The 115,343-nt window shown below is 59.3% G+C and carries 86 protein-coding genes, 2 tRNA genes, 3 rRNA genes, 1 other RNA gene and 5 pseudogenes (2 of these 97 cut by a window edge); 37 read left to right on the top strand and 60 right to left on the bottom strand.

The genetic code is table 11. The features are described 5' to 3' along the window. On the bottom strand, positions 1-401 hold the start of the coding sequence (gene ftsH / locus ACZZZ4_RS12730; RefSeq protein WP_016771759.1) for an ATP-dependent zinc metalloprotease FtsH. The gene continues 1,507 nt to the left of window position 1, outside the view; only the first 401 of its 1,908 coding nucleotides appear in the window; the start codon lies at positions 399-401; the stop codon falls past the left edge of the window. 202 nt (positions 402-603) lie between these two features. Further along, positions 604-1,233 (bottom strand): 23S rRNA (uridine(2552)-2'-O)-methyltransferase RlmE, encoded by a 630-nt coding sequence (gene rlmE / locus ACZZZ4_RS12725; RefSeq protein WP_016771760.1) that lies wholly within the window; start codon positions 1,231-1,233, stop codon positions 604-606. A 101-nt stretch (positions 1,234-1,334) separates the two neighbouring features. Here rlmE and ACZZZ4_RS12720 point away from each other — a divergent pair, with 101 nt between their 5' ends. Continuing rightward, entirely contained in the window at positions 1,335-1,643 is a 309-nt protein-coding gene (locus ACZZZ4_RS12720) for a YhbY family RNA-binding protein (protein WP_463547965.1), read from the top strand. Positions 1,644-1,652: 9 nt separating this feature from the next. On the opposite strand, the gene ACZZZ4_RS12715 is transcribed toward ACZZZ4_RS12720, so the two are convergent. The 8 genes from ACZZZ4_RS12715 to grpE form a co-directional block, all read right to left on the bottom strand. Beyond that, on the bottom strand, positions 1,653-2,057 hold the full coding sequence (locus tag ACZZZ4_RS12715; RefSeq protein ID WP_016771762.1) for a hypothetical protein: 405 nt from the start codon (positions 2,055-2,057) through the stop codon (positions 1,653-1,655). 28 nt (positions 2,058-2,085) lie between these two features. Next, positions 2,086-2,562, bottom strand: coding sequence for a transcription elongation factor GreA (gene greA / locus ACZZZ4_RS12710; protein ID WP_038861135.1), 477 nt, complete (start codon positions 2,560-2,562; stop codon positions 2,086-2,088). Between the two features lie 2 nt (positions 2,563-2,564). Then, the gene (carB, locus tag ACZZZ4_RS12705; protein WP_016771764.1) at positions 2,565-5,786 is read right to left on the bottom strand and encodes a carbamoyl-phosphate synthase large subunit; all 3,222 of its coding nucleotides are present in this window, start codon (positions 5,784-5,786) and stop codon (positions 2,565-2,567) included. Positions 5,787-5,910: 124 nt separating this feature from the next. Beyond that, positions 5,911-7,047, bottom strand: a complete 1,137-nt coding sequence (gene carA, locus ACZZZ4_RS12700) for a glutamine-hydrolyzing carbamoyl-phosphate synthase small subunit (RefSeq protein WP_463547964.1) — start codon at positions 7,045-7,047, stop codon at positions 5,911-5,913. Between the two features lie 258 nt (positions 7,048-7,305). Continuing rightward, entirely contained in the window at positions 7,306-8,109 is an 804-nt protein-coding gene (gene dapB, locus ACZZZ4_RS12695) for a 4-hydroxy-tetrahydrodipicolinate reductase (RefSeq protein WP_463537503.1), read from the bottom strand. 9 nt (positions 8,110-8,118) lie between these two features. After that, positions 8,119-9,243, bottom strand: coding sequence for a molecular chaperone DnaJ (gene dnaJ, locus ACZZZ4_RS12690; RefSeq protein WP_415763664.1), 1,125 nt, complete (start codon positions 9,241-9,243; stop codon positions 8,119-8,121). 297 nt (positions 9,244-9,540) lie between these two features. Beyond that, complete coding sequence (dnaK, locus tag ACZZZ4_RS12685) at positions 9,541-11,457, bottom strand: molecular chaperone DnaK (protein ID WP_310408124.1); 1,917 nt, start codon at positions 11,455-11,457, stop codon at positions 9,541-9,543. 102 nt (positions 11,458-11,559) lie between these two features. Next, the gene (gene grpE / locus ACZZZ4_RS12680; RefSeq protein WP_039759570.1) at positions 11,560-12,126 is read right to left on the bottom strand and encodes a nucleotide exchange factor GrpE; all 567 of its coding nucleotides are present in this window, start codon (positions 12,124-12,126) and stop codon (positions 11,560-11,562) included. A 240-nt stretch (positions 12,127-12,366) separates the two neighbouring features. Between grpE and recN the strand changes: the two genes are divergently transcribed. Continuing rightward, positions 12,367-14,040 carry a DNA repair protein RecN gene (recN, locus tag ACZZZ4_RS12675; protein ID WP_463547963.1) on the top strand — a complete coding sequence of 558 codons (1,674 nt, stop codon included), beginning with the start codon at positions 12,367-12,369 and terminating at the stop codon, positions 14,038-14,040. A 76-nt stretch (positions 14,041-14,116) separates the two neighbouring features. Here the strand turns inward: recN and fur are convergent, their stop codons facing one another. Beyond that, positions 14,117-14,521 (bottom strand): ferric iron uptake transcriptional regulator, encoded by a 405-nt coding sequence (fur, locus tag ACZZZ4_RS12670; protein ID WP_016771770.1) that lies wholly within the window; start codon positions 14,519-14,521, stop codon positions 14,117-14,119. Between the two features lie 97 nt (positions 14,522-14,618). Between fur and ACZZZ4_RS12665 the strand changes: the two genes are divergently transcribed. Beyond that, positions 14,619-15,146 carry an outer membrane protein assembly factor BamE gene (locus ACZZZ4_RS12665; protein ID WP_039759575.1) on the top strand — a complete coding sequence of 176 codons (528 nt, stop codon included), beginning with the start codon at positions 14,619-14,621 and terminating at the stop codon, positions 15,144-15,146. Positions 15,147-15,207: 61 nt separating this feature from the next. On the opposite strand, the gene ACZZZ4_RS12660 is transcribed toward ACZZZ4_RS12665, so the two are convergent. From ACZZZ4_RS12660 to ACZZZ4_RS12650, 3 genes are read right to left on the bottom strand one after another with little or no spacing between them, the layout of a single operon-like run. Next, the gene (locus tag ACZZZ4_RS12660) at positions 15,208-15,522 is read right to left on the bottom strand and encodes an RnfH family protein (protein ID WP_463547962.1); all 315 of its coding nucleotides are present in this window, start codon (positions 15,520-15,522) and stop codon (positions 15,208-15,210) included. Beyond that, positions 15,515-15,949 (bottom strand): type II toxin-antitoxin system RatA family toxin, encoded by a 435-nt coding sequence (locus ACZZZ4_RS12655; protein WP_463547961.1) that lies wholly within the window; start codon positions 15,947-15,949, stop codon positions 15,515-15,517. The genes ACZZZ4_RS12660 and ACZZZ4_RS12655 overlap by 8 nt, the downstream gene beginning before the upstream one ends. 7 nt (positions 15,950-15,956) lie before the next feature. Next, positions 15,957-17,360, bottom strand: a complete 1,404-nt coding sequence (locus ACZZZ4_RS12650; protein ID WP_463547960.1) for a sodium-dependent transporter — start codon at positions 17,358-17,360, stop codon at positions 15,957-15,959. Between the two features lie 119 nt (positions 17,361-17,479). On the opposite strand from ACZZZ4_RS12650, the gene smpB reads away from it, so the two are divergent. Further along, positions 17,480-17,962: an SsrA-binding protein SmpB gene (gene smpB, locus ACZZZ4_RS12645; protein ID WP_007953781.1), complete on the top strand. Its 483-nt coding sequence runs from the start codon at positions 17,480-17,482 to the stop codon at positions 17,960-17,962. A gap of 135 nt (positions 17,963-18,097) precedes the next feature. Here the strand turns inward: smpB and ACZZZ4_RS12640 are convergent, their stop codons facing one another. Beyond that, entirely contained in the window at positions 18,098-18,865 is a 768-nt protein-coding gene (locus ACZZZ4_RS12640; protein WP_016771775.1) for an FCD domain-containing protein, read from the bottom strand. 263 nt (positions 18,866-19,128) lie between these two features. Here ACZZZ4_RS12640 and ACZZZ4_RS12635 point away from each other — a divergent pair, with 263 nt between their 5' ends. From ACZZZ4_RS12635 to ACZZZ4_RS12590, 10 genes and pseudogenes are all read left to right on the top strand, one after another. Beyond that, positions 19,129-20,823 (top strand): lactate permease LctP family transporter, encoded by a 1,695-nt coding sequence (locus ACZZZ4_RS12635; protein WP_463547959.1) that lies wholly within the window; start codon positions 19,129-19,131, stop codon positions 20,821-20,823. Between the two features lie 149 nt (positions 20,824-20,972). After that, complete coding sequence (locus tag ACZZZ4_RS12630) at positions 20,973-21,797, top strand: (Fe-S)-binding protein (RefSeq protein ID WP_463547958.1); 825 nt, start codon at positions 20,973-20,975, stop codon at positions 21,795-21,797. Continuing rightward, positions 21,794-23,251, top strand: a complete 1,458-nt coding sequence (locus ACZZZ4_RS12625; RefSeq protein WP_463547957.1) for a LutB/LldF family L-lactate oxidation iron-sulfur protein — start codon at positions 21,794-21,796, stop codon at positions 23,249-23,251. The genes ACZZZ4_RS12630 and ACZZZ4_RS12625 overlap by 4 nt, the downstream gene beginning before the upstream one ends. After that, on the top strand, positions 23,248-23,919 hold the full coding sequence (locus ACZZZ4_RS12620; protein WP_463547956.1) for a LutC/YkgG family protein: 672 nt from the start codon (positions 23,248-23,250) through the stop codon (positions 23,917-23,919). Before ACZZZ4_RS12625 ends, ACZZZ4_RS12620 begins: the two co-directional genes overlap by 4 nt. Then, positions 23,916-26,735, top strand: a complete 2,820-nt coding sequence (locus tag ACZZZ4_RS12615; RefSeq protein WP_463547955.1) for an FAD-binding and (Fe-S)-binding domain-containing protein — start codon at positions 23,916-23,918, stop codon at positions 26,733-26,735. The genes ACZZZ4_RS12620 and ACZZZ4_RS12615 overlap by 4 nt, the downstream gene beginning before the upstream one ends. 119 nt (positions 26,736-26,854) lie before the next feature. Beyond that, entirely contained in the window at positions 26,855-27,133 is a 279-nt protein-coding gene (locus tag ACZZZ4_RS12610; RefSeq protein WP_463549273.1) for a hypothetical protein, read from the top strand. A gap of 98 nt (positions 27,134-27,231) precedes the next feature. After that, positions 27,232-27,619, top strand: a transfer-messenger RNA (tmRNA) gene (gene ssrA / locus ACZZZ4_RS12605). Between the two features lie 187 nt (positions 27,620-27,806). After that, positions 27,807-29,062 (top strand): annotated as a pseudogene (locus ACZZZ4_RS12600) (integrase domain-containing protein). A gap of 942 nt (positions 29,063-30,004) precedes the next feature. After that, positions 30,005-30,985 (top strand): integrase domain-containing protein, encoded by a 981-nt coding sequence (locus tag ACZZZ4_RS12595; RefSeq protein WP_463547954.1) that lies wholly within the window; start codon positions 30,005-30,007, stop codon positions 30,983-30,985. Next, positions 30,982-31,257: a hypothetical protein gene (locus ACZZZ4_RS12590; protein WP_463547953.1), complete on the top strand. Its 276-nt coding sequence runs from the start codon at positions 30,982-30,984 to the stop codon at positions 31,255-31,257. The genes ACZZZ4_RS12595 and ACZZZ4_RS12590 overlap by 4 nt, the downstream gene beginning before the upstream one ends. Before the next feature lie 124 nt (positions 31,258-31,381). On the opposite strand, the gene ACZZZ4_RS12585 is transcribed toward ACZZZ4_RS12590, so the two are convergent. From ACZZZ4_RS12585 to ACZZZ4_RS12535, 11 genes are all read right to left on the bottom strand, one after another. Further along, complete coding sequence (locus ACZZZ4_RS12585; RefSeq protein ID WP_463547952.1) at positions 31,382-34,564, bottom strand: type I restriction endonuclease subunit R; 3,183 nt, start codon at positions 34,562-34,564, stop codon at positions 31,382-31,384. Between the two features lie 15 nt (positions 34,565-34,579). After that, complete coding sequence (locus tag ACZZZ4_RS12580) at positions 34,580-35,857, bottom strand: restriction endonuclease subunit S (protein ID WP_463547951.1); 1,278 nt, start codon at positions 35,855-35,857, stop codon at positions 34,580-34,582. Beyond that, positions 35,854-37,401, bottom strand: coding sequence for a type I restriction-modification system subunit M (locus ACZZZ4_RS12575; protein ID WP_463547950.1), 1,548 nt, complete (start codon positions 37,399-37,401; stop codon positions 35,854-35,856). Before ACZZZ4_RS12575 ends, ACZZZ4_RS12580 begins: the two co-directional genes overlap by 4 nt. 772 nt (positions 37,402-38,173) lie before the next feature. Further along, complete coding sequence (locus tag ACZZZ4_RS12570) at positions 38,174-39,280, bottom strand: endonuclease NucS domain-containing protein (RefSeq protein ID WP_463547949.1); 1,107 nt, start codon at positions 39,278-39,280, stop codon at positions 38,174-38,176. A gap of 538 nt (positions 39,281-39,818) precedes the next feature. Then, positions 39,819-40,712, bottom strand: coding sequence for a glycine betaine ABC transporter substrate-binding protein (locus tag ACZZZ4_RS12565; protein ID WP_463547948.1), 894 nt, complete (start codon positions 40,710-40,712; stop codon positions 39,819-39,821). 42 nt (positions 40,713-40,754) lie between these two features. Then, the gene (locus ACZZZ4_RS12560) at positions 40,755-41,423 is read right to left on the bottom strand and encodes an ABC transporter permease (protein WP_463547947.1); all 669 of its coding nucleotides are present in this window, start codon (positions 41,421-41,423) and stop codon (positions 40,755-40,757) included. Positions 41,424-41,425: 2 nt separating this feature from the next. After that, complete coding sequence (locus ACZZZ4_RS12555; RefSeq protein WP_463547946.1) at positions 41,426-42,424, bottom strand: ABC transporter ATP-binding protein; 999 nt, start codon at positions 42,422-42,424, stop codon at positions 41,426-41,428. Continuing rightward, positions 42,421-43,110 carry an ABC transporter permease gene (locus ACZZZ4_RS12550; protein WP_463547945.1) on the bottom strand — a complete coding sequence of 230 codons (690 nt, stop codon included), beginning with the start codon at positions 43,108-43,110 and terminating at the stop codon, positions 42,421-42,423. The genes ACZZZ4_RS12555 and ACZZZ4_RS12550 overlap by 4 nt, the downstream gene beginning before the upstream one ends. Before the next feature lie 323 nt (positions 43,111-43,433). Beyond that, entirely contained in the window at positions 43,434-44,429 is a 996-nt protein-coding gene (locus ACZZZ4_RS12545) for a GlxA family transcriptional regulator (RefSeq protein ID WP_463547944.1), read from the bottom strand. 162 nt (positions 44,430-44,591) lie between these two features. Beyond that, positions 44,592-45,566: a dienelactone hydrolase family protein gene (locus ACZZZ4_RS12540; protein ID WP_463547943.1), complete on the bottom strand. Its 975-nt coding sequence runs from the start codon at positions 45,564-45,566 to the stop codon at positions 44,592-44,594. A gap of 37 nt (positions 45,567-45,603) precedes the next feature. Then, positions 45,604-46,497, bottom strand: coding sequence for an amidohydrolase family protein (locus ACZZZ4_RS12535; RefSeq protein ID WP_463547942.1), 894 nt, complete (start codon positions 46,495-46,497; stop codon positions 45,604-45,606). Between the two features lie 397 nt (positions 46,498-46,894). Between ACZZZ4_RS12535 and ACZZZ4_RS12530 the strand changes: the two are divergent. Then, positions 46,895-47,481: pseudogene (locus ACZZZ4_RS12530) on the top strand (GNAT family N-acetyltransferase). Positions 47,482-47,509: 28 nt separating this feature from the next. Here the strand turns inward: ACZZZ4_RS12530 and ACZZZ4_RS12525 are convergent. Together ACZZZ4_RS12525 and pmrG are read right to left on the bottom strand one after the other, a co-directional pair. Beyond that, a pseudogene (locus tag ACZZZ4_RS12525) lies at positions 47,510-48,330 on the bottom strand (phosphatase PAP2 family protein). Further along, entirely contained in the window at positions 48,327-48,998 is a 672-nt protein-coding gene (gene pmrG / locus ACZZZ4_RS12520; RefSeq protein WP_463547941.1) for a lipopolysaccharide core heptose(II)-phosphate phosphatase PmrG, read from the bottom strand. Before pmrG ends, ACZZZ4_RS12525 begins: the two are co-directional and overlap by 4 nt. 252 nt (positions 48,999-49,250) lie before the next feature. On the opposite strand from pmrG, the pseudogene ACZZZ4_RS12515 reads away from it, so the two are divergent. Together ACZZZ4_RS12515 and ACZZZ4_RS12510 are read left to right on the top strand one after the other, a co-directional pair. Then, positions 49,251-50,264: pseudogene (locus ACZZZ4_RS12515) on the top strand (methyl-accepting chemotaxis protein); the annotation flags it as partial. A 42-nt stretch (positions 50,265-50,306) separates the two neighbouring features. Then, entirely contained in the window at positions 50,307-51,170 is an 864-nt protein-coding gene (locus ACZZZ4_RS12510; protein ID WP_370593494.1) for a methyl-accepting chemotaxis protein, read from the top strand. A gap of 195 nt (positions 51,171-51,365) precedes the next feature. Here the strand turns inward: ACZZZ4_RS12510 and ACZZZ4_RS12505 are convergent, their stop codons facing one another. From ACZZZ4_RS12505 to ACZZZ4_RS12485, 5 genes are all read right to left on the bottom strand, one after another. Beyond that, positions 51,366-51,785 (bottom strand): PIN domain-containing protein, encoded by a 420-nt coding sequence (locus ACZZZ4_RS12505; RefSeq protein WP_463547940.1) that lies wholly within the window; start codon positions 51,783-51,785, stop codon positions 51,366-51,368. Further along, entirely contained in the window at positions 51,782-52,027 is a 246-nt protein-coding gene (locus ACZZZ4_RS12500) for a FitA-like ribbon-helix-helix domain-containing protein (RefSeq protein ID WP_415763689.1), read from the bottom strand. The genes ACZZZ4_RS12505 and ACZZZ4_RS12500 overlap by 4 nt, the downstream gene beginning before the upstream one ends. 219 nt (positions 52,028-52,246) lie before the next feature. Further along, a complete protein-coding gene (locus tag ACZZZ4_RS12495; RefSeq protein WP_463547939.1) occupies positions 52,247-53,797 on the bottom strand; it encodes an FGGY-family carbohydrate kinase in 1,551 nt (516 codons plus the stop codon). Next, positions 53,794-55,389, bottom strand: coding sequence for a glycerol-3-phosphate dehydrogenase/oxidase (locus tag ACZZZ4_RS12490; RefSeq protein ID WP_463547938.1), 1,596 nt, complete (start codon positions 55,387-55,389; stop codon positions 53,794-53,796). The genes ACZZZ4_RS12495 and ACZZZ4_RS12490 overlap by 4 nt, the downstream gene beginning before the upstream one ends. Continuing rightward, positions 55,386-56,990, bottom strand: a complete 1,605-nt coding sequence (locus ACZZZ4_RS12485; RefSeq protein WP_463547937.1) for an FAD-binding oxidoreductase — start codon at positions 56,988-56,990, stop codon at positions 55,386-55,388. Before ACZZZ4_RS12485 ends, ACZZZ4_RS12490 begins: the two co-directional genes overlap by 4 nt. A 188-nt stretch (positions 56,991-57,178) precedes the next feature. Between ACZZZ4_RS12485 and gliR the strand changes: the two genes are divergently transcribed. Further along, positions 57,179-58,195, top strand: coding sequence for an AraC family transcriptional regulator GliR (gene gliR, locus ACZZZ4_RS12480; protein ID WP_463547936.1), 1,017 nt, complete (start codon positions 57,179-57,181; stop codon positions 58,193-58,195). A gap of 497 nt (positions 58,196-58,692) precedes the next feature. After that, positions 58,693-59,058 (top strand): DUF6124 family protein, encoded by a 366-nt coding sequence (locus ACZZZ4_RS12475; protein ID WP_463547935.1) that lies wholly within the window; start codon positions 58,693-58,695, stop codon positions 59,056-59,058. Between the two features lie 71 nt (positions 59,059-59,129). Here ACZZZ4_RS12475 and ACZZZ4_RS12470 read toward each other — a convergent pair whose 3' ends face one another. The 7 genes from ACZZZ4_RS12470 to mdaB form a co-directional block, all read right to left on the bottom strand. Continuing rightward, on the bottom strand, positions 59,130-59,498 hold the full coding sequence (locus tag ACZZZ4_RS12470) for a glyoxalase superfamily protein (protein WP_039759638.1): 369 nt from the start codon (positions 59,496-59,498) through the stop codon (positions 59,130-59,132). A gap of 118 nt (positions 59,499-59,616) precedes the next feature. Next, complete coding sequence (locus ACZZZ4_RS12465; RefSeq protein ID WP_463547934.1) at positions 59,617-61,074, bottom strand: N-acyl-D-amino-acid deacylase family protein; 1,458 nt, start codon at positions 61,072-61,074, stop codon at positions 59,617-59,619. A 1-nt stretch (position 61,075) separates the two neighbouring features. Continuing rightward, positions 61,076-61,936: a MurR/RpiR family transcriptional regulator gene (locus ACZZZ4_RS12460; RefSeq protein ID WP_042608818.1), complete on the bottom strand. Its 861-nt coding sequence runs from the start codon at positions 61,934-61,936 to the stop codon at positions 61,076-61,078. Between the two features lie 16 nt (positions 61,937-61,952). Further along, positions 61,953-63,302 carry a GntP family permease gene (locus ACZZZ4_RS12455; RefSeq protein ID WP_463547933.1) on the bottom strand — a complete coding sequence of 450 codons (1,350 nt, stop codon included), beginning with the start codon at positions 63,300-63,302 and terminating at the stop codon, positions 61,953-61,955. Positions 63,303-64,368: 1,066 nt separating this feature from the next. Further along, on the bottom strand, positions 64,369-65,262 hold the full coding sequence (locus tag ACZZZ4_RS12450; RefSeq protein ID WP_463547932.1) for an NAD-dependent epimerase/dehydratase family protein: 894 nt from the start codon (positions 65,260-65,262) through the stop codon (positions 64,369-64,371). A 103-nt stretch (positions 65,263-65,365) separates the two neighbouring features. Further along, the gene (locus tag ACZZZ4_RS12445) at positions 65,366-66,277 is read right to left on the bottom strand and encodes a LysR substrate-binding domain-containing protein (protein WP_463547931.1); all 912 of its coding nucleotides are present in this window, start codon (positions 66,275-66,277) and stop codon (positions 65,366-65,368) included. Between the two features lie 107 nt (positions 66,278-66,384). Beyond that, a complete protein-coding gene (mdaB, locus tag ACZZZ4_RS12440; protein ID WP_136491898.1) occupies positions 66,385-66,975 on the bottom strand; it encodes an NADPH:quinone oxidoreductase MdaB in 591 nt (196 codons plus the stop codon). A 182-nt stretch (positions 66,976-67,157) separates the two neighbouring features. On the opposite strand from mdaB, the gene ACZZZ4_RS12435 reads away from it, so the two are divergent. Further along, positions 67,158-67,472, top strand: coding sequence for a putative quinol monooxygenase (locus tag ACZZZ4_RS12435; protein ID WP_463547930.1), 315 nt, complete (start codon positions 67,158-67,160; stop codon positions 67,470-67,472). Here ACZZZ4_RS12435 and ACZZZ4_RS12430 read toward each other — a convergent pair. Further along, complete coding sequence (locus ACZZZ4_RS12430) at positions 67,462-68,226, bottom strand: sulfite exporter TauE/SafE family protein (RefSeq protein WP_463547929.1); 765 nt, start codon at positions 68,224-68,226, stop codon at positions 67,462-67,464. The genes ACZZZ4_RS12435 and ACZZZ4_RS12430 overlap by 11 nt on opposite strands. 232 nt (positions 68,227-68,458) lie before the next feature. Between ACZZZ4_RS12430 and ACZZZ4_RS12425 the strand changes: the two genes are divergently transcribed. Beyond that, positions 68,459-69,346, top strand: a complete 888-nt coding sequence (locus ACZZZ4_RS12425; RefSeq protein ID WP_463547928.1) for a LysR family transcriptional regulator — start codon at positions 68,459-68,461, stop codon at positions 69,344-69,346. 90 nt (positions 69,347-69,436) lie between these two features. Then, the gene (locus ACZZZ4_RS12420) at positions 69,437-69,787 is read left to right on the top strand and encodes a cupin domain-containing protein (protein ID WP_016770579.1); all 351 of its coding nucleotides are present in this window, start codon (positions 69,437-69,439) and stop codon (positions 69,785-69,787) included. Positions 69,788-69,986: 199 nt separating this feature from the next. Here ACZZZ4_RS12420 and mmsB read toward each other — a convergent pair whose 3' ends face one another. Further along, positions 69,987-70,874 (bottom strand): 3-hydroxyisobutyrate dehydrogenase, encoded by an 888-nt coding sequence (gene mmsB / locus ACZZZ4_RS12415; RefSeq protein ID WP_463547927.1) that lies wholly within the window; start codon positions 70,872-70,874, stop codon positions 69,987-69,989. Positions 70,875-70,884: 10 nt separating this feature from the next. Then, on the bottom strand, positions 70,885-72,411 hold the full coding sequence (locus ACZZZ4_RS12410) for a CoA-acylating methylmalonate-semialdehyde dehydrogenase (RefSeq protein ID WP_024011486.1): 1,527 nt from the start codon (positions 72,409-72,411) through the stop codon (positions 70,885-70,887). Positions 72,412-72,559: 148 nt separating this feature from the next. On the opposite strand from ACZZZ4_RS12410, the gene ACZZZ4_RS12405 reads away from it, so the two are divergent. Beyond that, positions 72,560-73,507 carry a LysR family transcriptional regulator gene (locus tag ACZZZ4_RS12405; RefSeq protein ID WP_016771799.1) on the top strand — a complete coding sequence of 316 codons (948 nt, stop codon included), beginning with the start codon at positions 72,560-72,562 and terminating at the stop codon, positions 73,505-73,507. Here the strand turns inward: ACZZZ4_RS12405 and ACZZZ4_RS12400 are convergent. The 13 genes from ACZZZ4_RS12400 to aptA all read right to left on the bottom strand — a co-directional run bounded on the left by ACZZZ4_RS12400 (position 73,504) and on the right by aptA (position 94,111). Continuing rightward, the gene (locus ACZZZ4_RS12400) at positions 73,504-74,004 is read right to left on the bottom strand and encodes an OmpA family protein (RefSeq protein ID WP_463547926.1); all 501 of its coding nucleotides are present in this window, start codon (positions 74,002-74,004) and stop codon (positions 73,504-73,506) included. The genes ACZZZ4_RS12405 and ACZZZ4_RS12400 overlap by 4 nt on opposite strands. Then, positions 74,004-75,272 (bottom strand): diguanylate cyclase DgcN/YfiN, encoded by a 1,269-nt coding sequence (locus ACZZZ4_RS12395; protein ID WP_400556565.1) that lies wholly within the window; start codon positions 75,270-75,272, stop codon positions 74,004-74,006. Before ACZZZ4_RS12395 ends, ACZZZ4_RS12400 begins: the two co-directional genes overlap by 1 nt. After that, positions 75,269-75,838: a regulatory sequestration protein YfiR gene (locus ACZZZ4_RS12390; RefSeq protein WP_039759679.1), complete on the bottom strand. Its 570-nt coding sequence runs from the start codon at positions 75,836-75,838 to the stop codon at positions 75,269-75,271. Before ACZZZ4_RS12390 ends, ACZZZ4_RS12395 begins: the two co-directional genes overlap by 4 nt. Before the next feature lie 119 nt (positions 75,839-75,957). Then, positions 75,958-78,066, bottom strand: a complete 2,109-nt coding sequence (recD, locus tag ACZZZ4_RS12385) for an exodeoxyribonuclease V subunit alpha (RefSeq protein WP_463547925.1) — start codon at positions 78,064-78,066, stop codon at positions 75,958-75,960. Continuing rightward, entirely contained in the window at positions 78,063-81,749 is a 3,687-nt protein-coding gene (gene recB / locus ACZZZ4_RS12380; protein WP_463547924.1) for an exodeoxyribonuclease V subunit beta, read from the bottom strand. Before recB ends, recD begins: the two co-directional genes overlap by 4 nt. After that, entirely contained in the window at positions 81,746-85,198 is a 3,453-nt protein-coding gene (gene recC / locus ACZZZ4_RS12375; protein ID WP_463547923.1) for an exodeoxyribonuclease V subunit gamma, read from the bottom strand. Before recC ends, recB begins: the two co-directional genes overlap by 4 nt. Positions 85,199-85,351: 153 nt before the next feature. After that, a 5S ribosomal RNA gene (gene rrf, locus ACZZZ4_RS12370) occupies positions 85,352-85,467 on the bottom strand. Between the two features lie 154 nt (positions 85,468-85,621). After that, a 23S ribosomal RNA gene (locus tag ACZZZ4_RS12365) occupies positions 85,622-88,515 on the bottom strand. A gap of 247 nt (positions 88,516-88,762) precedes the next feature. After that, positions 88,763-88,838: transfer RNA gene (locus ACZZZ4_RS12360), tRNA-Ala, on the bottom strand. Between the two features lie 30 nt (positions 88,839-88,868). Continuing rightward, positions 88,869-88,945: transfer RNA gene (locus tag ACZZZ4_RS12355), tRNA-Ile, on the bottom strand. A gap of 81 nt (positions 88,946-89,026) precedes the next feature. After that, positions 89,027-90,563 (bottom strand): 16S ribosomal RNA (locus ACZZZ4_RS12350). The 16S, 23S and 5S rRNA genes sit together here with 2 tRNA genes alongside, the layout of an rRNA operon. A gap of 629 nt (positions 90,564-91,192) precedes the next feature. Next, positions 91,193-92,686, bottom strand: coding sequence for a CoA-acylating methylmalonate-semialdehyde dehydrogenase (locus ACZZZ4_RS12345; RefSeq protein WP_039764099.1), 1,494 nt, complete (start codon positions 92,684-92,686; stop codon positions 91,193-91,195). A gap of 75 nt (positions 92,687-92,761) precedes the next feature. After that, entirely contained in the window at positions 92,762-94,111 is a 1,350-nt protein-coding gene (aptA, locus tag ACZZZ4_RS12340; RefSeq protein WP_042609779.1) for an omega-aminotransferase AptA, read from the bottom strand. Positions 94,112-94,248: 137 nt separating this feature from the next. On the opposite strand from aptA, the gene ACZZZ4_RS12335 reads away from it, so the two are divergent. From ACZZZ4_RS12335 to ACZZZ4_RS12290, 10 genes and pseudogenes are all read left to right on the top strand, one after another. Continuing rightward, positions 94,249-95,169 carry a LysR family transcriptional regulator gene (locus ACZZZ4_RS12335; RefSeq protein ID WP_463547922.1) on the top strand — a complete coding sequence of 307 codons (921 nt, stop codon included), beginning with the start codon at positions 94,249-94,251 and terminating at the stop codon, positions 95,167-95,169. 115 nt (positions 95,170-95,284) lie between these two features. Further along, the gene (locus ACZZZ4_RS12330) at positions 95,285-96,673 is read left to right on the top strand and encodes a uracil-xanthine permease family protein (protein WP_463547921.1); all 1,389 of its coding nucleotides are present in this window, start codon (positions 95,285-95,287) and stop codon (positions 96,671-96,673) included. An 88-nt stretch (positions 96,674-96,761) separates the two neighbouring features. Then, complete coding sequence (locus ACZZZ4_RS12325) at positions 96,762-97,412, top strand: TetR/AcrR family transcriptional regulator (RefSeq protein ID WP_024011475.1); 651 nt, start codon at positions 96,762-96,764, stop codon at positions 97,410-97,412. Positions 97,413-97,419: 7 nt separating this feature from the next. After that, the gene (locus ACZZZ4_RS12320; RefSeq protein ID WP_463547920.1) at positions 97,420-98,001 is read left to right on the top strand and encodes an IMPACT family protein; all 582 of its coding nucleotides are present in this window, start codon (positions 97,420-97,422) and stop codon (positions 97,999-98,001) included. Positions 98,002-98,277: 276 nt separating this feature from the next. Next, positions 98,278-99,249 (top strand): IS110 family RNA-guided transposase, encoded by a 972-nt coding sequence (locus ACZZZ4_RS12315; RefSeq protein WP_056786210.1) that lies wholly within the window; start codon positions 98,278-98,280, stop codon positions 99,247-99,249. A 578-nt stretch (positions 99,250-99,827) separates the two neighbouring features. Further along, positions 99,828-101,375 (top strand): ABC transporter ATP-binding protein, encoded by a 1,548-nt coding sequence (locus ACZZZ4_RS12310; RefSeq protein WP_463547919.1) that lies wholly within the window; start codon positions 99,828-99,830, stop codon positions 101,373-101,375. A gap of 13 nt (positions 101,376-101,388) precedes the next feature. After that, on the top strand, positions 101,389-102,495 hold the full coding sequence (locus ACZZZ4_RS12305; protein WP_122699960.1) for an ABC transporter permease subunit: 1,107 nt from the start codon (positions 101,389-101,391) through the stop codon (positions 102,493-102,495). Further along, positions 102,495-103,421: an ABC transporter permease gene (locus tag ACZZZ4_RS12300; RefSeq protein ID WP_463547918.1), complete on the top strand. Its 927-nt coding sequence runs from the start codon at positions 102,495-102,497 to the stop codon at positions 103,419-103,421. Before ACZZZ4_RS12305 ends, ACZZZ4_RS12300 begins: the two co-directional genes overlap by 1 nt. A 276-nt stretch (positions 103,422-103,697) precedes the next feature. Beyond that, entirely contained in the window at positions 103,698-104,384 is a 687-nt protein-coding gene (locus ACZZZ4_RS12295) for an SDR family oxidoreductase (RefSeq protein WP_039764086.1), read from the top strand. Between the two features lie 256 nt (positions 104,385-104,640). Continuing rightward, positions 104,641-105,998, top strand: a pseudogene (locus ACZZZ4_RS12290) (8-oxoguanine deaminase). Between the two features lie 116 nt (positions 105,999-106,114). Here ACZZZ4_RS12290 and ACZZZ4_RS12285 read toward each other — a convergent pair. Beyond that, the gene (locus ACZZZ4_RS12285; protein ID WP_041479650.1) at positions 106,115-107,206 is read right to left on the bottom strand and encodes a calcium:cation antiporter; all 1,092 of its coding nucleotides are present in this window, start codon (positions 107,204-107,206) and stop codon (positions 106,115-106,117) included. 288 nt (positions 107,207-107,494) lie between these two features. Between ACZZZ4_RS12285 and ACZZZ4_RS12280 the strand changes: the two genes are divergently transcribed. The 3 genes from ACZZZ4_RS12280 (at position 107,495) to ACZZZ4_RS12270 (ending at position 110,724) form a co-directional block, all read left to right on the top strand. Continuing rightward, complete coding sequence (locus tag ACZZZ4_RS12280; protein ID WP_463547917.1) at positions 107,495-108,568, top strand: BMP family ABC transporter substrate-binding protein; 1,074 nt, start codon at positions 107,495-107,497, stop codon at positions 108,566-108,568. 156 nt (positions 108,569-108,724) lie between these two features. Next, positions 108,725-109,690, top strand: coding sequence for a 2-oxoglutarate and iron-dependent oxygenase domain-containing protein (locus ACZZZ4_RS12275; RefSeq protein ID WP_463547916.1), 966 nt, complete (start codon positions 108,725-108,727; stop codon positions 109,688-109,690). Between the two features lie 80 nt (positions 109,691-109,770). Then, positions 109,771-110,724: an adenosine deaminase gene (locus ACZZZ4_RS12270; protein ID WP_463547915.1), complete on the top strand. Its 954-nt coding sequence runs from the start codon at positions 109,771-109,773 to the stop codon at positions 110,722-110,724. 131 nt (positions 110,725-110,855) lie between these two features. On the opposite strand, the gene ACZZZ4_RS12265 is transcribed toward ACZZZ4_RS12270, so the two are convergent. The 3 genes from ACZZZ4_RS12265 to ACZZZ4_RS12255 all read right to left on the bottom strand — a co-directional run bounded on the left by ACZZZ4_RS12265 (position 110,856) and on the right by ACZZZ4_RS12255 (position 114,346). Beyond that, positions 110,856-112,238, bottom strand: a complete 1,383-nt coding sequence (locus tag ACZZZ4_RS12265) for an MFS transporter (protein WP_463547914.1) — start codon at positions 112,236-112,238, stop codon at positions 110,856-110,858. Positions 112,239-112,365: 127 nt separating this feature from the next. Continuing rightward, positions 112,366-113,100 carry an ArsR/SmtB family transcription factor gene (locus tag ACZZZ4_RS12260; protein WP_463547913.1) on the bottom strand — a complete coding sequence of 245 codons (735 nt, stop codon included), beginning with the start codon at positions 113,098-113,100 and terminating at the stop codon, positions 112,366-112,368. A 316-nt stretch (positions 113,101-113,416) separates the two neighbouring features. Beyond that, a complete protein-coding gene (locus ACZZZ4_RS12255; protein ID WP_039764074.1) occupies positions 113,417-114,346 on the bottom strand; it encodes a LysR family transcriptional regulator in 930 nt (309 codons plus the stop codon). Positions 114,347-114,482: 136 nt separating this feature from the next. Between ACZZZ4_RS12255 and ACZZZ4_RS12250 the strand changes: the two genes are divergently transcribed. Continuing rightward, positions 114,483-115,343, top strand: the 5' portion of a protein-coding gene (locus ACZZZ4_RS12250) for a zinc-binding alcohol dehydrogenase family protein (protein ID WP_463547912.1). It continues 153 nt past the right edge of the window; 861 of the gene's 1,014 nt are visible here — the first part of the coding sequence; it begins with the start codon at positions 114,483-114,485; its stop codon lies off the right edge, out of view.

Below are 115,343 nucleotides of genomic sequence, written 5' to 3'. Positions count from 1 at the left end.
ATCGGCCCGCCCTTGCCACCGGCACCGCCCTGCATCTGGCGCATGAAGAACATGAACACCGCAATGATCACCAGGATCGGGAAGCTGGCTACCAGGAGCTGGGTCCAGATGCTTTGCTGTTCAGGCTGCTTGCCTTCAACCACAACGTGATTGTCTACCAGATCGCCGATCAGGCCATTGTCCTGAATTGCCGGACGAATGGTCTTGAAGCTGTCGCCATCGGTGCGCTTGCCGGTAATCACATAGCCGTCAACAGCTACGCGCTCGACCTTGCCATCCTTGACCTGCTGGATGAAGTCGGAATAGTTGAGGGTCTGCGGCTCGTTAGGGCTGGAGAAGTTGTTCATCACCGTCACCAGGACTGCCGCGATGATCAACCACAGGATCAGATTCTTTGCCATATCGTTCAATTAACTACCCTCTGAAGCAAGCTCCGCTACTGGCGCGCGCTTCGCATGATATTCACCGGCCTAACTTACTACATTACCTACAACTCTGGCAGGCGCCGTCTGTAACCCTTTGTGAAACACTTTCTACACAATATTCGCTTATGCCTGCAGAGCGAAATATGAAAAACCTATCGCCCCGCTGAAAAACCTCGTTTTACGCATCACCGCCGCGATAACCCCAGGCCAGCATGTACTGCTCACGGGAGCTGCCACGGGAAGAGTCTGGCTTGATCATCTGGATCTTGTCGAATTTCTTCCGAGCATCCTTCAGATAAACATCGAACCCTTCGCCCTGAAAAATCTTGATGACGAAATTGCCACCGGGTTTGAGGATCCGTTCCGCCAGGTCCAGCGCCAGCTCACAGAGGAACATGGCCTTGGGCATATCCACTTCGGGCGTACCACTCATATTGGGGGCCATATCGGAAATCACAAGGTCCACCTGCGAATTACCCACGGCCTCAAGGATCTCAGCGAGCACCGAGTCCTCAGTGAAGTCGCCCTGGATAAAATGCACGTCCGGAATGCTGTCCATTTCGAGGATGTCCGAGGCGATCAGACGCCCCTGCCCACCGATCAGCCGACTGGTGACCTGCGACCAGCCACCTGGCGCCGCGCCGAGGTCGACCACGCTCATGCCCGGGCGGATGAGTTTGTATTTTTCCTGGATCTCCAGAAGCTTGTAACTCGCACGCGAGCGGTAGCCATCCTTCTGCGCCTGCTTCACATAAGGATCGTTGACATGTCTTTTCAGCCAACCAAGGCTTGTCTTGGAACGCGCCATTGGGCACCTCGATGATTAGGGTCGTGATTAGTTGGGCGGATCCACGAACCCTCGGGTAAAATGGCCGCCATTTTACAGAATCCAGACGAAAGGGTCAGATTATGCCGCTCACTCCAGAGCAGAAGAAACAGTACAAATCCATCGGCCACCACCTCAAACCAGTGTTGATGGTAGCGGACAACGGTTTGACTGAAGGTGTTTTAGCCGAACTTGAACGCGCCCTGGCGGATCACGAGCTGATCAAGATCAAGCTCAATATCCTCGACCGCGAGTCGCGCCTGGCGCACATCGCCGAGCTGTGCAAGGTCGGCAAAGCGGACCTGGTCCAGGTCATCGGCAAGATGGCTCTGGTCTACCGCAAGAACTTCAGCGCCAACAAGCAGCTGTCGAACGTTCATCGCTTCAAGTGATGCGCAGGGTCAAGGGTGTGCTTCGCGCACCCTGCCACTCCATCCCGGCACCGGCTGCATGACCAGCACCAGCCCGGAAAATCCCAGTACCAGATAACTGAATACCTGCCAGCGCTGGGCATCCGGCCAGCCGACACGCACGGCGACATACATCGCGCACGCGTACAACGCCATCAACAGCACCTGCCCGCGAAAATCCCGCCATAGACTGCCAAGGCCCTCGGCCTGTACCAGCACCAAAGCCTGAAAGATCACGCACAAAGCGGCGAACCCCACCACCAGCACTTCGAATGCACTGGCGACTTCGTCGATCAACAGCGGCGCGAGTCCGATCTGGCCCAACGCCGGCTGCAAACCGATATGAATCAACCATAGGCCACCGACCCAAAGCATCTGGGTCAGTTGCCAAAGCATGGCGCCCGCATGCAGCGGGCGCCTTCTTTCAGATGTGACGAACTTCGACAATCTCGTACTCGATCACGCCGCTTGGCGTTTTGACGGCGACGACGTCACCCTCTTCCTTGCCGATCAAGGCACGGGCCAGCGGCGAACCGACGGAGATCTTGCCGAGTTTGAAGTCAGCCTCATCCTCACCCACGATGTGGTAAGTGACGCTTTCATCTGTCTCGACGTTGGCGATCTCGACGGTGGTACCGAAAATCACTTTACCGGTGTGAGGAATGGTCGTGACGTCGATGATGACCTGATTCTGAATCCGGCCTTCGATATCACGAATACGCGCTTCGACCATGCCTTGCTGTTCGCGGGCAGCATGGTATTCAGCATTTTCCTTCAGGTCACCCAACTCGCGGGCCGTACCGATGTCCTGGCTGAGCTTCGGACGAACGACCTTGGTCAGGTGAGCATGTTCTTCTTCCAGGGCGCGAGCGCCCTGAACAGTCATTGGGTACTTGGTTATGCTCATGCCTTCAATCCTGCGTGTAGATCCTGCAAGCGGCGCACGGTCTTTTCCGGACCGAACTTCAGCGCTTCGCAGATCGCTTCGCCCGCAGCGATGGTGGTGGTGCAGTAGATCTTGTGCTGCAGGGCATTGCGACGAATGGAGTACGAATCGGCAATCGACTGACGACCTTCGGTGGTGTTGATGATCAGCGTGACTTCGTCATTCTTGATCATGTCGACCACGTGCGGACGACCCTCGGTTACCTTGTTCACGCGGCGCACTTTCAGGCCTGCCGCTTCGATCAGCTTGGCAGTGCCGGCAGTGGCGACCACTTCGAAGCCCAAGTTGATCAGATCACGGGCCACGCCCGCAACCAGTGGCTTGTCGTCATCGCGCACGCTGATGAAAGCGGTACCGCCGGTCGGCAGCACTTCGCTGGCGCCCATTTGCGCCTTGGCGAATGCTTCACCGAAGGTGTCGCCGACGCCCATCACTTCACCGGTCGACTTCATCTCTGGGCCGAGGATCGGGTCAACGCCAGGGAACTTGGCGAACGGGAACACCGCTTCTTTAACGCTGTAGAAGTTCGGGATGATTTCTTTGGTGAAGCCGATTTCCTTCAAGGTCTTACCGGCCATCACGCGGGCAGCGATCATGGCCAGGGAAACACCGATGCACTTGGAAACGAACGGTACGGTACGCGAGGCGCGCGGGTTGACTTCGATGACGTAGATGTCTTCGCCCTGCAAGGCCAACTGCACGTTCATCAGGCCGACAACGCCCAGTTCCAGAGCCATTTTCTTGACCTGTTCGCGCATCTCGTCCTGGATGTGCGCCGGCAGCGAGTACGGCGGCAGCGAGCATGCGGAGTCACCGGAGTGAACGCCAGCTTGTTCGATGTGCTGCATGATCGCGCCGATGACGACGTCTTTACCGTCGCAAACCGCATCCACGTCCATTTCGATGGCGCAATTGAGGAAGTGGTCGAGCAACACCGGGCTGTCGTTGGACACTTGCACCGCGTCACGCAGATAGCGCTTGAGTTCGTCTTCCTTGTAAACGATTTCCATCGCACGGCCGCCCAACACGTAGGACGGGCGCACCACCAGCGGATAACCGATCTTCGCCGCAGCGCGAACAGCTTCATCTTCGCTACGCACAGTGGCGTTTGGCGGCTGACGCAGGTTCAGGCGCTCGACCATTTGCTGGAAGCGCTCGCGGTCTTCCGCGCGGTCGATGGCGTCAGGGCTGGTGCCGATGATCGGCACGCCAGCAGCTTCCAGAGCACGAGCCAGTTTCAGCGGAGTCTGGCCGCCGTACTGGACGATCACGCCTTTCGGCTTCTCGACGCGGCAGATTTCCAGCACGTCTTCCAGGGTCACTGGTTCGAAGTACAGACGGTCGGAGGTGTCGTAGTCGGTGGAGACGGTTTCCGGGTTGCAGTTGACCATGATGGTTTCGTAGCCGTCTTCGCGCAGAGCGAGAGCAGCGTGAACGCAGCAGTAGTCGAACTCGATGCCCTGGCCGATACGGTTCGGACCGCCGCCCAGGATCATGATCTTGTCGCGACCCGACGGCGCGGCTTCGCACTCTTCCTCGTAGGTCGAGTAGAGGTAAGCAGTGTCGGTGGCGAATTCGGCGGCGCAGGTGTCAACGCGCTTGTAGACCGGGAACACTTCCAGCTTCTGACGGTGCGTACGCAGGTTTTTCTCGGTCACGCCCAGCAGCTTGGCCAGACGCTGATCGGAGAAGCCTTTGCGCTTGAGCTTGAACATCAGATCACGGTCGATCGAGGACAGACCGAGGGTCTTGACCTTCTCTTCGTCCTTGATCAGGTCTTCGATCTGCACCAGGAACCAAGGGTCAATCATGTTCATGCCGAAGATATCTTCGACCGACAGACCGGCGCGGAAGGCGTCAGCCACGTACCAGATACGCTCGGCGCCCGGCACGGTCAGTTCGCGCTTGAGCACGCTCATGCTGTCCGGATTGCTCAGATCGAGCTTCTCGTCCAGACCGCAAACGCCGACTTCCAGGCCGCGCAGGGCTTTCTGCAGGGATTCCTGGAAGGTCCGGCCAATGGCCATGACTTCACCGACCGACTTCATTTGCGTGGTCAGGCGCGCATCAGCCTTGGCGAATTTCTCGAAGGCGAAGCGTGGCAGCTTGGTGACGACGTAGTCGATCGACGGCTCGAAGGACGCCGGGGTCTTGCCGCCGGTGATGTCGTTCGACAGTTCATCAAGGGTGTAACCCACAGCCAGTTTGGCCGCGACCTTGGCGATCGGGAAACCGGTGGCTTTCGAAGCCAGTGCCGAGGAACGTGAAACACGCGGGTTCATTTCGATCACGACCATACGGCCGGTGTTCGGGCAGATGCCGAACTGCACGTTGGAACCGCCAGTCTCGACGCCGATCTCGCGCAGTACCGCCAACGAGGCGTTACGCAGGATCTGGTATTCCTTGTCGGTCAGGGTCTGTGCCGGTGCAACAGTGATCGAGTCGCCGGTGTGCACGCCCATCGGGTCGAAGTTTTCGATCGAGCAGACGATGATGCAGTTGTCCTTTTTGTCGCGGACAACTTCCATTTCGTATTCTTTCCAGCCGATCAGCGATTCATCGATCAGCAGCTCTTTGGTCGGCGACAGGTCCAGACCGCGGGCGCAGATTTCTTCGAACTCTTCACGGTTGTAAGCGATACCGCCACCGGTGCCGCCCATGGTGAAGGACGGACGGATGATGCACGGGAAACCGAGGGTTTCGAGAACCGCGTTGGCCTCTTCCATGCTGTGGGCGATGCCAGAACGCGGGCACGCCAGGCCGATGGATTTCATCGCCTTGTCGAAACGCGAACGGTCTTCAGCCTTGTCGATGGTGTCGGCGTTGGCACCGATCATCTCTACGCCGAACTTCTCCAGAACGCCTTCGCGCTCCAGATCCAGGGCGCAGTTCAGAGCGGTCTGGCCGCCCATGGTTGGCAGAACGGCGTCCGGACGCTCTTTTTCGATGATCTTGGCCACGGTCTGCCACTTGATCGGCTCGATGTAGGTGGCGTCGGCCATGTCCGGGTCGGTCATGATGGTGGCCGGGTTGGAGTTCACCAGGATGACGCGGTAACCCTCTTCGCGCAGGGCTTTGCAGGCCTGGGCGCCGGAGTAGTCGAATTCACAGGCCTGGCCGATCACGATCGGGCCAGCGCCGAGAATCAGGATGCTTTTAATGTCTGTACGTTTTGGCATGGGTTGTCACTCAAATCCGCAGGTCAGTCGGCAAGCCGTCTTGATCGATTTCTGAAGTCCCGAAGGGGCCACCGGTGCCGGGGCCGCCCTCGAGGGCTTCTCTCTACAGTCTCAAGGCGAACGCTTAGCGTCGCTTGGCCATCTCGTTGATGAAGCGGTCGAACAGTGGCGCAACATCGTTCGGGCCCGGGCTCGCTTCAGGGTGGCCCCGGAAGCTGAACGCGCTCTTGTCGGTGCGCTCGATGCCTTGCAGGGTGCCGTCGAACAGCGATTTGTGGATCGCGCGCACGTTGCCCGGCAGGGTGGCTTCGTCGACCGCAAAACCGTGGTTCTGGCTGGTGATCATTACAACGCCAGTGTCCAGGTCCTGCACCGGGTGGTTGGCACCGTGGTGGCCGTGGCCCATTTTCACGGTCTTGGCGCCGGAGGCCAGAGCCAGCAACTGGTGGCCGAGGCAGATGCCGAATACCGGCGTCTCGGTTTCCAGGACTTCCTTGATCGCCTGGATCGCGTAGTCGCATGGCTCCGGATCACCCGGGCCGTTGGACAGGAACACGCCGTCCGGCTTCAGCGCCAGCACATCGGCGGCCGGGGTCTGGGCAGGCACCACGGTGACGCGGCAGCCGCGCTCGACCAGCATGCGCAGGATGTTGACCTTGACGCCGTAGTCAAAGGCCACCACGTGATACGGCAGTTCGGAGGCTTCGATGGTCGCGTGGCTGTCGGTTTTCAGATCCCAGACAGTCGAGCGCCATTCGTATTGCTTCTGGGTGCTGACGACTTTCGCCAGATCCATGCCCTTCAGGCCCGGGAAGCCTTGCGCAGCGGCGATAGCCGCTTCTTCGGAGATGTTGTCGCCGGCCATGATGCAGCCGTTCTGAGCGCCTTTTTCACGCAGGATGCGGGTCAGGCGACGGGTGTCGATACCGGCAATTGCCACAACATTGTTGGCTTTCAGGTAATCGGACAGGGACATCGTGTTACGCCAGTTGCTCGCTACCAGCGGCAGGTCACGGATGACCAGGCCAGCGGACCAGACGCGGTCGGACTCGGCATCTTCCGGCGTGGTGCCGGTGTTGCCGATGTGCGGATAAGTCAGGGTAACGATCTGTTGGGCGTAGGAAGGATCGGTAAGGATTTCCTGATAGCCGGTCATTGCGGTGTTGAACACCACCTCACCAACGGTCTGACCGTCGGCTCCAATGGCTTCGCCGCGAAAAATGCTGCCATCAGCAAGGGCGAGTATGGCTGGCTTAGTCAAGAAGACCTCCCGTAAATAACGCATGAAAGGGCAATCGCAGGTTGTAAAAAAGCGGAGTGACGTATGGACACGTCACCCCGCTTCTTCACTGAAATTATTCTGCGCGCTTTTAGTGGACACACTAAAGCTGTAGCTTACAGAAAAGGGCGTTTTTGGTCCACCGCTAAAGAGCCCTAAAGGCCGGAGAATGCGACAGGTCGTCGCCAAGCGGTAAAAACCGGCGCAAAACGGGACGTTTGCGCCGGGTTCAGCAACGGCTCAACGCAGGTCGAGCACGTCCTGCATGTCGTACAGGCCCGGCTCGCGACCATCCAGCCACAGCGCCGCACGCACCGCGCCCTTGGCGAAGGTCATGCGGCTAGAAGCCTTGTGAGTAATCTCGACGCGCTCGCCATCGGCAGCGAACAGAACGGTGTGATCACCAACGATGTCGCCAGCACGCACGGTGGCGAAACCAATGGTTTCACGCTCACGCGCCCCGGTCTGGCCTTCACGGCCGTAAACCGCGACCTTCTTCAGATCACGCCCCAAGGCATCGGCAATCACTTCACCCATGCGCACCGCGGTACCGGATGGAGCATCGACCTTGTGGCGGTGATGGGCCTCCATGATCTCGATATCGACATCGTCGCCCAGCACGCGCGCAGCGGTGTCGAGCAATTTCAGGCAGAGGTTGACGCCGACGCTGAAGTTGGCGGCGAAGACGATCGGAATGTCCCTCCCCGCCTCGGCCAGCAATTGCTTCTCTTCAACACTGAAACCGGTGGTGCCGATGATCATCGCTTTGCCGTGTTTGCGGCAGAACGCGAGGTTTTTCAGGGTCACGGTCGGATGGGTGAAGTCGATCAGCACATCGAACTCTTCAACCACACGATCCAGATCACCAGACAGCGGCACGCCGATTCGGCCCAGCGCTGCCAGCTCACCGGCGTCCGCGCCGACCAGCGTGCTGTCCGGACGATCAACCGCCGCCGTCAGACCAGCGCCCGGCGTCTGCTGCACCGCCTCGATCAGGGTCTTGCCCATGCGCCCGGCGGCGCCCATCACTGCAATACGTCGCATGCCGACTCCTTACAAATCGCCGAAGAAACGCTTCACACCGTCGAACCAACCGGTGGTTTTCGGCGAGTGGCTGTTGTCGTCGGCCAGGGAGCTGCGGAATTCTTCCAGCAGTTCACGCTGACGACGGTTGAGATTGACCGGCGTTTCCACAGCGACACGGCACATCAGGTCACCGGCACCACCACCACGCACTGGCGCAACGCCTTTGCCGCGTACGCGGAATTGCTTGCCGGTCTGCGTGCCTTCAGGGATTTTCAGTTTGACGCGACCGTCGAGGGTCGGAATTTCCAGCTCGCCGCCCAGTGCAGCGTCGACGAAGCTGATCGGCACTTCGCAGAACAGATGCTTGCCGTCACGCTGGAAGATGTCGTGTTCGCGCACATTGATCACAACGTACAGGTCGCCAGTCGGCCCGCCCTGGGTACCCGCCTCGCCTTCGCCGGACAGACGAATGCGGTCGCCCGTATCGACACCGGCCGGTACTTTGACCGACAGGGTTTTGTACTCTTCGACGCGACCGTCGCCGTGGCAGGAGTCGCACGGATCGGAAATGATCTTGCCCTGGCCATGGCAGCGCGGGCAGGTCTGCTGCACTGAGAAGAAGCCCTGTTGCATGCGTACCTGGCCGATGCCGCCGCAGGTCGGGCACGTCGTCGGCGAAGAGCCTTTCTTGGCGCCGGAACCATCGCACGGCTTGCAGTTGACCAGTGTCGGCACGCGGATATTCACCGACGTGCCGCGCACCGCTTCTTCCAGATTCAGCTCCAGGGTGTAGCGCAGATCGCTGCCACGCTGAGCGCCGCCACGGGAACCGCCGCGACCGCCGCCGAAGAAGTCACTGAAGACATCGCCGAAGATGTCCGAGAAGTTCTGGCCACCGAAACCGGCACCGCCGCCGCCCATGCTCGGATCCACGCCGGCATGACCGTACTGGTCGTATGCCACGCGCTTGCTGGAGTCGGACAGTACTTCGTAAGCCTCGTTGGCCTCTTTGAACAACTCTTCCGATGCTTTGTCATCGGGATTACGGTCCGGGTGGTGCTTCATGGCCAGACGACGATAGGCCTTCTTCAGGTCCGCTTCGCTTGCGCCTCGCTCGACACCCAATACTTCGTAATAGTCACGCTTTGCCATAAGTTCTTTGCACTCTTAAGGACGTTCGGCAAACCCCTCCTGAGCCTCGCCAAACTCGTTGAGCCCCCATTAAGGCCCGGACCCAACTCACGTCAATTCAACGATCCTGGTCTTGATTGATGCGGTATCTGCGGCGCGAAAAGCAGGAGCATTCCCGGCCATACCGCCAGCATCCGAACGCTTTCGCATGCTGTAAAAATTCGCGTATTCCAGATACGCCAACGCGGGAGGCAAGCTCCCGCGCGGCGACATCCTACCAGTCACCGCCGCAAGGCAGTCAACCGGGCGACCAACAACTTACTTGTGGTCTTTGACTTCTTCGAACTCGGCATCGACAACGTCGTCAGCCTTCTCAGCCGATTCGCCTTGCGGGGCTGCGCCATCAGCTGGCTGAGCCTGTTCGGCGTACATCTTCTGAGCAACCGGAGCGGAGACTTTCGACAGCTCTTCAACCTTGGCTTCGATGGCAGCCTTGTCGTCGCCCTTGACGGCGGCTTCCAGGGCAACCACAGCAGCTTCGATTGCAGTCTTCTCTTCGGCGGTGACCTTGTCGCCCGCGTCAGCGATCATCTTGCGAGTCGAGTGCACCAGTGCATCACCCTGGTTACGGGCAGCGGCCAGCTCTTCGAACTTGCGGTCTTCCTCGGCATTCGCCTCGGCGTCACGCACCATGCGCTCGATTTCTTCGTCGGACAGACCAGAGTTGGCCTTGATCACGATCGACTGGGTCTTGCCGGTAGCCTTGTCTTTCGCGCCGACGTGCAGGATGCCGTTGGCGTCGATGTCGAAGGTCACTTCGATCTGCGGCACGCCACGTGGAGCTGGTGGAATGTCGGCCAGGTCGAACTTGCCCAGCGATTTGTTCTGTGCGGCTTGCTTGCGCTCGCCCTGCAGAACGTGAATGGTCACAGCGCCCTGGTTGTCGTCGGCGGTCGAGAACACTTGCGATTTCTTGGTAGGAATCGTGGTGTTTTTCTCGATCAGCGCAGTCATCACGCCACCCATGGTTTCGATACCCAGGGTCAGCGGGCTGACGTCGAGCAGCAGCACGTCTTTCACGTCACCGGCCAGAACAGCGCCCTGAATCGCAGCACCCATGGCAACAGCTTCGTCCGGGTTAACGTCTTTACGCGCTTCTTTACCGAAGAAATCGGTAACCAGCTTCTGTACCAGCGGCATACGAGTCTGACCACCGACCAGAATCACGTCATTGATCGCGCCGACGTCGATACCGGCGTCTTTCATGGCAATGCGGCAAGGTTCGATGGTGCGCTGAACCAGGTCTTCAACCAGTGCTTCGAGCTTGGCACGCGAGATTTTCACGTTCAGGTGCTTAGGACCGGTCGCGTCTGCAGTGATGTACGGCAGGTTGACGTCGGTCGACTGAGCGGACGACAGCTCGATCTTGGCTTTCTCAGCGGCTTCTTTCAGGCGCTGCATCGCCAGCGGGTCACCTTTGAGGTTCATGCCGCTTTCTTTCTTGAATTCGTCAACGAGGTAGTCGATCAGACGAATGTCAAAGTCTTCACCGCCGAGGAAGGTGTCACCGTTGGTGGCCAACACTTCGAACTGGTGCTCGCCGTCAACTTCAGCGATTTCGATAACGGATACGTCGAAGGTACCGCCACCCAGGTCATAAACGATCACGGTGTGATCGCCCTTGGCCTTGTCCATACCGTAAGCCAGAGCAGCTGCGGTTGGTTCGTTGATGATACGTTTTACGTCCAGACCAGCGATGCGGCCGGCGTCTTTGGTAGCCTGACGCTGGCTGTCGTTGAAGTAGGCCGGAACGGTGATCACCGCTTCGGTGACTGCCTCGCCGAGGTAGTCTTCGGCGGTCTTCTTCATCTTCTTCAGAATTTCAGCCGAGATTTGTGGCGGTGCCATTTTCTGGCCGTTCACTTCTACCCAGGCGTCATTGTTGTCAGCCTTGACGATCTTGTAAGGGACCATCTGGATGTCTTTCTGCACAACTTCTTCGTCGAAACGACGACCGATCAGACGCTTTACCGCGTACAGGGTGTTGTGCGGGTTGGTGACAGCCTGACGCTTGGCCGACTGACCTACCAGAATTTCGCCATCATTGGCGTAAGCGATGATCGACGGCGTGGTGCGCGCGCCTTCAGCGTTTTCAATAACTTTGGCTTTGCCGTTTTCCAGCACGGAGACGCAGGAGTTGGTAGTCCCCAGGTCGATACCGATAATTTTGCCCATGTTCACTCTCCCGAAACTTTGGATTTTGTTGCCGCAGCAGTGGTGGCTGACTGCGGTAGCACTTAAACGCTTGACTTCTAAATGGGGGCCTTGCGGCTAATTTCAAGCCTGCTCGTCAATCGAAGGCGAAACCGGTGCCGGCGCCTTGCTGACCACGACCATCGCCGGGCGCAGCAGGCGACCATTGAGCTGGTAGCCCTTCTGGAAAACCTTCAACACGCTGTTCGGCTCGACGTCAGCACTTTCCTGCATGGCCATCGCCTGATGGTGAACGGCGTTGAACGGTTCGCCATGCGGATCGATCGCTTCAAGCTGGTAGCGCTTGAGGGTGTCGTGGAACATTTTCAGGGTCAGTTCGATGCCTTCGCGCATCGGACGGATGCTTTCGTCGTCCGGGCTCGACAGCTCGAGGCCGCGCTCCAGGCTGTCGACGATCGGCAACAGGTCGCTGGCAAATTTCTCAAGGGCAAACTTGTGCGCCTTCTCGACGTCCTGCTCGGCCCGGCGGCGAACGTTCTGCAGATCGGCAGCAACACGCAGAGACTGATCCTGCGCGGCGGCCAATTGCTCTTCGAGCACTTGCACACGGGTCGCCAGGTCGTCACCCGAACCTTCGGGCGCCTGATTGGCATCTGGGTTTTGCGTATCTACTGTCTGTTCGTCAGCCATAGAATTCTCCTTTCAATTTCGTCCGCGAGCCTGACTCGCGCTTCTGCCCCGATATATGGGGCCGCAAAATCAGGCTTCAAGGGCTGAAAACAATTGTCCCTACCAAAAAGTGCTGAATACTCATTCTTGAATGCGCTAAGAAAACGCTTCTATCAAGCAAATCGAGCTAAGCGAGAGCATTGTCAGGCCTGAACAAAACACTGTATAAATAACCAGACCTCAAGCCTGGGAGCGGCCTTTATGCTGGTGCACCTGTCCGTACACAACTACGCCATCGTTGAACATCTCGATCTTGAACTCGATCGCGGGATGAGCGTGATCACAGGGGAAACCGGCGCCGGCAAGTCGATCATGCTCGACGCCCTGGGCCTGACGCTGGGCGATCGCGCCGACAGCGGCGTGGTTCGCCCAGGCGCTGACAAAGCCGACATTCTTGCCACCTTCGATCTCGCTGATATCCCTGAAGCCAGCGCCTGGCTGGCCGAGCGCGACCTGGAACACGACGGGCCGTGCATCCTGCGCCGGGTCATCACTTCGGAAGGTCGTTCGCGCGGCTATATCAACGGCACGCCCTGCCCGCTTAGCGACCTCAAAGCCCTCGGTGAGCTGCTGATCGATATCCACAGCCAGCATGAACATCAGTCACTGCTGAAAACCGACACCCATCGCCGCCTGCTCGACGAGTACGCCGGCGCGACTGATCTGGCCCGTCAGGTGCAACTGGCCGCACAGCGCTGGCGCCAGACTCGCCAGGAACTGGAGCGGCTCTCCAACTCCGGCGACGAACAGCGCGCACGTCATCAACTGCTCAGCTATCAGCTCGAAGAACTGGAAAACCTCGGCCTCGGCGAAAACGAACTCGAGCAGTTGGAACAGGAACACAAGAACCTGACCAACGCCGAGACCTTGCTGGGCATTTGCCGGCAAGTGGTCGAGCAGTGCAGCGAAAGCGATTCAGGCAATGTGCTGAATGCGCTGACCGCCAGCCTCAATCGACTTTCCAGCGTGAACAGCTCGGTGGGGGCGCTGGGTGAAGCCAGCAGCCTGCTGACCAGCGCACAGATTCAGGTGGAAGAAGCGGTCGGCGAGCTCAACCGCTTCCTTGATAACTTCGATGCCGACCCGGCTCGCCTGCAATATCTGGAAGAGCGTCTCGACGCGATCTACACGTTGGCGCGCAAACACCGGATCCAGCCCACCGAAGTCGGCGAGATGCAGCAGAAGCTGCTGGATGAAATCGAAACCCTCAACGCCAATGATGAATCCATCGAGCGCTTGGGTGAAGAACTGGCTTCCTACGCCCGTCACTATCAAGAGAAAGCGCGCGAGCTGAGCGACCTTCGTCATCAAGCCGCCGGCAGCCTCGCCAGCGCGGTGGAGCAGGAAATCCAGCGCCTGGGCATGCCGGGTGGTCGCTTCACCATCGAACTGAAAGCCAACAGCAGCGACGAGTTGCTGCCGAACGGGCTGGAACAGGTTGAACTGCTGGTCAGCGCCAACCCCGGCCAACCGCTCAAGGCGCTGGCAAAAGTCGCCTCCGGTGGTGAGCTGTCGCGGATCAGTTTGGCGATTCAGGTGATTACCGCACAGACATCTCGTGTGCCGACGCTGGTGTTCGACGAAGTGGACGTAGGCATTGGTGGTCCGACTGCCGAGATTGTCGGCCAGTTACTGCGCCGTCTCGGTGATCGCGGCCAAGTCTTGACCGTGACGCACCTGCCGCAAGTGGCGGCGCAGGGGCATCAGCATCTGTTCGTGCACAAGGTCCGCGACGAGAAGGCGACTCACACCGCCGTCGCCAAGCTCACAAAGAACGAGCGCATCGAAGAAGTCGCACGCATGCTCGGCGGTATCGACCTGACCAAGGAATCCCTGGCTCACGCGAAAAAAATGGTGGTGACTGCCAAGGCTTAATAAAGAGTAGAAAGCACGAAGGCGACCCTTGGGTCGCCTTCGTTCATTTCGCGAATGTGAAATTCGCGCGACATGCTTACTTTTTCTTGCGTACGTACAGCACCAGGTTGTGATCAACCATCTCGAAGCCATGCTTCTCGACGATCGACTTCTGAAGTTTTTCGATTTCTTCGTCGAAGAATTCGATCACTTCACCCGATTCCACGTTGACCATATGGTCGTGGTGGCCACCGTCAGCCAGTTCGAAGACCGCGTGGCCGCCGTCGAAGTTGTGGCGGACCACGAGGCCGGCCGCTTCGAACTGGGTCAGAACACGGTAAACCGTGGCCAGACCGACGTCCTCACCAGCTTCCATCAACGCCTTGTAGACGTCTTCGGCACTCATGTGGCGCTGCTCGGTAGAGTCGAGCATTTGCAGGATCTTGACCCGTGGCAGGGTCACTTTGAGGCCGGCTTTGCGTAGTTCGCTATTTTCAACCATGGTCAGCTTTCTCGCGATGCTGCTTCGCAGCTTCTCTTAATGCGGGTATGATCGGCGTTTACGTTGTCCCAGCCAAGATAGTGGAAGTCGCCCACCGATGCAAAACACCAAGCTCTTGCTAACCAGTTTCACCTTTGTGGGACTGCTCGCACTCGCCGGTTGTTCATTCCCCGGGGTTTACAAAATCGACATCCAGCAGGGCAATGTCGTCACGCAGGACATGATAGACCAGTTACGCCCGGGAATGACCCGGCCGCAAGTACGGTTTATCATGGGCAACCCTCTGCTTGCCGACACGTTCCATGCCGATCGCTGGGATTATCTGTACAGCCTGCAACCGGGTGGCGGTGAACGCCAGCAGGAACGAATCAGCGTTATCTTCAATTCCAATGACCAGCTTGTCAGCCTGTCCGGTGACTTCATGCCCGGCGTGAGCCGTGACGAAGCCATTCTCGGCAAGGACAGCGGCACGAACGTGACCGCGCCTGCTGAAAACACCGACAAGCCAGAAGCTGAAAAGCCAGCCAAACCAGGCTCCTTGCTGGATCAGATCCAGAAGGACGTCGATGGTGTGGAAACCGTACCGGTTCCGACACCAGAGCCGCTGGACACCTCGCCGCAGTAATAGGCGAGGCAATAAAAAACCCGGACATTCCGGGTTTTTTATTGCCTGCCGTTTGGCCTGATCAAATATTCCGCGCTTTCGCCTCAGCAGCCTTGGCCGCACGCAAGCGTCGAACTTCTTTGGGATCCGCCAGCAGCGGTCGATAAATTTCGATGCGATCGCCCGCCTGCACAGCGCGAGAATCGGCGTCAGCCACGACCTTGCCAAAAATCCCCAGCGGGCACTCCGCCAGATCCAGCTCAGGAAACTCGGCCGCGATGCCCGATGCGTGCACCGCCGCCCGAACGCTGACGCCTTCAGCGACGCTGATCGCACGCAGAACCTGGCGATCAACCGCCGCGTACACAACTTCTATCTCGATCACCGGCTCAACCATGCATCTGCTTGGCGCGCTGGCAAAAAGCATCCACCAACTGGTTAGCCGCCTGATTGAACAGCGGGCCCAACGTAGCGCGCACCAACGGCCCGGCGTAATCGAACGACAGATCCAGACTGATCTTGCAGGCCTTTTCGTTCAGCGCCTTGAATACCCAGATGCCGTGCAACTGAGTGAACGGGCCTTCTTCAAGGTTCATCTCGATCGACTGCCCCGGCACCAGCGTATTGCGCGTGACGAAATGCTGACTGAGGCCGCCCTTGGCCACGCCGACGCTGGCGCGCATATGTTCCGCCGAGCTTTCCAGCACTTCAGCCTCCGAGCACCACGGCAGAAACTCCGGGTAACGCGCGACGTCGTTGACCAGTTCGTAGAGAAACTGCGCCGGGTACGGCAGGAGCGCGGATCGTTGGATATGTGTCGTCATGTAAGCGTTACTTCCAGAGCTGAGCGGCAAAGACTACAAGAATGCCGATAGGCGCCACGTAGCGCATCAAGAACAGGGACAGGGCAAACAGAACCGGGTTACGGATGGACAATTCATCCCGCACCGCTTCACGCCCCATCACCCATCCCGCGAACAGCACGAAACACAAGCCACCGAGGGGCAACATGATCCGCGAGGTGAAGAAATCGATCACGCCGAAGAAGTCGAGACCGCTCTGCGCACCCCATTGATAGAGGCTGAACGCCCCGCCTTCGTTCACGAAAAACTTGGCTTCCTTCCAGATATTGAAAGAAAACACTGTACCCAGACCGACAAACCAGCAGGTGAACGCCAGCCAGAAAGTCACCCAGATGCGGCTGATTTTAGTGCGTTCAACCAGGTAAGCCACCATCGGTTCGAGCAGGGAAATAGCCGAACTCCAGGCAGCCACCGCGACCAGCACAAAGAACACCACGCCCATCAACTGGCCGAAAAAGACATTACCAAAAGCAAACGGCAGGCTGACGAACATCAGTCCCGGACCTTCGCTTGGGTTCAGGCCAGCAGCGAACACAATCGGAAACAGTGCCAGACCGGCGACCAGCGATACGAAAGTATCCAGCAGCGCAACACCGACCACCGTGCCCGACAGCGAGGTGTTCTTCGGCATGTAAGCGCCGTAGATCATGATCGAACCGACGCCGACGCTCAGCGAGAAGAACGCGTGCCCCATCGCCGGCAGCAGGCCGTCGAGGACTTTTTCCGGGTGGAAGTCGAACATGAAATGCACGCCTTCCATGAAATGCCCGGTGGTCATGCTGTAACCCAGAAGCACCAGAATCATCACGAACAGCAGCGGCATCATGATCCGCAGGCTGCGTTCAAGCCCGGCGACTACGCCTTTGGCGATGACGAAGGCCGACAGCAGCATGAAAATCGTGTGCCAAAGTGTCAGGCGCCATGGATTGGAGATGACATTGCCGAAATAGGCGCCGACCTGATCGGCCGTGGCGCCCTGAAAATCGCCACGGCCCATGTCGACGATGTAGTCCAGCGACCAGCCGCCGACCACGCTATAAAAAGACAGGATCAGCAGGGCCGTGATCATTCCGGCAAACGCGCCCCACGACCATTTCGCCGAGTGTCCCGCCTCCAGCGCCAGCACCTTCAAGGCGTTCGCCGGACTTTGCCGGGCGCGCCGGCCGATCAGGGTTTCCGCGAGCATGACCGGGACACCGATGAGCGCAATAAACGCCAGGAACATCAGCACAAAGGCGCCGCCGCCGTAGACCCCGACCATGTAGGGGAACTTCCAGATACTACCCAGTCCCACGGCCGAACCGGTCGCGGCGAGTATGAATACCCAGCGGCTAGCCCAACTGCCGTGGACAGAAACCTTGTCTGTCGACATCGTTTATCACGCCCAAGCGTTAGAAAAAGAGGCCGCATTGTCCGGGATTCACTCAACCTGCTCAAGCACGCAGCAACACCGTAGCCGACAGCCGAACAACTCCATATAATGCCGCCCCTATGGCTAAACAGAAGAAACACCCAACAGGGACCATCGCGCAGAACAAAAAGGCGCGACACGATTACTTCATCGAGCACAAGTTCGAGGCTGGTCTGGTCCTGGCCGGCTGGGAAGTAAAAAGTCTGCGGGCGAGCAAGTTGCAGCTGGTCGACAGCTATGTGCTGCTCAAGGACGGCGAAGCATGGTTGCTCGGCAGCCACATCACGCCGTTGATGACCGCAAGCACTCACGTCATCGCCGACCCGGTGCGCACACGCAAACTGCTGCTCAACCGCCGCGAGCTGGACAAGCTCGCCGCCGCCGTGCAGCAGAAGGGTTACGCCTGCGTCTGCCTGTCCTGGTACTGGAGCAAGCACATGGTCAAGTGCGAAATCGCTCTGGGCAAGGGCAAGAAGGAATACGACAAGCGCGACACCGAACGCGAGCGCGATGCCGGGCGTGAACTGCAGCGAGCGGTGCGCAACAAGGGCAAGGAAGATTAGTTTTCCACCCTGATCGTTCCCACGCTCTGCGTGGGAATGCATCCCGTGACGCTCCGCGTCACAACGCGGACGCAGAGCGTCCATTGCTGTATTCCCACGCAGAGCGTGGGAGCGATCGTTTGCAGAACTAACTGACTACATCCCCTTGCGCCGCTCCGCCCGAGCCATGCGCTGCACCTCCTGACGCACCTCTTCCAGCACTTCCTGCACATACAGAATATGTCGGCTGGACACTTCCCGCGCCTGCTCCGCACGCCCTTCGATAATCGCCAGATACAATTCCCGATGCTGCGAGATCAGCATGTCGCGGGTTTCCGTACGCTGCTTGTACATGCCGCCGATATTGGTGACGACGTTGCGCTTGAGCAGGTCGAACAAGCCGCGAATCGTGTGCAGCAAGACGGCGTTATGGCTGGCCTCGGCAATCGCCAGGTGAAACTTCGCATCCGCCGCGCCCTCTTCCGCCCGGCTGACTTCTTCATGGCGCGAGTAGCAATCCTGCAGCTCTTCGAACGCAGCAGTCAGGCGCTCACGATCAACATCGGTAGCGCGCAATGCGGCGTAGTAGGCGCACGATGCCTCCAGGGTGTGGCGGAATTCGAGCAAATCACGCTGCGCTTCGGGATTGCTCTCAAGTAGTTGAAGCAGTGGATCGCTGAACGTTGAACCAAGGCCTTCCACCACATAATTACCGCCGCCCTGGCGACTGACCAACAAACCTTTGGCCGCGAGTTTCTGAATCGCCTCGCGCAACGATGGACGTGATACGCCAAATTGTTCGGCCAGCGTGCGCTCAGCGGGAAGCCGCTCGCCCGACTTCAGCGTGCCCTCAAGGATCATCCCTTCGAGGCGCTCGACAATATCGTCAGACAAACGGCGCTGACGTATCTGATCAAAGCCCATAACTCATTTCTCCACGATCCCGACCGCTCGCCGGGGTGTCTATTCTGGCCTATCCGCGCGCCGCCGACACCTGCCAGACGCCAGTTCGCCAAAGCGGATCAGTTGCCCCCTGCACCGCATCTTCGACGAAAGATTCAGGGCGGCAAATTGACACACCGCCACCAAGGCTTTTACCCTAGCCGACAGCGCTTGTAAATTGGTCTTACCAATTATCCAAGATTGCTCACAGTGCCTGACCAACAACAATTAGGGGCCACCCCACTATGCAAACCTGGCAACAGCTCTACAGCCCGCTCGGCAGTCTTGGCGTCTCCGCTCTCGCAGCCGTCATTCCCATCGTGTTCTTCTTTCTCGCCCTGGCGGTGTTCCGCCTCAAAGGCCACGTGGCCGGCAGCATCACCCTCGCACTTTCGATTGCCGTGGCGATTTTCGCCTTCCAGATGCCCGTGGACATGGCCTTCGCCGCCGCTGGTTATGGTTTCGCTTATGGTCTGTGGCCGATTGCCTGGATCATTGTCGCGGCGGTGTTCCTCTACAAACTGACGGTGAAAAGCGGTCAGTTCGAGGTCATCCGCAGCTCGGTCCTGTCGATCACCGATGACCAGCGCTTGCAGGTGTTATTGATCGGTTTCTGCTTCGGTGCATTTCTGGAAGGTGCCGCCGGTTTCGGCGCGCCGGTAGCGATTACTGCCGCATTGCTTGTAGGACTGGGCTTCAATCCGCTGTACGCCGCCGGTCTCTGCCTGATCGCCAACACCGCGCCGGTAGCGTTCGGCGCACTGGGGATTCCGATCATCGTTGCCGGTCAGGTCACTGGCATCGACGCCTTCAAGATCGGCGCCATGACCGGTCGCCAGTTGCCACTGCTGTCGCTGTTCGTGCCGTTCTGGCTGGTGTTCATGATGGACGGCCTGCGCGGCGTGCGGGAAACATGGCCGGCCGCGCTGGTGGCAGGCTTGAGTTTCGCCATCACCCAATACTTCACCTCCAACTTCATCGGCCCGGAACTGCCGGACATCACCTCGGCACTGGCCAGCCTGATTTCCCTGGCCCTGTTCCTCAAGGTCTGGCAACCACGTCGCGCCGCCGGCCAGCACATCGTTGGCGCCGTATCCGCTTCGGTGGTCAGCGCCAGCGTCGGCGGCTTCGGCCAGAAGCGCACCACCGTCGCTTCGCCCTACAGCCTCGGGGAAATTTTCAAGGCGTGGTCGCCGTTCCTGATCCTCACTGTGCTGGTGACGATCTGGACGCTGAAGCCTTTCAAAGCGATGTTCGCTGCCGGCGGCTCGATGTACGGCTGGGTGTTCAACTTCGCGATTCCGCACCTTGATCAACTGGTGATCAAGAATGCGCCGATCGTGGCCAATCCGACCGCCATTCCAGCAGTGTTCAAACTCGACCCTATTTCCGCCACCGGAACCGCGATTTTCTTCTCCGCGTTGATTTCGATGCTGGTGCTGAAGATCAATTTCAAGACTGGTCTGACCACTTTGAAAGAGACCTTCTACGAACTGCGCTGGCCAATCCTGTCGATCGGCATGGTGCTGGCGTTCGCCTTCGTCACCAACTACTCCGGTATGTCCTCGACCATGGCCCTGGTGCTGGCGGGTACTGGCGCGGCGTTCCCGTTCTTTTCGCCATTCCTCGGTTGGCTGGGCGTATTCCTCACCGGTTCGGATACTTCGTCGAACGCGCTGTTCAGTTCGTTGCAAGCGACCACCGCCCACCAGATCGGCGTCAACGACACTTTGCTGGTGGCGGCCAATACCAGCGGCGGCGTGACCGGCAAGATGATCTCGCCGCAATCGATCGCCGTGGCCTGCGCCGCGACCGGTCTGGTCGGCAAGGAATCGGATCTGTTCCGCTTCACCCTCAAGCACAGCCTATTCTTTGCAACGATTGTCGGTTTGATCACCCTGGCTCAGGCCTACTGGTTCACCGGCATGCTGGTGCACTAAACCTACAAGAAAGACGGAAATAACCGACGCCGGCCCGTGATCCGGCGTCAGCAATTCACCACCGGGTCTGTAAGGCTGCTGAAAGCAACGCGCTTTATATTCGGCAGCCGCAGCAGACGGATAACCGGGCCCACCCGGAGACACGCCTGATGAGCGAGCTTTTTTACAACGCTGTGCCGAACGCGACCCGCGTGGCACCGCCACTGCCCGAACCTCGGCAATACCCCAGCGAAAAACCGTCGCGGGTCTACCTGTTCGGCACGTGTGTGGTCGACCTGTTCTACCCGGAAGCCGGGATGGACGCGATCCATCTGCTGGAGCGCGAAGGGATCCGGGTCGAATATCCGCAAGGGCAGAGTTGCTGCGGCCAACCGGCTTACACCTCGGGTTACACCGAGCAGGCGCGGACGGTAGCGCGCTCGCAACTGGCGCTGTTTGCCGGAGATTATCCGGTGGTGGTGCCGTCGGGTTCCTGCGCCGGCATGCTGCGTGAGCATTACGCCGACTTGTTCAAGGACGAGCCGGAAACATTGAAACAGGTGCAGGCTCTCGCAGCGCGCACTTATGAACTGGCCGAGTTTCTGCTGTTCGTCTGCAAGGTGCAGCTCAAGGACAGCGGCGCACCGGTGAAAGTCGCGCTGCACACCTCATGTTCGGCACGCCGCGAAATGAATACCCACCTGCACGGCCGCGAGTTGTTGGCGCAGTTGAGCAATGTGGAGCGGGTCAATCACGACCACGAAAGCGAATGCTGTGGCTTCGGCGGAACATTCAGCGTCCGTATGCCAGACATTTCCGGCGCGATGGTGGCTGACAAGACCCGCGCACTGAAGGAGTCCGGCGCGCACAAGGTACTGAGTGCCGACTGCGGCTGTTTGATGAACATCAACGGCGCGCTGGAGAAACAGCAGCAAGCGTTACGCGGGCAACATCTGGCGAGCTTTCTCTGGCAGCGAACCGGAGGTGCACAATGAGCACCTCGACGATTATTCCTACGGTCGCCGTAGAAGAAGATTTCCGCACCCGGGCACACAATGCCTTGGGTGATCAGCAGTTGCGGAACAACTTCCGCACTGCCATGGATTCACTGATGACCAAGCGGGCAGCGGCTTTCAGCGATGCCCACGAAAGAGAACACCTGCGCGCACTGGGCAATTCGATCAAGGCCCGCGCGCTGTCCAAGTTGCCCGACCTGCTCGAGCAACTGGAACAGAACCTGACCCGCAACGGTGTGACAGTGCACTGGGCGGAAACGGTGGACGAGGCCAATGGCATCGTCCTCTCGATCATCCGCGCTCACGAGGCGCGGCAAGTGATCAAGGGCAAATCGATGGTCAGCGAAGAGATGGAGATGAACCATTTCCTCGAGGCTCGGGACATTGAATGTCTGGAGTCCGACATGGGGGAATACATCGTCCAGCTCGACCACGAGAAGCCTTCACACATCATTATGCCGGCGATCCACAAGAACGCCGGTCAGGTCGCGTCCTTGTTCCACGACAAACTTGGCGTGGAATACACCAAGGACGTTGACCAACTCATTCAGATCGGTCGCAGGGTCCTGCGGCAGAAATTCTTCGAGGCCGACATCGGCGTCTCCGGCGTCAACTTCGCCGTGGCCGAAACCGGCACCCTGCTGCTGGTGGAAAACGAAGGCAACGGGCGCATGACCACCACCGTGCCGCCGGTACATATCGCCGTGACCGGCATCGAAAAAGTCGTGGAAAACCTGCGCGACGTGGTGCCGCTGCTGTCACTGCTGACGCGCTCGGCGCTGGGCATTCCGATCACCACTTACGTCAACATGATCTCCGGCCCGCGCAAGGAACATGAACTCGACGGCCCGCAGGAAGTGCATCTGGTCCTGCTCGACAACGGTCGCAGCCAGGCCTTCGCCGACAGTGAATTGCGCCAGACCCTGAACTGCATCCGCTGCGGCGCCTGCATGAATCATTGCCCGGTTTACACCCGCGTCGGCGGCCACACTTATGGCGAGGTCTACCCGGGGCCGATCGGCAAAATCATCACCCCGCACATGGTCGGCCTGGCCAAGGTTCCGGACCACCCGAGCGCGTCCTCACTGTGCGGCGCCTGCGGTGAAGTCTGCCCGGTGAAGATTCCGATCCCCGCCATCCTGCGCCGTCTGCGCGAGGAAAACGTCAAAGCCCCGGACGCGCCGAATCAGGTGATGCGCGGCCAGGGCAGCAAGTATTCGCGCAAGGAGCGTTTTATCTGGAACGCCTGGGCCAGACTCAACAGCTCGCCAACGCTGTACCGCTTGTTCGCTTTTTTCGCCACGCGCCTGCGCGCCCTCACGCCGAGCAATGTCGGCCCTTGGACGCAAAACCACAGCGCACCAAAACCGGCCGCGCGTTCGTTGCATGACATGGCCCGCGAGCATCTGGGCAAACAGGGAGAGCGTCGATGAGCGCCAAGCAAAATATCCTCGGCAAGCTGCGGAAAAGTCTGACCGGCACCACGCCGATCACCGACAACTTCGATGTCGACCTGGTCACCCAGCCCTACACCTACAGCGCCGAGCAACGCATCCCGCAATTGCGCAAACTGATGGAAGCGGTGCACACCGAAATCCACCTGACCTCGGCCGAGGAGTGGCCGGCATTACTCTCGCAACTGCTGCGCGACCGCCAATTGCCGAGCCTGCTGATCGCACCGACTACACCGCACGGGCAACGCATCACACAGCACTGGGCGAACAATCTCGAGCTGCCAGAACTGAAGTCCTACGACCGCCCGATGGAAGAGTGGAAAGCCGAGCTGTTCAACGACACCCCGGCCAGCCTCACCGGCACCCTCGGCGCGATCGCCGCGACCGGCAGCCTGATCATCTGGCCTACCCGTGAAGAACCGCGCTTGATGAGCCTGGTGCCGCCAGTGCATTTCGCCCTGCTCAAGGCCAGCGAAATCCGCGACAACTTCTATCAGGTGCAACAGGAATTCGAATGGGCACAAGGCATGCCGACCAATGCGCTGCTGGTCTCCGGCCCGTCGAAGACTGCCGATATTGAACAGGTCCTGGCGTATGGCGCGCATGGCCCGAAAGATCTGGTCGTGCTGATTCTGGAGGATCAATGAGTCTTCCTGCCGCTTTCCTGCGTGATGCCGAGCAACTGATTCCAGCACATCGGCGCTTCGACGATCCGCTGTCGACCCTGGCCTTCGGCACCGACGCCAGTTTCTATCGGCTGATCCCGAAACTGGTGATCCGCGTCGAGTCCGAAGACGAAGTGGTGGCGCTGCTGCACCTGGCCCAGCGCGAGAAGGTGCCGGTGACCTTCCGCGCCGCCGGCACCAGCCTGTCCGGGCAGGCGATCAGCGACTCGGTGCTGATCGTGCTCGGGGATAACTGGAACGCCCGCGAGATTCGCGGCCAGGGCACGCAGATCCGCCTGCAACCGGGCGTGATCGGCGCGCAGGCCAACGCCTGGCTGGCACCGTTCGGACGCAAAATTGGCCCGGATCCGGCGTCGATCAATGCCTGCAAGATCGGCGGCATCGTCGCCAACAACGCCAGCGGCATGTGCTGTGGCACCGCGCAGAATACCTATCACACCCTGGCCGGGATTCGTCTGGTGCTGGCCGACGGCACGCGCCTCGACAGCGAAGACCCTGCCAGCGTCGCGGCATTTCGCTCCAGCCACGGAGAACTGCTCGAACGCTTGGCGACTTTAGGCCGCGAGACCCGCGCCAACGCCGAGCTGGCCGCGAGAATTCGCCACAAATACCGTCTGAAAAATACCACCGGCCTGTCGCTCAACGCCCTGGTGGATTTCGACGAGCCTGTGGATATCCTGAGCCACCTGCTGGTCGGCTCCGAAGGCACGCTCGGCTTCATCAGCGCGGTGACTTACGACACCGTCATCGATCACCCGAACAAGGCCTCGGCGCTGATCGTGTTCCCTGATGTCGAAACCTGCTGCAACGCGGTGACCGTGCTGAAAAGCCAACCGGTATCCGCCGTGGAACTGCTCGACCGACGCAGTCTGCGCTCGGTGCAAGACAAAAAAGGCATGCCCGCTTTCGTACAGCGGCTGTCGGAAACTGCCTGCGCGCTGCTCATCGAATCCCGCGCCGCTTCGTCAACATTGCTGCAGGAACAACTGGCGCAAATTATGGCGTCCCTGCGCGATTTCCCCGTCGAGAAGCAGGTCGACTTCACCGAAGACCCGGTGGAAAACGCCCGCCTCTGGGCCATCCGCAAAGACACCTTCCCCGCGGTCGGCGCCGTGCGCAAAACCGGCACCACCGTGATCATCGAAGACGTGACCTTCCCGGTCGAACAACTGGCCATCGGCGTCAATCGCCTGATCGAGCTGTTCGACAAACATGCCTACGACGAAGCGATCCTTTTCGGACACGCCCTGGAAGGCAATCTGCACTTCGTCTTCACCCAAGGCTTCAACAGCCCGGAAGAAATCGCACGCTACCAAGCGTTCATGGACGACGTCGCGCAACTGGTCGCCGTGGAGTTCGGCGGCTCGCTGAAGGCCGAACACGGCACCGGCCGCAACATGGCGCCGTTCGTGGAACTGGAATGGGGCAGCGACGCCTATCAACTGATGTGGCAGCTCAAACGCCTGCTCGACCCGAGCGGCATTCTCAATCCGGACGTGGTGCTCAGCGAAGATCCGCAGATCCACCTCAAGCACCTGAAACCGCTGCCGGCGGCGGACGAGATTGTCGACAAGTGCATCGAATGCGGCTTTTGTGAACCGGTCTGTCCATCGAAAGGCCTGACCCTGAGCCCGCGCCAGCGCATCGTGATCTGGCGCGATATCCAGGCGAAAAAACGCGCCGGCGTCGACACCACCGAACTGGAAAAAGCCTACGACTACCAAGGCATCGACACCTGCGCCGCGACCGGCCTGTGCGCGCAACGCTGCCCTGTAGGCATCAACACCGGCGAACTGGTGAAAAAGCTCCGTGGCCGAAACGCCACGCATCAGAAAACCGCTGACTGGATCGAAGGAAATTTCGCCAAGACCCTGCAAGGCGCGCGCTTCACTCTGCACGTCGCCAACGGTGCGCGAATGATGCTCGGTGCGCCGCGTCTGGCGAAGTTGTCGGCGACGCTGACGCGCTTGTCCAAAGGCCAGGTGCCGCTGTGGACCAACGCCATGCCACAGCCGGAAAAAGCCATTCGCTTCAGCCCGAGCGTGGCGGACGAGCGCCCGCGCGTGGTCTATCTGGCGGCTTGCGTGTCGCGGGTGATGGGTCCGGCGGCGGGCGACAAGGAACAGATGTCGCTGTACGACAAAACCCGTGGCCTGCTGGAAAAGGCCGGTTACCAGGTGGTCTTTCCCGACAACCAGGACAACCTCTGCTGCGGTCAGCCGTTCGCCTCCAAGGGCTACGCCGAACAGGCCGAGCACAAGCGCCAGGAACTGATCAGCGCCCTGCTCCACGCCAGCCGCGGCGGCCTCGACCCGATCTATTGCGACACCAGCCCGTGTACGCTGCGACTGATTCAAGACATCGGCGAAACGCGGCTGGATCTGTACGATCCAGTGCGCTTCATCCGTACGCATCTGCTGGATCGTCTGGACTTCACACCCCAGGAAGCGCCGATTGCCGTGCACGTGACCTGCAGCACTCAGCACTTGGGCGAAAGCCAGGCGCTGATCGATCTGGCGCGCAAATGCAGCAACACCGTGGTGATTCCCGAAGGCATACATTGCTGCGGATTTGCCGGCGACAAAGGCTTCACCACACCGGAGCTGAACAGCCATTCGCTGCGTACGCTCAAGGATGCGGTGCAGCATTGCAGCGAGGGGATTTCTACCAGCCGCACCTGCGAAATCGGCCTGACCCAGCATGGTGGCATCGACTACCACGGGCTGGTTTATCTGGTGGATCGGGTGACGCGGGCAAAGTCGTCTGAAGAAAAATAGAACTCTTGAGCGAGACGGCAATCCACAGAACAGGCCCCGACAAATCGGGGCTTTTCCTCCATTCGGTGGCTCGCCCAGCGGTCAGCGAAGCTTGGATCCCTCAGTTCAAGGAGATACACATGAAGCGTTCTGTACTGTTAGGTCTGTTCGTTACTGCCTCGATGATGGCGTCCACTTCGTTCGCCGCAGACAAGCCTGCCGATCTGTGCGATGCCAATATTCAAACCATCAATGGTATGAAAGCTCAGCTGTCAGCGAAGCCAGAACTGAGCCAGCGCGCCGAAACCAGCGTGAGCAAGGCCCAAGCGCTGAAAGCCCAAGGTAAAATCGACGACTGCGTTGCCGAAACGTCGCAAACCATCGTTGAGCTACGTAAAAACACCGGCACCAACAACTGATCCAGACTGACGGGCCAACCTGCGGGTTGGCCTCGTCGGCAGATTGACGTACACTGTGCACGCTTGTTGCCCGATCAGATTTACCGGGCAATGAGTTCGGGGCCGTTTAGGATTCGACGCCGGTTGCGAAACTCTAGGTGCATGCCGACTTGGTAACAGAAGTCGTAAATCCACTGTTGCAACTACTTATAGTTGCCAATGACGACCAATACGGTGTTGCTCTCGCTGCTTAATTGCAGCTGACAATGCTCCTGGTACCTTCGGGTCCAGCAATCATCAGGGGATGTCTGTAAACCCGAAATGATTGTCATATAGAACAGAATCGCCGTGCAGTACGTTGTGGACGAAGCGGCTAAAACTTACACAACTCGCCCAAAGCACCCTGCCCGTCGGGTCGCTGAGGGTTAACTTAATAGACACGGCTACGCATGTAGTACCGACAGCGGAGTACTGGCGGACGGGGGTTCAAATCCCCCGGCTCCACCAAATGATCAAAAAAAGACGTCCACGGACGTCTTTTTTTGTGCCTGCGATCCAGTAAATCCGTCGCTTACAGCGCTTTTGCGGTCTTTTGAGATTTTTTGAGTTCCAGCCATTCGGGTATTCCAGACGGTATTCCAGCCCATGCGGTGCTAATCTTTGGAATACCGAATCAGTGCCTGAGGACAATCTCATGCCTGCCCAAAACCTCCGCCTCTCCGATCGACAGCTCAAGGGAGTCAAACCCGCGTCCAAGGATTACGTCCTCACTGACGGTGACGGTTTGCAGCTCCGCGTACGCAGCAACGGCTCGTTGCTGTGGAATTTCAACTACCGAGAACCGGTGACCAAGAAGCGCATCAACATCGGCTTCGGGACCTATCCCGAACTGTCACTGGCGAACGCACGAAAGATGGCAGTTCAAGCCCGCGAGCTGCTCGCCCAGGGCATCGATCCGAAGGTGCAGCGCAACACGCTGAATGAAGCCAAGCGCGCAGAAACGGAACACACCTTCGAGAACGTGGCCACCGCCTGGTTCGAGCTTAAAAAGGACTCGGTCACCCCGGCCTACGCCGAGGACATCTGGCGGTCGCTGACACTGCACGTGTTCCCCGATTTGAAGACGACACCACTTGCGAAAATCACCGCGCCGATGGTGATCGCATTGCTTCGTCCAATCGAAGCGAAAGGCAGCCTGGAAACGGTCAAGCGTCTCAGCCAGCGACTAAACGAGATCATGACCTACGGCGTAAACTCCGGCCTGATCTTCGCCAACCCGCTCAGCGGCATCAGGGCAGTCTTCAAGAAGCCCAAAAAGAGAACATGGCTGCGCTTCCACCCGAAGAGCTCCCGGAGCTCATGCTGGAGATCGCGAACGCCAGCATCAAACGTACCACCCGCTGCCTGATCGAATGGCAGTTGCACACGATGACTCGCCCCGCCGAGGCGGCGACCACTCGCTGGGCAGACATCGACTTTGAAAGGCGTGTCTGGACCATCCCAGCAGAGCGGATGAAGAAGCGCCGTCCGCACAGCATCCCGTTGAGTGACCACGCTCTTGCACTGTTGGAGTCACTGAAGACCCACAGCGGCCATCGCGAATACGTCTTCCCGGCAGACAGAAATCCGCGCACGCACGCCAATAGCCAGACCGCCAACATGGCGTTAAAACGCATGGGGTTCCAGGATCGGTTGGTGAGCCACGGCATGCGCTCGATGGCCAGCACCATCTTGAATGAACATGGCTGGGACCCGGAGCTTATTGAGGTTGCACTGGCGCATGTCGACAAGGATGAGGTGCGGAGCGCCTACAACCGAGCCGACTACATCGAGCGCCGACGACCGATGATGGAGTGGTGGAGTGAGTACATTCAGAAAGCCGCCACCGGCAGCCTACTCGTCTCCGCATATGGCCACGTCAGAGACAAGAACGTGGTGCCGATCCGCTAGCGCTTTACAGGCGCAATAACGGCGGCGACAGCAACTGAGCGCTCAAGATTCAGGGAAAGCAGCCTCGTTTATCCGCTTGTCAGCGCGGGTCCATCCAAACAGGGCTGCAAAGCCGCCCTGTTTGGATGGACCTCACTTTGAAGAGCTAAAAGCCACGACGTTGTCCGGGATTTACCACGGAATTCCACCGATGGATAACCGCTTTTCACGTCCTCAAGGGCGCTTAATTTCGGCCCTTGACCGGGTTTATCCACAGGCGTAGAACTGGCCGTGCAAAGGCTGTCGATGACAGCACCCTAGGTGACCCGAGCCTTAAAGGTCACGCCGCTCCCGCGGTGGTTCAGCCCAAGTACGATTCGCATCCGGCAGCTCGTACGGTCACTACCCATGTGATGGTCTTACACATATAGCGCTCGTGCGCCAGATACACCGTACCTCGCTGCCCTGCAGCAACCTATCCGCTTGGCCGAATACTGCACCAACCTGTGCCCGTCTCTTTCTTCTGGAAAGAGACGGGCACTTCTACCACTGCTGCAGCCCTGATCGCACAAGGCTTTGCGGCATTCCCCCTCGTGACAATCGGCGTGACAAACGCCGATGTCACCAGCAACAGCGCTGTAGATGATGGTACCGCAGACCAAGGAATGGACTGCACCTGACTGACAGTCAGGTATGCCCCGGTCATCGCATTGCTGCGTTCACCCGGCTCAGGATCTTCAGGTGCTGGTTTTGTCAGCCAGCACTGCCTCTACCCGCCCACCGGCAACGGTACTCAGGAGGCCAGATCATGAGATGCCCTTGCTCCCGGACGTAAGGAGCCGCCAGTCCCGCGTAGAGGACATTCCCCACAGGTCGCAGGGGCCTTGATCCCTGATAACACTCAGCATTCTTGGCGGGATGACGTGGGGCGAGGATCGGAGAACGGCAGATGAGGTGATTGTGATGGCATTGGTGGGTAGGCGAGATGGCCGCAATTTCGGCTACGGCAGGCAATTGAGTTACGCAGGTCCGCAGGCGCTCAAAGACATGTTCGGCGGCGGTCACTACGGCACAGTGAGGGCACACTGTGATCGGTGGCAGGCATTCGTAAAGTGGTGCCGCTCCGAACAAGGACCCGGTATCAATGATGCGCGGCAAATTGATCGAAAGGTATTGGCCGACTACGCAGCGTATCTGCGCGACATAGTTAAGCGCGGTGATCTCGCCGTCAGCACCGCGCAAAACCGCCTATCCAGCGTTAACAGGACCATGGCAGCGCTTCGCGGTGATCAGTACGTGAAGTTGCCCAGTCCGAGTAAGGCGTTAGGTATGCAGCGCACCGGGGTTCGACAATCAGTGCCGCAAGGCCAAGACCGCGAACAGGTTAAGCAGATCGTCGATGCGCTTTGCAGCTGTCATCAGCTACGAGCGGCAGCGATCGTTCTGTTGGCGCGAGCCACCGGCATGCGCTTGCGTGAGGCTATCTTGGCTGACCTGCCACGGCTAAGCCGTGAGGCTAAGGATTTAGGCAGGATTAACATTCAGGATGGCACCAAAGGCGGCCGCGCCGGCGCCTCGGCGCCACGTTGGATTGCGGTGGATGGCTATGTTCGAGGTGCACTTGGGTTTGCACGGCAAGTGTCGCCTGCGGGTAGCCGCAACCTGCTTGCGCCACACGAAAGCTACCTGAATCTTCTGCAAGAAATCATCCGCCCTGCGCGGGACATCCTGCATGCACACATCCTCAAAGGCTTCCATGAGCTGCGAGCGGCGTATGCGTGTAAGCGCTATGAGCAAATCACCCAACATCGCGCGCCTATCAACGGTGGCCAATGCTCCTTGGCAGATAGAAACCTTGATCGTGAAGCCCGACGGCAAATCGGCCATGAGCTGGGGCACGGTCGGATCGACGTTGTCGCTGCCTACGTAGGTGGTCGCAGATGAATAAGGTATTTGATATGGAGCTGTTCTTGGCTGCGGTGCTGACCGGATCGTATTCCACACAACAACGCCATTTGCGGCAAGCGAGAATCATCCAACATGAAATCTCAGAGCGCTGGCAACGACAGACGCCTTGGGCTTGGCAGAAAAAACATTTGGCTTGGTTTCTAGAACATCGCATAAATCAACGCAGCGATGCAACGCGGTATTACTACTTGCTGACAGTGCGGCTGCTCACTCGTCGTTTACAAAAAGCATGGAAGTTCAATCGATGAGTGAGACCGGCTGCTATCGTCCCATTTTCGCTGAGTCGGCTAACGGCCAGAAGCCGCCCTCTCGTGCAGAGGCAGCGTCAGGACTGAACTATCTGCATAACTAAATACGATTCATTCCAATGCCTTACCGGACAGCCGAGTACACGCTCTCACCAGCCCCGTAGTAACTCGTGAAAATGTGGTGGAAGGCCAGTTCGCACTTTTCGTTGTAAATCCCCTCGTCGTAGCTCTCAGGCAAGCCTCGATCAAAAACAATCTCTAGAGTACGCCGTACATCGCTCCTGGCCCTGTCTTTCTTCCGCCAGTCCAGCACCAGCTTCTCGGCCTTCAGCGTTTCCAAAAGCTCTTTGCAGACCTTCTTCACTAGCGCCCTATCCTTATCAGCAAGCTCAGGCACTGGATTGGTCAGTATGTCGAACAGTGCTAGTTCTTCCTCAGAGAGGTTCTCGCGGATAGCCCGTTGATCCTCGACCTGCAGATCAGCAGTAAGATCCACCAACTGCTTGAAGAACACCTCGATGTTCATGCTGCCTGAGTTGTAGGCATCGATCAGCTTCTGAAACTTCTCCATGAAGTCCTTGCGAGTGGGGTTCTCAGTCAGCATGGTTTCCAGTTTCATGCTCAGCAAGGCCCGGAGCTTCTCGGCCTCGGTGCGCTTGCGCCCCTGATTGAACTTCTCCTTAAGTTTCTCGAAGTCGATCTGGCCGAGGTCATACAGGGGCTGATCATCGTCGTCCTTGATGATGTAAGGCACCGGAGCGATGGAGCGATCCAGCAACTCCTCAACCTGCTGCATCACATCCAAGATGTCGACGGGTGGAGCCAATGCTTTGATCTTCTGGGCAATCACGGAGATCAGCACAGCGTCAGGAGCGAGCTCATTGGCATCAGGATCGGGAAGAATCGCTCTGTAGACCCGAGACACAATCCGGGCCTGACTCATAAAGCTGTTCTTGGTTTCCTCATTGGCAATGAGTTGCTCAACAGCATCATCCAGCTTGGCCACCTTCTCGAAGCCTTGAGCATCCTTGATGGTCTGGGCATTCACACCATGCTCGGACAGGAACGAGATCCCCCTTGCAAGCAGATGCTTCAAGTACTCGACCAACTCGGCCTTGTTCTTGATCGGCTCTCCCTCACCACCTTCACCAGAAGAAGCCCCGCCATAGATCGCCAAGGCTTCCTGCAGCTTTCGGAAGACACCTACATAGTCGACGATTAGCCCTGCTTCCTTACCGGGATACTTCCGGTTGGCCCGAGCGATAGTCTGCATCAGGGTGTGGTTCTTCATCGGCTTGTCGAGGTAGATAGTCGAGCAAGACGGCACATCAAAGCCGGTGATCCACATGGCGCACACGAAGACCAACCGCAGAGGATCCTTAGAGTCCTTGAACTTCTCGCCCAGGTTCTCCTCGTTCATGCGCTTACGGTGCGGAAGAATGTCCAGCCCTTTGTCGGCTAGCTCCTTCACCTCGTTCTGACCTTGGGAGACGACCACCGCCATGTCGGTCGATGTCATCACCTGAACCTTGTGCTGCAACTCCTCTAGCTGCTCCTTGGGAGCCTTTGCGAGCTGAGCTTTCAGATCAGCCAGATAGGTCTTCCAGTGATCCTGAACCTTGTTGTACATGCGGACGGCAGTGGCCTTGTCAATGCATACCAGCATAGCCTTGCCCTGGTAACCACGACCAACGAAGTGGTTCACCAGATCCTTGGCGATGGCCTCCAGGCGATCCTCTCGGGTGATCAGGTGGTACTCACGAGCGAAGACCTGCTCGACTTTGCGCTCCTGGTCCTCATCCAGTTCGGCCTCTTCGAGTAACGCCGCCATGTCCTCGTTGAGGCTTTCGTTGATGAGCTGCATCTCGGGAATGCGGTTCTCGTAGTAGAGCGGAACCGTGGCACCGTCCGCGATGGACTGGCCGAAGTCATAGACGGAGATGTAGTCTCCAAAGACCTCTTTGGTCTTCTCCTCGCCAGCCATCAGCGGCGTCCCGGTGAAGCCCAGGAAGGCGGCATTGGGAAGAGCCGTCCTCATGTTCATAGCCAGGGTGTCGTACTGGGAACGGTGAGCCTCGTCGGTGATGACAACGATGTCCTGGCGATCCGAGAGCTGCGGATAGACCTCGCCTTTCTTCGTGCCGAACTTCTGAATCAGCGTGAAGACGTAGCGGTGATCCTCACTGAGCAACTGCTTGAGATGAGCACCGCTAGTGGCATGTGCCTCAACCTCGCCCACTGCACCTGTAACGGCGAAAGTCTTGTAGATTTGCTCGTCCAGTTCGTTGCGGTCGGTGACGATCACGAAGGTCCAATTACCTGGGATCTTGCGCAGGATCTTCTGAGCGAAGAAGACCATCGATAGAGACTTGCCTGACCCTTGGGTATGCCAGAACACACCAAGCCGCCCAGCCTGATCCTTGGGCCGATCCTTGATACGCCAGACCTCAGCGATGGCCTTATTGACCCCTAGGTACTGGTGATTCTTGGCGATCTTCTTGATTACACCGCCAGCCACGTCCTCGAAGACGGTGAAGTTCTCAACGATGTCCAGCAGCCTTGAAGGCTCACCGATACCCCGGATCGCCGTTTCAAGGGAGACCACCCCCTTCTCACCTTCGTCGTTGATCCGCTTCCACTCGAACAGATGCTCCCACGGAGAGAAGGTGCTACCCACCACCGTCTGGGAACCGTTCGACAGCATCAGTGCACCGTTGTAGGTGAAGAGCTGCGGGATGACCGTGCGGTAATCGGTGAGGTTATCGTCGTAGGCGGCCTTGAGTGTCTTGTGCGTCGCTTTCAGTTCAACAAACAAGAGTGGGATACCGTTCACGAAGCCCAGCAAGTCAGTGCGCCGGGTGTGGTAGTCCCCCTTCACCCAGAACTGGGACGCGAGGAAGAAGTCGTTCTCCTCAACATTGCTCCAGTCGATGACCTTGGCCACCTTGAGCGTATTGTGTCCATGCTCATCGGTAACCGAGACGGGCACCCCATCCTTCAGCAGCCGGTAGACCTCCTGATTGGCATTGACCGGCAGCAGCTTGGAGCGATCTCGAGCCAATTCCTCGACCACCACATTGATGGCCTCGTTGGGTAGATCAGGATTGAGCTTACTTAGAACAGCCCGCAGACGCCCCTCCAGCACCACATCCTGCTGGGTCTGTCGACCTTCGCTGGAGGAACTACCTGTCCACTCTGCGTAGAGGTTCCCAGTGTCCCAGCCGAGAGACTCGAACAGTGCGATGGCTGGCTGCTCGACCAGCGTGTCCTCAGAATAGTCGTGCGAATGCGGTGCTGCTGGACTCATGCGCCTGAACTCCTTTTAGGTCGGCATGGGGATATCGGATACGTCGATCTCACCGGAGATTAGCTTGGGAAGTAGCAGGTCTCTTTGGGCTCGGAGGTTAGCGTTCTTATCTACTAGCTTACGGCATAAGCGCATCAATGGGTTTGCAATAGCTAACCATGCGTCTTGAAGACTTTGGTTCGGAAGCACAACTTGGAACTTCCTAAAGTCCTTCAGAATTATCCTGGGGATTGCAACACCAGAAACGCAGCCTTTCATTCTGGCTATAGTCTCAGGGTGCCTAAGTAAACAAACCAAGAGATCCGATACGGACTTATTGGTTGGACGAAGAATGGCAATTGACGACAACAGTACCAAATCCTGATCTTTCTCGACCGAAAAGATGTGCTTTAGGTAGCTTCCATCTTTAGCAACCAAGACATCGCCAACCATCGGCTTGCAGTTATTCCTTACAAGCTCATCATAATCCGCTTGAGATATTTTTCTGCACTTCGAGACATCAACACCCCAGTCATGCATATCTTTAACCGAAGCCATGGGCATCCCAGCCTCCGCAGTCGGAGGGCTTTTATGTGCTCCATCAGTAATTAGGTCGCAAACCTCTTCTAACTTAACAACACCCCACCTCTCAGGAATCAAACCAAGCTCACTTTCCCTGAATTCTACCCCATCGTGCCCCGGAAAGCGGAACTGAACGAACCACTCCTCATACAAGCGCCGCGCCATTTCTTCGAGAATCTCGATGCGACGCGTGTTGTTTTCGATTAGGTCGTCGTAACTCGTTATAACTCTTGAGATCCTTTCCTGAGTTTCCACTGGAGGCAGCAAAAATCTAAATCTCTTAATATCCTTTGCGCTTATATGCGGAATGTTTACGCCAGTCAGAATTGAGAGAACATAGTCGGTAAAATCAGTGCTACCAATAACGCAACGCAGATAGTCTGTCTTAAGACTTTCAGTACCACGAAGACGCGCTACTCGCTGAACAAGGAGTGCGGGAGTATCCTTGCGCTTAACTCTGGCATACTTTAGGCCCGCACTGATCCAAGGTCGATCCATCGCGAGAATTATGTCCCCCTCCCTAAGATGAAACGCCTCGTATCTCTGGTAGTCAGCGACAGGCCATCTTTTAGCCTTATCCCAACGCAGTTCTCCCTGAGCAACATTGTCTCCACGCAGCAGACGCACATCGCTTTCCTCGTCTGTATAGCCGGAGCTTTTAAACGCGTACCCGACTACTAAGTCAACATGATCTTCTAGAGTAATCTCCTTCCAAGAAGTACCTACAGTCATGCGGATGCTCCATCGAAGATCACTGCGATGTTATCTGCAATTCTCGACTCGAGTTCTCGTGACTCAGCGTTCAGAACCTCCAGTTCTTCGGCCAACTCCTCTAGTCGCTCAGTGAAGTCCACATCCTCCACCTCTCTTGCAGCAGCCCCCACATAGCGCCCAGGGTTCAGCGACCAGCCCTGAGACTCGATTAGCTCGCGAGAAGCAACCTTGCATAGCCCTGGCACATCCACGTAACCATCGCCCATTCCTTTCTCGGCAAGTAACTCAGCACTTCCCTGCTCTAACTCTGGGGCTTCGTCTCGATAAAGCCGAACGATGTTGGCAATAAATTCGATCTGCTCAGGTTTGAAGTCACGGTGCGCTCGGTCGATCTGCCGGTAGATGTGGCGAGCATCGATAAACAGAACCTTGTCTGCTCGCTCCGCATCACGTTCTTTCGCCCGATCAAAAAACCACAGCGTGCAAGGTAGCGTTACTGTGTAGAAGAAGTTGGAACCAACCGACACGATTACCTCGACAGCGCCGCTCTCAATCAGCTTCTGCCGGATAATCTGCTCGCTACCCCGAGCATCACCTGCCGAGTTCGCCATAACAAAACCAGCGCGTCCTTTTTTGTTCAGCGATGCGTAAAAGAGCTGGATCCAGAGGTAGTTGGCGTTGTCGGTCTTCGGTATATCGAACGGGAACCGCAGATCGCCGTCAAGACGCTCCTTATCTACACCCGATACGTTGAATGGCGGATTAGCCATAACGAAGTCAAAGCGACCGCCATCACGAGTAACAGACTCATGTGGGTCTTCGTAGTAGGTGTTGGCAATACGCACATCGCCCGATAGGCCATGCACAGCTAGGTTCATCTTGTTGAGGTTGACCGTAACCTGCTCTTTCTCGGTGCCAAAGATGGAGATTTCTTCCATCGCCCTCTTGTGGTGACGTTTCACGAAGTCAGCCGACTGGGCGAACATGCCGCCGGAACCACAAGCCGGATCGAAGATACGTCCGTGGAACGGTTCGATGATCTCGACGATCAGCTTTACGATGGCCTCGGGGGTGTAAAAGACGCCGCCTTTCTGTCCTTCCTTCAGCGCGAAGTTGCCTAGGAAGTACTCGTAGACCTTACCGAAAGCGTCCCCGCTGAGATCAACCGGCCCGAGCAGCTTGATCAGCTCCAGCAGCACCTTGTTGCCAAGCTGGACGTAGTTGCGAGGCAGCGCGCCTTTGAGATCGACGTTCTCTTCTTCGACGGCCTTCATGGCTTCGTTGATAGCCAGCCCGATGACATCGCCTTCGGTGAGGGTCTGCAGGTAAGAGAAACGAGCCTTTTCTGGCAGGAAGATCACACCCTCAGCGAGGTAGTCGTCTTTGCTGACCTTACGGCGTCCACCAGAGCCAAGTGGTCCTAGCTTCTCTTCTGCAGCGGCGTACATCTTCTCGGCATATCGCAGGAATATCAGCCCGAGTACAGGAACGGAAAACTCCCCCGGCCTCAGGCCCGTGTTGGCCCATAGCTGGTCTGCAACAGCCCACAAACGCTTTTCCACATCTCCGCTGACCAAAGTCTTCTCTCGACAGTGCTTAAAAATGCGAGAAGCTTACTACAGTGGCTTAAAAATCGATCAGTGTTGCAGGGGTTTTCTGAATGCTGATCGGTACCGCTTCTTCATAAGGACCGATTTGGACCAAATGCTGCCGTTCGTCACCGGCAGCTTTGGATCGACGCCGGCCCGCTACCAACCATCGTTTAGATTCGTTTGCTGCCAATCAGAATAATTGGCCCGCCCACCTACCTCTGGGTGACCATCGGGCCAAATCAGGTAGTACGTGACGGTAAGGTAGTGACCTCTCCGGATGAACGCACCAAGCACGACAAATCGATTCGCGATAGATTCGGCCCCAATTCATATTTGGAGCCGGTTCTCCAAAAGCACCGTCCATCGGAATCCAGACCATGCAGCGTTCCAACTGGTATTCCAAGCAATTTGGCCAAAAAATAATTTACCAGCCAAAACAGATAGATACCGACTGTTTTCAGATTACCCCGGCCCACCAACTCGACGAAGAAGACGCCTTAGGGCGTCTTTTTTTGTGGCTGAAATCCAGTAAAAGCGCGAGCTCTAACGCTTTGCGGTCTGAGATGTTTCGAGCTCCAGCCATTCGGGTAGAGACCTGACCATAGAGGAATTGATGGAGCCTAAGCGAGCTTTTATATGGGCAGGGTAATATCTCTGTGCGCTGACCAAAGCGCTGCTGGATGACGCGGCGCTGTTGATGATGCCCTGAGCTCGAATCGAGCCCAAAGCTTGGCCGTCACCATTACACAACCTCACTTGCGGCCATATCATCGAATTGAGGAAAACGCTCCTTCAATCGCTCGATAGTTGCTCTCCATTTCGGCGTCTTGGGCCGGCAAACCGTATTTTGATTCCCGAACATTCCGATCTCACGAACCGCCAGGCTAACCGGAACGGTTTGCAACCACTGGACCGGGACGAAATATTCACAGTGCTCAGGGTCATCAATGAATTCGGCGTGATAGTTGGCGCGGACCGCGACTTGCATCACCGGTCGCTCCTCGCCATCCTTAATCACCTTGAATTCTTTTGCTGCGACAGCAGGGCCAAGCACGCGTCCAACCCCCACATAACCTTGCTGGGGGATATTGATCCACACACGGTCCTCTGCGGACAACAGCTGGAGGGTCTTGCTGTACCAGGAACCTCCACCGCCGGATATGAACCCGAACTCCACAGCATCGACCCATGAGCGTGAATCCGAGTCTCCAAATGAGCAGTAAAACTCGCCATTCCAAGGCTCACTCAGCCCTTGGCTGGCAGACGCGGCATTCACTTGGGTCTGCACTGGATCAAGCAGCCAAGATCTACTCAGCAATTGCTGCTCGCCTGCCTGAAAGACCTGGAAGCAAAGCACGTTGATAGGGATGTCGCGCTTGCTAAGGTATTGCACGATCCGCTCGCTACTCGCATCCAACTCTGTGGCGACGATTATCAACTGATGGCTGGCATTCAGCTCATCGTCATCCAGCACACGGCCGAAACGTGTTTGGAAGTCGACAGAGAGGCTTTGCCCTGGACGGAAACGTTGATAAATCGCAGCGATATCGCTTTCGGTCAGGCCATCTACCCAGGCGGCGTAATCGAGTGTTTGAGCAACCACCTCGCGAGGGGTGCGGTCTCGTTTGAGCTCAATCAGCACAAGGCTGCCGTCAGGCGCGACAGCTAGCAGGTCGATGCGCCCACCCGCATCTGTAAGCTCTTGCCGTCCTATGAGCATCCATTCTTCGGACAGAATACTCGGCGAGTTGACGATCATTTCCTCTAAAAGCTGCTCGCTTGGCAATTGGCTTTGGTACAGCTTTTTTGGTGCAGAGCCAACGGTCCAAACGTCGGTTTTGATGGGCACGGAGCATTCCTTGATCGCTATGGTTGGCGCTAGTGAAGCATGGATCAGAGAGGCGTTGATAGCTGTTCTTCGGGCACGTCAGAGCCTGGCCATCGTGGAAGTTACGCTTCTGACGACGCCGTTACCGACGGTATCATCAAGGAAGGCAAACCCGGGCAGGACAAAATCTTGAAAGATAAGCCCAACGGGAGTATTTCTCTTCGTGCGCAGGCCGCGATGGAATGAGCCGATTTTCCAGACTCTATAAAAAGACTACGGCGCCGTAGTGTCCGCCCAAGTCACCTTGTGTAAGTCAGGCCGAAATGCGGCTACCCCACAAGCGCTCGATATAGCTGCCAGCAGGGCGTAAGCCATCCTTGTCGGGAAGTCTGGACCAACTATCCGCCTACAATAATTTTTTCTGACCTGAGCGATACTTAATCCGTCCGGCGAGTCTTGGCTAAACACCAAACAAGCAGAATAAAAACAGGCTAGCGATAGTTAGCCGACCCTGACAGTCATGCTGAAACCCTGTGGCTTCACCGCCACAACAGCCCAACTAAAGCAAACCGCTCTGTTGCAGAAACGCTTTAGACACCCCCTCAATCGACTCCCGCCCCACATCCACCCGCGAATTAAGCCCCGCAATCGTCTCATCATCCAGCTTGGAAGACAGCGCATTCAGCAACTCCCCAACCTTCGGATTCGCCGCAAGCACCTCTGTCCGAACAACCGGCGTCAACGCATAACCAGGAAAGAACCCCCTATCATCCTTCAACACCACAAAACCAAACGCCGGTATCCGCCCATCCGTAGACAGCACCAACGCCAGATCAACCTGACCATCCCTAAGCGCCTGATAGGTCAACCCGCCATCCATGCGCACGATGTTCTTGCGCTCGAATTCAAACCCGTACTCCTCCTGAAGAGGACGCAAACCATCAGGACGTGAGAAAAACTCAGCATTCGACGCAAACTTGTAGGCTTTACCCGCTTCGATGTTTTTCGCCAGATCGCTGATCGAGACGACGCCATCCTTTTCGGCGTCCACTTTGCGCATGGCCAGTGCGTAGGTGTTATTGGCCTTGGAAGGGTTCAGCCAGGTGATGCCCTTTTGCGCATCCAGTTCGCTGATTTTTTTGTAGGTTTCTTCAGCGCTGAGTTTGTCGGTGACTTTGTTGTAAGTGATCAGGGAGGTGCCGGTGTATTCCCAATACACATCCACCTGACCGTTCTCTTGTGCCGCGCGCAGTACCGATGAGCCCAAGTCTGCGCGTTTATCGACCTTGTACCCGTTGGCGCGCAGTAGTTGTGCGGTCATTTCGGCGACCAGTTGTTGTTCGGTAAATTTCTTGCCGCCGACGACAATTGTGGTGTTGGCGGAAGCGTTGCCGACAACACCGGCAACGAGACTAAAGCTGAAGATCAGACTGGCCAGTATTCGATAAATCATCGTGCACCTCATGTTATTGATTTAGGTGAAGGGTGTTCGGATTCATTGGCGTCCGGCCATGCGCAAGCCTCGGGAGACTGCAGCGTGCTGAATCAAGCCGCAGCCCAGATCGACGGCAATCGCCAGGAGCGCGGTCGCTACGGCGCCGGCGAGCATCATGCCGAAGTCGTTGAGGTCGATGCCGGTGAAGATCAGCTCGCCCAGCCCGCCGCCACCGACGAGGAAGGCCAGCGGTGCGGTGCCGACGTTGATCGCCAGCGCGGTACGGATGCCGGCGAAAATCACGTTCAGCGCGTTGGGAATTTCGACTTTCCACAGCGTTTCCCGTGGCGTCATGCCCATGGCTTCGGCCGCTTCGACCAGATGCTGCGGCACCGCGCGCAAGCCTTCGTAGGTGTTGACCGCGACGGGGAGCAAGGTCGCGACAAACAAGCCGAAGATCGCTGCCCCGCTGCCGACGCCGATCAAGCTCATGGCCAACGCCAGCAGCGCGAGTTTGGGAATTGCCTGCCCCACGTTCAGGACCTGCATGCTGGCCATGGCATAACGCTGGTTCGCCGGGCGGCTCATCCACACACCCAACGGCAGCGCAATGGCGATGGCCAGCACTCCGCTGACGGCGACGATCTGCAAATGCTGGACGGTCAGGTAGCTGATGTCGCCCCAGTAGAACTGCAGCCCCTGCCAGAATCGGTTGAGTAAGTCCGCCATCGTCAGTGCACCGCCGGAGTGATGTTTTCAACCAGGCGCGCGAGAATGTCTGCCTGGTGCACATAGCCGAGAAAGCGCCCGTCGCTGTCGTTGCACAGCGCCCAGTCCTGGCCGCGACCGAGCAGTTGCGAGAGCACTTGGCGCAGGTCATCACCTGGTTTGACGATCAGGTGCGAGTGCGCGGTGATGGCGCTGTTGCTACCGACGATCTGCATGTGTTCGCGTGGCGCGATTTTGCTGACGACGTCCGCCGCGCGCAGCAGGCGCAAGCGTTTCATGATCCGATCGCCGCCCATGAAGTTCGCCACGAAGTCGCTGTTGGGTCGGGCGAGCAAATCATCCGAGCTGCCGAACTGCTGGATTTTGCCGTTGTGGAACAGGGCGACGCAGTCGGCCATCTTCACCGCTTCATCAATGTCGTGACTGACGAACAACACGGTCTTGTTGACGAGGCGCTGGATGCGCATGAATTCGTCCTGGATCACTTCGCGGTTGATCGGATCGATCGCACCGAAAGGCTCATCCATCAACATTACCGGCGGATCCGCCGCCAGCGCCCGCGCCACGCCTATGCGTTGTTGTTGCCCACCGGACAGCTCACAGGGATAGCGCTTGAGAAATTTCGCCGGATCCAGCGCGACCACTTCCAGCAACTCGGCGGCGCGCTTGCGGCTTTTGCTCTTGTCCCAGCCCAACAGATTGGGCACGACGCAGATGTTTTCCTCAACGGTCATATTCGGGAACAGGCCGACTTGCTGGATCACATAGCCGATGGAGCGTTTGAGGGTGACGCTGTCCAGTTCGGACGTGTCGCGACCGTTGATTCTGATCGTGCCGGACGTCGGCGTGATTAGTCGGTTGATCATTTTCAGCGTCGTGGTTTTGCCACAGCCCGACGGCCCGAGCAGTACGCAGATCTGTCCCTCTTCGACATTGAATGAGACATCTTCTACCGCCGTGATAGCGCCGAATTGCTTGTTCAGGTTTTCGATCTGGATCACGTCGTCGCTTCCTTCAATCGGCCGGTGGCCAGTTTGTTCTTGTTCAAGCCGTTGGGCGTCAGCAAGCGCTGCAAGCCGTACAGCGCATAATCGGCGGCGATGGCGATGACGCTGATAACGATCGCACCGGCCAGTAGCTGTCGGGTATCCGATTGCGCGATGCCGCGAATGATCAGGCTGCCCAGGCCGCCGGCGCCGATATAAGCCGCGATGGCTGCAATGCCTATGTTGATCACGGTGGCCATCCTTACACCCGCCATGATCAGCGGCACCGCAATCGGCAGCTCAACCTTGCGCAGTCGTTGCCCGGTCGACATGCCCATGCCGATGGCGGCTTCACGCAACGCGGGGTCGATGTTGGCGATCGCCGTGGTGGTGTTGCGGATGATCGGCAACTGGGAGTAGAGAAACAGCGCAATGACCGCCGGCACCACGCCGATCCCATAGCCGATCAGCGACAGCGCCGGGATCATCAGCCCGAACAGCGCGGCGGAGGGAATGGTCATCAGCACGGCGGCGAAGGCCAGGACCCAACGGCGTGTTCTGGGGTGCTGTGAGATGACGATGCCGACGGGCACGCCGGTCAGAATTGCCAGCCCCACCGCTATCGCCACGATGAGCAGGTGCTGGCCGAGTAGCAGACCGATCAGCCCCGCGTTTTCCAGAATGAAACTCAAGGTTTCCATGAGGGTTGTGCCTTCTGTACGTCATTGTTGTTTTTATCGGTCGCGCATCTGGAGTGAACGCCGTGTGTGGACGAAACAGTACCGCGCCGGTGCAAGCACTCTGAGCTTGGAGTTCGACGATTTCTATCAAAAAATCGACGTCACGCACCCAGAATGCATGAAGTGCAGGGCGTTGGATGGATGGCAAATGGCTGCAGGCGCAATCGCCAAATGAAAAGACTCGCCAGAGTTCTCAGCTCGGCAGGCCGAGTCATTAGCTAGCTATGGGATTTTGCCGGATTAGAGGTTCTGAAGTTTTACGGTGGATGTTCCGTGTAACAAAATCAGGAGTGCGCATCATCAAATTTCCGCCGCTCCTCTCCGGGCGTACAGCCCCAGACACGACGGTAAGCAGCGCCCAGGTGGGATGCCGAAACGAACCCGCAGCTGTAGGCAATCGACGCAATGGGCTGGGTACTCTCCCGCAGCAATCGGCGCGCTTCATTCAACCGCAGCTCCAGATAGAACTTTTTCGGCGTCATGCCGAAGTGCTGGTGCCACAGACGCTCGAGTTGCCGATGGGACAGGTTGCAGCGGTCGGCAATTTCTTCAATGCCGACGATGTTTTCCAGATTGTTTTCCATGAACGCGATGGCGGCGGTCAGCCGTCGATCGTGAATGCCGAACCGCCACTGGATCGACATTCGCTGATGCTCTTCCGGCGCACGTATCCGGGCGTGCAGAAATTGTTCGGCGATATTTGCCGCGAGCTGATTACCGAAATCGAGCGCGATCTGCGCCAGCATCAGGTCAATGGCCGCCGTGCCCCCGGCGCAGGTCCAGCGGTTGTCATGGTTGACGTAGAGCTCCCGGGTGACTTCGATGGTCGGGAATTCTTCGGAAAACTGGCCGATGGATTCCCAGTGCAACGTACAGCGCTTGCCTTCCAATAATCCGGCGCGGGCGAGGATGAAGGTGCCGGTGCTGAGTGCGCCTACAGTGATTCCGCGCGAAGCAGCACGCTGGAGGAAACGCAATATTTTCGGCGGCTTCTGATGCTCGATGTCCAGACTTGCCAGGACAAACACGCGATCCAGTTCCGGCGCCTGATCAACCGGCACGGTGTGGATTTCGATGCCGCTGCTGGAGCAGACCGGTCCGCCCGTTTCAGTCAGCAGGGTCCAGTCATACAGCGTTTTGCCGGACAGCCGATTCGCCGCACGCAAAGGCTCGCTGGCACCCGCCAGCGCCATCATGGAGAACTGCGGAAGAATCAGCAGCCCGATTCGCTTGGTCGTCGAGTTATTCACAGACGTCGCTGAATCAATGGGGGCTGTCATCGCCAGATCCTTTCATGGAGGCCAGCCGTTCGAGCGAACGGCTTTCGACCCGCATGTTAGGGGCTGGGCACGCATTCAGCCAGACAGGAACAAGCGTCGCGAGGCTGGGGAATCGCTGCGAGACCCCGATATCCGAGGTCTCGCAGGCGAATGGCGAGCGGATCAGGCCCGTGCGCGGATGGCTTGGTCGATGCTCTGGATCATCGATTTGAACACCGGGTGGTCGGCCTGATTCTGCTGACCATGCTGCATCCTGGAAATGATCAACGCATGCGGGCCGGCATCGCCCGGATAGTTTTGATGCAGACGCACGGACTCCGATGGCATGTGCAAAGTATTGTCAGCGCCGTGGATGATCAACGCCGGCGGGAAGCCTGTTGCGCCTTCGATGGATTGCTCCGGGTCATAGTGCACATAGGACGTGTAGGATTTCGCCGTCACGTGGGTGCAGCCCGGCCAACGGTCCGCGCCGCCCGCTTCGGTGTAGCCGCCCAGTTGCTGGTCGACGTAGGCCTGGGTTTCAGGATCCAGCGGGTAGTAGCCGAGTCGGGTCTCATCGGTGCCGGTGTCGAACGGCGGGATCGGCGCGTCATCGGCCAGTTTGGCAATGGCCGCATCGGCCGCCGCCGGATCTGCGCGCAAGGCCTGCAGTTTGCGGATGTTGGTGTAGCTCATCGGCACCCAGAAGCGGATCTGTTCAGCGCCGGCGGCCGCGAGTTCAGCCACCGCTCCAAGGCTGGCCACCGAGCCCATCGCCCACGACGCGACCACCGGCATCTCACCGAAATTCGCCCGTGCCCAGGCAACGGCCCCCAACACTTCATCTTTCTGGTCTTCGAGAATGACGTTGGTGATGACCTTGTCGCCTGACTCGATGGTGTTACGGATGTGCTTGTTGGAAAAGAAACCGGCCACGTCGTACGTCATGACCCGATAACCAAGGGCCGCCAGGGCGCGACCGAACAACTGGCCGTACATCGTGACTCCGCCGGTGAAGCCGGAGTTGAAAATTACCGGTGGCAGTTTTTGCGATTGCGCGTCGTGTTGTTCCGGTTGAAAGACCGTGCCTTTGAGGCTGAGTGTTTCATCGCCGTAGTTGACGCTGAAGTTGATGTCTCTTGTTGTAATTTTCGTCATTTCTGAGTGATCTCGAAGTGAGAGGTGTGGGCGTAGATCAACTTGCCAACTGGCCAGACGCTCCTCGCAGAAGTTGGCCAACAGGAATTTCGCTTGCTTGGGAAACATGCCGTGCAACGGCATCAACAAAGTTGAACGCCTTGCTCGGATCGAACCGCTCGGAATACTTGACTCCTTCGTTGTCCGTTCCGACATGAGGCGCATCGGTTGCTTCCAGCAGGATCCTGTCTGCGCCGACGGCGCGGACGATTTGCGTCACGAAACGAGCGGTTTCTTCGGGCTGGCTGCTGGTGCGATAGCCGGGCCCCTTGAACCACACGTTGCCCCGCGCGCTGGCGTCGGCAAGCAGCGCGATCCAGGCAGGCTCGGTGATGCCGCGCTCGGGATGACAAGTGCCGAGGTGATCGATGAAGACCCGCACATCGCAAGGGATCTGGCGCAGTACGCGCAAATTGGTCTCGGCTTCTTTCGCGTAAATGTGCAGATGCTGGTGCGGTTGCAAGCGTTGATAAAACGCCTGCCACTGTTCATCACTGAACTGGGTGGGAGAAACGCTTTCCGGCCGTGCATCGTGCAAAACGATGCGGGCGCCAATCACCTGTGGGTGCGAAAGCCGTTCATTGGTGGCATAAGCCGGGTCTGCCTTGATCGTGCCCACTAACCTCACACTGCCGTAGCGCTGAGGGTTGGCTGCCTGAAGCTTGTGGAGTTCGTCAAACGAGGCAAATACGTTTTCCGAGTCCGGCAGAATACTGAGATGGACGTTATTGATCAGCGTCGGAGCCATACCGGCAGCCATCAAGTTGTCCAGATAAGCCGTCAGCGAGTGCGGCGCAGGTAATGCATAGGGCAGCGCAGCGGACACTCGGCGCAGGTCTTGCGAAGTAAAAAAATGAACGTGACTGTCTGTTCTTTCAATCGACGGCAGCATGATTAGTGTTTCCTGCTTTTGTGCGAAAACAATAATCGTCGTCAGTCCCTCGTCGCTCCCGCCAACTCGACGTCTAGTATCAAAATTTCGCCATGCGCGAATGTGTGAGCAAAGATGTTCTGAAAATCATCGCTTGGTTTTGCAGGCATTGAAGCCTTTAACTGTTTAGGGATGGCGGCCCCTCAGAAAGTATGGCGAAAAATTGATGCGCCTGTTTCGACATGAATATTTCTTCACCGCCCCCCACCCCGCGAACCGATAAAATCCCCCGCTCATTCAAGAAACTACGGTTCGCCCGCGCTCCTAGCGGGCTTTTTTTGTCTGCCATCCAGCACACCTTGCCGCTCCCCAGCATATGCGCGACTCTGCCCGCAGATCCCTCGCCAAGGAGCGCTCGATGCCGCTGTTATCCCTGCCCTGCCCGCGCCTGACGCTGGCGATCCTCTCCCCCGATCAGGCCGAGCTCGAAAGCGCGTTCTACCAGCGCAACCAGCGTCACCTGGCTCGCTGGTCGCCCATCCGCACCACCGACTACTTCTCCACCGCCAATATCCGCCGTCGCTTGGAGATCCAGGCCAGCGCCTTCGAAGCCGCGTTAGCCATGCATTTCGCGCTGCTGTCGCTGGACGGTCAGCAGATGATCGGGGCGTGCAATTTCAGCGGGATTATTCGCGGGGCGTTTCAGGCGTGTTATCTGGGTTATCACATCGATGAGGCGCATCAGGGGCAGGGTTTGATGCAGGAGGGGCTGGAGGCGGGGATTGGTTATTGGTCGATGTGCAGAATCTGCATCGGATCATGGCCAATTACATTCCTGGCAATGAGCGCAGTGCGCGGTTGCTTGAGCGTTTGGGTTTTGAGCGTGAGGGGTATGCGAAGGCGTATCTGAACATCGCCGGGCGTTGGCAGGATCATGTGCTGACGGCGCTGGTCAATCCGGGGTTCGAGGCGCCGGATCAGCGTTGGTCGCGGCGCTTGGGCTGATATTCAATCCATGTTTTCCTGAACGCGTTCAGAGCGAGACCTCAGGCTGAGCGTTGAAAGTTTTCTGCGTGTTTTGGGCCCGCACCGGTAAATCCAAGCGTGCCCGTCCGTAGAAGGCCAGTGCCGTCAGTAAACAGGTCAGCCAGACGAAGATTCCGGCCCAGAACGTGTGGGACATGTAGTGCCAGCCCTGCAGGACGCGAGTGGTGCCGTAGACCAGGCCCAGCAGCAGCGAGCCCCACAAGATCGCACTGGAAAAACGCCACTGATGCCGTCGCGCGACGAAATACAGCGCCAGCATGGTGAAGCCGCCCGACGCATGGCCGCCCGGCCAGCAACGGCCACTCCCGGCCTCATGGAACAGTTGGAAATTGCTGTACCACTCGATGTGGGGCATTTTCCCGCCGTACAACGTGGTTTCGATCGGGCAGTAGACGCTGGTGTGGGATTTGAGGAAGTGGATCATGCCTGTGCAGAGCGCAAAAGCGACCACGACGAAGAAAAATCCCTACGGTGATCGGCGGCAAATCGCAGCACTGGTGCGACTCTGCTGCGCTGCAGAAAGGCACCGAGTCGTGGACGTTTGTGCGGATTGACCACTGGCCAGATCAGCGACAGGAGTGCGCCGATCAGGGCGATCTCCGCCGTCCAGTTCGGGATGATCCGCGCCCATTTGTGGGTGAGTTTTTCGAAGACATGGATTTTGTCGATCGGGAAGGTCTGGCTCAGCGGGTCGAACAGCAGATTGCTGAAGGCGATGTCGATGTTGCTCATGTCGAACATCAGGAACACCACGGCCGCACAAACCAGCGGAATGCCGAGGTTGTAAGCGTAGAAACGGGATTTCATCGGGTAGTCACCGTGCGCCAGTCGGAAGCTTCAATGAAGCCGAGCATCTTCGGTGCAGCCGGGCTGGCCGCGGATATGAACAAGGACGCGCCGTACCCCATGTTCGAGGCCGGCACTTTCAGGTCTTTTTCGATCTGCGCCATGCACTCGCTGTGGGTCACCAGAACCAGGTTACGCCCGGGAACCTTGTGCGCCAGGGCATCCTGCAACATGCGGCCTCTGCAGTTGATCAACCAGTCATCGCCCCTGGCGGCATGGTTGAACATATAGCCGGCCGTCTGCACCGTGCGCATTGACGGGCTGTTATAGATATCAGCGTCGGCCAGGCCGAGTTGTTCGAAATGAGCACCGACTGCCACTGCGACACTGCGCGAGCGGTCGGTGATGCCGTCACTGCCGCTCAGGCACGCCGCTTTGGAGTGATCGCAACGTTCGACGTGGCGCACCAGCACGATCATCTCGCCCTTGGCCCACCCCGTCGCTAAAGCTTGCGCACCCGCCAGATTACCGTGGGCCAGATCCGGCACGGCGTTCGGCGCCAGCAACCACAGGGTCAGCGGGACCACCAAAATCGATGCCGCCAGCACCACCCATGCATCGCGAAAACGCGCCAGAGCGCTCAGATCGATCGAGCGTTTGACGCCGAACAGACTCAGTCTCAATTCCACAAAAACCGCCTCGCCACTCTGCATCACAGGTCATTCGATGCGGCGAAAGTACAGAGGCGTACGTGGGCAGCCAGTGAAACCCATGTGAAAAAGTCCTTGGGATTCTTGCTCCGGGGACTGTCAGGCAAAAATCCTTTCAGCTCTCGGGTTTGCGGCCGATACAGACCTGCTAACACCCCTGCTGGCTCAAAAGAACAACAATCTTCCAGCTTAACTGACGACCAAGAAACCCAACGTTTCTGGAGGATTTGCATGAATAGCTGGTTCGGTAACATCAGCGTGAACATGAAACTCGGCCTGGGCTTCGGCCTGGTGCTGGCCCTGACCTGCATTCTGGCGCTGACCGGCTGGACCAGCCTCGGCGGCCTGATCGACCGCAGCAACTGGATGAGCGACATCACCCAGCTCAACGCCGGTCTGACCAAATTGCGCGTGGTGCGCCTGCAGTACATGCTGACCAATGGCGACGAAACCGCCGCGCAGAATGTGCAGACCACCCTCGAAAGTTTCGCCGCTCAGCAGCAGGCGTTGATCAGCAAATTCAAGAGTCCGGAGAACGTCAAACTGCTCAAGCAGCAGGCCGCGACCATCACTGAATACCAGACCTCGCTGAACAAAATGCGCAACGCCTATCGCACCGGCAACAGTGCGCGCGACACCATGAGCGCGAATGCCCAGACCGCCTACAACCTGATCGAATCGATCAGCCAGCGCGTGCAGCAGATGGAGATGAGCGATCAGCGTTTCGAGCAGTTCCAGGCGGTTACTGCGGCGAAGGAAGCGTTCATCCTCGCGCGCTATGAAGTGCGTGGTTACACCGCGACCAGCAATGCCGAGACCGAGCAGAAAGCCGTCGGCCAGATCGACGCGGCCATCGCCAGTCTCAAGCCACTGAACGCGCAATTTGCCGCGACTCAGCAGGACGCCTTGCGCCAATTGGAAACCGCGCTGACCAGCTATCGCAGCGCGTTGATGGCGTACAAGAACGCCAACGCCGATGCCGTGCAGGCGCGTAAGGAAATGACCGATCAGGGCAACACCATCGTCGCCCTGAGCGAGCAGCTGTACCAGATCCAGCTTGATCGCCGTGATGCTGAAAGCGCCCAGGCGCGCACCTTCCAGTTGATCAGCACGTTGCTGGCGCTGCTGGTTGGCGTGATTGCAGCAGTGATCATCACCCGTCAGATTACCCGGCCGTTGCAGGAAACCCTGGCCGTGGTCGAGCGCATCGCCAGCGGCGACCTGACTCAGAATGTCACCGTCACCCGCCGCGACGAACTCGGCGTGTTGCAGCAAGGCATCGCGCGCATGGGCGTGACTCTGCGTGATTTGATCAGTGGCATCCGCGATGGCGTCACCCAGATTGCCAGCGCCGCTGAAGAACTCTCCGCCGTGACCGAGCAGACCAGCGCTGGCGTGAACAGCCAGAAAGTCGAGACCGATCAGGTCGCCACGGCCATGCACGAAATGACTGCCACCGTGCAGGAAGTTGCGCGCAATGCCGAAGAAGCGTCGCAAGCCGCTGCCGCTGCGGATGGTGAGGCCCGTGAAGGCGACAAGGTTGTGAATGAGGCCATCGCGCAGATCGAGCGTCTGGCCAGTGAAGTGGTGCGTTCGACCGAAGCGATGAGCGTGCTGCAACAGGAAAGCGACAAGATTGGTAGCGTCATGGACGTGATCAAGGCTGTTGCCGAACAGACCAACCTCCTCGCGCTCAACGCCGCGATTGAAGCGGCACGTGCTGGTGAAGCCGGGCGTGGTTTTGCCGTGGTTGCCGATGAAGTGCGCGGTTTGGCTCAACGCACGCAGAAATCCACCGAGGAAATTGAAGGTCTGGTCGCCGGTCTGCAGAACGGCACCCAGCAGGTTTCGGCAGTGATGAACAACAGCCGCGCGCTGACCGACAGCAGCGTCGCCCTGACGCGCAAGGCCGGCGCCTCGCTGGAAAACATCACCCGCACGGTGTCGAACATCCAGTCGATGAACCAGCAGATTGCTGCGGCGGCTGAACAGCAAAGCGCCGTGGCCGAAGAAATCAGCCGCAGCATCATCAACGTCCGCGACGTGTCGGAACAGACCGCAGCGGCGAGTGATGAGACGGCAGCGTCGAGTGTTGAGCTGGCGCGGTTGGGTGGTCAGTTGCAGCAGATGGTCAGCCACTTCCGCGTTTGACGTTGGTTTTGCGCTGAGGCTGAAATCGAATCGCGGGCAAGCCCGCTCCCACAGGTTTTCGTGGTCGAGCACTGTTGATGTGTTCACCTCGCTCCCACATTGGATTTGTGTGGCTCGCTGGATTTTGATCCCGTCGCATAATCCCTGTGGGAGCGGGCTTGCCCGCGAAAGCGGTTTAAATGACAGAGCAGATTTTCAGACCTGCCACGGATTGATCACTTCAATCCCGGAAAACTCGAAATCCCGGACATTGCGCGTAGCAATCGCGGCTCCGTGGCCTCGGCAGATGGCCGCGATTTGGGCATCGGCCATTGCAATCCCCCGCCCTTTCGCCTCTGCATTGGCTACCAGCGTCGCGTACTCGACGGCTGCGTGGGCATCAAACGGCAAAATCCGCCCGGCAAAATCCTCTTCAAACATTGCCAAAGCATGGACCTGGAGTTTTTGTTTGCGCTTGCCGGAAGGTAATCGAGCGATGCCGTGCAGTATCTCCGCCACGGTGATTGCGCTGATGGCCAGGTCCATGGCCGGTTGCGCATCCACCCAAGCCAACACTCGAGCCTCGGGTTCGATGCGCATGAATTCGGATAGAACGTTGGTATCGAGCACTATCATTCAGAAAAATCCACCCCAAGCGGTTTTTCTGCACGCGCAGGCAGATCGAGCTCGGTTCCGCCCTCGGCGCTGAAACGCTGGTGGATTCGACTGCCCAGCCCTCCGGCACGATCAACCGTGGTGAGCGCTCGGCCCAGAATCAGCCGAGCCTCTTCTTCCATGGAATGTCCGTTGTGTGCAGCGGTAATGCGCAACTGCTCCTTGAGCTTCTCGTCAAGGTTTCGAATGGTGATGCTGGCCATGTCGCCCTCCTGCAATCAATGAAATCATCGATTGCAGGCTAGCATATTCAGGTTTGAATGGAGTCAGGCCCGCCGAGTGGCATCGTCGGTAGCGGCACACTGCAATACCCCCGTGGGAGCGAGCCTGCTCGCGAAAGCGGTGGATCAGAAACATCAACAGTGCCTGACACTCCACATTCGCGAGCAGGCTCGCTCCCACAGGGGTCCAGGGTGTCGGCACTATTCGGGATACCCGGTGATTTTGCGGATGCTTTGATACAGCGGTTTGAGCTGCCGGTACATCCGCAAATACACCTCTCTGTACAACTGTTCATAAACCTTCTGTGCATCAGGCTGCGGTGTGAAAACCGCTCCAACCCGAGTCATCGCCGCAATGGCCGATGGAAAATCCCTGTGCATTCCCAACCCCACCGCACAGCAAATCGCAGCACCCAACCCGGACGCTTCATACACATGCGGGCGTTCTGCCGGCAGGCCGAAGATGTTGGCGGTCAGTTGCATGGCGGCGTCACTTTGTGAGCCGCCGCCGGCGACGCGCAGGCGCTGGATCGAGACCGTTGAACGTCGCTCAATGTTCTCCATGCCCTGGCGCAGCGCGTAGGCCAGGCCTTCGAGAATCGCCCGGTAGATGTGCGCGCGGGTGTGTACGTCGCCGAAGCCGATCATCGCGCCTTTGGCTTCCACGCCCGGTTCGCGGATGCCCGGTGACCAGTAAGGTTGCAGCATCAAACCCATCGAGCCCGGCGGCACCGCGTCGACCAGTGCGTCGAACAATTGCTCTGGTTCGATGCCCTGCTCTTTCGCCTGCTGCATTTCGCGCAGGCCGAATTCATTCTTGAACCAGCTGACCATCCAGTAACCGCGATAAATCATCACTTCGCAGTTGTACTGATCGGGCACGGCCGAGGGATACGGCGGGATCAGCGGGACGATTTCCAAATAGCGCGAGCGGGTGCTGGTGATGGTCGCGGTGGTGCCGTAGGACAGGCACACGGTGCGCGCATCGACCACGCCGGAGCCGATCACTTCGCAGGCCTTGTCGGCGCCGGCGGCAATCAGCGGCAGGCCTTCGGGAATGCCGGTGTGGCGGGCGGCTTCGGCGCTGATGTAGCCGAGGGTTTCGCCGGGTTTGTGCAGGCTTGGCAACTGCTCGGGGCGCACCGCCAGTGCCTGCCATTTCCAGTCGCGCGGTGCCGCCCATTTCAGGCGTTTGAAGTCGAAGGGCAGATAGCCGACGCAGCAGCCGACCGAATCGACGAAGCGCCCGCACAGGCGATGGGTGAGAAAGCCGGAGAGGAGGAGAAACTTGTCAGTCGCCGACCACACTTCGGGCTGATGCCGGGCGATCCAGTTAGCCTCGGCCTGGGCGCGAAAATAATCCACCGTTGCTTGGGCGCCGACCAATTTGAACAGCCAGCCCCACGGCCCTTTGATGCCGCCCTCGACCTCGGTCTGGCGTTGATCGAGCCAGACAATTGCCGGGCGCAGCGGTTTGCCCTCTGCGTCGACATTGATCACCGTGCCGCGCTGGGTAGTCAGCGACACGCCGGCAATCTGCGCACGGTCGATGCCGGTCTGCTGCCAGAGTTGCTGGCAGGCCTCGCCGAGTTTCGCCCAGTAATATTCCGGATCCTGCTCGGCCCAACCGGGTTGCGTCGAGTAGTACGCCTGTAGATCGACTTTGCCTTTGCCGAGCAGATTGCCCTGCAGATCGAAGAGCAACGCGCGCACGCTCTGGGTGCCGTTGTCGATCGCTAACAGGTATTTCATTGCGTGATCTCCGGCAAGCCGTGATCGCGCAGCCACAACGACCGATAACGCTGAGTTTCCGCATGCCAGCGCTCATCGTCCCAGGCCAATCGCGGCTGGCACAGCGTGCGAATCGCCGGCAAATAATCCTCGCCACCGCGCGGCAGCAACAGGCCCAAACGGGTGCGGCGCAGGAGCAAATCATCCAGGTGCAGAATCATTTCCGCCTCGCAGGCGAACGCCAGTTCGGCCCACAACGTATCGCTGGCGCCAACCGTTTCCGGACCGAGTTCGCCGAGCAATTGCGCCAGCCTCGGCAGGTCTCGACCGTGACGTCCGGCCAAGCGTCGCCATTGACTGCCGCTCAGTCCCGCAATCGTCAGCGGCGGCACAGCGGCGAACACCGGCGCGCCGTCATCGACAAAAGAACGCCCGAGCATCGCCGCACAGGCCTTGAGCACTTCGATCGCTTGCGGGCGAAATGTGGTCAGTTTGCCGCCGGCCAACGTCACGCAACCCGGCTCCTGCCACAACACATGCTCGCGGGTCTCGTTGGACGGTTTGCCCTGCTGCGCACCCGTCGCGCTGCCGACCACCGGGCGCACGCCTGACCAAGTTGAAAGCACATCGTCGGCACCAATTTCGGCGCCAGGAAATTGCTGCTGGCAAGCGGCGAGCAGATAGTCGAGCTCTTCGCTGGAAATGCGTGCGCTGTGGTCGAGGTCCTCGCGGTGATCGAGGTCCGTGGTGCCGACCACCGTCGCGCCTTCCCACGGAAACACAAACACGGGGCGCCGATCGCGCTGATGCAGAAAAGTGAACGCCTGCGCCACCGGCAAACGCCAGCCCGGCAGCAACAGATGACTGCCGCGCAACGGGCGCAATTGCTTCGCTGATTCAACGGGACGCAAGCGCTCAGCCCAAGCGCCCGTAGCCACGGCCAGCACGCCAGAGCGCAATTGCAGCGTCGCCCCGCCCTCGCCATCTTCGATCTGAACCCCGCACACCCGCCCACCTTCACGCAGCAGTTGCGTGACGCGCACACCGCTGACAATCACCGCACCATCGGCCCGGGCCTCGCGCAGTACGCGCATCACCAGTCGCGCGTCATCGGTCAGTGCATCGACAAAACAGCTGCCGCCGAGCAGGCCGTTTTCCTTCAGCCCCGGGGCGAGAAAACGCAGTTGCTGGGCGTCATGAAAACCATGGTTGCGCCGCCCCGCCAGCGCGTCGTACACCGAGAGCAAGCCGCCCATGACGCGCGGCCCGGGAAAGCCGCCGCGATAGTGCGGCATCATGAAACTCATCGGCTCGACCAGCCCCGGCGCCTCGTCGAGCAGGCGCTGACGCTCGCGCACCGAATCGCGGGTCAGGCGCCACTGGCCCTTGGCGATGTAACGCAAACCGCCGTGGACCATTTTCGATGATCGGCTGGAGGTGCCCCAGGCAAAATCGCGCTGCTCCAGCAGCAGACAGCGCCAGCCCCGGCGCGCCGCTTCGCGGACAATCCCGGCGCCGCTGATGCCGCCGCCGATGACGATCAGGTCCCAGGCTTCATCCGCCAGCGTCGGCAGAATCTGCTCGCGCCACTGCGCATTCCATTGCGCCGTCATGGCCGCGACTCTGGCAATAACGTGCCCGGGTTGAGGCGCCCTTCCGGGTCGAAATGTTCGCTCAGCGCCTGCAACGTCTGCATCGCCAGCGGGCCTTTTTCGCGCAGCAGATACGGCGCGTGATCCTTGCCGACGCCATGCTGATGGCTGATGGTGCCGTGGTTGTCAACGATGGTCTGGCTGGCCGCGTGTTTGAGCATCCGCCAACGCGCCAGCGTCGCGGCATAGTCCGCTGCCGGGCGAAACACGTAGGTGGTGTAAATGCTCGAGCCCTCGCCGTAAACGTGCGAGAGATGAGTGAACACATGCACACGTTCGCCCTCGGCGGCCAAGGCGTCACGCAGGCTGTTTTCGATCAGGCTGAGCAAGTGGTCGACGTTGCTCCAGTCGGTGGCGGTTTCGAGGGTGTCGACCACGTAACCGGCGTTCCACAGGTTCTCGCGCAGGTAGGGAAAACGGAAGCGGTTCTGCGCCCACTTCTTGCCCAGCAGCGTGCCGGTGAATACGCCGCCGAAGGCTTTCAGATGCTGGCGCGCCTGTTTCAGTGACAGTGCGTTTTGCTGGCGATTGCCGGTGACGCCGAAGGTCAGCAGGCATTTGCCGTCGCCGGCGCCGCGCAGCTTGAGGTACTTTTCCAGCCAGGCGATCTGCTGCGGATGACCGGCCAGCGCCAGTTGCGTTTCGGTTTCCACCGCGTTCGACAGACGCAGCATCGACAGCGGTACGCGCGCCTGCGCCAGTTGCCGGATCGCTTGCAGCGCCTGCGGCCAGTCGGGCAGGAACACACCGTAGAAACGTTCGTCCGCCGGCAACGCACTGACCCGCACTTTGACTTCGGAAATGATCCCGAAACGGCCCTCGCAACCGAGCACCACTTCACGCAGATCGGGACCTGCCGCCGACGCCGGAAACGTCGGAATCTGCAGAGGCCCGGCGAAGGTTTCCAGGGTGCCGCCGGCAAACAATTGCTCGATCCGCCCGTAGCGCAACGACTGCTGGCCGCTGGAACGACTGGCCACCCAACCGCCCAGCGTCGACAGCTCCCACGATTGCGGAAAATGCCCCAGCGTGTAGCCGCGCGCGCGCAACTGGCTTTCGACTTGCGGCCCGCTGGCGCCGGGGCCGAACGTCGCCAGCAGGCTCTGTTCGTCGAGGTCGGTCAGGCGATTCATCCGCGCCAGCGACACCGTCAGCACCGGGCGCGCGGAGTTCGGCGGATTGATGTGCCCGGCCACCGAGGTGCCGCCGCCGTAGGGAATCAGGCACAGATCCTGATCATGGGCGAGCGCCAGCAATTGGCGGATCTGCTCGGCGGTTTCGGGAAACGCCACAGCATCGGGATAAGTACCCAACGCGCCTTCGCGCAACGCCAGCCAGTCCGGCAGGCTCTGGCCGCGCGCGTGCAGCAGGCGATCGTGAGTATCGACGCTGTACAAGCGATGCGGCACCAGGCGCGAAGTCGGCACTTGCGCCAACGCCGCCGCCAAGGTCGCATCGGGCAATGCGCGGCCAGGGCCCAAGCGTTCGTGGAGAAATGTCGCGCCCTGGGCCGGCAGCTCGACCACCGTGCCTGCCTCTCCCCAGCCGTTCCAGCGTCGCATGCGTGTGTCCTTTTTCTGCCGTTGGATCAAGCTTGCATACTAGTCAGCGCTGGAGATCTGTCACGGTCGCATCCGGCCAGATCCTGTAGCGAATGGCGCCAAACGTCCGGGCATTTACTTTCGCCGGGCAATCCACTTACCTTGCGGCATTCATTCGCTCACGCGCCGTCGATCAAAGGACCGCGACCATGCCATCGCTCGGCTTCACTTCCGTTCCGCCGCTGCTCAAATACCTGCGTCATGCCGAACAGTTGGGCATGGCCATCGAGCCTGCGTTGGCGGCGGCCGGGTTGCAGGCGCAGCAGTTGAGCGACAACACCTTGCGCCTGCCGGGTGAGGTTCACGAGCGCTTGCTGGATTATTTCTGCGAGCACTCCGGCGATGGGTTGTTCGGCCTGCATGCGGCGAATTTCGTCTTGCCCAACTCATGGAGCGTGCTCGGTTACATCACCATGAATTGCGCGACGTTGGGCGATGCGATGAGCCGGATCATGCCGTTCGAAAAACTCGTCGGCGACATGGGCGTCAGCCGCGCCGAGGTGCAGGGCGAGCACGTGCATCTGATCTGGACCTGCCGTTACCAGCGCCCACGGATTCGTCGGCATCTGGTGGAAAACGTGCTCGGTTCGTGGCTGCACTACGCGCGCTGGATCGCGGACACGCAGCTGTCGCCGGCCTGCGTATGGCTGGAGCATGCGCGGCCGGATGCGGTGACGCAGGCCGAGTACGAGGCGTTTTTTGGTTGCCCGGTGCGGTTCGATCAGGCGTATTCGGCGCTGGTGGTGCCGCTGGATTATTTGCAGCTGCCGCTGCGTCAGGCCGATGCGCAATTGCTGCGAACCCTGGAAGAACACGCGATGGGTTTGCTGGCGACGCTGGAGGATGCGTCGCTGGCGCAGCAGGTGAAAAACATCCTGCGCGGATTGCTCAAGGCGGGCCTGCCGCGCAAGGAGCAAGTGGCGGAGCAGCTCGGCGTTTCGGTGCGCACGTTGCAGCGGCAGTTGCAGCACGTCGGGACGTCGTATCAGCAGATTCTTGATGAGCTGCGTCAGGAACTGGCCGAGCACTATTTGCTCAACAGCACGTTGCCGATTCAGGACATTGCGCAGTATCTGGGCTTTACCGAATCGCGCTCGTTTCATCGCACCTTCAAGAGCTGGCGCGGGATACCGCCGGGGGAGTTTCGGTTGCGGAATCGGCGGTGATGCTGATGGCCCTATCGCTGGCAAGCCAGCTCCCACAGGTTCGGTGCAAGCCACAGATATAGTGATCAACTCGGACACTGTGGGAGCTGGCTTGCCAGCGATGGCGTCATCGGCAGCGCCGTAAATTTCCGCCAGATACATCGCGCAATAAACACGACGCCCTTCGACTGTTTAAAACCGCCCAGCATTCCGCGAAACCACCCACAATTCCTTGCGCCGCTGCCTACGCCTGCGCCAGAATCCGCCGGCTTGTGCGCCCCAGACCTCATCGCTACTGTGATTGCGTCACTGCCTATCAGTGATCGGGTTTAGTAGCCCGGAGTATTTGGGGTGCATCGTTCATCAGACAGTCAGGTCTCGCCTGAGCTTTATGGTGGCTGTGCGCAGGGCGCTCTCGGGCGCGCCGGTTTCCCAGATCCCCGGTCTACTAACCTGCGCACAGCTGCCTCCACTTTCTTTAGTAGGAAAGCGGTGGCCAGCCAAATGAGGATCTGGATATGTTCAAAATAACCCCAAACCCGCCACCCACCGACTCGGCATCCCCCTACGAATCCGCCGACTCGAAGAAATTCCACGAAGCCGCCGACCGCGCCCTCGACCATTACCTCAGCCCGTCCAGCGCTGAATTCATGGCCCCGCCCTACAAGTCCAACACGCTGTACATGGCCAATCCCGAGGCCGACAACGAATCGCTGCTGGCCGATGCCTGCGAAACCTTGGGATCGGCGACGGTGATGCTCAACGATCAGGCGGGGCTGGTGAACGGCTCGCAGCGCAAGACGTTGCAGGGCATCGCGCAGATTGTGATGGTCGCGGAGATGGCGGTGAATCGGGTGCTGGATCGGTTGGTGCCGACGGAATGAGGTGAGCGCCCGCAAGTGTTACTGATGCCTGCGGGCAATCCCAAGAGGTCAGGTCGCGCCAGGCGTTCAAGTCAAAGACTGATCGCATTGGTAAACACCAACCGATTACCAAACGGATCGGCAATCGTCATGTCCTGACTGCCCCACGGCATCGCCTGAATCTGCGGATGCGAGAACTGGTAATCCTTGGCCATCAGTTGCTGCTGAAACGCCTCCAGCTCATCGGTCTCGATACGCAGCGCCGAACCCGGGCAGGCATCGCCGTGATGCTCGGACAGATGCAGCACACACTCGCCCCGTGACACCTGCAGATACAGCGGAAAATTCGCTTCGAAGCGATGCTGCCAGTCGATCTTGAAGCCGAGAAAATCGACGTAGAACTCGACAGCCTTGGCCTCATCGAAGATCCGCAGGATCGGGGTGGTTTTGCCGAAGCTCATGGGGTGCTCCCTGACTGATTGGCCCCACAGTGTAGACGGGGAGGATGTCAGCAAATCGGCTTGTGGATGGCTTTCTTTAATCGCAATGTGCCATCACTGTGACGCACACCACGAATCCTTAACGAAAGTTGTCGCGCAGGTCACCCTGTCGCGCAAGAAACCGCCCTGCCCTCGCCCCATTTGCCTGCCCGTCGCGATAGCTCAACACGCCGTTGACCCAAACCCCGTCGATCCCCTGCGCCGCCCGCTGCGGATCGTTGAAATCGGCCACGTCACGCACGGTCGCCGGATCGAACAACACCAGATCCGCCCAATGTCCTTCACGAATCTCGCCGCGTTCCTGCAAGCCAAAACGCGCCGCCGACAGGCCGGTCATCTTGTGCACGGCGGTGTGCAGGGGAAACAGGCCGATATCGCGACTGAAGTGGCCCAGCACCCGTGGGAAAGCGCCCCACAGGCGCGGATGCGGGAACGGGTCTTCGGGCAGTCCGTCAGAGCCGACCATCGAAAGCGGATGGGCGAGGATTCTTCTGACATCGGCCTCGTCCATGCCGTAGTACACCGCGCCCGCCGGTTGCAGACGTTTCGCGGTTTCTTCCAGCGACAGCTTCCATTCGCCAGCAATGTCGATCAGGTCGCGCCCGCTGACTTCCGGGTGCGGCGTCGACCAGGTGATGGTGATGCGGTGGGCGTCGGTGACTTGCTTCAAATCCAGCGTCGAAGAACTCGCCGCGTACGGATAGCAATCGCAGCCGACCGGGTGGGTTTTCGCTGCGTCTTCCAACGCTGCGAGCAATTGCGGACTGCGCCCCCAATTACCCACGCCGGCGCATTTGAGGTGGGAAATGATCACCGGCGATTGCGCGTGTCGACCGATCTGAAATGCTTCGTCCATCGCCTCCAACACCGGGGCGAATTCGCTGCGCAAATGGGTGGTGTACACCGCGCCGAACGCCGTCAGTTCTTCGGTCAGTTGCATGACCTCATCGGTGGACGCGTTGAAGGCACTGGCGTAGGCCAGGCCTGTGGATAAACCCAACGCGCCAGCCTCGAGACTGTCGCGCAACTGCTCGCGCATCGCAGTGATTTCAGCGGGCGTCGCGGTGCGCAACAAGTCGTCGAGGTGATTGCTGCGCAGCGCGGTGTGACCGACCAGTGCGGCGACGTTCAACGCGGTGTTGGCCGCTTCGACCGCGGCGCGATAGTCACTGAAACGCGGATAGACGAACGCCGCTGCGCTGCCGAGCAGGTTCATCGGATCCGGCGGATTGCCCTTCAAAGTGACCGGCGAAGCGCTGATGCCGCAATTGCCGACAATCACCGTGGTCACGCCCTGGCTGAGCTTGGGCAGCATCTCGGGTTGGCGGATGACCACGGTGTCGTCATGGGTGTGCACGTCGATGAAACCCGGCGCCAGCACCCGGCCGGCGGCGTCGATTTCTTCGCTGGCGCGAGCATCGTGCAGGTCGCCGATGCGCTCGATGCGACCATTGAGAATCGCCACGTCTGCGCGGTAGCCCGGCGTGTTGCTGCCGTCGATGACCAGCGCGTTGCGGATCAGGATGTCGTACTGCATGTCAGTCTCCCAGCGGCAGGTGATCGTCGCCGCCACGGTATTCGTCGAGGGCGAGTTTGATTCGCCGCAGACGTTCTTGATTGTCTTCAGGGCTGGCCAGCGCCAGCTCGGTGGCGAGCACGTCAATGGCCAGCAGCATGCCGTAGCGCGCCGCCGTCGGTTTGTAGATGAACGAGGTTTCCGCGCCTTGCAGCGGCAGGACGACGTCGGCCAGTTCGGCCAGTGGTGAATCGCCGCGAGTGATGGCGAGAATGCGCGCGCCGTAGTTGCGCGCCAGCTCCACGGTTTCCAAAAGCTCCGGGGTGATGCCGGTCAGCGAGCAGACGATCAGCACTTGCTCGGCGTTCAGACTGGCGGCGGTGACGCGCATCATCACCGCGTCATGACACACCGCAATCGGGTAACCGAGGCGCACCAGGCGCACCTGCAATTCATCGCTGCACAGGGTCGAGCAACCGCCCATACCGAACGCGTGAATCATCCGCGCCTGGCTGAGTAATTTCACTGCGTCGGCGAAGCGCGATTCGTCGAAACCGGCCAGATGCTGGCGCAGCGTGGTTTCGATGTCGCCGACGATCTGCCCGTAAAACGCCGACTGCTCGGGCGTGCCCGCCGGGTCGAGAAAGCGGCTGCCAACGCCGCTGGCCTGGGCCAGTTGCAGGCGCAGATCGCGCAGGTCACGGCAGCCGACCGTGCGGGCAAAGCGCGACAGCGTGGCAGTGCTGACCTCGGCCCGTTGCGCGAGGTCTTCGAGGCTGGCGCTGGCGGCAAAGCCGACATCGTCGAGCATCAACCGCGCAATGCGGCCCTCGCCGGCGCTGAAGGAATCCTGGCGGGCGCGGATCTGGTAGAGGATGTCCATGGGCGGCAGGCTCCGGTTACAGCAGGTAGGAAAGGCCGACGGTCAGCACGAAAGCGACCAGCGAGATCAACGTCTCAAGCACGGTCCAGGTCTTGAACGTCTGCGCGACCGTCATGTTGAAGTATTCCTTGATCAACCAGAAGCCGCCGTCGTTGACGTGGGAAAAGATAACCGAGCCCGCGCCGGTCGCCAGCACTAAAAGCTCAGGGTGTGGATAACCCAGACCGATGGCCACCGGCGCGACAACGCCCGATGGGGTGGTCATCGCCACGGTTGCCGAACCGGTAGCGACACGCATCAGCGCGGCGAACAACCAGCCCATGATCAGCGGCGACAGGTGAAATTCATGGGCGAGGCCAACGATCTGATCGGTAACGCCGGCATCCACTAGAATCCGGTTCAAGCCGCCGCCAGCGCCGACCAGCAAGGTGATGCTGGCGGTAGGCGCGAGGCATTCGTTGGTGAACTTGAGGATCGATTCGCGGTTGAAACCTTGGGCAATTCCTAGCGTCCAGAAGCTCAGCAAAGTCGCCAGCAACAGCGCGATCACCGAGTTGCCGATGAACAGCAGGAACTGGTTGAAAGCGCTGCCGGGAGTGGAAATCAGGTTGGCCCAACCGCCGATCAGCATCAGCACCACCGGCAGCAGAATGGTCGCCATGGTAATGCCGAAACCCGGCAGTTTGTCGCGCGGTTCGCGGTCGAGAAATTGCTTTTCCAGCGGGTTGTCCACCGGCAATTGAATGCGCGGCACGATGAACTTCGCGTACAGGGGCCCGGCGATGATTGCGGTCGGAATGCCGATCGCGATCGCGTACAGCAAGGTCTGCCCGACCGACGCCTGATAGGCCTGCACCGCGAGCATCGCCGCCGGGTGCGGCGGCACCAGCGCATGCACCACCGAAAGGCCGGCCACCATCGGCAGCCCGACCATCAGAATCGACACGCCAACGCGGCGGGCCACGGTGAAAGCGATGGGCACCAGCAAGACGAAACCGACTTCAAAGAACAGCGGCAAGCCGACCAGAAACGCGATGCAGACCATCGCCCAATGCGCGTTCTTCTCACCGAACCTTTCGATCAGCGTGCGCGCCATCTGCTCGGCCCCACCGGACTCGGCCATCATCTTCCCGAGCATCGTCCCCAACGCCACCACCAGCGCAATATGCCCCAGCGTCTTGCCGACGCCAGCCTCATACGCACCGACCACCGCCGACGGCGGCATCCCGGCCACCAGCGCCAGGCCTAGGGAAATCAGGGTGATGACAATGAACGGATTGAGCCGGTAACGGGCGATCAACACGATCAGCGCGATGATGGCCACGGCGGCATAGACCAGCAGCCAATAGCCGAAGGAAGGCGTCATGCGGTACTCCTCGAAAGGGTCACGTTCGAATGGGTTGTGAAACTCATAAATCATTTCGAGAAAGAGATTTCAAACCACATGAAAGTAATTTTCGTGGAGAGACAAGGCGTGTCGCTGGTGGGTATGGCGTGTCGTGATTAATGAAAATCGGAGGGCGGGATTTACATGGCTGTCCAGATCACCCCATAACCCTGTGGAACGAGCCTGCTCGCGAAGACGGCTTCACATTCAACATCTTCATTGCCTGACCTACCGCTTTCGCGAGCAAGCCCGCTCCCACATTTTGATCGCATTTCCTTCAGGCAGACCGCGGTCATCTGTGGGAGCGAGCCTGCTCGCGAAGGCGGCTTCACAGTCAACATCTTCATTGCCTGACACGACGCTTTCGCGAGCAGGCTCGCTCCCACAGTTTTGATCGCATTCCTTCAGGCAGACCGCGGTCATCTGTGGGAGCGAGCTTGCTCGCGAAGGCGGCTTCACATCCAACATCTTCATTGCCTGACCCGCCGCTTTCGCGAGCAAGCCCGCTCCCACATTTTGATCGCATTTCCTTCAGGCAGACCGCGTTCAACCTGTGGGAGTGAGCCTGCTCGCGATTGCGGTGGGTCAAAACGAGATCGTTTGACTGACACGACGCTATCGCGGGCAGGCTCACTCCTACAGTTTTTGATCACCTTCCTTCTGGCAGAACGCGGTCACCTGTGGGAGCGAGCTTGCTCGCGAAGACGGCTTCACATTCAACAACTTCATTGCCTGACCCGCCGCTTTCGCGAGCAAGCCCGCTCCCACATTTTGATCGCATTCCTTCAGGCAGACCGCGTTCAACCTGTAGGAGTGAGCCTGCTCGCGATTGCAGTGGGTCAAAACAAGATCATTTGACTGACACGACGCTATCGCGAGCAGGCTCACTCCTACAGTTTTTGATCACCTTCCTCCAGGCAGAATGCGGTCAACCGGTGGGAGCGGGCTTGCTCGCGAAGGCGTCATCACATCCGACATCTTCATTGGCTGACCCACCGCATTCGCGAGCAGGCTCGCGAATGGCTTCACTCGGTGCGCGCTGGACTCACACCATTTGGTTACGAATCCATTCCACCACCGACGTGCGCTTTGGCGTCCAGCCCAGCAGGTCGCGGGCGTGTTTGCCGCGTACGCGGCTGTTGGAGCCGAGGCCGTAGTTGGCCATTTCGTAGCCCCATTCGGCTTCAGCGTTTTGCAGTGGCCAGTCTTGCGGTTCGCCCAGATTGAGGGCTTCGGCCATGGCGGTGGTCATGTCGATGAACGAGGCTTCACCGCTCTCGACGAAGTAGAAAGTGCCCGGCACGTTTTGGGTCAGCGCCAGTGAATACAGGGCGACGACGTCTTCGATGTGCACGTTGGACCAGATGTTCTGGCCGCTGCCGACGTGGCGAACGACGCCGCTCTTGCGCGCCTGTTTCAGCAGTCGCGGCAGTTGCACGCTGTCGCGGTTGACGCCCAGGCTGTGGCCGTAGATCAGGGTGTTGCAGATCACAGCCGAGTTCACGCCATCCTGCGCCGCCGCGAGTACGAGGTTGTCGATGGCCACGCGCGCCGCCTTATCGACGGTCGGTTCCGGCAGATTGTCTTCGTAATAGATGACATCGCTGGATTTGCCGCCGGAAGCGTCGCCGACAATGCTCGAACCGCTGGTGTGCAGAAAGACTTTATTCGAGCCGCGCAAAGCATCGAGCAACGCTTCCACCGCACCGCGATGATCGCTGCTGGCAGCGTTGATCACCGCGTCGGCAGCACGCGCCTGTTGCGCCAGCAATTGGCTGTCATCGAGGGTGCCGATCACCGCATGCATGCCCAATGCTTTCAGCTCATCCGCCTGCTCCGCGCTGCGCACCAGACCCGTAACTGTGTGCCCGGCCTGCACCAGGCCGGTGGCGATGGAACCGCCGATAAAACCGGCAGCGCCGGTAACGAATACGTTCATGGAGTAACTCCCTGCGTGAATAAGTGATGCAGCGAGTATCGGCCGATGAACTCAGGCGAAAAACCCGCTCTCGGCCAATTCACCCTTGCTTAGGGATCACGAATCAGCCCTTGAATTCGGCGCTTGCGTAGGCGGCGAGTTTGCTCTGGATAAAGTCGAGGAAGCACTGGATGCGCAACGCCAGTTGCGAGTTGCGGTAGTACACCGCGTTGATCGGTTGGCGGTAGCCGCTGTTGAATTCGCCGAGCAGGACTTTCAGGCGTCCGGCGCGAATATCGTCGATGGTCATGAAGTGCGACAGACAAGCGATGCCCTGCCCTTCCAGCACCAAATGGCGAACGGTCTCGCCGCTGGAGGCGCTGATCGCCGGGTTGATCGGCCAACGGTCGCCGTGCACATAGCGCAGCGGCCATTGGTTGAGGCCTTCGTTGTGGGTGAAGCCGAGCAGCGTGTGTTCACTCAGGTCTGCGACCTGCCGGGGCGCACCGTGTTTTTTCAGGTACGAAGGGCTGGCGACGATCAATAACGGACTGCAACCGAGCGAACGCGCGTGCAGCGTCGAATCGGCGAGGGTGCCGATGCGGATGGCGACGTCGGTGCTTTGTTCCAGCAGGTCAATGATCAGGTCATTGCTGTTGAGTTCGAGTTGGATGTCCGGGTACAGCTGCCGGAATTCGTCGATGTAGGGAACGATGGCGTGGAGCATAAACGGGGAGGCGGCGTTGATGCGCAGGCGTCCGGAAGGAGTTTGCTGGCGCGAAGACAGACGCTCCTCGAGTTGCTCCATCTGATCGAGAATCAGCTTGACCTGTTCGAAAAAATACTTGCCCTCCTCGGTCAGGTCCATGCGCCGCGTGGTGCGGTTGATCAGCGTGGTGTCGAGCTTGGCTTCGAGCTTCGATAACGTGCGACTGACGGCCGATGGCGTCTGCCCCACCTGCTCGGCGGCGGCGGAAATCGAACCGCATTCGATCACGCAGACGAAAATCTGCAACTCATCGGATCTGGCTTTCACGGGTGTCCTCGCTGGAATCGCCGATCGCAGCCTGTCGCCATGCCCACTGTAGGAGCTGCCGAAGGCTGCGATCTTTTGCTGTTACCCGGATAGTAGCCCGAAACCCATCAGGCCTTGAGGCCAAACACCTCAGTCAGATGCTGCTCATAACGCGCCACATCGTTCTCGATGTTCGGACGCTTCATCACGTCGACGCAGAGGAAGGTCGGCAGCGCGGTCATGCCCAGAAACTCATTGGCCTTGTGGAACGGGAAGTACACCGCGTCCACGCCTTTGGCTTCGAAGAAATCCGTCGGGTCATCGAAGGCTTGCTGCGGCGCGTTCCAGGTCAGCGACAGCATGTATTGCTTGCCCTGAATCAGACCGCCACTGCCGTACTTCTGCGAAGCATCGGAACGGGTGCGGCCGTCGCTGGCGTAGAGGCTGCCGTGGCCTTCGGTGAAGACTTCGTCGATGTACTTTTTCACCGTCCACGGCGCGCCCATCCACCAGCCCGGCATCTGATAAATGATCACGTCGGCCCAGAGGAACTTGGCCACTTCTTCAGCAACGTCGTAGCCGTCATCAATGAAGGTGGTCTTGACGTCGACACCGCCGCGATCGAGCACGCTCAGCGCGGTCTCGTGCAGGGTGGTGTTGTAGCGGCCATCGGAGTGGGCGAATTTTTTACCGCCATTGAGCAACAGCACTTTCTTCATTGAAAAACCTCGGCGCAGCCTTTGAGGCTGGATTGAAACAGGAATTGGAATGGCGGCAGGTTAACCATCTATCTCGCGCGGAAACAGCCACGTCGGCGCAAAATACATTTGACCAAAACGCACGAATCGACAGCCAATTCGTGCCGTAGCATTTGGCGCTTTCTGCATTCGAGGACGTTGTGATGAGTGAACGCCAGGGTTTCATCCTGCACGCCAAGACCCGCCCGGAAAAAGCCGCCGAGTTCGAAGCGCTGTTCCGCGCCTATGTCGAGCCGAGCCGCGCCGAACCGGGTTGCATCGAGTACCACATGCTGCGCGACAAGGAAGATCCGACGCTGTTTATCTTCTACGAAATCTGGGCAAGCCAGGCGCATCTGGATGTGCACTCAGCGTTGCCGCACATGAAAGCGTTCTTCGCCAAACGGATGGAGTATCTGGAGCACGATTTCGATATCCGCCCGATCGACATGCTTAGCGAATCGTCGGCTAGCCACTGATCAACAGATGGGCGCCGAGCGCGCCCAGTCCGATAAAGAACACCCGCTTGAACAGCACGGCGCTGATGCGCTGACGCAGCCATTGGCCAAGCCACATGCCGAGCATGGCTGGGATCAGCGCCAGCAGCGAGGCGCTCAATTCGCCACCGCCGAGTGCGCCGTGCCAGAGCAGCCCGAGCGCCAGCGCCAGGGTCGAAACCGTGAAGGACAGGCCGAGTGCCTGCACCAGCTCATCGCGGCTCAGCCCCAGCGCTTGCAGATACGGCACCGCCGGAATCACGAAGACGCCGGTGGCTGCGGTGATGACGCCGGTGATCAGCCCACACAGCGGGCCGAGCCAGCGTTCATGAGGCGGGTTGACCTGCAAAGTCGGCAGAAACAGTCCGCTCAATGCATACAGCAACAGCGCCGCGCCAAGTCCACGCACCACCCAATGGCCGCCGGACAGGCCGATCCACAGGGTGCCGATGCCGGTGCCAAGGAAGATCATCAGCAGCATGGGCCAGAGGCGTTTGAGCAAGCTTTTCAGATGGCCGCCGAAGCACAGCTGCCAGAGGTTGGTAAGGGTCGCCGGAATAATCAACAACGCGGCAGCCTGCGACGGCGCCATAGCCAGACCGAGCAGGCCCATCGCAACGGTGGGCAGGCCGAGACCGATCACGCCTTTGACCGTGCCGGCGAGCATGAAGGTAGCGATGACCAGTAAAGACAGGACCAGGCCGAGGTTTTGGTAGAAGTCGATTAGCGTGTGCATTGGGATAATGTGCACTGATCCGGGTTGGGGGAAATCTGCCATATACTGAGGCAGCCTCTTTTATAGCAAGAGGCTGGCGTTTTCAGTGATGCAACTGGCCCCATCGCTGGCAAGCCAGCTCCCACATGATCTCGGCTGTTCATCCATTTCGAGAACACCAATCAACACTGTGGGAGCTGGCTTGCCAGCGAAAGGGTCAGCCCAGCCACCACAAAAACCCGAGGCAACCCCCATGCACTTCGACCTCACCGACCTGCGCCTCTACCTGCACATCCTCGACACCGGCAACATCACCGCCGGCGCCGCCCGCAGCCATTTGTCCCTCGCCGCCGCCAGCGCTCGAATCCGCGCAATGGAAGCCTCACTCGGCGCTGAATTCCTCGAGCGCGGCCGCCGTGGCGTTACCCCGACTCCGGCCGGCAAAGCCCTCGCCCGCCATGCGCGGATCCTTTTGCAACAGGCCGAACGCATGCAGCAGGATCTGGCCGAATACGCGCAAGGCGTCAAAGGTCAGGTGCGACTGTTGTGCAACACCACGGCGATCACCGAGTACCTGCCGGAAGTGCTCGCGGATTTCCTGCGCAGCCATCCCAATCTCGACATCGATCTACAGGAACTGCCCAGCGCGCGGATTACCCATGCGTTGCGCGAAGGCGCGGCGGATCTGGGGATTGTGTCCGACGCGGTCGACGCCAACGGCCTACAGACTCAGGCGTTTCGCGACGATCCGCTGGTGCTGATTCTGCCGCTCGATCACCCGTTGTCTGACGCCGCCGAGGTCAGTTTCAGCGACGCGCTGCAGCACGACTTTGTCGGACTCGGCGCCGACAGCGCACTGGCGATTTATCTGGAAGAACAGGCGCTGCACAGCGGCGCGCGAATGCAGGTGCGCATTCGCGCCGATGGCGTTGATGGCGCGATGCGCATGGTCGCCCATGGCGCCGGACTGGCCATCGTGCCCTTGGCTGCTGTCCAACGCGCGACGCTGGAGCGGTTCAAGTGCGTGACTCTGAATGAGCCGTGGGCGCGCCGCAGGTTATTGCTCTGCGCGAGAGACTTCGCCGCGCTGCCGGGTTATGCCCAGGCATTGTTACAAGCGCTCATCGCTGCGCGTTTCTGAGCACTCCGATGTCGACCCCAGACAACTGAGCGACAACCGGGCGCTATAGGGTGCGACTTCAATTCTCAAGTCCACTTGCCCGGAGTCCCTATGACCGCGACCGCCCCTATCACCGTTCTGCGCGACACTCACCCGCTGCCGGTACTCGACGCCTGCAAGTGGGAAAAACTCGAAGGCGACCCGCACACCGTCAACCTCAACGCCTACACCAGCGAAGACGGCAGCAAGATCATGGGCACCTGGATTTGCACGCCGGGCAAGTGGCGCGTCGATTATGTGAAGTGGGAATACTGCCATTTCCAAGAAGGCTACTGCGTGATCACCCCGGACGGCATGGCGCCGATTCACCTGCGCGCCGGCGATATCTTCGTGGTTGAGCCGGGCATGAAGGGCACGTGGGAAGTGGTCGAGACCGTGCGCAAATATTTCGTCTTCGCCTGATGCAAAAAAGCCGGGAAATCACCCGACGTGATTTCCCGGCAAATGTCCCGGCGTTGCTAAAACCCGTGGCGAGGGGATTCATCCCCGCTCGACTGCGCAGCAGTCGCAAACCCTGAGCACTCGGTTTGCCTGACACAATCCAGGGGCTGCTGCGCAACCCAACGGGGATACATCCCTCACCACAAAGGGCTGATCGCGATTACTGCGGCTTGCGATAGCTGTTGATGATCGCCGAGAAGTCTTTCCCGCCATCACCGCGCTGGCTCATCGCCTGATACAACTGCTGCGCCACCGCGCCGAGCACCACCGGCTGGTGCGCCTGCCGCGCCGCTTCCGTCGCCAGCCCGAGATCCTTGAGCATCAGTTCTGCACCGAACCCGCCGGTATACCCGCGCGAAGCCGGCGCCGTTTCGACGATGCCCGGCCACGGGTTGTACATCTCCGAACTCCAGCAACGGCCAGTCGAGCTGTTGATGATCCCGGCCAGCACGCCGGTATCGATCCCCAGCGCATCGCCCAACGCCATCGCCTCACTGACGCCGACCATCGAAATCGCCAGCAGCAGGTTGTTGCAGATCTTGGCGATCTGGCCGGTGCCGACTTCACCGCAATGCACGATGTTGCGGCCCATCTGCGCCAGCACCGGTTGCAGGGTGGCGAACAGTTCCGGGGTGGCGCCGACCATGAAGGTCAGGGTCCCGGCCGTCGCGCCGCCGGTGCCGCCAGAGACCGGCGCATCGGCCATGGCCACGCCGTGTTTGGCGGCGGCCGCTGCAACGTCGCGGGCGGTCTGCGGATCGATGGTGCTGCAATCCACCGCCGGCACGCCCTGGCGAAGGCCGGCGAGCACGCCCTCTTCGCCCAGCCAGACACTGCGCACATGCACAGCGGCCGGGAGCATGGTGATCACCAGTTCGGCATCTTCCGCCGCCTCGCGCGCCGAAGCGCGGATGGTGCCACCCAGTTGCTCGAGTTCCGCCAGCACGGTTTTGTTCAGGTCGACCAGGTTCAACGAGTGGCCGGCCTTGATCAGGTTGCGCGCCATCGGCGCGCCCATGTTGCCCAGCCCGATAAATGCGATTTTCATGATCGAATCCTCAGCGCAGGTTGATGGTGGTGTTCACGCCGTCGTTGACGCTGTCGTCATCGAACCAGCGCGCCGTGACCGTTTTGGTCTGCGTGTAGAACTGCACCACTTGCTTGCCGTACGGGCCGAGGTCGCCGAGTTTCGAACCGCGCGAACCGGTGAAACTGAAGAACGGCACTGGCACTGGAATCGGGATGTTGATGCCGACCTGACCGACGTCGATTTCAGTCTGGAATTTACGCGCCGCCGCACCGCTCTGGGTGAACAGGCCGGTGCCGTTACCGAACGGATTGGCGTTGACCAGCGCAATCGCCTGATCAAGCGTGTCGACTTCCAGCACCACCAGCACCGGGCCGAAGATTTCCTGGGTGTAGATCTGCATGTCGGTGGTCACCCCGGAGAACAGGGTCGGGCCGACAAAATTGCCTTGTTCATAACCCGGCACGCTGATGTCACGACCGTCCAGTTCAAGCTTGGCGCCTTCCTTGATGCCGCTTTCGATCAGTTCGAGAATCCGCGCTTTAGCCTTTTTCGAAATCACCGGACCGACATCGGTGCCCGGCTCGCTGCCGGCGTTGACCTTGAGCTTCTGCGCCAGCGCTTTCAGATCCGGCAGCCATTGTTTCGCCGCACCGACCAGCACCACTACCGAAGTGGCCATGCAGCGCTGCCCGGCGGCACCGAAACCGGCACCGACCAAGGCATTCAGCGCTTGCTCGCGATTGGCATCGGGCAGCACCACGGCATGGTTTTTCGCGCCCATCATCGACTGCACGCGTTTGCCATGCTTGCCGGCCAGGTCATACACGTGGGTGCCGACAGCGGTCGAACCGACGAACGACACGGCTTTGATGTCCTTGTGCGTGCACAGGCCATCGACCACATCCTTGCCGCCATGAACGACGTTGAGCACGCCCGCCGGAACGCCAGCCTCAATGGCCAGTTCCACCAGCAGCATGGTCGACAGCGGATCCTGTTCCGAAGGCTTGAGCACGAAGGTGTTGCCGCACGCGATCGCCATCGGGAACATCCACAGCGGAATCATCGCCGGGAAGTTGAACGGCGTGATGCCGGCGCAGACGCCGATCGGCTGGCGCAGGGTGTAAGTGTCGACGCCGCCGGCGACGTTCTCGGCGAACTCGCCCATTTGCAGGGTGCCGATCGAGCACGCGTGCTCGACCACTTCCAGGCCACGGAAAATATCGCCCTCGGCGTCGGCAATGGTCTTGCCCTGCTCGGCGCTGAGGACCACGGCGATGCGCTTGGAGTGCTCGCGGATCAGCGCTTGCAGCTTGAGCATGATGCGCATCCGCGCGCCGATCGGGGTCAGTTTCCAGGTCTGGAAGGCACGCTGGGCGGCGCTGACAGCGGCATCGACCTCAGCGGCGGTGGCGAACGGAACCTTGGCCAGCACTTGCTGGGTGGCCGGGTTGACGATGTCGTGCCACTCAGTGGTCTGCGACTCGACCCATTCGCCGTCGATCAGCAGTTTGACCTTTTGCAGCGTGGTGTCGTTGGGCGTAAGCGATGCGTTCATGCTGGTCTCCAGAACTTGTTTTTATCGTAGGAGCCAAGGCGAAAGGTTCGCCCTGAGATGAGGCGTGTGTCCAGAATGGTTGTCGGACGGTTTTTGGAGTATAGATGTGCAAACTTCTAATAAGAACGCACATATAAGCCCGTCCATCATGCAAAAAAACATCACCTCGCTAGGCTCGCTGAACTGGGACGACCTGAAGTTTTTCCTCGAAGTCGCCCGCACCCGCAAGGCCAGCACCGCCGCCAAACGCCTGGCCGTCGACTACACCACGGTGTCGCGACGGATCAGTTCGCTGGAAGCGGCGCTCGGCACATTGCTGTTCGAAAAATCCCGCACCAGCGGCTTCGTCCTGACCACCGAAGGCCAGCGCTTGCTCGGTTATGCCGAGTCGATCGAAAGCACGCTGCACATGGCCTGCGAGCAAGTCTCGGGCTCGGGCGTTGCCCTGTCCGGGCACGTGCGCATGGGCTGCACCGAAGGCTTCGGCAGTTTTTTCATCACCCCGCAGCTGAGCCATTTCGTCGATGCCTACCCGGCAATCTCGGTGGACATCCTGCCGCTGCCGCACTTCATCAGCCTGTCCAAGCGCGAGGCCGACATCGTCATTGCCCTCGAGCGGCCGGAGCACGGGCCGTACGTCTGCTGCAAACTCTGCGACTACCGCTTGCAGCTGTACGCAACCCAGGACTATCTGGACAAACACCCACCGATCCGCCGCCCGGCCGACTTGAGCAAGCATCAATTCATCAGTTATGTGGATGACCTGGCGTTCAGCTCGGAGCTGCTCTACCTGGCCAACGTGCTGCCCGGCGCCAGCGCAAACTTGCGCAGCACCAGCGTGATCGCACAATACGTCGCCGCACAGCAGGGCCGGTCACTGGCGATCCTGCCGTGCTTCCTCGCCGCGCAGGACCCGCGATTGCTGCCGGTGCTGCCGGAGGAAATCGACATCACCCGGCAGTTCTGGATGTACTGCCGGGAGGATCTGCGCAAGTTGAAGCGGATTACGTTGTTGTGGGATTACATTCGCGAAGTGACGGAGCGCAATCAGGCGTTGTTGATGGGGGAAACGCGGGAGATGCGCTTTGCCGATTAATCGGCGCTGACCACAATCGACACCCGGCGATTTTCCGTGCGCCCTGCTGCGGTGTCGTTGGAGGCCACGGGTTCGCTGCTGCCGAGGCCTTGCAGCTGGATGTTCTCCTGCTTCATGCCGACCGTGCCGAGGACGTTGGCGACGCTCTTGGCCCGACGCAGCGACAGTTGCTGATTGTAAGGTTCCTTGCCCGACGCATCGGTGTGGCCATCGACGCGTACCCGCTCAATCCCCACGCCGAGCAGCGCCTTGCCGATGCGTTCGACGATTTCTGTGCTGGGTGCGTTCAGGCTTTCGACATCACTGCCAAACAGCACTTTGCCCGACAAGCCGAATTCCCAGCCGTCGTCGGTCAATTCGAAACCCTGCTGTTTGAGCACGGCGACTTGCGCCGGTGTCAGGCCTTTTTGCTGGGCGCTCTGGCAACCGCTCAGGGTCAGCGCGGCGATCAGCAGCAATGCGGAAAACAGTCGAACGGGAAGTGTGAACACGGGCATCAGCTCCTGGTGTGAACGGAATCGACCGGGCGCTCCGACCCGGCGGTGAATTGCGCGCCGCGCGACAGGCGCTTGGCCTGATACATCGCCGCGTCGGCTGCGTTGAGCAAGGCTCCCGGCGTGGCGCCATGATCGGGATAGACGGCGATGCCGATACTGAGCGAGGTCACCACACTGCTGTCGCCGGGCAGGGTGATCGGCATGTCCATGCTGGCGAGAATCTTGTCAGCGATGTGCTCAGCGTCTTCGACCGTGTGCAGGGGCGCGAGCAGCACGGCGAACTCGTCGCCGCCCAGCCGCGCGACCAGATCATCCTCGCGCAATTGCGCTCGCACGCGATTGGCGATCGCCACCAGCACAGCGTCGCCCGAGGCGTGGCCGAAGTTATCGTTGATGCCTTTGAAGCGGTCGCTGTCGAGAAACAGCACGGCGACCCGCTCATCGTGTTTTTTGCCGTTGCGCAAGGCGCGCATCAAGCGGCCTTCAAAAAACGCGCGGTTGGGCAACCCGGTGAGGCTGTCGTGGGTCGCTTGATGGGCGAGGGTTTCGTTTTCGTTCTGCAGGTGGGTTTGCCAGGACTCGAGTTCGCCGAGCAAGGCATTGAAGTCGTTGCCCAGGTTATCCAGTTCGGCGATTTGCGCCGGCGGCACGCGCCGATCCAGCGCTCGTTCGCTACGGGCGGCGTGGGCGACGGCGGCGAGGCTGTGCAACGGGCCGATGATCGCGCGCAACTGCCGCCGCGCCAGATAGAGCGCGACCCAGGCGCTGATCGCGGTGCACAGCACAATCCCGGCCAGGCCGCTGAGCAGGAAGCGCATCAGGCTGCCGCCGTGGCCGATGAGCAGGACGCGACCGATCTCACGGTCCTGATGCTCGATCGGCAGGCTGACCGGTTTTTCCAGTATGGCGCGGGCGATCCGCATTTCCAGCTCGGAGAACAAGCCGGTTTCAGCGCGCTGCCATTGCGCGATCAATTGGCCTTGCGCGTCGAGCACTCGGGCATCTGCCACTTCCTCGGTGGAAGCGATGATCGCCAGCGCTTCGGTTGCCGCCGCTTTGTCATTGAACACGACGGCCGCTTCGACGGTGTAGCTGATTGAACGGGCGATCAAGTGCAGGTTGTGATCGGCATAGACCCGCAGCGCCAGCACGCCCAGCAGGGTCAGCGAAACACTGGCCATCGCCACCGCCACCAGCGCGACAATCAAATGCCCACGGCCGATGACCGAGCCCAGAGTGGGGCGAGCCTTCCAACTGAACAGCTTCATGGCGCCGCCGCTTTGCGACGGGACAACTGCAACACGCTGGGGTGTATGCGCACACCACTGCGAGCCACGGAGTCGAGATTGACCTCGAACGACACTTGTTCATCGCCAACGCGCAGGCAGAACAGACTGCCGACAGTGCATTGATCGTCCGCTTCGCTGATGCTCAGCACTGGATGCCCGATCAATGATGCGAACAGGCGGCTGCGTTCATCGGCGGTGAGCTTGCCGATGTACACCGCATCGCATTCGCTGACGATGGCCGGGTTGTCCGCCAGCAGACGACGCACCGCCACCGGCCGACCAGTGGCTTGTGTGGTCCCTTTGACCAGGTCATCGGTGTATTCGGTGGGACCGATGATGCACAAGCGCAACTGCGCCGGTTCCACTGGCCAGCGTGCATAACTGAGGATGCCAAGAACCACTTGCGTGACCGCTTTGGCCCGTTGCTCGGCCGGCCCGGTTTGCGCTTGTGCGATGGCGCTGCCCGCCAACAACCAGAGCAAAACGATAAGCAGGGCGCGCTGGCAGGCAACCACACGCTCTGTCGTCCGGACGGCCACCTTCATGCAGGGATTCTCTAGGAGCGTAACGAAATGATGCCGCAACGATAGCACAGCGCCAGAACGCCAGCGAGGCGCCGGCCTCTGACCGGTTGGTCAGTAATCGTTGCCGGTCATTCAGCGCTTCATCCCTGAGGCTCGGTGCCCTCCTCCAGTTCCAGCAACAGCCCGCTCAGACGCTTGACCTTGCGCTGCACCGCTTCCTCAAACACGCCGGCACGCGGCTCGATCAAGGTGAACCAGTGCCGGGCGCGAGTGATGCCGGTGTAGATCAGTTCTTTGGTCAGCACGGGGTTCAACGCATCCGGCAGGATCAGCGCCGTATGGGCGAACTCCGAGCCCTGGGACTTGTGCACCGTCATGGCGTACACGGTTTCGACATCATTGAGTCGACTCGGCAACACGAAGCGCACGCCGCCCTGACCATCGTTACGCGGGAAGGCCACGCGCAGAACCGTTTTGCCGATCTCTGCGCCTTCACGCTCGGGCAGTTTCAGGGCGATGCCGATGTCGCCGTTCATCAGGCCCAGACCATAGTCGTTACGAGTCATCAGCACGGGCCGACCTTCATACCACTGCTGATCGCTCTCGATCAGACGCGCCTTGAGCAACGCAGCGGTGATGCGCTGGTTCAGACCTTCAACGCCCCACGGCCCTTTGCGCACCGCGCACAGCAACTGGAACGTATCGAACGCCTGCAAGACTTCCCGCGCCCAATCGGTCCAGGCCGCATGCTCAAGTGGCCGCGTAGACGGTGGGCGCTGATCGCGCAGTACGCTCAAGTAATGGCGATAACCTTGCGGGCCGATGCCGTGACCTTCGAGCAAGAGGCGTTCGAGCTTCTGATCGTGCTCGCCTTTGAGCGGTAGCGAATACACGTCGTCGTAGCTGCCGGCCGCAAGCAACTGCCGCGCTTCATCGGCCAATTGCTGATTGACCCGACTCGCGAGCTGACCGATGCCACTGCCCTCGCCGAAGCGGCGCGAGTGCCGCAGCATCACCACTTGCTGCGCCAATGGATGGGTGCCGTCGCGGTCCTCATGCAAGCCGCTGCCCTGCAACGACTCGCCACTGACTGACTCCAGCCATTGTCGGGTCTGCGGGCTGTACCAACCGCCCTCGGCATCACGGCACAGATCGCCCAACACCGCACCGGCCTCGACCGAGGCCAACTGATCCTTGTCGCCCAGCAGTACCAGCCGCGCATGGGCCGGCATGGCGTCGAGCAAGTTAGCCATCATTTCCAGGTCGATCATCGAGGCTTCGTCGACCACCAGAACATCCAGCGGTAATCGATTACCGGCATGGTGACGGAAATGCCGGGTACCCGGTCGACTGCCGAGCAAACGGTGCACGGTGGTCACATCGCAGGGGATCGCCGCGCGCACCGCTTCGGCGACTTGCAATGATTGCACTTGCTGACTGATCGACTCGGTCAAGCGCGCGGCGGCCTTGCCGGTCGGTGCCGCCAGACGAATGCGCAGCGGATGACCAGCCTCGACAGCCGGTGCCTGCAGCAACGCGAGCAAGCGCACCACCGTGGTGGTTTTACCGGTACCCGGGCCGCCGGTGATGATGCTGAAGGCGCTGCGCGTGGCGATGGCGCAAGCGAGTTTTTGCCAATCGATGACAGCCGCAGATTCCGCGCCACCGAACAATTCATTGAGGCGCTGCGGCAGATCATCTGGCGTCGGCTCCGATTGCATCAAGCGTTGGCGCAACGCTGCATCGATGCGGCGTTCGTAGGTCCAGTAACGTCGCAGGTACAGGCGTTTCGAGGACAGCACCAATGGACGTGTCTGCGCTGTTTCACTCGGGTCAGCAGCCAGGGCCACCAATGGACTGCTTGCCAGCACTTTGCACCAATGGGCTCCATCGAGCGTTTCGAGCAATTGCGAGGGCAGCAACAACACACCGCCCTGCACATCGCCTTCGGGCGGCAATGACAATGCAAAATCCGGCGCCTTGAGGGTTTCGAACAGGTCCAGACACACATGACCATGGCCGAGTTGGTGACTGGTCAACGCCGCTGCCAGCAACACCAACGGGTCGGTCTCGGGCCCGAGTTCATGCAGGAAAGCGACAAAGGCGCGGTCCAGCGCACGCAGCCAGCCGCGCTCGACCCAACGGCTCAGCAACAACAGCAAATCATCGGCGCGGGTCAGCGGCGAGAGTTTCGACAGGCTGTCCGCTTCCAGTGGTGTCGGCAGCAGATCGGCGAATGTGCGGCTCATAGCAGAACTCCCTGTTCCCAGGCGGGTTCGGACTTGGGTTCGGGTTTGCCCTGGAACATCCGGTCGAGGCGTTCGATCAATTCCCGTGGCGGACGCACGAAGTACACGCCACGACTTTCGGCACGCGTACCGCGCAGATACAGATACAGCGCCCCGCCGACATGGCGGTCGTAATCGTAATCCGTCAGCCGCGCCTTCAACTGGCGATGCAGTGCCAACAGATAAAGTACGTATTGCAGGTCGTAACGGTTGTCGAGAATCGACTGTTCCATGGCCTGCACGGTGTAAGCCTGATCATCGACGCCGAGCCAATTGGATTTGTAATCGGCGACGTAATAGCGGCCGTCGTGCTCGAAGGTCAGGTCGATAAAGCCCTTGAACATGCCGTTGAGTTGCACCGGTTCTGCCGCAACTCGGGCGACGCCGTTGTGGGTATGCTGACGCACCTGTTCGTCGAGCTTGAGCACATCGACCTTGTGGCTGGCGAACCAGAACTCCATCTCGACGCGGTATTGCTTCAGCTGCTCAAGAACCACCGGCGGTTGCCCGCCAGCGATCGGCAACGGCGACTTGAGCAAATGCTGCAGCCAGTCAGTCAGGGTGGTGATCCAGCCTTGCCAGCCGCGCAGGTTGCAGCGCCGAGCAAGCGCATCCTCCAGCGCTTCGCGGGTCACCGCAAAACCTTCAGCACCTGCCCATTCCAGCAAGCCGTGCAAAAACGTGCCGGGATTCGGTCCGCGAGGAAAACGGTGGATATCGGCGCCACCGCTGATGATTTCGCGGGGCGCGTCGGGGTCGAGGCGCTCGTCGTCGAAGAGCTTTTGCGCCTGCGGGCTGTCCGGTGCTTCATCGCTGCCGACGCTCAATACGTCGCTGATGCGTAGGGCGCTGTACGACGCGATCCACCAGTTTTCACTGGCTTTGCGTTTAGGCCGTAGTGTGGCTCGCAGCACTGCTTCATTGCGCGGCGGCTGGTAATGCTCGTCAGTGGGCTGAGGCATTTCGCCGATGCCAATCGCCGCGCAGTCTTGCTGCAGATCCTGCAGCCAGCGATTCAATTCGCTGGACTCGCCCAAAGCGGCGCCGCCACCCAGCAGGTAACCCAGCGCAGAAAGGTGCAGCACAGAGCTGTTGTTATTGCCGCGTTTGAGATCAGTGACGCCCAACCAACAGGCATGTTGCGCACGGGTCAACGCGACATACAGAAGACGCAGATCTTCGGCCAGACGCTCATCGTCAGCCAGCGCGATCAACTCGGCGGTCGGCTTGAGGCTGATATGCGCCTTGCCCGCAGCGTCGTGGTAATGCAGCGGTAAACGGCTGCCATCCACCGGTTTCGCCGAGCAAATGAATGGCAGGAACACCAGCGGATATTCCAGGCCCTTGGATTTGTGGATGGTCACCACCTTGACCAGTTGTTCGTCGCTTTCCAGACGCAGGATCTGCTCTTCACCTGCCTGACCGGACAGTGCCAGCAGCTCGGCCAGATGGCGGATCAACGCTTGTTCACCGTCCAGTTCAGCAGCGGCTTGCTGCATCAGTTCCGAAAGGTGCAAAAGGTTGGTCAGCACGCGCTCGCCGTCACTGCGCTGCATCAGGGTCTGCGGCAAATGGAAATCGTGAAGCAGGCGCCGCAACATCGGCAGCACGCCCTGTTTGCGCCAGAGTTCGCGATAGCCGCGGAACTGCATGACCCGGGCTTCCCAGACCATTTCGTCCTGGTTCAGGCGCTCCAGCTCGATCAGCGGCAGATTCAGAGTAGTGCAGGCCAGGGCAGCCTTCAGCGAACGTTCGACATCGGGTTCGGCGCAAGCCTTCAGCCACGCCAGAAGGTCGTGCGCCTCTTGCGCGGCGAACACCGAATCCTTGTCCGACAGATAAACACTGCGCACACCTCTGGCGGCGAGTTCGGCGCGTACGGCTTGGGCTTCCTTACCGTCGCGGACGAGGATCGCGATGTCCGAAGGACGCAAACCTTTGAAGTCATCTCCCTGAACAAAACCAGCGCTGCCGGTTTGCCCACCATTGAGCAGTGTGGTGATTTGACTGGCGCAGGCGGCGGCCATTTGCTGGCGATACACTGCGCCGGACAGCGGCTGATCGCTAGGCAATAGCCAGACATTCAGTGCCGCGACGTCTTGCCCGGCAATCCGCAGCGTTTCCTTGCGTCCCTGAGATTCAACAGGCAGAAACGGTACCGGGTTTTCGCCGGTTTTCTCGCGAAACAAAAACGCGCCGCGTCCCTGTTCTCGGGACTCGGCGCGTTCGAATACATGATTGACCGCTGTGACCATGCCGTGGCTGGAGCGGAAGTTGGTGCCGAGCGTATGCAAGCGGCCGGTAGTGGCCTGACGTGCGCGCAGGTAGGTGTAGATGTCAGCACCGCGAAAGGCGTAGATCGCCTGCTTGGGGTCGCCGATCAGGAACAGGCCGGTGTCAGGGTGATTGTCTTCGATGCGGTAAATGCTCTCGAAGATGCGGTATTGCACCGGATCGGTATCCTGGAATTCGTCGATCAGTGCCACCGGAAACTGCTCGCGGATCAACGTCGCCAGACGCTCGCCGCCCTCCGATTGCAGCGCTGCATCCAGACGCAGCAGCATGTCGTCGAATCCCATTTCCGCGCGGCGACCCTTCTCTTCTTCGAAGCGTGCACCGACCCACTTGGCAGCGTGTTGCAGAACAGCGGCATCGGGGGTCGGCAAGGCATCAAGACTCGACTTGAGTCCGGACATGGCGTCCAGCCCGGGATGACTCGGGGCCTGGCCTTTCCAGGCTTCGGCCATGCCATCGGGTGTCAGACGGGTGAAGCCGGTGCCAATGTCCAGTTGCTCAAGCGCCTCGTCTTCGGCCCAGGTCTTGAGTTTCTCGAACCAGGGTTCGAAATAACGCGCCTGCATCTTGCGGCCATCGACGGTTTTGCTGGCCACGCCCTCATGGCAGAGAGCAAGCAGCTCGTCTGCCCAGTCACGCCAAGGCATCTTCAGTTCGACCAATGCCGCCCGCCGCTCCAGCAAACATTCGGTGATCAGCTCCGCAGGCACCTTGCCTTCATCGGTGTCACGCTCGCTGGCGAACAAGCCCCGGACCCGAGGCAACAACGCTGCGGGGCCACCCCAATTGCTGCGCACCCAGTTCAGCGCATCGCCCTGCATCGGGTAGCAGAACAGCCGCCAATAATCGCGCAGCACCTCGCCGAGCAAATCGCTGTGATCGGTTTCCAGCGATTGCGTGAACAGGCTGCCGCTATCGAACGCATGCTCGCGCAGCATGCGCTGACACCAGCTGTGAATGGTCGAAACCGCGGCTTCGTCCATCCACTGCGCGGCGATATCGAGACGGTTGGCGCATCCGGACCATTGCTGCGGATCGAACTGATCGCGCAGCTCGGCGATCAGTCCGTCAGGAGCGGGAATCTCGTCGCGGAAGAAACGCGCCGCCTCGGCCAAGCGGGTTCGAATCCGTTCACGCAGCTCTTTGGTGGCAGCATCGGTGAACGTCACAACGAGGATTTGCGGCGGCAGCAATTCGCGCGCAAAACCCCTGGTCTCGCCGCCATGGCCGAGAATCAGCCGCAGATAAAGAGCCGAAATCGTGAAAGTCTTGCCGGTGCCCGCGCTCGCTTCGATCAGCTGGCTGCCGCGCAACGGGAAGGCCAGAGCCAACGGTGTCTTGGTACTCATGCGCGCGCACCTTCGCTGGACAAGGAACGCCATGACGCTTCGAATAACGGGCGATACAAGGTATCGCACCAGCCAGTGAAGGTTTCGTCTGCCAACAGTGCATCGAAATCGGGATATTGCCGGAGCAGTGCCGGGCTTTCACGCCGTTCGCCCTCGCTGGTCTGGCCGTCACCTTCATAGGCTTTTCGCGCAGCGGCTTCGGCTTTGACCGGGTCAGTTTGCGACAACCAGGCGAATGCGGTTTTTATCGCAATCGGCAAGGGTTGGCGCATTCCGGATTGCCAGGCGAGAAGCAGGTCACCGAGCAAACGCAGCGCGCGGTCTCGCTCCATTGGCTCCAGCAACAGTGTGTCGTCACTGGCGACCAATGCCGTCGTCAACGCGTGCTCGCTGGCGCAGGCGACCAGATGGGTGACCCACGGTTTGGTCAGCCGGTGCCACTTGCGCGTTTTGATCGAGCCGATGCTGTTGGGAATGGTGGTGACTGACAGCAGTCCGCCATCGGCGCGTTGATGCAGGCTTTCGAGCCAGCCCTCCAGCCGCATACCTTGCAAGTCGAGACTGACCGGGATCGCACTGGTCAACGGCGTCGGCCATAACGTCAGCAACTGTTGATAACGCTGCAGAAGATCCGGCAGCGGTTCGATCAGTTCACGCTGTAGGCATTCGCCAAAACCGGCCATAGGCAGCAGGCCACTGTTTTGCAGGCGTAGCGCGCGGGCTTGCAGCGCCTGATCGATATTGTCCGGCTGACCGAGCGCGGCTTCCAGCAAGCTGTCGCTGAGCGTGTAGCGCTGCAATGCGTCCAGCACGAAAGGTTCTTCATCGGCCAACGGCGCTTGAGCGGCTTCGAAGTAGACCTTGAGACGCTGGGTGAAAAAATGCCGAACCGGGTTACGCAGAAAGTCCTGGAGCAATGCCAGCGTCAGCGGTTCTTCCTGAACGTACGACGGGAGTAATGGCGCCTCGCTTTGACGTGCGGTGTTTTGATGCAAAACTTGCCATTCATTGGCATAGCTGAACAATGGCTCGCCTTCGTGGAAATAGCGGGCACTGAAAGGCTGCAGGGGGTGTTCTTCGGTCAGCGCGTCCAACAGATCCTGGCATGGGTCGATTGAACGCCAGCCGCTGGCGAGGTGATCGCGCAACTGGCCGATGAGCACCGACGCAGGTCGTTCGCTATTGTCACGGATGCTGCGACCGACCCAACTGATATAGAGCTGAGAGCGCGCGGACAACAGCGCTTCGAGTAGCAGGTAGCGGTCATCTTCACGCCGTGAGCGGTCGCCAGGTCGGTAATCGCTGCCCATCAGGTCGAAATCCAGAGGCGGTTGGGCACGCGGATAGTCGCCGTCGTTCATGCCCAGCAGACAAACCAGTTTGAAAGGAATGGCACGCATCGGCATCAAGGTGCAGAAATTCACCGCACCGGCGAGGAATCGTTGCGATAAACGCCCTTGATCCAGCCCGGCGAGCCAGGCTTCGCGTACGACAGTCAGCGGCAATTCATCAATCAGACCTACCGTCTCACAGGTCTCCAGCCATGTTTCGCGAAGCTCTTCCAGTTGAGTCAGCAGGTAATCGTCGTGCTCATTGCTGGCCTGGAAAAACACCTGCATCAGTGCCTGCAAGCGCAGCCCCCACTCTTTCGGCTGAGCCGGTTGTGTGAGTTGCTGGTGAGCGATTTCCAAGGCATCCAGCAGAGCAACCAGTGGCCCGATCAGAGCGGCATCAAGCCCACCAATTTCATCATAAGGTTCGATACCTGCACACGCCTCGGCGCTGCCGACGGCGTAACCCAGCAGCATTCGGCGTAGACCGAAATGCCAGCTGTTCTGCTCCAGTTCCACCGGCAGACCGAGACCGGCCCGTTGTTCAGCGCTCATGCCCCAACGCACGCCGGCGCCTTCGATCCAGCGATGCAAAGTTGGCAGGTCGCGCTCCTCTACGCCAAAGCGAGCACGCAGGGCCGGCACATCGAGCAGGTCGAGAATCTCGCTGACCGGGAAACGGCTGTCCGGGAGTTTGAGCAGGTGCTCGACTGCGATTAGTAACGGATCGCGGCCACGCTGGCCCTGGTCCGCCAAAGTGAACGGAATGAAGCGCGGGTCAAATCGATCGAGCTGACCGAAAACCGCGCGGATATGCGGCGCATAGCTGTCGATATCCGGAACCATGACGATCACATCTCGCGGGCGCAGATTCGGGTCGGCACTGAAACGCGCCAAAAGTTGATCGTGCAGGATTTCGACTTCGCGCTGAGCGCTGTGGGCTATGTGAAAACGTATTGAATGGTCTTGTGCCAGGTCGACAGCAGGCCAGAGTTCACGCGTCTCGTTGAGTGGACGCAATTCGAGGATGTCGTCCTGAAGCTGGTTAAGCATGTTGTGCGGCTGGGCATCGCTGAACAGGTCGATGCGGCCGTCACGAAAGGCTGCGCGGTAGCTGTTGGGATCGTCGTAGCTGTCGAGCAGATTGATATAGTCGCGACCTTGCTTGCCCCAAGCAGCTAATAGCGGATGTGCGTGCTGATGCAGGGTGTCGGCATCAAGCACGACAGGCATTCCATTTTTGCGCTGCTGCCGCTTGTATTGATGCCGCAGCAGATCCTTGTCGGCGACGATGTCCGCCCAGTGATGACGGCAGGGGTTGTGCACGCAAAGGAGTACCTGGCTGAACCGCGCCAAACCGGCGAGCGCTTCAAGCACCTGCGCGGGTAGCGAAGAAATACCGAAAACGATCACACGCGGTGGCAGCGCAGCCGGTGCCTGGTCGAGTATGTTGATGCGCTCCATGAAACGTTGATGGACACCGGCACGGCTCTGCGCCATGCCTTGTTCGCCGACGTCATCCAGCAGCGCCCGCCACAACTCGGCCTGCCAGCAGCTTGTCGGTGGCAGCGGCTTTATTTCACCTCTGACATTGCGCAGTTGATGACGCCCTTCCGCCCAATCTTCCAGCCAATCAGCCCTGTACACCTGATATTGGTCAAACAGGTCGGCCAGACGCTCTGACAATTGATAGCGCTTGCGCAGATCGCTGTCGTGGGTGAGGAAGCGTTGCAGCGGCTCGAAATGGGCGCGGTCGATTACCTGTGGCAAGAGGCGCATCAGGCGCCAGGTCAGCGGGGCTTTGTCGAGCAGGGATTTCGCTGGAATTTCATCTCTTCCCAGCACCATGCGATACAGCTGCCACATGAAACTTCCGGGTAGTTGCACGTCAATCGCCGCAGCGATTCCGCAACCGCCAAGGTCGTCGTCTTCGGGATCCTCGGCCAATGCCAATTTGAGCCATTGGGCGATGCCGTTGCTTTGCACCAAAGCGATTTCGTTCTCCAAGGGTGCCAATGGGTAACGCCGCATGATGCTGACCACAAGGCTGCGCAGCTCGTCGAGACTGTTGCTCTGAACCACCATGAATGCAGCGTTGAGGGACTGGGCGTCCGACATATGGATTCCTTGAAAGATCGCTTAAGCCGAGGCAGAACCTTAGCATTGTCGGCCGGATGTGACAGCCGGACGAGGTCTGCAAAGGCTGTAAGAACTTTCTCGCAGGCAAAACAAAACCCCAACTGCTTTCGCAATTGGGGTTTCGGAATTTAATCTTGACGATGACCTACTCTCACATGGGGAAACCCCACACTACCATCGGCGATGCATCGTTTCACTGCTGAGTTCGGGATGGGATCAGGTGGTTCCAACGCTCTATGGTCGTCAAGAAATTCGGGTACTGACTCGTGACCAGATGGCCTCGTTTCAGCAAATTGGGTATGTGACAGCTAGGTGTTTGTGCGCTTCGAACTTTCGGTTCGTTTCGTCTTCACACACCGCAATCTGGTGCCTTCTCAGGTCAGCAAATTGCTTGGGTGTTATATGGTCAAGCCTCACGGGCAATTAGTATTGGTTAGCTCAACGCCTCACAGCGCTTACACACCCAACCTATCAACGTCGTAGTCTTCGACGGCCCTTCAGGGAACTCAAGGTTCCAGTGAGATCTCATCTTGAGGCAAGTTTCCCGCTTAGATGCTTTCAGCGGTTATCTTTCCCGAACATAGCTACCCGGCAATGCCACTGGCGTGACAACCGGAACACCAGAGGTTCGTCCACTCCGGTCCTCTCGTACTAGGAGCAGCCCCTCTCAAATCTCAAACGTCCACGGCAGATAGGGACCGAACTGTCTCACGACGTTCTAAACCCAGCTCGCGTACCACTTTAAATGGCGAACAGCCATACCCTTGGGACCGGCTTCAGCCCCAGGATGTGATGAGCCGACATCGAGGTGCCAAACACCGCCGTCGATATGAACTCTTGGGCGGTATCAGCCTGTTATCCCCGGAGTACCTTTTATCCGTTGAGCGATGGCCCTTCCATACAGAACCACCGGATCACTAAGACCTACTTTCGTACCTGCTCGACGTGTCTGTCTCGCAGTCAAGCGCGCTTTTGCCTTTATACTCTACGACCGATTTCCGACCGGTCTGAGCGCACCTTCGTACTCCTCCGTTACTCTTTAGGAGGAGACCGCCCCAGTCAAACTACCCACCATACACTGTCCTCGATCCGGATAACGGACCTGAGTTAGAACCTCAAAGTTGCCAGGGTGGTATTTCAAGGATGGCTCCACGCGAACTGGCGTCCACGCTTCAAAGCCTCCCACCTATCCTACACAAGCAAATTCAAAGTCCAGTGCAAAGCTATAGTAAAGGTTCACGGGGTCTTTCCGTCTAGCCGCGGATACACTGCATCTTCACAGCGATTTCAATTTCACTGAGTCTCGGGTGGAGACAGCGCCGCCATCGTTACGCCATTCGTGCAGGTCGGAACTTACCCGACAAGGAATTTCGCTACCTTAGGACCGTTATAGTTACGGCCGCCGTTTACCGGGGCTTCGATCAAGAGCTTCGCGTTAGCTAACCCCATCAATTAACCTTCCGGCACCGGGCAGGCGTCACACCCTATACGTCCACTTTCGTGTTTGCAGAGTGCTGTGTTTTTAATAAACAGTCGCAGCGGCCTGGTATCTTCGACCGGCATGAGCTTACGGAGCAAGTCCTTCACCCTCACCGGCGCACCTTCTCCCGAAGTTACGGTGCCATTTTGCCTAGTTCCTTCACCCGAGTTCTCTCAAGCGCCTTGGTATTCTCTACCCAACCACCTGTGTCGGTTTGGGGTACGGTTCCTGGTTACCTGAAGCTTAGAAGCTTTTCTTGGAAGCATGGCATCAACCACTTCGTCACCCAAAGGGTAACTCGTCATCAGCTCTCGGCCTTAAGATCCCGGATTTACCTAAGATCTCAGCCTACCACCTTAAACTTGGACAACCAACGCCAAGCTGGCCTAGCCTTCTCCGTCCCTCCATCGCAATAACCAGAAGTACAGGAATATTAACCTGTTTTCCATCGACTACGCTTTTCAGCCTCGCCTTAGGGACCGACTAACCCTGCGTCGATTAACGTTGCGCAGGAAACCTTGGTCTTTCGGCGTGGGTGTTTTTCACACCCATTGTCGTTACTCATGTCAGCATTCGCACTTCTGATACCTCCAGCAAGCTTCTCAACTCACCTTCACAGGCTTACAGAACGCTCCTCTACCGCATCATCCGAAGATGATACCCGTAGCTTCGGTGTATGGTTTGAGCCCCGTTACATCTTCCGCGCAGGCCGACTCGACTAGTGAGCTATTACGCTTTCTTTAAAGGGTGGCTGCTTCTAAGCCAACCTCCTAGCTGTCTAAGCCTTCCCACATCGTTTCCCACTTAACCATAACTTTGGGACCTTAGCTGACGGTCTGGGTTGTTTCCCTTTTCACGACGGACGTTAGCACCCGCCGTGTGTCTCCCATGCTCGGCACTTGTAGGTATTCGGAGTTTGCATCGGTTTGGTAAGTCGGGATGACCCCCTAGCCGAAACAGTGCTCTACCCCCTACAGTGATACATGAGGCGCTACCTAAATAGCTTTCGAGGAGAACCAGCTATCTCCGAGCTTGATTAGCCTTTCACTCCGATCCACAGGTCATCCGCTAACTTTTCAACGGTAGTCGGTTCGGTCCTCCAGTCAGTGTTACCTAACCTTCAACCTGCCCATGGATAGATCGCCCGGTTTCGGGTCTATTCCCAGCGACTAGACGCCCTATTAAGACTCGCTTTCGCTACGCCTCCCCTATTCGGTTAAGCTCGCCACTGAAAATAAGTCGCTGACCCATTATACAAAAGGTACGCAGTCACAGAACAAAGTCTGCTCCCACTGCTTGTACGCATACGGTTTCAGGATCTATTTCACTCCCCTCTCCGGGGTTCTTTTCGCCTTTCCCTCACGGTACTAGTTCACTATCGGTCAGTCAGTAGTATTTAGCCTTGGAGGATGGTCCCCCCATATTCAGACAAAGTTTCTCGTGCTCCGTCCTACTCGATTTCATGACTAAGAGATTTTCGCGTACAGGGCTATCACCCACTATGGCCGCACTTTCCAGAGCGTTCCGCTAATCTCAAAGCCACTTAAGGGCTAGTCCCCGTTCGCTCGCCACTACTAAGGGAATCTCGGTTGATTTCTTTTCCTCAGGGTACTTAGATGTTTCAGTTCCCCTGGTTCGCCTCTTGCACCTATGTATTCAGTACAAGATAACCATCTTATGATGGCTGGGTTCCCCCATTCAGACATCTCCGGATCAAAGTCTGTTTGCCGACTCCCCGAAGCTTTTCGCAGGCTACCACGTCTTTCATCGCCTCTGACTGCCAAGGCATCCACCGTATGCGCTTCTTCACTTGACCATATAACCCCAAGCAATCTGGTTATACTGTGAAGACGACATTCGCCGAAAATTCGAATTTCTCAACTAAGAGAACTCACAAATTTTACCTTAGCCTGATCCGTTACCAGTGAAAGTAACGTTCAGTCTATCTTTCTATCACATACCCAAATTTTTAAAGAACGATCTAGTCAAAGACTAGAAATCAACATTCATCACCGAACCGGTGGAATGCTCATTTCTAAGCTTTCAAACTTCAGAAGCAGTAGTGGTGGAGCCAAGCGGGATCGAACCGCTGACCTCCTGCGTGCAAGGCAGGCGCTCTCCCAGCTGAGCTATGGCCCCGTATTTCTACAGGCGTTTCCCACACAAAATTGGTGGGTCTGGGCAGATTCGAACTGCCGACCTCACCCTTATCAGGGGTGCGCTCTAACCAACTGAGCTACAGACCCAATTTCGGGCTGCTTCTATCGTCTTCTTCAATGAATCAAGCAATTCGTGTGGGAGCTCATGCAGCAGCTGATGTCGTCGATTAAGGAGGTGATCCAGCCGCAGGTTCCCCTACGGCTACCTTGTTACGACTTCACCCCAGTCATGAATCACACCGTGGTAACCGTCCTCCCGAAGGTTAGACTAGCTACTTCTGGTGCAACCCACTCCCATGGTGTGACGGGCGGTGTGTACAAGGCCCGGGAACGTATTCACCGCGACATTCTGATTCGCGATTACTAGCGATTCCGACTTCACGCAGTCGAGTTGCAGACTGCGATCCGGACTACGATCGGTTTTATGGGATTAGCTCCACCTCGCGGCTTGGCAACCCTTTGTACCGACCATTGTAGCACGTGTGTAGCCCAGGCCGTAAGGGCCATGATGACTTGACGTCATCCCCACCTTCCTCCGGTTTGTCACCGGCAGTCTCCTTAGAGTGCCCACCATTACGTGCTGGTAACTAAGGACAAGGGTTGCGCTCGTTACGGGACTTAACCCAACATCTCACGACACGAGCTGACGACAGCCATGCAGCACCTGTCTCAATGTTCCCGAAGGCACCAATCCATCTCTGGAAAGTTCATTGGATGTCAAGGCCTGGTAAGGTTCTTCGCGTTGCTTCGAATTAAACCACATGCTCCACCGCTTGTGCGGGCCCCCGTCAATTCATTTGAGTTTTAACCTTGCGGCCGTACTCCCCAGGCGGTCAACTTAATGCGTTAGCTGCGCCACTAAGAGCTCAAGGCTCCCAACGGCTAGTTGACATCGTTTACGGCGTGGACTACCAGGGTATCTAATCCTGTTTGCTCCCCACGCTTTCGCACCTCAGTGTCAGTATCAGTCCAGGTGGTCGCCTTCGCCACTGGTGTTCCTTCCTATATCTACGCATTTCACCGCTACACAGGAAATTCCACCACCCTCTACCATACTCTAGCTTGCCAGTTTTGGATGCAGTTCCCAGGTTGAGCCCGGGGATTTCACATCCAACTTAACAAACCACCTACGCGCGCTTTACGCCCAGTAATTCCGATTAACGCTTGCACCCTCTGTATTACCGCGGCTGCTGGCACAGAGTTAGCCGGTGCTTATTCTGTCGGTAACGTCAAAATTGCAGAGTATTAATCTACAACCCTTCCTCCCAACTTAAAGTGCTTTACAATCCGAAGACCTTCTTCACACACGCGGCATGGCTGGATCAGGCTTTCGCCCATTGTCCAATATTCCCCACTGCTGCCTCCCGTAGGAGTCTGGACCGTGTCTCAGTTCCAGTGTGACTGATCATCCTCTCAGACCAGTTACGGATCGTCGCCTTGGTGAGCCATTACCTCACCAACTAGCTAATCCGACCTAGGCTCATCTGATAGCGCAAGGCCCGAAGGTCCCCTGCTTTCTCCCGTAGGACGTATGCGGTATTAGCGTTCCTTTCGAAACGTTGTCCCCCACTACCAGGCAGATTCCTAGGCATTACTCACCCGTCCGCCGCTGAATCCAGGAGCAAGCTCCTTTCATCCGCTCGACTTGCATGTGTTAGGCCTGCCGCCAGCGTTCAATCTGAGCCATGATCAAACTCTTCAGTTCAAACATCTTTGGGTTTTTAAGAAACCCTAAACTTGGCTCAGCAATCGTTGGTTACATCTTTGATTTCTCGCGGAGTAACTTGTGATGCTGATAATCTTGTTGACTATCAGTCTGACTGCACAAGCACCCACACGAATTGCTTGATTCAGTTGTTAAAGAGCGGTTGGTTAAGATCTTTCATCTCAACCGAGGCGCGCATTCTACAGCAGCCTCATTTGCTGTCAAGTGATTATTTTCAGAAGTTTTCGAAGAATTCTTCAACAACTTCAACCACTTGCGCTTCCGATCTCTCGTTAGCGGGAGGCGAATTCTACAGCGTTAATCGCTGCTGTCAACACCTCTTTTTCTCCGCTTTCGACCGAGAAGATCGAACCGTTAAAAGAGCTACACATCACCACTCTTTCAACTCCTTCCAGGCTTCGATGATCTGAAGCAAGTCGCTGTCGAAAACCGCGCAACTCTTTGAATCTCAAGGAGTTTTCCGTTTCGACTGCGCCGGAAGTGGGGCGAATTATAGACTTCCAAATTCTCCCGTCAACCCCTATTTTCATATTTCTGTCATATCAGTCAAAAAGCCCCGAAAACGCGAAGGCCGACCTTAAAGGTCGGCCTCCTGCGCCCTCTACCACTTATAAGCTAGGGAATGCGAACTGCGAAGCTTCATGGCTTGCACGCTGCGGCCAGCGCTGGGTGATCGCCTTGCGACGGGTATAGAAGCGCACGCCGTCGGGACCATACGCATGCAAGTCGCCAAACAGCGAACGCTTCCAACCGCCGAAGCTGTGATAAGCGACCGGCACCGGCAGCGGTACGTTGACGCCGACCATGCCGACTTCGATCTCGTCGCAGAACAGCCGCGCCGCTTCGCCGTCACGAGTGAAGATACAGGTGCCGTTGCCGTATTCGTGATCGTTGATCAGTTGCATCGCTTCTTCCAGGCTGTTCACGCGCACGACGCACAATACCGGGCCAAAGATTTCTTCTTTATAGATGCGCATTTCGGGGGTGACGTTGTCGAACAGGCAACCACCGAGGAAGAAGCCCTCTTCATGCCCGGATACGCTCAGCCCACGACCATCGACCACCAGGGTCGCGCCCGCCGCTACACCGTCATCCACATAACCGCTGACCTTGTCGCGTGCCTGACCGGTAACCAACGGCCCCATGTCCAGACCGCATGAGGTACCGGCGCCGATTTTAAGCGCTTTGATCTGTGGAACCAGTTTCGCCACCAGCGCATCCGCGACCTGGTCGCCCACACACACCGCAACCGAGATCGCCATGCAGCGTTCACCGCAGGAACCGTAAGCCGCGCCCATCAATGCGCTGACCGCGTTGTCGAGATCGGCGTCCGGCATCAGCACCGCATGGTTTTTCGCGCCGCCCAGTGCCTGCACGCGCTTGCCGCGCTTGGTGCCTTCGGCGTAGATGTATTCAGCAATCGGCGTCGAGCCGACGAAGCTCAGCGCTTTGACTTCCGGCGCTTCGATCAGAGCGTCCACCGCCGTCTTGTCACCATGAACCACACTCATCACGCCTTTCGGCAGCCCGGCTTCCAGCAGCAACTGAGCGATCAGCAGCGTCGAGCTTGGATCGCGCTCGGATGGCTTGAGGATGAAGCAGTTGCCGCAGACGATCGCCAGCGGGTACATCCACAGCGGGACCATGGCCGGGAAGTTGAACGGGGTGATACCGGCAACAATGCCCAGTGGCTGGAAGTCCGACCAGGCATCGATGTTGGGGCCGACGTTGCGGCTGTACTCGCCCTTGAGGATTTCCGGAGCGGCGCAGGCGAACTCGACGTTCTCGATACCGCGCTTCAATTCACCGGCAGCGTCTTCCAGGGTTTTGCCGTGCTCTTCGCTGATCAGCTGCGAGATGCGCGCTTCGTTCTGCTCCAGCAATTGCTTGAAACGGAACATCACCTGCGCGCGTTTGGCCGGCGGCGTGTTGCGCCAGGCCGGGAACGCTGCCTTGGCGACATCGATGGCTTTCTGAATGGTGGCCTGACTGGCCAATGGCAGTTTGTGGATCGCCTGGCCGGTAGACGGGTTGAACACATCCACTGCGCGACCATTTTCGGTCACCAGTTCGCCATTGATCAAATGCGGGATAACGCTCATCGAACACTCCTGAATTTTTGTCCACGGGCACCCGTTAAGGCGTGCCCGTTTTTGTAGGTATATATAGAAGGAAAATCAGTCGAGCTTGTTCAGCACTTCGCCGACCGCGTCGAACAGACGATCGAGGTCTTGCGGCTTGCTGTTGAAGGTTGGGCCGAACTGCAAGGTGTCGCCGCCGAAGCGCACGTAGAACCCGGCTTTCCACAGGGCCATGCCCGCTTCGAACGGACGCACGATGGCGTCGCCGTCGCGCCCGGCAATCTGGATCGCGCCGGCCAGACCATAGTTACGAATGTCGATCACGTTCTTGGAGCCTTTCAGACCGTGCAACGCGTTTTCGAAATGCGGCGCGACTTCGGCGACGCTCTGCACCAGGTTTTCCTTTTGCAGCAGGTCGAGTGCAGCCAGGCCAGCGGCACAGGCCACCGGGTGCGCCGAATAGGTGTAGCCGTGAGGGAATTCCACGGCGTATTCCGGCGTCGGCTGGTTCATGAAGGTCTGGTAGATCTCGGAACTGGCAATCACCGCGCCCATCGGGATCGCGCCGTTGGTGACTTGCTTGGCGATGCACATCAGGTCCGGGGTCACGCCGAAGCTGTCGGCGCCGAACATCGAACCGGTACGGCCGAAACCGGTGATCACTTCGTCGAACACCAGCAGGATGTTGTGCTGATCGCAGATCTCGCGCAGACGCTTGAGGTAACCCTGCGGCGGAACCAATACCCCGGCAGAGCCGGCCATCGGTTCAACGAACACCGCCGCGATGTTGGAAGCGTCGTGCAGTTCGATCAACTTGAGCAGTTCATCGGCCAAAGCAATACCGCCCTGCTCCGGCATGCCACGGGAAAAGGCATTGCTCGCCAGCAGCGTGTGCGGCAGGTGATCGACATCCATCATCGCCTGACCGAACAGCTTGCGGTTGCCATTGACGCCGCCGAGGCTGGTGCCGGCAATGTTCACGCCGTGATAGCCACGGGCACGGCCGATCATCTTGGTCTTGGTCGCCTGACCTTTCAGACGCCAATAGGCACGGACCATTTTCACTGCGGTATCGGCGCACTCGGAGCCGGAGTCGGTGAAGAACACGTGGTTGAGATTACCCGGCGTCAGCTCGGTGATTTTCTCAGCCAGCTGGAACGACAGCGGGTGGCCGTACTGGAAGCCCGGCGAGTAATCGAGAGTGCCCAACTGTTTCGAAACGGCTTCCTGGATTTCCTTGCGGGTGTGCCCGGCGCCGCAGGTCCACAGACCGGACAGCGAGTCGTAGATCTTGCGGCCCTTGTCGTCGAACAGCCAACTGCCTTCGGCGCCGACGATCAGACGCGGATCGCGCTGAAAGTTGCGGTTGGCGGTGTACGGCATCCAGTGCGCATCCAGCTTCAGTTGGCTGGCCAGTGGCGACGGCGCGTTTTCAGGCATGTTCATCGGGCAAAACCTCGCAGGGCATAAGCGTCAGTGAGATGGAAAGCGTTGTTGCAGCTAAATTGCCACGGCGATAAAGTCGGTGAAATCCAACTCTTCTAACCTTCAGTTAGATCATTGCTAAACAAAGAGAACAAGAAATGAGCAGCCGCCGCGCCGATCCGCTGGCCCAGGTCAGTGATTTTGATATTCGCCTGCTGCGGATTTTTCGCAGTGTCGTGGAATGTGGCGGCTTCTCCGCAGCGGAAACCGTGCTCGGCATCGGGCGTTCGGCGATTAGCCAACAGATGAGCGATCTGGAGCAGCGCCTCGGCTTGCGCTTGTGTCAGCGTGGCCGGGCCGGATTTTCCCTGACCGAGGAAGGTCGTGAGGTGTATCAATCAACGCTGCAATTGTTGAGTGCGCTGGAAAGTTTCCGCACCGAGGTCAACGGTCTGCATCAACACTTGCGCGGTGAATTGATCATCGGCCTGACCGACAACCTCGTCACCCTGCCGCACATGCGCATCACCCATGCCCTCGCGCAGTTGAAGGAGCGTGGGCCGGATGTGCAGATCCAGATTCGCATGATCGCGCCAAACGAAGTCGAGCAAGGTGTGCTCGACGGACGCCTGCACGTGGGCGTGGTGCCGCAGGCCAGTGCCTTATCCGGGCTGGAATATCAGCCGTTGTACAGCGAGCGCTCACTGCTGTATTGCGCGGTGGGTCATCCGCTGTTTTATGTCGACGACAAGCAACTCGATGATCAACGCCTCGACAGTCAGGACGCAATTGCGCCGACCTTCCGTTTGCCGGCGGAAATTCAGGCGCACTATCAGGCGCTCAATTGCACGGCCAGTGCCTCCGACCGCGAGGGCATGGCGTTTCTGATTCTGACCGGGCGCTACATCGGTTATTTGCCGGATCACTACGCCAGCCTTTGGGTGCAGCAAGGGCGGTTGCGCGCGCTCAAGGCCGGCACGCGGTATTACGATTTGAGTCTGGCATCGGTCACGCGCAAGGGGCGGCGCCCTCATTTGGTGCTGGAAAGTTTCCTCGAGAGTCTGGCCGCGACGCGATAGATAAGCGCGCAGAGCCCAGCCCGGCAGGGCCTCATCGACAGAATCCAGGAATAACCTGAGCAAGTGGACAGGTTTTTGCAGAGAAGGGATAACTCTCCTTCAAGAAGCCAAAGCCATGCAGCCAGATTCCGACTCGTCCAGTGAACTGATCTACGGCCTCAACGACCGCCCCAAACCACTCGCCGCCATTCTCGCCGCACTGCAACACGTGCTCGCCAGTTTCGTCGGCATCATCACCCCGCCACTGGTAATCGGTTCCGCGCTCGGGCTGACCGCGCATCTACCGTACCTGATCAGCATGGCGCTGATGGTCTCGGGCGTCGGCACCTTTATCCAGGCGCGGCGACCGTTCGGCATTGGCGCGGGGATGATCTGTCTGCAAGGCACCAGTTTCGCGTTTCTCGGTGCGGTGCTGTCGGCCGGGTTTCTGGTCAAGCAGCGCGGCGGCAGCCCGGAAGATATTCTGGCGATGATTTTCGGCGTGTGCTTTTTCGGCGCAATCGTGCAGATCGTGCTCAGCCGTTTCATCGGTCAGTTGCGCCGAGTGGTGACACCGCTGGTGACCGGCATCGTCATCACGCTGATCGGCATCAGCCTGATCAAGGTCGGCATCACCGATCTGGGTGGCGGCTTCAATGCCCCAGACTTCGGCGCGCCGGGCAATCTGGCCTTGGGCGTGTTCGTGCTGCTGACAATCATTCTGCTCAACCGCTCGAATACGCCGTGGGTGCGGCTGTCGGCGATCATCATCGGACTTGTGCTCGGCAGCCTCGCGGCGTGGTTCAGCGGGAAACTGGTGCCACAGCCGTTGCCTGACTTGCCGCTGGTGAGTTTTCCTACGCCGTTCAAGTTCGGATTCACCTTCGACTGGACCGCTTTCCTGCCGGTCGCGTTGATTTACCTGATCAGCACCATCGAAACCGTCGGCGACCTCACCGCCAATTGCATGCTTGCCCGCCAACCGATCAGCGGCCCTTCTTATATAAGCCGCTTGCGCGGTGGCGTGCTCGGTGACGGCGTGAGTTGCATGATCGCGGCGACTTTCAGCGCTTTCCCCAACACAACGTTCGCGCAGAACAACGGCGTGATCCAATTGACCGGCGTTGCCAGCCGCTACGTCGGCCTGTACATCGGCGCGATCCTGTTCTGCCTCGGCCTGTTCCCGATGATCGGCGCGGTGCTGCAACAGATCCCCAAACCAGTGCTCGGCGGTGCAACGCTCGTGATGTTCGGCGCGGTGGCGGCGGCGGGCGTGCGCATTCTCGCGCAGTCGCCGCTGGACCGACGCAGCATGTTGATCATCGCCACTTCGTTCGGCGTCGGCCTCGGCATCGCCGCGCAACCGAACCTGCTGCACCTGCTGCCGAAACTGGTGCAGAACCTGTTCGACTCGGCGATCACCAGCGGCGGGCTGACGGCAATCTTCCTGTGTCTGTTGTTGCCGGAAGGCAAAACCACAGCGGCAAAAAGTCCCGCGTCGTTGAACAAGGTCGAACAGGCGTAACTGTTTTTCCGCGCAAGGACTTGTCGGATGCCTGTGGGTGCGCTATCAACGCAACTGGTTGCACCCACAGACAATCCCGGAAGTGCCTATGACCTTTGAAGTCCCAGCCCACGGCGGCAAACCCGCCAGCCGCATTCGTCAGAAGAACGAAGAGACCATTCTCAAAGCCGCCGAAGACGAGTTCGCCCGTCACGGGTTCAAAGGCACCAGCATGAACACCATCGCGCAGAATGCCGGGCTGCCCAAGGCCAATCTGCATTACTACTTCACCAACAAGCTCGGTTTGTATGTGGCGGTGCTGAGCAACATCATCGAGTTGTGGGACAGCACCTTCAACACCCTCACTGCCGAGGATGACCCGGCCGAAGCGCTGACCCGCTACATCCGCGCGAAGATGGAATTCTCCCGGCGCCAGCCACAGGCCTCGCGGATCTTCGCCATGGAAGTGATCAGCGGCGGCGAATGCCTGAGCGAATATTTCAATCAGGACTACCGCGCCTGGTTCACCGGGCGCGCGGCGGTGTTTCAGGCGTGGATCGATGCAGGCAAAATGGACCCGGTCGATCCGGTGCATCTGATTTTCCTGCTGTGGGGCAGCACCCAGCATTATGCCGACTTCGCCACGCAGATATGCCGCGTCACCGGGCGCAGCAAGTTGACCAAGCAGGACATGGAAGACGCCGGCAACAACCTGATCCGCATCATTCTCAAAGGCTGCGGCCTCACTCCTTCTCTATAAGACGTTTATGCCTTTCACCCTCAGCGGTTTTTGCGAGTACCGCGAAGAGATTCGCAAAAGCCGCTTTATCACTCTGGCGACACCGATCAGCAGCCCTACCGACGCGCAGGCGTTTTTCGAGCAGCACAGCGACTTGAATGCCACGCACAACTGTTGGGCGTGGAAACTCGGCGCGCAATACCGCAGCACTGACGATGGCGAACCCGGCGGCACCGCCGGACGCCCTATTCTGGCGGCGATCGAGGCGCAGGACTGCGATCAGGTCGCGGTGCTGGTGATCCGCTGGTACGGCGGCATTCAACTGGGCACCGGCGGTTTGGCCCGGGCCTACGGCGGTGGCGCCAACAAGTGCCTGCAAGCGGCGCAGAAAGTCGAATTGATCAGCCGTGTGTCGCTGAGTTGCGCCTGTGGATTTGCCGAGTTGGCGCTGGTGAAGTTGCGCGTGGCCGATCTCGGTGGATTGGTGGTGGAGGAAAACTTCACGGCCAATGGGGTGGAGTTGAAGTTAGCGGTGGGGCAAGCGCAGATCGATATCTTGCAAACGCAACTTGCTGACTTGAGCCGTGGGCGGATTTTGTTGCAGCGATAAATTCAAGATCAAAAGATCGCAGCCTTCGGCAGCTCCTTGTATCTCGACTAACGCTCCGTCAGGAGCGATAGTTCTCGACTGATCATCGAGGGAGGGACTTGGAAGCCGCGCAGCTCCTTAGGCTTTTTGCCTGTGACGTAGATCGTGCTCCAGCCCTCCACACTCACTCGTACAGTTCGCACGGTATCTTGGGCCCGCCTGCGGCGAGAGCCCGCATTCGCAAGGTTGGACAGAGTGACGTGATGATCGCAACAGGGAACAAGTGGAGAAACGATCATGTCCGGTTTCGTTGGCGTCGACATCGCAAAGAACACCTTTGATATCGCTACACACCAGCCCAACGGCAAGCACAAAACCAAGGCCAAGCTGGCCAACGATCCAAAGGGCTTTAAAGAGTTTGAGGCGTGGCTAGAAAAAAACGCCGAGCGTTCGGCCCTGATCGTGATGGAAGCCACGAGCGTTTACCACTTGGAACTCGCGGAGTTCGTTTACAACAAAGGCTTCCGGGTCTGCGTCGTGAACCCGGCTACGACCAAAGCGTACGCTGACAGCGAACTGCGCCGCATCAAGACTGATAAAAGTGATGCCAAACTGATCGCCGACTTTGCCCGGGAAAAAGATCAAAAACTTCACCCATGGGCGCCTGAGCCGCTGAAATACCGCCAGTTGAAAGCAATGGTGCGCCGCTTGGATGACCTTCAGGAAATGGAACAAATGGAGCTTAATCGTCTGGACGTTTCCGACGAAAAGGTCAAAGACTCGATCAACTCCGTTCTGCGCCATATTGAAAAAGAGATCGTAGAAACGCACAAGGCGATCAAAAAACACATCGATGACGACCCGGATATGCGTCAGATGCGGGATCTCATCGTCACCATCGACGGCATCGGACAAAAAACGCTTGAACGATTGCTGGCCGAACTGGGTGACTTGCGCAAATACAGTGATCCTCGCCAACTGGTCGCTGCTGCAGGGCTCAATCCAAAGCTGCAGGAATCAGGAAAGCTCAAAGGTCATACCCTGATCTCAAGAGTAGGGTCGGCACGGCTGCGTGCAGGCCTCTACATGCCTGGCATGGTGGCGCTGAAACACAATAAGGCGATCAAGGCGATGAAAGAACGCCTGGAGGCCAACGGCAAGGCCCCCAAGCAGATCATCTGCGCAGCAATGCGCAAGCTGCTGCACTTCGTTTACGGAGTGCTCAAGTCTGGACTGCCATATGACCCGAAACTTGCGCTTGCCCGGTGAGGCTCAAGACGGTATCTACAGTTGAAATGCGTTCCCCTGTAGTAGCTGCCGAAGGCTGCGATCTTTTAGGGCATCCCCGAGTTGGCAAGTTGCCCACACCTGTTGTGCACCCGCTTGTGGATAACCTGAGCACACACCGCTGTAACCCTTCTGTCATGCGGCTTTGCGCGATTTGTTCACTTTTCGTTCAATTGATCCGACGAAACGGAAATTCAGCCTAAAAACAAACAGTTAACTGCGTTTATCACCATTAGAACAAAGCAATGCAGTGCTTATGCCCGGGTCCCAGGCTTGCGCACAATTACTGTGGAGCAACCTGTGGATAAGCCGTTCATGACCACCGCTGTCGCTGGATCTGTCTAGGCCGCAAGCGTTTGCTCACTTTTTAACCAACTACTCGCGGGCAAAACTGGAGCCTGATCAACGGCTTTGCGCTGAAATGGTGCTCGACCACGGACCAGATCGAGCGCCGATGCGCTGCAATCGGCGTTTGCCAACGGGTTGCGCAAGCGTTCCTGACTCAATGGCCAGGAAATTGCTTTATCCACAGGCACAACTCCAAGTCAGTCGAGCCTGTCATGTCCATCGCCCCTTCCCCGCCGCGCCTGCAACTGCGCCAGATCAGCAAACGCTACCCCGGTTGTCTGGCCAACGACGCCATCGACCTGAGCATCGCGCCGGGTGAGATCCATGCCCTGCTCGGTGAAAACGGCGCGGGCAAAAGTACGTTGATGAAGATCATTTACGGGGTCACCCAGTGCGACAGCGGTGAAATGCTCTGGGAGGGGCAGCGCGTGCAGATGCGCAATCCGGCGCAGGCGCGGCAGTTGGGCATTGGCATGGTGTTCCAGCATTTCTCGCTGTTCGAAACCCTCAGCGTGGCGCAGAACATTGCCCTGGCGATGGGCGCGGCGGCCGGCACGCCGAAGCAACTGGAGCCGAAGATTCGCGAAGTCTCGCGGCGTTACGGCATGGCGCTGGAGCCGGAGCGACTTGTCCACAGCCTGTCGATCGGCGAGCGCCAGCGGGTGGAAATCATCCGTTGCCTGATGCAGGACATCCGCCTGTTGATTCTCGACGAGCCGACCTCAGTGCTGACGCCGCAAGAGGCCGACGAGTTGTTCATCACCCTGCGGCGCCTTGCCGCCGAGGGTTGCAGCATTCTGTTCATCAGCCACAAGCTCGGTGAAGTGCGCGCCTTGTGCCACAGCGCCACGGTGCTGCGCGGCGGCCGGGTTGCCGGGCATTGCGTGCCCGCCGAATGTTCGGACCAGCAACTGGCGCAAATGATGGTCGGTGAAGCGGCGGCTTTGATTGGCGAGTATCCGAAGGTCAGCGGTGGCGCGGCGTTTCTGCAGGTGCAGGGTTTGAGCTGGCACAACCCGGATCCGTTCGGTTGCTCGCTGGCAGACATCGACCTGCAAGTGCGCAGCGGTGAAATCGTCGGCATCGCCGGGGTCGCGGGCAATGGTCAGGATGAATTGCTCGCCCTGCTCAGCGGCGAGCAGCCCTTGCCTCGTGCGCAAGCGGCGACCCTTCGCTTCGCAGAGAAAAACGTTGCCGATTTGCGCCCGGATGCGCGGCGCAAACTCGGTCTGGCCTTCGTGCCGGCCGAACGCCTTGGCCACGGCGCAGTGCCGGAGTTGAGTCTGGCCGATAACGCACTGCTCAGTGCTTTTCAGCACGGACTGGTCAGCCACGGGTTGATTCAACGCGGCAAAGTCGAAGCGCTCGCGCAGCAGATCATCCAGCGTTTCGGCGTAAAGACCCCGGACACGCAAACGGCTGCGCGCAGCCTGTCCGGCGGCAACTTGCAGAAATTCATCCTCGGCCGGGAAATTCTTCAGCAACCGCAACTGCTGATCGCCGCGCACCCGACCTGGGGCGTCGACGTTGGCGCCGCCGCCACCATCCATCGCGCGTTGATTGCCCTGCGCGATGCCGGCGCGGCGATTCTGGTGATTTCCGAAGACCTCGATGAGCTGTTCCAGATCAGCGATCGCCTCGGCGCGCTGTGCGGCGGGCGTCTGTCGGCTCTTCAAGACACCGGCCTTACACAACTGAGCGATGTCGGCGCGTGGATGGCCGGCCAGTTCGATCACTCACCTCGCGCCGCTTCGGTTTAACGGAGTTTCAACCATGCTGCTTTCTCTCGAACCCCGTGGCCAGCAATCGCGCCTGATGCTGTGGTGCTCGCCGTTATTGGCGGCGGCCTTGACCCTCGGCTGCGGCTCGCTGTTGTTCATCGCGCTCGGCCACGATCCGCTGCAAACCTTGCACACACTGCTGATCGCACCGGTCAGCGATTTGTATGGCGTGTCTGAATTGCTGGTCAAGGCGCTGCCGATTCTGCTCTGCGCACTCGGCCTGGCGGTGGCCTATCAGGCGCGAATCTGGAACATCGGCGCCGAAGGCCAACTTCTACTTGGCGCCTTGGCCGGCAGTGCTCTGGCGGTGAACATTATTGGTATGCAAAGTCGCTGGGCGCTGGTGCTGATTCTGCTGACCGGGACGCTGGCGGGCGCCGCATGGGCCGGGCTCACCGCATGGCTGCGCACGCGCTTCAATGCCAATGAAATCCTTACCAGCATCATGCTCAACTACATCGCGCTGAACTTGCTACTGTTTTGCGTGCACGGGCCGTTGAAGGATCCAGCGGGCTTCAATTTTCCCGAGTCGGCGATGTTCGGCGACGCCAGTCGTTTGCCGCTGCTGCTGGAGGACGGCCGCGTGCACGCCGGGGTGTATTTCGCCCTGCTCGCGCTGGTCGCGGTGTGGGTGTTGTTGCAGAAAAGCTTTATCGGTTTCCAGATCAAAGTGCTCGGGCTGGACAAGCGTGCGGCAGGTTTTGTCGGCTTTCGCGAGAAGCGCCTGATCTGGCTGGCGCTGTTGATCAGCGGTGGTCTGGCCGGGCTCGCCGGGGTCTGCGAAGTGACCGGGCCGATCGGCCAATTGGTGCCGCAGGTGTCACCGGGCTATGGCTACGCGGCAATCACCGTGGCGTTTCTCGGACGGCTGAATCCGCTTGGCATTTTGTTCTCCAGTCTGCTCATGGCGCTGCTGTACATTGGCGGCGAGAGCGCGCAGATGTCGCTCAATCTGCCGCAAGCGATCACCCAATTGTTCCAGGGCATGATGCTGTTTTTCCTGCTCGCCTGTGACGTGCTGATTCTCTATCGGCCACGTCTGAAACTGCGCTGGACCCGGCGCGCCTCGACCCCTGCCGTAACCGCCGGAGCGCTGTGATGGATATCGATCTGTTGAGCAATATTTTCTATGCCATGGTTCGCTGCGGCACGCCGCTGTTGCTGGTGGCATTGGGTGAGTTGATCTGCGAGAAGAGCGGCGTCCTCAATCTCGGCCAGGAAGGCATGATGCTGTTCGGTGCGGTGATCGGTTTTATCGTCGCGCTGAACAGCGGCAACCTGTGGCTGGGTGTGCTGCTGGCGATGTTGGCCGGGATGTTGTTGTCGTCACTGTTTGGCCTGGTCGCACTGGTGTTCAACGCCAATCAGGTCGCCACCGGTTTGGCCCTGACGATCTTCGGCGTGGGCCTGTCGACATTTGTCGGCGCGGCCTGGGTGGGTAAGCCGCTGGCGGGTTTCGAGCCTCTGGCGATTCCGTATCTGAGTGAGATCCCGCTGATCGGGCGGATGCTGTTTGCCCAGGATCTGCTGGTGTATCTGTCGTTCGCGCTGTTTGCGCTGGTGGCGTGGGTGATCATCAAAAGTCGTGTCGGCCTGATCATTCAAGCGGTCGGTGAAAACCCGGATGCGGCCAGCGCGATGGGCTTGCCAGTGCTGACCGTGCGCACCCTGGCGGTGCTGTTTGGCGGAGCGATGGCCGGGTTGGCCGGGGCGTATCTGTCGCTGGCCTACACGCCGATGTGGGCGGAAAACATGACCGCTGGCCGCGGCTGGATCGCCCTGGCGCTGGTGGTGTTCGCCAGTTGGCGGGTGTGGCGGTTGTTGCTTGGGGCGTACCTGTTCGGCCTCGCCAGCATCCTGCACTTGGTGGCACAGGGATTGGGACTGGCGATTCCTTCGAGCCTGCTGGCGATGCTGCCGTATGTCGCGACGATCCTGGTGCTGGTGATGCTGTCCCGCGATGCCGTGCGCACTCGGTTGTATGCGCCGGTTTCGTTGGGGCAGCCGTGGCAATCGGGACACTGATCGTTGTCAGAGCGGGCCTCTTCGCGAGCAGGCTCGCTCCCACAGGGGATCTGAGTGAACGCGGGCAAATGTGGGAGCGAGCCTGCTCGCGAAAGCGTCCGCACAGGCAACACTTGAATCACGCCCCACAACTGTTTCTGATCAAACACCCTCGAGAAACTCAAGAAGCCTGGAGTATGCTCCGGGGTCAAAGCCTGTTTTCGCCAAGCGCTGCAACTGTGGCGCGGTCAGGCGTGTCCATTGAATCCTGAATGCTGACTTTCAAGGAAACCCATCATGTCTCAGGCAAAAAACGCACTGATCATCGGCGCCTCCCGCGGCTTGGGCCTCGGTCTGGTGAAGACCCTGCTGGGCGATGGCTGGCAAGTGACCGCGACGGTGCGCAATCCGCAGAAGGCCGAGGCGCTGCAAGCGCTGGGTGACGTGCGCATCGAGAAGCTCGATATGGACGATCAGCAAGCAGTGATCGCCCTCAGCCAGAAGCTCAAGGGCGAAACCTTCGACCTGTTGTTCGTCAACGCTGGGGTCAAAGGACCGGACGTGCAGACCCCGGGCGGCGCGACATTGGCCGAGGTCGGGCAGCTGTTTTTCACCAACGCGGTGGCGCCGATCAATCTGGCCCAGCGTTTCGTCGGGCAGATCCGCGACGGCAGCGGCGTGCTGGCGTTCATGAGTTCGGTGCTCGGCAGCGTGACCATGCCCGACGCGCCGGAGCTGGCGTTGTACAAGGCGAGCAAAGCGGCGCTGAATTCGATGACCAACAGTTTTGTCACGCAACTGGGTGAACAGAAACTCACCGTACTGTCCTTGCACCCGGGCTGGGTGAAGACCGACATGGGCGGCGAAGGTGCTGACCTGGATGTAGAAACCAGCACTCGCGGGCTGATTGATCAGGTCAATGCGTTCACCGGCAAGGGCGGGCATCACTTCGTCAATTACAAAGGGGAAACGATTGCCTGGTAAGCACTGAAAATCCCGATGTGGGAGCGAGCCTGCTCGCGAATACGATCTGTCAGGTAAATCTGTATCGACTGACATGACGCCTTCGCGAGCAGGCTCGCGCCCACAGAGAGTGATGGTGAATGGTCGGGTGGCGCTTGCCCGGCGCTGCGATTTGTTTGAAACTGCGCGCCTCGTCCTTCGCGGCGACCCTGGATCAGCAGACAGGGCAACACTGAGCTGGCAACCCTGAACCCAACTTTCAGAGGAGCCGGCCACAATGCCTGCGACCCGTACCTGGTTAAAAAACCCCTCGCCATTTTCACCTCCAACGAGCTTGATGCCCGTGGCGGCCTTGTCGTGCAAGACGGTGTGATCGTCGAAGTGCTCGCTGCCGGTCAGCAGCCGTCGGCGCCGTGCAATGCAGTGTTCGATGCCCGCGAGCATGTGATCCTGCCGGGCCTGATCAACACTCACCATCACTTCTATCAAACCCTGACCCGCGCCTGGGCGCCGGTGGTCAATCAGCCGCTGTTCCCGTGGCTGAAAACCCTGTACCCGGTATGGGCGCGGCTGACCCCGGAAAAACTCGCCCTCGCGACCAAAGTGGCGCTGGCCGAATTGCTGCTCTCGGGTTGCACCACGGCTGCCGACCATCACTATCTGTTCCCGGATGGTCTGGAAAACGCCATCGACGTGCAGGTCGAAACGGTGCGTGAACTGGGTATGCGCGCAATGCTCACGCGCGGCTCGATGAGCCTCGGCGAGAAGGACGGCGGCCTGCCTCCGCAACAAACGGTGCAGGAAGGTCAGGTGATTCTCGATGACAGCCAGCGGCTGATTCACGAGTACCACGAGCGTGGCGACGGCGCGCAGATCCAGATCGCTCTGGCGCCATGTTCGCCGTTTTCGGTGACTCCGGAAATAATGTCCGCCAGCGCTGATCTGGCGAACAAGCTCGATGTGCGTCTGCACACCCACTTGGCGGAAACCCTCGATGAAGAAGACTTCTGCCTGCAACGTTTCGGCCTGCGCACCGTCGATTATCTGGACAGCGTCGGCTGGCTCGGCCCGCGTACCTGGCTGGCCCACGGCATCCATTTCAACCCCGACGAAATCGCCCGCCTCGGCCAGGCCGGCACCGGCATCTGCCACTGTCCAAGCTCGAACATGCGCCCGGCTTCCGGCATCTGCCCGAGCATCGAGCTGACCGACGCCGGCGCGCTGTTCGGTCTTGGCGTTGACGGTTCGGCGTCCAACGATGCCTCGAACATGATCCTCGAAGCGCGTCAGGCCCTGTACATCCAGCGCCTGCGCTACGGCGCCGAAAAGATCACCCCGGAACGCGTGCTGGGCTGGGCGACCAAGGGTTCGGCGAGCCTGCTCGGTCGCAGCGACATCGGCGAAATCGCCGTGGGCAAGCAGGCGGATCTGGCGTTGTTCAAGCTTGATGAACTGCGCTTCTCCGGCAGCCATGATCCGATTTCGGCATTGCTGCTGTGCGGCGCTGATCGGGCAGATCGGGTGATGATCGGTGGCAAGTGGCGTGTGGTTGATGGGCAGGTTGAAGGGCTGGATCTGAAAGGTTTGATCGCCGATCACAGTCAAGCCGCTCGCCAACTGATCGCCGGTACCTGATCCCCGCATATGATCGTTCCCACGCTCTGCGTGGGAATGCATCTCGGGACGCTCCGCGTCCCAAAAGCGGACGCAGAGCGTCCATGGCGGCATTCCCACGCGGAGCGTGGGAACGATCACAGTCCTAAGAGGGACAGCATGATGAATGTGGCAAACAGCACAAAGTGCGTCATGCCCTCAATGGCGTTCGTCTCGCCGTCATTGAGGTTGATCGCGCTGACGATCAGGGTGATGAAGATCATCACCGTTTGCACCGGGGTCATCGCCATTTGAAACGGCTGGCCGGTGTACAGCGCCATCGCTTCCATCACCGGCACGGTCAGAATCACCGTCGACAGTGACGCGCCCATCGCAATGTTGACCACCGACTGCATGCGATTGGCCAGTGCCGCACGCAACGCAGTCAGAATCTCCGGCGCTGCAGAAATCGCCGCCACCAGAATCGCCGTGATCACCGGCGGCGCGCCCGTGCCTTCCAGGCCCAGATCGAGGGTCTTGGACATTACCTCGGCGAGTGCGCCGATGATCACCACCCCCGACACCAGAATGCCAACCGACAGCGCCAGGCTGACCGGTTTCGGCTCCTGCTCGACCGGCTCCTTCTTGCGACGTTTGTCCGGGTAGCTGTAGCTGAAAAAGTAACTGTGCGGGCCGACCTGCATGCGCAGGAACAGCGCGTAAAGCACCATCATCGCGCCAATGGTGAACGCCGAATACATCTTCCAGTTGGCCTCGGGAATGAACTCCGGAACCACCATCGACACGCCCATCGCGGTAAGGATCATCACGCTATAGCTGCGCGCCGAATCGTCGTTGTAGGACTGCTCGCCGTGTTTGATCCCGCCCATCAAAGCGGCGAGGCCGAGGATGCCGTTGATGTCGAGCATCACCGCTGAATAAATCGTGTCGCGCACCAGTGTTGCCGAGGCTTCGTTGCTCATCATGATCGCCAGGATCACCACTTCGACCAGCACCGCCGAGAGCGTGAGGATCATCGTGCCGTAGGGATCGCCGACCTTTTCCGCTAGCAGTTCGGCGTGATGAGCGACGCGCATCGAAGCGGCGACGATAAAGGCAATCAGCAGCAGACCGCCGCCCAGCGCGACGATCTGGCCGCTGTGCAGCAGCCAATGTTCCAATGGATAAGCGACGCACGCGGCAAGGACTGCCAGCAGCAGGAAGCTTTCTTGTTTGAGGATCGAGAGCATGACGGGCCTTTTGCCGAAAAGAGCTGATGAAGCTACTGACTGCCGCGCGCCGCTAACGTTTCGTTACATCTTTGCGCACCAAACCATGGCGGCTGATTTCAGGCATGCACATTTTTTAGCCATACCGGCCTCTTCGCGAGCAGGCTCGCTCCCACATTGAACTGCGATCCCCCTGTGGGAGCGAGCCTGCTCGCGAAGGCCGCACTGCGGTTGTGGATTATTTATTGTCCTGTTGGTCAGCAATTTGCATTGGCCCTGAGCACACACAACAAAATGGAGTTCGGGTTCATGCCAATACGTCCGCTGCACACACTGCTGTACGCCGCCATCGGTCTGGGAATCAGCCTGAGCGCCAGCGCTGCCGATCCGCTGAAGGTCGGTTTCGTCTACATCGGCCCGATCGGTGACCACGGCTGGACGTATCAGCACGAACAGGGGCGCAAGGCCACGGCGGAAAAACTCGGCACGCAGATCACCACCAACTACGTGGAAAACGTCGCCGAGGGCGCCGACGCCGAGCGGGTGATCCGCAACATGGCCAAGGACAAATACGACCTGATCTTCACCACGTCTTTTGGCTACATGAACCCGACAGTGAAAGTCGCCAAACAATTTCCCAAGGTGACGTTCGAACACGCCACCGGCTACAAGCAGGACAAGAACCTCGGCACCTACCTGGCACGCACTTACGAAGGCCGTTACGTCAGCGGCTTCCTCGCGGCGAAGATGACCAAGACCAAGAAAATCGGCTACGTCGCCTCGTTCCCGATTCCGGAAGTGATCCGCGACATCAACGCCATTCAGCTGGCCTTGAACAAGTACAACCACGGCACCGAAATCAAAGTGGTGTGGGTCAACTCGTGGTTCGATCCGGGCAAGGAGGCCGATGCCGCCAACGCGCTGATCGATCAAGGCGTCGACGTGGTGTTCCAGCACACCGACAGCCCGGCGCCGATCCAGGCCGCTGAACGACGCGGCGTGTATGCCGTGGGTTACGCCTCGGACATGGCCCACTTCGGACCGAAAGCGGTGCTGACCTCGATCGTCAACGACTGGGCGCCGCATTATATTCAGGCGACGCAGAGCGTGATCGACCACACCTGGAAATCCCAGGATTACTGGGGCGGGCTGAAGGAAGGCACAGTGGAACTGCCGATCAGCGATCTGGTGCCGGCGCCGGTGAAAGCCGAAGCCGAGCAGTTGATCGCCGACATCAAGAGCGGCGCATTGCAGCCGTTTACCGGGCCGATCAAGGATCAGGCCGGTGTGGAAAAAATCCCCGCGGGCGTGAGCGCGACCAATGCGGAACTGGCTTCGATGAATTACTACGTTGAGGGCATGAAGGCCGAGATGCCGAAGTAACTTTCAAAAAATACACCGACCCGTGTGGGAGCTGGCTTGCCAGCGATGAGGCCTTCACATTCAACATCACTGTTGCCAGTTAGATCGCCATCGCTGGCAAGCCAGCTCCCACAGTTTTTTCAGTGTTCTCATGTTTGCGTTTCTCAGGACCAGTGCATGAACAGTCTTCCCATCATCGATATCAGCCCGCTCTATAGCCACGACGAAAACGCCTGGCCTGCGGTGGCCGAACAAATCGACCAAGCCTGTCGCGAGTGGGGCTTTTTCTACATCAAGGGCCATCCGATCTCGGCGCAGCGCATCGACGCCCTGCTCGATCACGCCCAGCGCTTCTTCGCCCTGCCCGCTGCGGAAAAACTCAAGATCGACATCACCCAGACCCGCCATCATCGCGGCTACGGCGCGATTGCCACCGAGCAACTGGACCCGGACAAACCCAGTGACCTCAAAGAAACCTTCGACATGGGCCTGCACCTGCCGGACGAACATCCCGAGGTGCTCGCGGAAAAACCTTTGCGCGGCCCCAATCGGCATCCGGCGCAACCCGGCTGGGAAGCGCTGATGGAGCAGCATTACCTCGACATGCAGGCGTTGGCGCAAACCCTGTTGCGGGCGATGACCATTGCGCTGGGCATCGAGCGCGACTTCTTCGATTCGCGCTTTGTCGAGCCGGTCAGCGTGCTGCGCATGATCCATTATCCGCCGCGTCACACCGCCAGCTCCGCCGAGCAGCAAGGCGCCGGTGCCCATACCGATTATGGCTGCATTACCCTGCTCTATCAGGACAGCGCCGGCGGTTTGCAGGTGAAGAACGTCAAAGGTGAATGGATCGACGCGCCACCGATTGATGGTACGTTCGTGGTCAACCTCGGCGACATGATGGCGCGCTGGAGCAACGACCGTTATCGCTCGACGCCGCACCGGGTGATCAGCCCGCTGGGTGTGGATCGTTATTCAATGCCGTTCTTCGCCGAACCGCACCCGGACACGCGCATCGAATGCCTGCCCGGTTGCCAGGACGCACAGCACCCGGCGAAATATCCGACCACCACCTGCGCGCAATTCCTGCTCTCGCGCTTCGCCGATACCTACGCCTATCGCCGCGAGCAAGAGGCGGTTTGATCGATCACCTGGTCAGGTTTTGCCAATTGTTGCAGCCAGCCTCTGTAGAATGCCGGCATTGCACCTGATGAGAAAAGACTATGTACGACTGGCTCAACGCCCTGCCCAAAGCCGAACTGCACCTGCATCTGGAAGGTTCGCTGGAGCCTGAACTGCTGTTCGCCCTGGCCGAGCGCAACAAGATCGCCCTGCCGTGGAGCGATGTCGAAACCCTGCGCAAGGCCTACGCCTTCAACAATCTGCAGGAATTTCTCGACCTGTATTACCAGGGCGCCGACGTGCTGCGCACCTCGCAGGACTTCTACGACCTGACCTGGGCTTACCTGTTGCGCTGCAAAGCACAGAACGTGATTCACACCGAACCGTTCTTCGATCCGCAGACCCACACCGACCGGGGCATCCCGTTCGAAGTGATGCTCAACGGCATCGCCGCCGCGCTCAAGGATGGCGAGACGCAACTGGGCATCAGCAGCGGTTTGATCCTCAGCTTCCTGCGCCACCTCAGCGAAGACGAAGCACAGAAAACCCTCGATCAGGCGCTGCCGTTCCGTGACGCGTTTGTCGCGGTCGGTCTCGACAGCTCCGAGATGGGCCACCCGCCGAGCAAGTTCAAGCGCGTCTTTGATCGCGCCCGCGACGAAGGCTTCCTGACCGTCGCCCACGCCGGTGAAGAAGGCCCGCCGGAGTACATCTGGGAAGCCATCGACCTGCTGAAAATCCAGCGCATCGACCATGGCGTGCGCGCCATCGAAGACGAGCGTCTGATGCAGCGGATCATCGACGAGCAGATTCCGCTGACCGTGTGCCCGCTGTCGAACACCAAGCTCTGCGTGTTCGATCACATGTCGCAGCACAACATCCTCGACATGCTCGAGCGCGGCGTGAAGGTCACGGTGAACTCCGATGACCCGGCGTATTTCGGTGGGTACGTCACCGAGAACTTCCACGCGCTGCACGAACATCTGGGCATGACCCAGGATCAGGCCAAGCGCCTGGCCCAGAACAGCCTGGATGCACGGTTGGTGAAGCCGTAAGCAACATCGCAAAACCTACATAACCCAATGTGGGAGCGAGCTTGCTCGCGAAAGCGGTGTGTCATCCAACGCAGATGTTGTTTGATACACCGCTTTCGCGAGCAAGCTCGCTCCCACAGTTTTGATCAGCGTTAGCCCGTGACTTCGGTTTCGGTAAGCTCCTCAAGGGTCTTGCCCCGCGTCTCCATCCCGAACAGCCACACCACGCCCGCCGCTATCGCAAAGCACGCCGCGCCCAGCGCGAACACGCCGCCCTGCCCGGTTATCGGGAACACCAGCCCGGTCACCAATGGCCCGAGCAGCGAGCCGACGCGGCCGATCGCCGAGGCGAATCCCGATCCGGTTGCCCGTGCCGAAGTCGGGTACAGCTCTGGCGTGTAGGTGTAGAGCACCGCCCACATGCCGAACAGAAAAAATTGCATCAACAGCCCGGTGCCGATCAGCAGCGCCACGTTGCCGCCGAACACCGCGCTCTGCCCATACAGAAATGCCATCACCCCGCCGCCGAGCAGGGTGACGATGCACACCGGTTTGCGCCCCCAACGCTCGACCAGCCATGCCGCCATGAGGAATCCGGGAATCCCGCCGAGCGAAATCAGCACGGTGTAGTACACCGACTGCGTCACGGCGAAACCCGACTGCTGCAGCAACGCGCTGAGCCATGAAGTCAGCCCGTAAAACCCCAGCAATGCAAAGAACCACAGGCTCCAGATCATCGTCGTGCGCTGGCGATAGTGCGGCGACCAGATTTGCTTGAGTGCCGAGAAGAAATTGCCCGGTGGCGTCACCGTGCGGGGCAAACGAACCGGTTCCGGCAACGCTGCAGCGCCCAGCGAAGCACGCACCCGCGCTTCGATGCCGTTCAACACCTTGTCTGCGTCAGCGTCGCGCCCGGCCTGTTCCAGCCAGCGCGGCGACTCAGGGATGAAAAAGCGGATCGCCAGGACAAATACCGCCGGCACCGCCAGCACCAGAAAGATATCGCGCCAGCCAATCAGCGGCAGCAGGAAGTACGAAAGCACGCCCGCCGCGACAAAACCCAGCGGCCAGAAGCCGTCCATAAGGGCGATGTAGCGTCCGCGTCGTTGCGCCGGAATCAGCTCCGACAGCATCGATTGCGCGATGGGAAATTCCATGCCCATGCCGATTCCGAGCAGGATGCGAAACAGCGTCAGCGTCTCCACCGTCTGCGCCGTCGAACACAGGTAACTGGCCAAGCCCCACAGCACGATGCTCCACTGAAACACCGGTTTGCGCCCGAAGCGGTCGGCAAGCATCCCCGACAGCGACGCCCCGAGCACCATGCCGAAGAAGCTCGAGCTGGCCAGCAGCCCTGCTTGCGCACTGCTCAGGCCGAACTCGGCTTTGATCGAGCCGAGCAGGAAAGTCATCATCGCCAGATCCATGGAGTCGAAGAAAAACGCCAAGGCAATGATGATGAAAATGACGCGGTGATAACCACTGAGCGGCAGCCGTTCCAGGCGCTCAGCCGCGCTAAAGCGTTGTGTATTCATGTTGCGCTCCCCATCCGGAAAAATCCCCGGATCGAGTGTGCGCGATGGTCATTCAGAGGTCGTACTGGATGCGACCTGTTCACAGCCGTAGACGACGTTGATTGTCAGCTCACCGCAGGCTGACGCTCTAGAACGCTGTTTCCAGCTCGGTCTCGGCGGCGAAGCGATGGATTTCCCGCTGACCGGTGGCGGTCAACTGCAAGGCGCGGGAATCGTTGGGCAAATTCAGCCAGCCGGACTGCATGAACAACTGCAACAGCGCCGCGCCCAGTGAGCCGCCCATGTGCGGACGGCGCTCGCTCCAGTCCGGGCAGGCGCAAGCGACCTGCACGTTGCGGTGCGCCAGGGCCTGGATGAACACGCCGCGCTGGGCCAGTCGGGTGGAGCCCTTGTGAGTGACCACCACACGCTGCTCGATTTGTTCGATCCAGCCGGCATCGAGCAGGCGCTGATACAGATCAGCTGCCAGGGTGCCGCCCAGATGATCGTCGCAAAACCGCGCGCGCAACAGCGAAGACGGCGCCGCCTCTGGCCTGACCATCGGCGTGGTGCGTTTCAGCGCAGCGGGAATTTGCCGTGGCGCGCTGGCAATGGTGGCGCTGGCCAGTGCCTCGATCGCCGCACCCACCTCCGGGGCTGCCAAGCGGAAGAAGCGTTTGCGCCCACGCATTTCGATGTTCAACAGTCCACCTGCGGACAGTCGCCCCAGATGCGCACTGGCCGACGACGGCGAGAGCCCGGCCAGTAACGCCAGCTCTTCGGCTTGCCGCGCCGAGCCATCCATCAACGCCCACATCATCGCGCTGCGCTTGGGGTCGGCCAGCAATGTCGCGATCTGGCTGATGCACGGTGCATTTTCCATTTGTTCACTCCCTGTCGAATCGTATCGTCTACCGCTCGGAGACATCTTGGCCGCTAATGGGTGATCGGCCAACACGCGAAAACCGCCCTGGATCGGGGCAAGGCCTGCCACCGACACCAGCTGCTCCGGCACACAACCTTGCAGCAGAAGTTGCAACCGCCACCAAAAGCCGGCAACGCGTTACGGGATCTGCGCGCCAGGTGTCAGTGCAAGCATGAGGCGGGCGCTAGTATAAGCGGGTTAAGCCAGACGTCCTGCGCCCGGGCCTGCGTAGGTGGCGATTGTTCCTGAGAGAAATTTCTCTATTTGCCTGCGACTAATGATCAACTTTGAGAAAAGCGGGAAATTGACTACCCAATTCGGCGCAACGGCTGGCGAGCATCTCCCTCAGCAGGTTCACCGGCTTACTCAATTGTGCGCGATGGGCGCACAACAGATTCAGCGGTGCGCGCTCACACAGCAGTTCCGGCATCAGCACTTTGAGGCGCCCGGCGAGCACATCGGTACCCACGTCGAGCCATGACTTGTAAGCGATCCCGGCACCGGCCAACGCCCATAGCCGCACCACGTCGGCGTCATCGCTGAAACGATCGCCGCTGACGGTCAGGCCGACTTCGCGCTTGCCATCGTGAAAACTCCAGTGATCGTGAACGCGGCTGCCAAGCATGTATAAAAGACAGTTGTGCTGGGCCAGTTGCTCGAGCTGGCGCGGCTCGCCATGCCGGGCCAGATAATCTGGAGAGGCGCACAAAACGCGGCGATTGTGCGGGGCAATGGGCAAGGCGATCAGGCTGGAATCTTCCGGCTCGCCATAGCGCAGGGCGATGTCCACCGGTTGCCGGAAGAGGTCGGCGATGCGATCGCCGAGCAACAGCCGCACGGTCAGTTTCGGATGTTCACGCTGGAACGCATCAAGCCACGGCAGCAGCAGATTGCGCCCGAAATCCGAAGGCGCCGACAGCTGCAGAATCCCGCTGACCTGGTCCTGACCGCTGGCGAGCAAGCGACGCCCTTCGTCGAGATTGCTCAGGGCGGCGCGGGCATACTCAAGGAAGCCTTCGCCCTCGGCGGTCAGGCGCAGGCTGCGGGTCGAACGCGCCAGCAGCCGCGCACCGAGCTGCTGCTCGATGCGCTTGAGTGCCGCGCTGGCCACGGCGGCGGACATGTCCATCACCCGTGCGGCCGCCGACAGGCTGCCCAGATCGGCAGCGCGGACGAACAACTGCAGGTCATCAAAACGCAGCATGCGCAGCCTCGATTATCAAAAAAATATTGAAAGAGCCTACTCTTTTAGCCGGTTTTATCGCGCAGAGAAATAGCCAATGATGGCCTCCATCGAATTCATCCTGATTTCTTCTTCTATCAACCGCACGGAGCCATCCATGAAAGCCATCGCCTATTACGCCTCTCTGCCGATCAGCGACGCCAAGTCTCTGCAGGACATCGAACTGCCGGAGCCGGTCGCCGGCCCGCGCGACCTGTTGGTGGAAGTCAAAGCCATCTCGGTCAACCCGGTCGATACCAAAGTGCGGCAGAACGCGGCACCGGAAAACGGCGCGGCAAAAGTGCTGGGCTGGGATGTTGCCGGTGTGGTCAAGGCGGTCGGCAGCGACGTCACCCTGTTCAAGGCGGGCGACAAAGTGTTCTACGCCGGTTCGATCGCCCGGGCCGGTGGCAACAGCGAGTTGCACGTGGTTGATGAGCGCATTGTCGGCCACATGCCCAAGTCCCTCGGTTTTGCCGAAGCCGCCGCACTGCCGCTGACCGCGATCACCGCTTGGGAATTGCTCTTCGAGCGCCTGCAGATCAGCGAAGGCAGCACCGATCAGGGTCAGAGCCTGCTGATCGTCGGCGCGGCGGGCGGAGTGGGTTCGATCCTCACTCAATTGGCCAATCAATTGACCGGCCTGAAAGTCATCGGCACCGCGTCCCGTGCGCAAACCCGTGACTGGGTCAGCGACCTGGGTGCCGATCTGGTCATCGATCACAGCCAGCCGCTGAGCGAAGAATTGAAACGCGCAGGCATCACCAGCGTGACCCATGTCGCCAGCCTGACCCAGACCGATCAGCATCTTGCGCAACTGGTCGAAGCCCTCGCGCCGCAAGGCAAACTGGCGCTGATCGACGATCCGAAGTCCCTCGACATCAGCCTGCTCAAGCGCAAGAGCCTGTCGCTGCACTGGGAGTTCATGTACACCCGCTCGCTGTTCGAAACGCCGGACATGATCGAACAGCACAAGCTG

Source organism: Pseudomonas sp. AC252, assembly GCF_979258105.1.
This window is presented reverse-complemented; position numbering and strand designations above follow the sequence as displayed.

Excerpts from the sequence above, each read along its gene's own strand:
- mdaB (WP_136491898.1), bottom strand. The coding sequence starts at position 66,975 with ATGAAGAAAGTGCTGTTGCTCAATGGCGGTAAAAAATTCGCCCACTCC.
- ACZZZ4_RS12405 (WP_016771799.1), top strand. The coding sequence starts at position 72,560 with ATGCAAAAAAACATCACCTCGCTAGGCTCGCTGAACTGGGACGACCTG.
- ACZZZ4_RS12475 (WP_463547935.1), top strand. The coding sequence starts at position 58,693 with ATGTTCAAAATAACCCCAAACCCGCCACCCACCGACTCGGCATCCCCC.
- ACZZZ4_RS12540 (WP_463547943.1), bottom strand. The coding sequence starts at position 45,566 with ATGACGAAAATTACAACAAGAGACATCAACTTCAGCGTCAACTACGGC.
- ACZZZ4_RS12490 (WP_463547938.1), bottom strand. The coding sequence starts at position 55,389 with ATGACGGCGCAATGGAATGCGCAGTGGCGCGAGCAGATTCTGCCGACG.
- ACZZZ4_RS12410 (WP_024011486.1), bottom strand. The coding sequence starts at position 72,411 with ATGAACGCATCGCTTACGCCCAACGACACCACGCTGCAAAAGGTCAAA.
- ACZZZ4_RS12625 (WP_463547957.1), top strand. The coding sequence starts at position 21,794 with ATGAGCACCTCGACGATTATTCCTACGGTCGCCGTAGAAGAAGATTTC.
- ACZZZ4_RS12320 (WP_463547920.1), top strand. The coding sequence starts at position 97,420 with ATGCCTTTCACCCTCAGCGGTTTTTGCGAGTACCGCGAAGAGATTCGC.
- ACZZZ4_RS12435 (WP_463547930.1), top strand. The coding sequence starts at position 67,158 with ATGAGTGAACGCCAGGGTTTCATCCTGCACGCCAAGACCCGCCCGGAA.
- ACZZZ4_RS12455 (WP_463547933.1), bottom strand. The coding sequence starts at position 63,302 with ATGACGCCTTCCTTCGGCTATTGGCTGCTGGTCTATGCCGCCGTGGCC.
- ACZZZ4_RS12580 (WP_463547951.1), bottom strand. The coding sequence starts at position 35,857 with ATGACTGTAGGTACTTCTTGGAAGGAGATTACTCTAGAAGATCATGTT.
- ACZZZ4_RS12655 (WP_463547961.1), bottom strand. The coding sequence starts at position 15,949 with ATGACGACACATATCCAACGATCCGCGCTCCTGCCGTACCCGGCGCAG.
- ACZZZ4_RS12300 (WP_463547918.1), top strand. The coding sequence starts at position 102,495 with ATGGATATCGATCTGTTGAGCAATATTTTCTATGCCATGGTTCGCTGC.
- recD (WP_463547925.1), bottom strand. The coding sequence starts at position 78,066 with ATGAGCCGCACATTCGCCGATCTGCTGCCGACACCACTGGAAGCGGAC.
- ACZZZ4_RS12720 (WP_463547965.1), top strand. The coding sequence starts at position 1,335 with ATGCCGCTCACTCCAGAGCAGAAGAAACAGTACAAATCCATCGGCCAC.
- ACZZZ4_RS12610 (WP_463549273.1), top strand. The coding sequence starts at position 26,855 with ATGAAGCGTTCTGTACTGTTAGGTCTGTTCGTTACTGCCTCGATGATG.
- ACZZZ4_RS12590 (WP_463547953.1), top strand. The coding sequence starts at position 30,982 with ATGAATAAGGTATTTGATATGGAGCTGTTCTTGGCTGCGGTGCTGACC.
- ACZZZ4_RS12665 (WP_039759575.1), top strand. The coding sequence starts at position 14,619 with ATGCAAAACACCAAGCTCTTGCTAACCAGTTTCACCTTTGTGGGACTG.
- carB (WP_016771764.1), bottom strand. The coding sequence starts at position 5,786 with ATGCCAAAACGTACAGACATTAAAAGCATCCTGATTCTCGGCGCTGGC.
- ACZZZ4_RS12545 (WP_463547944.1), bottom strand. The coding sequence starts at position 44,429 with ATGACAGCCCCCATTGATTCAGCGACGTCTGTGAATAACTCGACGACC.
- ACZZZ4_RS12500 (WP_415763689.1), bottom strand. The coding sequence starts at position 52,027 with ATGGCCAGCATCACCATTCGAAACCTTGACGAGAAGCTCAAGGAGCAG.
- ACZZZ4_RS12510 (WP_370593494.1), top strand. The coding sequence starts at position 50,307 with ATGGGCGTGACTCTGCGTGATTTGATCAGTGGCATCCGCGATGGCGTC.
- ACZZZ4_RS12615 (WP_463547955.1), top strand. The coding sequence starts at position 23,916 with ATGAGTCTTCCTGCCGCTTTCCTGCGTGATGCCGAGCAACTGATTCCA.
- ACZZZ4_RS12270 (WP_463547915.1), top strand. The coding sequence starts at position 109,771 with ATGTACGACTGGCTCAACGCCCTGCCCAAAGCCGAACTGCACCTGCAT.
- ACZZZ4_RS12635 (WP_463547959.1), top strand. The coding sequence starts at position 19,129 with ATGCAAACCTGGCAACAGCTCTACAGCCCGCTCGGCAGTCTTGGCGTC.
- ACZZZ4_RS12565 (WP_463547948.1), bottom strand. The coding sequence starts at position 40,712 with ATGATTTATCGAATACTGGCCAGTCTGATCTTCAGCTTTAGTCTCGTT.
- ACZZZ4_RS12430 (WP_463547929.1), bottom strand. The coding sequence starts at position 68,226 with ATGCACACGCTAATCGACTTCTACCAAAACCTCGGCCTGGTCCTGTCT.
- ACZZZ4_RS12495 (WP_463547939.1), bottom strand. The coding sequence starts at position 53,797 with ATGAAATACCTGTTAGCGATCGACAACGGCACCCAGAGCGTGCGCGCG.
- dapB (WP_463537503.1), bottom strand. The coding sequence starts at position 8,109 with ATGCGACGTATTGCAGTGATGGGCGCCGCCGGGCGCATGGGCAAGACC.
- ACZZZ4_RS12560 (WP_463547947.1), bottom strand. The coding sequence starts at position 41,423 with ATGGCGGACTTACTCAACCGATTCTGGCAGGGGCTGCAGTTCTACTGG.
- ACZZZ4_RS12310 (WP_463547919.1), top strand. The coding sequence starts at position 99,828 with ATGTCCATCGCCCCTTCCCCGCCGCGCCTGCAACTGCGCCAGATCAGC.
- ACZZZ4_RS12400 (WP_463547926.1), bottom strand. The coding sequence starts at position 74,004 with ATGCCCGTGTTCACACTTCCCGTTCGACTGTTTTCCGCATTGCTGCTG.
- ACZZZ4_RS12550 (WP_463547945.1), bottom strand. The coding sequence starts at position 43,110 with ATGGAAACCTTGAGTTTCATTCTGGAAAACGCGGGGCTGATCGGTCTG.
- ACZZZ4_RS12275 (WP_463547916.1), top strand. The coding sequence starts at position 108,725 with ATGAACAGTCTTCCCATCATCGATATCAGCCCGCTCTATAGCCACGAC.
- fur (WP_016771770.1), bottom strand. The coding sequence starts at position 14,521 with ATGGTTGAAAATAGCGAACTACGCAAAGCCGGCCTCAAAGTGACCCTG.
- ACZZZ4_RS12285 (WP_041479650.1), bottom strand. The coding sequence starts at position 107,206 with ATGCTCTCGATCCTCAAACAAGAAAGCTTCCTGCTGCTGGCAGTCCTT.
- recN (WP_463547963.1), top strand. The coding sequence starts at position 12,367 with ATGCTGGTGCACCTGTCCGTACACAACTACGCCATCGTTGAACATCTC.
- ACZZZ4_RS12640 (WP_016771775.1), bottom strand. The coding sequence starts at position 18,865 with ATGGGCTTTGATCAGATACGTCAGCGCCGTTTGTCTGACGATATTGTC.
- ACZZZ4_RS12460 (WP_042608818.1), bottom strand. The coding sequence starts at position 61,936 with ATGGACATCCTCTACCAGATCCGCGCCCGCCAGGATTCCTTCAGCGCC.
- ACZZZ4_RS12535 (WP_463547942.1), bottom strand. The coding sequence starts at position 46,497 with ATGCTGCCGTCGATTGAAAGAACAGACAGTCACGTTCATTTTTTTACT.
- ACZZZ4_RS12255 (WP_039764074.1), bottom strand. The coding sequence starts at position 114,346 with ATGCTGCGTTTTGATGACCTGCAGTTGTTCGTCCGCGCTGCCGATCTG.
- ACZZZ4_RS12595 (WP_463547954.1), top strand. The coding sequence starts at position 30,005 with ATGGCATTGGTGGGTAGGCGAGATGGCCGCAATTTCGGCTACGGCAGG.
- recB (WP_463547924.1), bottom strand. The coding sequence starts at position 81,749 with ATGAGTACCAAGACACCGTTGGCTCTGGCCTTCCCGTTGCGCGGCAGC.
- ACZZZ4_RS12390 (WP_039759679.1), bottom strand. The coding sequence starts at position 75,838 with ATGAAGGTGGCCGTCCGGACGACAGAGCGTGTGGTTGCCTGCCAGCGC.
- rlmE (WP_016771760.1), bottom strand. The coding sequence starts at position 1,233 with ATGGCGCGTTCCAAGACAAGCCTTGGTTGGCTGAAAAGACATGTCAAC.
- gliR (WP_463547936.1), top strand. The coding sequence starts at position 57,179 with ATGCCATCGCTCGGCTTCACTTCCGTTCCGCCGCTGCTCAAATACCTG.
- ACZZZ4_RS12470 (WP_039759638.1), bottom strand. The coding sequence starts at position 59,498 with ATGAGCTTCGGCAAAACCACCCCGATCCTGCGGATCTTCGATGAGGCC.
- ACZZZ4_RS12585 (WP_463547952.1), bottom strand. The coding sequence starts at position 34,564 with ATGAGTCCAGCAGCACCGCATTCGCACGACTATTCTGAGGACACGCTG.
- ACZZZ4_RS12420 (WP_016770579.1), top strand. The coding sequence starts at position 69,437 with ATGACCGCGACCGCCCCTATCACCGTTCTGCGCGACACTCACCCGCTG.
- recC (WP_463547923.1), bottom strand. The coding sequence starts at position 85,198 with ATGTCGGACGCCCAGTCCCTCAACGCTGCATTCATGGTGGTTCAGAGC.
- smpB (WP_007953781.1), top strand. The coding sequence starts at position 17,480 with ATGGCTAAACAGAAGAAACACCCAACAGGGACCATCGCGCAGAACAAA.
- ACZZZ4_RS12345 (WP_039764099.1), bottom strand. The coding sequence starts at position 92,686 with ATGAGCGTTATCCCGCATTTGATCAATGGCGAACTGGTGACCGAAAAT.
- ACZZZ4_RS12465 (WP_463547934.1), bottom strand. The coding sequence starts at position 61,074 with ATGCAGTACGACATCCTGATCCGCAACGCGCTGGTCATCGACGGCAGC.
- ACZZZ4_RS12650 (WP_463547960.1), bottom strand. The coding sequence starts at position 17,360 with ATGTCGACAGACAAGGTTTCTGTCCACGGCAGTTGGGCTAGCCGCTGG.
- aptA (WP_042609779.1), bottom strand. The coding sequence starts at position 94,111 with ATGAACATGCCTGAAAACGCGCCGTCGCCACTGGCCAGCCAACTGAAG.
- ACZZZ4_RS12260 (WP_463547913.1), bottom strand. The coding sequence starts at position 113,100 with ATGGAAAATGCACCGTGCATCAGCCAGATCGCGACATTGCTGGCCGAC.
- ACZZZ4_RS12715 (WP_016771762.1), bottom strand. The coding sequence starts at position 2,057 with ATGCTTTGGCAACTGACCCAGATGCTTTGGGTCGGTGGCCTATGGTTG.
- ACZZZ4_RS12450 (WP_463547932.1), bottom strand. The coding sequence starts at position 65,262 with ATGAACGTATTCGTTACCGGCGCTGCCGGTTTTATCGGCGGTTCCATC.
- grpE (WP_039759570.1), bottom strand. The coding sequence starts at position 12,126 with ATGGCTGACGAACAGACAGTAGATACGCAAAACCCAGATGCCAATCAG.
- ACZZZ4_RS12660 (WP_463547962.1), bottom strand. The coding sequence starts at position 15,522 with ATGGTTGAGCCGGTGATCGAGATAGAAGTTGTGTACGCGGCGGTTGAT.
- ACZZZ4_RS12305 (WP_122699960.1), top strand. The coding sequence starts at position 101,389 with ATGCTGCTTTCTCTCGAACCCCGTGGCCAGCAATCGCGCCTGATGCTG.
- ACZZZ4_RS12295 (WP_039764086.1), top strand. The coding sequence starts at position 103,698 with ATGTCTCAGGCAAAAAACGCACTGATCATCGGCGCCTCCCGCGGCTTG.
- ACZZZ4_RS12630 (WP_463547958.1), top strand. The coding sequence starts at position 20,973 with ATGAGCGAGCTTTTTTACAACGCTGTGCCGAACGCGACCCGCGTGGCA.
- ACZZZ4_RS12505 (WP_463547940.1), bottom strand. The coding sequence starts at position 51,785 with ATGATAGTGCTCGATACCAACGTTCTATCCGAATTCATGCGCATCGAA.
- ACZZZ4_RS12620 (WP_463547956.1), top strand. The coding sequence starts at position 23,248 with ATGAGCGCCAAGCAAAATATCCTCGGCAAGCTGCGGAAAAGTCTGACC.
- ACZZZ4_RS12265 (WP_463547914.1), bottom strand. The coding sequence starts at position 112,238 with ATGAATACACAACGCTTTAGCGCGGCTGAGCGCCTGGAACGGCTGCCG.
- ACZZZ4_RS12325 (WP_024011475.1), top strand. The coding sequence starts at position 96,762 with ATGACCTTTGAAGTCCCAGCCCACGGCGGCAAACCCGCCAGCCGCATT.
- ACZZZ4_RS12395 (WP_400556565.1), bottom strand. The coding sequence starts at position 75,272 with ATGAAGCTGTTCAGTTGGAAGGCTCGCCCCACTCTGGGCTCGGTCATC.
- mmsB (WP_463547927.1), bottom strand. The coding sequence starts at position 70,874 with ATGAAAATCGCATTTATCGGGCTGGGCAACATGGGCGCGCCGATGGCG.
- ACZZZ4_RS12315 (WP_056786210.1), top strand. The coding sequence starts at position 98,278 with ATGTCCGGTTTCGTTGGCGTCGACATCGCAAAGAACACCTTTGATATC.
- ACZZZ4_RS12425 (WP_463547928.1), top strand. The coding sequence starts at position 68,459 with ATGCACTTCGACCTCACCGACCTGCGCCTCTACCTGCACATCCTCGAC.
- dnaJ (WP_415763664.1), bottom strand. The coding sequence starts at position 9,243 with ATGGCAAAGCGTGACTATTACGAAGTATTGGGTGTCGAGCGAGGCGCA.
- dnaK (WP_310408124.1), bottom strand. The coding sequence starts at position 11,457 with ATGGGCAAAATTATCGGTATCGACCTGGGGACTACCAACTCCTGCGTC.
- ACZZZ4_RS12485 (WP_463547937.1), bottom strand. The coding sequence starts at position 56,990 with ATGCGACGCTGGAACGGCTGGGGAGAGGCAGGCACGGTGGTCGAGCTG.
- ACZZZ4_RS12280 (WP_463547917.1), top strand. The coding sequence starts at position 107,495 with ATGCCAATACGTCCGCTGCACACACTGCTGTACGCCGCCATCGGTCTG.
- ACZZZ4_RS12330 (WP_463547921.1), top strand. The coding sequence starts at position 95,285 with ATGCAGCCAGATTCCGACTCGTCCAGTGAACTGATCTACGGCCTCAAC.
- ACZZZ4_RS12335 (WP_463547922.1), top strand. The coding sequence starts at position 94,249 with ATGAGCAGCCGCCGCGCCGATCCGCTGGCCCAGGTCAGTGATTTTGAT.